103 protein-coding genes, 4 tRNA genes and 4 other annotated features (2 of these 111 running past the window's edge) are annotated in these 115343 nt (G+C 46.3%); of the genes, 87 read left to right on the top strand and 20 right to left on the bottom strand.

What is annotated here, in order from left to right; all coding sequences use genetic code 11:
- The 9 genes from murI to DESPCE1_RS0118480 form a co-directional block, all read left to right on the top strand.
- Window positions 1-809, top strand: partial view of a glutamate racemase gene (gene murI, locus DESPCE1_RS0118520; protein ID WP_371200597.1) — the 3' portion only. The gene continues 94 nt to the left of window position 1, outside the view; only the last 809 of its 903 coding nucleotides appear in the window; the start codon falls outside the window, past its left edge; its stop codon occupies window positions 807-809.
- Between the two features lie 30 nt (window positions 810-839).
- The gene (gene glmS, locus DESPCE1_RS0118515; RefSeq protein ID WP_014795523.1) at window positions 840-1250 is read left to right on the top strand and encodes a methylaspartate mutase subunit S; all 411 of its coding nucleotides are present in this window, start codon (window positions 840-842) and stop codon (window positions 1248-1250) included.
- 11 nt (window positions 1251-1261) lie between these two features.
- Window positions 1262-2641, top strand: coding sequence for a methylaspartate mutase accessory protein GlmL (glmL, locus tag DESPCE1_RS0118510; RefSeq protein ID WP_019851290.1), 1380 nt, complete (start codon window positions 1262-1264; stop codon window positions 2639-2641).
- Window positions 2642-2661: 20 nt separating this feature from the next.
- Complete coding sequence (locus tag DESPCE1_RS0118505) at window positions 2662-4116, top strand: methylaspartate mutase subunit E (RefSeq protein WP_019851289.1); 1455 nt, start codon at window positions 2662-2664, stop codon at window positions 4114-4116.
- Window positions 4113-5366 (top strand): methylaspartate ammonia-lyase, encoded by a 1254-nt coding sequence (locus DESPCE1_RS0118500; RefSeq protein WP_014795520.1) that lies wholly within the window; start codon window positions 4113-4115, stop codon window positions 5364-5366. The genes DESPCE1_RS0118505 and DESPCE1_RS0118500 overlap by 4 nt, the downstream gene beginning before the upstream one ends.
- Window positions 5367-5462: 96 nt before the next feature.
- A complete protein-coding gene (locus tag DESPCE1_RS0118495; protein ID WP_014795519.1) occupies window positions 5463-6470 on the top strand; it encodes a 2-hydroxyacyl-CoA dehydratase family protein in 1008 nt (335 codons plus the stop codon).
- A 46-nt stretch (window positions 6471-6516) separates the two neighbouring features.
- Window positions 6517-7317, top strand: coding sequence for an acyl-CoA dehydratase activase (locus DESPCE1_RS0118490; protein WP_019851288.1), 801 nt, complete (start codon window positions 6517-6519; stop codon window positions 7315-7317).
- Between the two features lie 101 nt (window positions 7318-7418).
- The gene (locus tag DESPCE1_RS0118485) at window positions 7419-8288 is read left to right on the top strand and encodes a fumarate hydratase (protein WP_019851287.1); all 870 of its coding nucleotides are present in this window, start codon (window positions 7419-7421) and stop codon (window positions 8286-8288) included.
- A gap of 2 nt (window positions 8289-8290) precedes the next feature.
- Entirely contained in the window at window positions 8291-8848 is a 558-nt protein-coding gene (locus DESPCE1_RS0118480) for a Fe-S-containing hydro-lyase (protein ID WP_028305627.1), read from the top strand.
- Between the two features lie 170 nt (window positions 8849-9018).
- Here DESPCE1_RS0118480 and DESPCE1_RS23070 read toward each other — a convergent pair whose 3' ends face one another.
- The 3 genes from DESPCE1_RS23070 to DESPCE1_RS0118460 are packed head-to-tail and all read right to left on the bottom strand — an operon-like array spanning window position 9019 to window position 11143.
- Window positions 9019-9303 (bottom strand): hypothetical protein, encoded by a 285-nt coding sequence (locus tag DESPCE1_RS23070; protein WP_019851284.1) that lies wholly within the window; start codon window positions 9301-9303, stop codon window positions 9019-9021.
- A 45-nt stretch (window positions 9304-9348) separates the two neighbouring features.
- Window positions 9349-10092, bottom strand: a complete 744-nt coding sequence (locus DESPCE1_RS0118465) for a formate dehydrogenase subunit gamma (protein ID WP_014795515.1) — start codon at window positions 10090-10092, stop codon at window positions 9349-9351.
- Entirely contained in the window at window positions 10073-11143 is a 1071-nt protein-coding gene (locus DESPCE1_RS0118460) for a 4Fe-4S dicluster domain-containing protein (protein ID WP_019851283.1), read from the bottom strand. The genes DESPCE1_RS0118465 and DESPCE1_RS0118460 overlap by 20 nt, the downstream gene beginning before the upstream one ends.
- A gap of 325 nt (window positions 11144-11468) precedes the next feature.
- On the opposite strand from DESPCE1_RS0118460, the gene DESPCE1_RS21585 reads away from it, so the two are divergent.
- The 17 genes from DESPCE1_RS21585 to DESPCE1_RS0118375 all read left to right on the top strand — a co-directional run bounded on the left by DESPCE1_RS21585 (window position 11469) and on the right by DESPCE1_RS0118375 (window position 27418).
- A complete protein-coding gene (locus tag DESPCE1_RS21585; RefSeq protein WP_019851282.1) occupies window positions 11469-12275 on the top strand; it encodes a nitrogen regulation protein NR(II) in 807 nt (268 codons plus the stop codon).
- A 559-nt stretch (window positions 12276-12834) separates the two neighbouring features.
- Window positions 12835-14082 carry a globin-coupled sensor protein gene (locus tag DESPCE1_RS0118450; RefSeq protein ID WP_014795511.1) on the top strand — a complete coding sequence of 416 codons (1248 nt, stop codon included), beginning with the start codon at window positions 12835-12837 and terminating at the stop codon, window positions 14080-14082.
- Between the two features lie 68 nt (window positions 14083-14150).
- Window positions 14151-15374, top strand: coding sequence for an HD-GYP domain-containing protein (locus tag DESPCE1_RS0118445; protein WP_014795510.1), 1224 nt, complete (start codon window positions 14151-14153; stop codon window positions 15372-15374).
- A gap of 162 nt (window positions 15375-15536) precedes the next feature.
- Window positions 15537-16187 (top strand): O-methyltransferase, encoded by a 651-nt coding sequence (locus tag DESPCE1_RS0118440; protein ID WP_019851281.1) that lies wholly within the window; start codon window positions 15537-15539, stop codon window positions 16185-16187.
- A gap of 111 nt (window positions 16188-16298) precedes the next feature.
- Window positions 16299-17183, top strand: a complete 885-nt coding sequence (locus DESPCE1_RS0118435; protein WP_172637672.1) for an alanine-tRNA synthetase second additional domain-containing protein — start codon at window positions 16299-16301, stop codon at window positions 17181-17183.
- A 104-nt stretch (window positions 17184-17287) separates the two neighbouring features.
- The gene (gene rph / locus DESPCE1_RS0118430) at window positions 17288-18010 is read left to right on the top strand and encodes a ribonuclease PH (RefSeq protein WP_019851279.1); all 723 of its coding nucleotides are present in this window, start codon (window positions 17288-17290) and stop codon (window positions 18008-18010) included.
- A gap of 77 nt (window positions 18011-18087) precedes the next feature.
- Window positions 18088-18696 carry an XTP/dITP diphosphatase gene (locus DESPCE1_RS0118425; protein ID WP_019851278.1) on the top strand — a complete coding sequence of 203 codons (609 nt, stop codon included), beginning with the start codon at window positions 18088-18090 and terminating at the stop codon, window positions 18694-18696.
- 201 nt (window positions 18697-18897) lie between these two features.
- Window positions 18898-18974 (top strand) — tRNA-Pro (locus DESPCE1_RS0118420).
- A 101-nt stretch (window positions 18975-19075) separates the two neighbouring features.
- A tRNA-Arg gene (locus DESPCE1_RS0118415) sits at window positions 19076-19152 on the top strand.
- A gap of 16 nt (window positions 19153-19168) precedes the next feature.
- Window positions 19169-19244 (top strand) — tRNA-His (locus DESPCE1_RS0118410).
- A 169-nt stretch (window positions 19245-19413) separates the two neighbouring features.
- Window positions 19414-20187: an IclR family transcriptional regulator gene (locus DESPCE1_RS0118405; RefSeq protein ID WP_014795505.1), complete on the top strand. Its 774-nt coding sequence runs from the start codon at window positions 19414-19416 to the stop codon at window positions 20185-20187.
- Window positions 20188-20500: 313 nt separating this feature from the next.
- Complete coding sequence (locus DESPCE1_RS0118400; RefSeq protein ID WP_019851277.1) at window positions 20501-21139, top strand: hypothetical protein; 639 nt, start codon at window positions 20501-20503, stop codon at window positions 21137-21139.
- Between the two features lie 235 nt (window positions 21140-21374).
- The gene (locus tag DESPCE1_RS0118395) at window positions 21375-22619 is read left to right on the top strand and encodes a (Fe-S)-binding protein (protein WP_019851276.1); all 1245 of its coding nucleotides are present in this window, start codon (window positions 21375-21377) and stop codon (window positions 22617-22619) included.
- A 53-nt stretch (window positions 22620-22672) separates the two neighbouring features.
- On the top strand, window positions 22673-23965 hold the full coding sequence (locus DESPCE1_RS0118390; RefSeq protein WP_014795502.1) for an FAD-binding oxidoreductase: 1293 nt from the start codon (window positions 22673-22675) through the stop codon (window positions 23963-23965).
- 19 nt (window positions 23966-23984) lie between these two features.
- Window positions 23985-25364, top strand: a complete 1380-nt coding sequence (locus tag DESPCE1_RS0118385) for an FAD-binding oxidoreductase (RefSeq protein WP_014795501.1) — start codon at window positions 23985-23987, stop codon at window positions 25362-25364.
- 200 nt (window positions 25365-25564) lie between these two features.
- Window positions 25565-25918 carry a cupin domain-containing protein gene (locus tag DESPCE1_RS0118380; protein ID WP_014795500.1) on the top strand — a complete coding sequence of 118 codons (354 nt, stop codon included), beginning with the start codon at window positions 25565-25567 and terminating at the stop codon, window positions 25916-25918.
- Window positions 25919-26155: 237 nt separating this feature from the next.
- Window positions 26156-27418 (top strand): DUF5667 domain-containing protein, encoded by a 1263-nt coding sequence (locus tag DESPCE1_RS0118375; RefSeq protein ID WP_019851275.1) that lies wholly within the window; start codon window positions 26156-26158, stop codon window positions 27416-27418.
- Window positions 27419-27732: 314 nt separating this feature from the next.
- Here the strand turns inward: DESPCE1_RS0118375 and DESPCE1_RS0118370 are convergent.
- Window positions 27733-27815, bottom strand: a tRNA-Leu gene (locus tag DESPCE1_RS0118370).
- Between the two features lie 164 nt (window positions 27816-27979).
- On the opposite strand from DESPCE1_RS0118370, the gene DESPCE1_RS0118365 reads away from it, so the two are divergent.
- The 3 genes from DESPCE1_RS0118365 (at window position 27980) to clpX (ending at window position 32074) form a co-directional block, all read left to right on the top strand.
- Window positions 27980-29098, top strand: coding sequence for a glycosyltransferase (locus DESPCE1_RS0118365; RefSeq protein WP_014795498.1), 1119 nt, complete (start codon window positions 27980-27982; stop codon window positions 29096-29098).
- Window positions 29099-29488: 390 nt separating this feature from the next.
- On the top strand, window positions 29489-30769 hold the full coding sequence (gene tig / locus DESPCE1_RS0118360; RefSeq protein WP_014795497.1) for a trigger factor: 1281 nt from the start codon (window positions 29489-29491) through the stop codon (window positions 30767-30769).
- Between the two features lie 39 nt (window positions 30770-30808).
- Complete coding sequence (gene clpX / locus DESPCE1_RS0118355) at window positions 30809-32074, top strand: ATP-dependent Clp protease ATP-binding subunit ClpX (protein ID WP_014795496.1); 1266 nt, start codon at window positions 30809-30811, stop codon at window positions 32072-32074.
- Between the two features lie 65 nt (window positions 32075-32139).
- Here the strand turns inward: clpX and DESPCE1_RS0118350 are convergent, their stop codons facing one another.
- Genes DESPCE1_RS0118350 through trpC form a run of 7 tightly spaced genes read right to left on the bottom strand, consistent with a single transcriptional unit; the run spans window position 32140 to window position 38755 of the window.
- Entirely contained in the window at window positions 32140-32730 is a 591-nt protein-coding gene (locus DESPCE1_RS0118350) for an aminodeoxychorismate/anthranilate synthase component II (protein ID WP_014795495.1), read from the bottom strand.
- A 32-nt stretch (window positions 32731-32762) separates the two neighbouring features.
- A complete protein-coding gene (locus tag DESPCE1_RS0118345) occupies window positions 32763-34178 on the bottom strand; it encodes an anthranilate synthase component I family protein (RefSeq protein WP_014795494.1) in 1416 nt (471 codons plus the stop codon).
- Entirely contained in the window at window positions 34169-35035 is an 867-nt protein-coding gene (trpA, locus tag DESPCE1_RS0118340) for a tryptophan synthase subunit alpha (RefSeq protein WP_019851274.1), read from the bottom strand. Before trpA ends, DESPCE1_RS0118345 begins: the two co-directional genes overlap by 10 nt.
- 16 nt (window positions 35036-35051) lie before the next feature.
- Entirely contained in the window at window positions 35052-36251 is a 1200-nt protein-coding gene (trpB, locus tag DESPCE1_RS0118335) for a tryptophan synthase subunit beta (protein ID WP_019851273.1), read from the bottom strand.
- Window positions 36252-36270: 19 nt separating this feature from the next.
- Window positions 36271-37281, bottom strand: a complete 1011-nt coding sequence (gene trpD / locus DESPCE1_RS0118330; protein ID WP_014795491.1) for an anthranilate phosphoribosyltransferase — start codon at window positions 37279-37281, stop codon at window positions 36271-36273.
- Window positions 37278-37961 (bottom strand): phosphoribosylanthranilate isomerase, encoded by a 684-nt coding sequence (locus DESPCE1_RS0118325; protein WP_014795490.1) that lies wholly within the window; start codon window positions 37959-37961, stop codon window positions 37278-37280. The genes trpD and DESPCE1_RS0118325 overlap by 4 nt, the downstream gene beginning before the upstream one ends.
- Window positions 37949-38755, bottom strand: a complete 807-nt coding sequence (gene trpC, locus DESPCE1_RS0118320; protein ID WP_014795489.1) for an indole-3-glycerol phosphate synthase TrpC — start codon at window positions 38753-38755, stop codon at window positions 37949-37951. The genes DESPCE1_RS0118325 and trpC overlap by 13 nt, the downstream gene beginning before the upstream one ends.
- 50 nt (window positions 38756-38805) lie before the next feature.
- Window positions 38806-39306: a binding site (T-box leader), on the bottom strand.
- A gap of 130 nt (window positions 39307-39436) precedes the next feature.
- Here trpC and lonB point away from each other — a divergent pair.
- The 4 genes from lonB to DESPCE1_RS0118300 all read left to right on the top strand — a co-directional run bounded on the left by lonB (window position 39437) and on the right by DESPCE1_RS0118300 (window position 45669).
- Window positions 39437-41176, top strand: a complete 1740-nt coding sequence (lonB, locus tag DESPCE1_RS0118315; protein ID WP_014795488.1) for an ATP-dependent protease LonB — start codon at window positions 39437-39439, stop codon at window positions 41174-41176.
- A gap of 132 nt (window positions 41177-41308) precedes the next feature.
- On the top strand, window positions 41309-43723 hold the full coding sequence (gene lon / locus DESPCE1_RS0118310; protein ID WP_019851272.1) for an endopeptidase La: 2415 nt from the start codon (window positions 41309-41311) through the stop codon (window positions 43721-43723).
- Between the two features lie 188 nt (window positions 43724-43911).
- On the top strand, window positions 43912-44553 hold the full coding sequence (gene yihA / locus DESPCE1_RS0118305; RefSeq protein WP_014795486.1) for a ribosome biogenesis GTP-binding protein YihA/YsxC: 642 nt from the start codon (window positions 43912-43914) through the stop codon (window positions 44551-44553).
- A 120-nt stretch (window positions 44554-44673) separates the two neighbouring features.
- Complete coding sequence (locus DESPCE1_RS0118300; RefSeq protein ID WP_014795485.1) at window positions 44674-45669, top strand: sodium:calcium antiporter; 996 nt, start codon at window positions 44674-44676, stop codon at window positions 45667-45669.
- On the opposite strand, the gene DESPCE1_RS0118295 is transcribed toward DESPCE1_RS0118300, so the two are convergent.
- Window positions 45638-46327: a LysM peptidoglycan-binding domain-containing protein gene (locus tag DESPCE1_RS0118295; RefSeq protein WP_014795484.1), complete on the bottom strand. Its 690-nt coding sequence runs from the start codon at window positions 46325-46327 to the stop codon at window positions 45638-45640. The two genes, DESPCE1_RS0118300 and DESPCE1_RS0118295, sit on opposite strands and share 32 nt — an antisense overlap.
- Before the next feature lie 167 nt (window positions 46328-46494).
- Between DESPCE1_RS0118295 and DESPCE1_RS0118290 the strand changes: the two genes are divergently transcribed.
- Window positions 46495-47280, top strand: a complete 786-nt coding sequence (locus tag DESPCE1_RS0118290) for a TIGR04086 family membrane protein (RefSeq protein ID WP_014795483.1) — start codon at window positions 46495-46497, stop codon at window positions 47278-47280.
- Between the two features lie 100 nt (window positions 47281-47380).
- A complete protein-coding gene (locus DESPCE1_RS0118285) occupies window positions 47381-48781 on the top strand; it encodes an FMN-binding glutamate synthase family protein (RefSeq protein WP_014795482.1) in 1401 nt (466 codons plus the stop codon).
- A gap of 52 nt (window positions 48782-48833) precedes the next feature.
- Here the strand turns inward: DESPCE1_RS0118285 and DESPCE1_RS0118280 are convergent, their stop codons facing one another.
- Entirely contained in the window at window positions 48834-50171 is a 1338-nt protein-coding gene (locus DESPCE1_RS0118280) for a methyl-accepting chemotaxis protein (protein ID WP_014795481.1), read from the bottom strand.
- Between the two features lie 419 nt (window positions 50172-50590).
- Window positions 50591-50810: a binding site (T-box leader), on the top strand.
- Window positions 50811-50945: 135 nt separating this feature from the next.
- Here DESPCE1_RS0118280 and DESPCE1_RS0118270 point away from each other — a divergent pair.
- From DESPCE1_RS0118270 to DESPCE1_RS0118040, 45 genes are all read left to right on the top strand, one after another.
- On the top strand, window positions 50946-53591 hold the full coding sequence (locus DESPCE1_RS0118270) for a valine--tRNA ligase (protein ID WP_019851270.1): 2646 nt from the start codon (window positions 50946-50948) through the stop codon (window positions 53589-53591).
- A gap of 880 nt (window positions 53592-54471) precedes the next feature.
- Window positions 54472-55851 carry a folylpolyglutamate synthase/dihydrofolate synthase family protein gene (locus DESPCE1_RS0118265; protein ID WP_014795479.1) on the top strand — a complete coding sequence of 460 codons (1380 nt, stop codon included), beginning with the start codon at window positions 54472-54474 and terminating at the stop codon, window positions 55849-55851.
- Window positions 55852-55984: 133 nt separating this feature from the next.
- Entirely contained in the window at window positions 55985-56611 is a 627-nt protein-coding gene (locus DESPCE1_RS0118260; protein WP_014795478.1) for a DUF47 domain-containing protein, read from the top strand.
- The gene (locus tag DESPCE1_RS0118255) at window positions 56604-57611 is read left to right on the top strand and encodes an inorganic phosphate transporter (protein WP_014795477.1); all 1008 of its coding nucleotides are present in this window, start codon (window positions 56604-56606) and stop codon (window positions 57609-57611) included. The genes DESPCE1_RS0118260 and DESPCE1_RS0118255 overlap by 8 nt, the downstream gene beginning before the upstream one ends.
- 282 nt (window positions 57612-57893) lie before the next feature.
- Window positions 57894-58574 carry an SPOR domain-containing protein gene (locus DESPCE1_RS0118250; RefSeq protein WP_019851269.1) on the top strand — a complete coding sequence of 227 codons (681 nt, stop codon included), beginning with the start codon at window positions 57894-57896 and terminating at the stop codon, window positions 58572-58574.
- A 126-nt stretch (window positions 58575-58700) separates the two neighbouring features.
- Window positions 58701-59333 carry a redox-sensing transcriptional repressor Rex gene (locus DESPCE1_RS0118245; protein WP_019851268.1) on the top strand — a complete coding sequence of 211 codons (633 nt, stop codon included), beginning with the start codon at window positions 58701-58703 and terminating at the stop codon, window positions 59331-59333.
- A gap of 158 nt (window positions 59334-59491) precedes the next feature.
- Window positions 59492-60919 carry an aspartate ammonia-lyase gene (gene aspA / locus DESPCE1_RS0118240; RefSeq protein WP_014795474.1) on the top strand — a complete coding sequence of 476 codons (1428 nt, stop codon included), beginning with the start codon at window positions 59492-59494 and terminating at the stop codon, window positions 60917-60919.
- A 147-nt stretch (window positions 60920-61066) separates the two neighbouring features.
- Complete coding sequence (locus DESPCE1_RS0118235; RefSeq protein ID WP_014795473.1) at window positions 61067-61330, top strand: DUF4321 domain-containing protein; 264 nt, start codon at window positions 61067-61069, stop codon at window positions 61328-61330.
- Between the two features lies 1 nt (window position 61331).
- On the top strand, window positions 61332-61988 hold the full coding sequence (locus DESPCE1_RS0118230) for a nucleoside triphosphate pyrophosphatase (RefSeq protein ID WP_019851267.1): 657 nt from the start codon (window positions 61332-61334) through the stop codon (window positions 61986-61988).
- Window positions 61939-62622 carry a DNA repair protein RadC gene (gene radC / locus DESPCE1_RS0118225; RefSeq protein ID WP_014795471.1) on the top strand — a complete coding sequence of 228 codons (684 nt, stop codon included), beginning with the start codon at window positions 61939-61941 and terminating at the stop codon, window positions 62620-62622. Before DESPCE1_RS0118230 ends, radC begins: the two co-directional genes overlap by 50 nt.
- A 191-nt stretch (window positions 62623-62813) precedes the next feature.
- Window positions 62814-63830, top strand: a complete 1017-nt coding sequence (locus tag DESPCE1_RS0118220) for a rod shape-determining protein (RefSeq protein WP_014795470.1) — start codon at window positions 62814-62816, stop codon at window positions 63828-63830.
- 25 nt (window positions 63831-63855) lie between these two features.
- Window positions 63856-64722, top strand: a complete 867-nt coding sequence (gene mreC, locus DESPCE1_RS0118215; protein ID WP_014795469.1) for a rod shape-determining protein MreC — start codon at window positions 63856-63858, stop codon at window positions 64720-64722.
- Window positions 64723-64724: 2 nt separating this feature from the next.
- A complete protein-coding gene (gene mreD / locus DESPCE1_RS0118210; protein ID WP_014795468.1) occupies window positions 64725-65234 on the top strand; it encodes a rod shape-determining protein MreD in 510 nt (169 codons plus the stop codon).
- A gap of 80 nt (window positions 65235-65314) precedes the next feature.
- Window positions 65315-67408, top strand: coding sequence for a penicillin-binding protein 2 (gene mrdA / locus DESPCE1_RS0118205; protein ID WP_014795467.1), 2094 nt, complete (start codon window positions 65315-65317; stop codon window positions 67406-67408).
- Window positions 67409-67626: 218 nt separating this feature from the next.
- On the top strand, window positions 67627-68313 hold the full coding sequence (gene minC, locus DESPCE1_RS0118200) for a septum site-determining protein MinC (protein WP_019851266.1): 687 nt from the start codon (window positions 67627-67629) through the stop codon (window positions 68311-68313).
- Between the two features lie 69 nt (window positions 68314-68382).
- A complete protein-coding gene (gene minD, locus DESPCE1_RS0118195; protein WP_014795465.1) occupies window positions 68383-69177 on the top strand; it encodes a septum site-determining protein MinD in 795 nt (264 codons plus the stop codon).
- Window positions 69178-69207: 30 nt separating this feature from the next.
- The gene (gene minE, locus DESPCE1_RS0118190) at window positions 69208-69483 is read left to right on the top strand and encodes a cell division topological specificity factor MinE (RefSeq protein WP_014795464.1); all 276 of its coding nucleotides are present in this window, start codon (window positions 69208-69210) and stop codon (window positions 69481-69483) included.
- A 171-nt stretch (window positions 69484-69654) separates the two neighbouring features.
- Entirely contained in the window at window positions 69655-70818 is a 1164-nt protein-coding gene (gene rodA, locus DESPCE1_RS0118185; protein ID WP_019851265.1) for a rod shape-determining protein RodA, read from the top strand.
- A 763-nt stretch (window positions 70819-71581) separates the two neighbouring features.
- On the top strand, window positions 71582-72328 hold the full coding sequence (locus tag DESPCE1_RS0118175; RefSeq protein WP_014795462.1) for a murein hydrolase activator EnvC: 747 nt from the start codon (window positions 71582-71584) through the stop codon (window positions 72326-72328).
- A 63-nt stretch (window positions 72329-72391) separates the two neighbouring features.
- Window positions 72392-73267 carry a M50 family metallopeptidase gene (locus DESPCE1_RS0118170; RefSeq protein WP_014795461.1) on the top strand — a complete coding sequence of 292 codons (876 nt, stop codon included), beginning with the start codon at window positions 72392-72394 and terminating at the stop codon, window positions 73265-73267.
- A gap of 189 nt (window positions 73268-73456) precedes the next feature.
- Window positions 73457-75313, top strand: a complete 1857-nt coding sequence (locus tag DESPCE1_RS0118165; RefSeq protein WP_019851263.1) for a TIGR03960 family B12-binding radical SAM protein — start codon at window positions 73457-73459, stop codon at window positions 75311-75313.
- Window positions 75310-76023, top strand: coding sequence for a TIGR03936 family radical SAM-associated protein (locus DESPCE1_RS0118160; protein ID WP_014795459.1), 714 nt, complete (start codon window positions 75310-75312; stop codon window positions 76021-76023). Before DESPCE1_RS0118165 ends, DESPCE1_RS0118160 begins: the two co-directional genes overlap by 4 nt.
- Before the next feature lie 10 nt (window positions 76024-76033).
- A complete protein-coding gene (locus DESPCE1_RS0118155; protein ID WP_014795458.1) occupies window positions 76034-77269 on the top strand; it encodes an Rne/Rng family ribonuclease in 1236 nt (411 codons plus the stop codon).
- Between the two features lie 107 nt (window positions 77270-77376).
- Window positions 77377-77488: a sequence feature (ribosomal protein L21 leader region), on the top strand.
- Window positions 77489-77498: 10 nt separating this feature from the next.
- A complete protein-coding gene (rplU, locus tag DESPCE1_RS0118150; RefSeq protein WP_014795457.1) occupies window positions 77499-77810 on the top strand; it encodes a 50S ribosomal protein L21 in 312 nt (103 codons plus the stop codon).
- A gap of 1 nt (window position 77811) precedes the next feature.
- Complete coding sequence (locus DESPCE1_RS0118145; protein ID WP_028305624.1) at window positions 77812-78171, top strand: ribosomal-processing cysteine protease Prp; 360 nt, start codon at window positions 77812-77814, stop codon at window positions 78169-78171.
- Window positions 78165-78461 carry a 50S ribosomal protein L27 gene (gene rpmA / locus DESPCE1_RS0118140; RefSeq protein WP_014795455.1) on the top strand — a complete coding sequence of 99 codons (297 nt, stop codon included), beginning with the start codon at window positions 78165-78167 and terminating at the stop codon, window positions 78459-78461. The genes DESPCE1_RS0118145 and rpmA overlap by 7 nt, the downstream gene beginning before the upstream one ends.
- Window positions 78462-78753: 292 nt before the next feature.
- Window positions 78754-79284 carry a Spo0B domain-containing protein gene (locus DESPCE1_RS0118135; RefSeq protein ID WP_019851260.1) on the top strand — a complete coding sequence of 177 codons (531 nt, stop codon included), beginning with the start codon at window positions 78754-78756 and terminating at the stop codon, window positions 79282-79284.
- A gap of 36 nt (window positions 79285-79320) precedes the next feature.
- Entirely contained in the window at window positions 79321-80595 is a 1275-nt protein-coding gene (gene obgE, locus DESPCE1_RS0118130) for a GTPase ObgE (RefSeq protein ID WP_019851259.1), read from the top strand.
- A gap of 26 nt (window positions 80596-80621) precedes the next feature.
- Window positions 80622-80915: a ribosome assembly RNA-binding protein YhbY gene (yhbY, locus tag DESPCE1_RS0118125; RefSeq protein ID WP_014795452.1), complete on the top strand. Its 294-nt coding sequence runs from the start codon at window positions 80622-80624 to the stop codon at window positions 80913-80915.
- A 115-nt stretch (window positions 80916-81030) separates the two neighbouring features.
- Window positions 81031-81654 (top strand): nicotinate-nucleotide adenylyltransferase, encoded by a 624-nt coding sequence (gene nadD / locus DESPCE1_RS0118120; protein ID WP_019851258.1) that lies wholly within the window; start codon window positions 81031-81033, stop codon window positions 81652-81654.
- Between the two features lie 88 nt (window positions 81655-81742).
- Window positions 81743-81994, top strand: coding sequence for an RNA-binding protein (locus tag DESPCE1_RS0118115; protein WP_028305622.1), 252 nt, complete (start codon window positions 81743-81745; stop codon window positions 81992-81994).
- Between the two features lie 88 nt (window positions 81995-82082).
- Window positions 82083-82661, top strand: coding sequence for a bis(5'-nucleosyl)-tetraphosphatase (symmetrical) YqeK (yqeK, locus tag DESPCE1_RS0118110; protein ID WP_028305621.1), 579 nt, complete (start codon window positions 82083-82085; stop codon window positions 82659-82661).
- Window positions 82648-82989 carry a ribosome silencing factor gene (gene rsfS, locus DESPCE1_RS0118105; protein ID WP_014795448.1) on the top strand — a complete coding sequence of 114 codons (342 nt, stop codon included), beginning with the start codon at window positions 82648-82650 and terminating at the stop codon, window positions 82987-82989. Before yqeK ends, rsfS begins: the two co-directional genes overlap by 14 nt.
- A 180-nt stretch (window positions 82990-83169) precedes the next feature.
- Window positions 83170-83368 (top strand) — a binding site (T-box leader).
- 74 nt (window positions 83369-83442) lie between these two features.
- The gene (leuS, locus tag DESPCE1_RS0118100) at window positions 83443-85944 is read left to right on the top strand and encodes a leucine--tRNA ligase (RefSeq protein ID WP_019851256.1); all 2502 of its coding nucleotides are present in this window, start codon (window positions 83443-83445) and stop codon (window positions 85942-85944) included.
- Window positions 85945-86138: 194 nt separating this feature from the next.
- Window positions 86139-88544 (top strand): molybdopterin-dependent oxidoreductase, encoded by a 2406-nt coding sequence (locus DESPCE1_RS0118095; RefSeq protein ID WP_019851255.1) that lies wholly within the window; start codon window positions 86139-86141, stop codon window positions 88542-88544.
- 13 nt (window positions 88545-88557) lie between these two features.
- Complete coding sequence (locus DESPCE1_RS0118090; protein ID WP_014795445.1) at window positions 88558-89121, top strand: 4Fe-4S dicluster domain-containing protein; 564 nt, start codon at window positions 88558-88560, stop codon at window positions 89119-89121.
- Window positions 89122-89132: 11 nt separating this feature from the next.
- Entirely contained in the window at window positions 89133-89945 is an 813-nt protein-coding gene (locus DESPCE1_RS0118085) for a DmsC/YnfH family molybdoenzyme membrane anchor subunit (RefSeq protein ID WP_019851254.1), read from the top strand.
- A 208-nt stretch (window positions 89946-90153) separates the two neighbouring features.
- Window positions 90154-90831 (top strand): Crp/Fnr family transcriptional regulator, encoded by a 678-nt coding sequence (locus tag DESPCE1_RS0118080; RefSeq protein WP_014795443.1) that lies wholly within the window; start codon window positions 90154-90156, stop codon window positions 90829-90831.
- Between the two features lie 47 nt (window positions 90832-90878).
- Window positions 90879-92090 carry an MFS transporter gene (locus DESPCE1_RS0118075; RefSeq protein ID WP_019851253.1) on the top strand — a complete coding sequence of 404 codons (1212 nt, stop codon included), beginning with the start codon at window positions 90879-90881 and terminating at the stop codon, window positions 92088-92090.
- A 410-nt stretch (window positions 92091-92500) separates the two neighbouring features.
- Complete coding sequence (mtgA, locus tag DESPCE1_RS0118065; protein WP_014795441.1) at window positions 92501-93421, top strand: methylcobalamin--tetrahydrofolate methyltransferase; 921 nt, start codon at window positions 92501-92503, stop codon at window positions 93419-93421.
- A gap of 46 nt (window positions 93422-93467) precedes the next feature.
- Window positions 93468-94907: a glycine betaine--corrinoid protein methyltransferase gene (gene mtgB / locus DESPCE1_RS0118060; protein WP_156831331.1), complete on the top strand. Its 1440-nt coding sequence runs from the start codon at window positions 93468-93470 to the stop codon at window positions 94905-94907.
- A 39-nt stretch (window positions 94908-94946) separates the two neighbouring features.
- Entirely contained in the window at window positions 94947-95591 is a 645-nt protein-coding gene (locus tag DESPCE1_RS0118055; protein WP_014795439.1) for a B12-binding domain-containing protein, read from the top strand.
- Between the two features lie 141 nt (window positions 95592-95732).
- Complete coding sequence (locus tag DESPCE1_RS0118050) at window positions 95733-97217, top strand: BCCT family transporter (protein WP_019851250.1); 1485 nt, start codon at window positions 95733-95735, stop codon at window positions 97215-97217.
- 83 nt (window positions 97218-97300) lie between these two features.
- Entirely contained in the window at window positions 97301-97969 is a 669-nt protein-coding gene (locus tag DESPCE1_RS0118045) for a DUF1638 domain-containing protein (protein ID WP_014795437.1), read from the top strand.
- Window positions 97970-97993: 24 nt separating this feature from the next.
- Complete coding sequence (locus DESPCE1_RS0118040; protein WP_019851249.1) at window positions 97994-99832, top strand: ASKHA domain-containing protein; 1839 nt, start codon at window positions 97994-97996, stop codon at window positions 99830-99832.
- On the opposite strand, the gene DESPCE1_RS0118035 is transcribed toward DESPCE1_RS0118040, so the two are convergent.
- Both DESPCE1_RS0118035 and DESPCE1_RS0118030 read right to left on the bottom strand, forming a co-directional pair.
- The gene (locus DESPCE1_RS0118035) at window positions 99829-100473 is read right to left on the bottom strand and encodes a corrinoid protein (protein ID WP_014795435.1); all 645 of its coding nucleotides are present in this window, start codon (window positions 100471-100473) and stop codon (window positions 99829-99831) included. The genes DESPCE1_RS0118040 and DESPCE1_RS0118035 overlap by 4 nt on opposite strands.
- A gap of 20 nt (window positions 100474-100493) precedes the next feature.
- Window positions 100494-101771 carry a PocR ligand-binding domain-containing protein gene (locus tag DESPCE1_RS0118030; protein WP_014795434.1) on the bottom strand — a complete coding sequence of 426 codons (1278 nt, stop codon included), beginning with the start codon at window positions 101769-101771 and terminating at the stop codon, window positions 100494-100496.
- A gap of 109 nt (window positions 101772-101880) precedes the next feature.
- Here DESPCE1_RS0118030 and DESPCE1_RS0118025 point away from each other — a divergent pair, with 109 nt between their 5' ends.
- From DESPCE1_RS0118025 to DESPCE1_RS0118015, 3 genes are read left to right on the top strand one after another with little or no spacing between them, the layout of a single operon-like run.
- Window positions 101881-103479 carry a BCCT family transporter gene (locus DESPCE1_RS0118025; RefSeq protein ID WP_019851248.1) on the top strand — a complete coding sequence of 533 codons (1599 nt, stop codon included), beginning with the start codon at window positions 101881-101883 and terminating at the stop codon, window positions 103477-103479.
- Window positions 103480-103516: 37 nt separating this feature from the next.
- On the top strand, window positions 103517-104215 hold the full coding sequence (locus tag DESPCE1_RS0118020) for a helix-hairpin-helix domain-containing protein (protein ID WP_019851247.1): 699 nt from the start codon (window positions 103517-103519) through the stop codon (window positions 104213-104215).
- Window positions 104212-106785: a DNA internalization-related competence protein ComEC/Rec2 gene (locus DESPCE1_RS0118015; RefSeq protein WP_019851246.1), complete on the top strand. Its 2574-nt coding sequence runs from the start codon at window positions 104212-104214 to the stop codon at window positions 106783-106785. Before DESPCE1_RS0118020 ends, DESPCE1_RS0118015 begins: the two co-directional genes overlap by 4 nt.
- On the opposite strand, the gene DESPCE1_RS0118010 is transcribed toward DESPCE1_RS0118015, so the two are convergent.
- The 4 genes from DESPCE1_RS0118010 to DESPCE1_RS0117995 form a co-directional block, all read right to left on the bottom strand.
- A complete protein-coding gene (locus DESPCE1_RS0118010) occupies window positions 106782-107639 on the bottom strand; it encodes a bifunctional 5,10-methylenetetrahydrofolate dehydrogenase/5,10-methenyltetrahydrofolate cyclohydrolase (RefSeq protein ID WP_019851245.1) in 858 nt (285 codons plus the stop codon). The genes DESPCE1_RS0118015 and DESPCE1_RS0118010 overlap by 4 nt on opposite strands.
- Complete coding sequence (locus DESPCE1_RS0118005) at window positions 107636-108274, bottom strand: cyclodeaminase/cyclohydrolase family protein (RefSeq protein WP_014795429.1); 639 nt, start codon at window positions 108272-108274, stop codon at window positions 107636-107638. The genes DESPCE1_RS0118010 and DESPCE1_RS0118005 overlap by 4 nt, the downstream gene beginning before the upstream one ends.
- Window positions 108275-108484: 210 nt before the next feature.
- Entirely contained in the window at window positions 108485-110161 is a 1677-nt protein-coding gene (locus DESPCE1_RS0118000) for a formate--tetrahydrofolate ligase (protein ID WP_019851244.1), read from the bottom strand.
- 33 nt (window positions 110162-110194) lie between these two features.
- Window positions 110195-111100, bottom strand: coding sequence for a formate/nitrite transporter family protein (locus tag DESPCE1_RS0117995; RefSeq protein ID WP_019851243.1), 906 nt, complete (start codon window positions 111098-111100; stop codon window positions 110195-110197).
- Window positions 111101-111348: 248 nt separating this feature from the next.
- Here DESPCE1_RS0117995 and DESPCE1_RS0117990 point away from each other — a divergent pair, with 248 nt between their 5' ends.
- A complete protein-coding gene (locus DESPCE1_RS0117990) occupies window positions 111349-112893 on the top strand; it encodes a CdaR family transcriptional regulator (RefSeq protein WP_019851242.1) in 1545 nt (514 codons plus the stop codon).
- Between the two features lie 171 nt (window positions 112894-113064).
- The gene (holA, locus tag DESPCE1_RS0117985) at window positions 113065-114063 is read left to right on the top strand and encodes a DNA polymerase III subunit delta (RefSeq protein WP_019851241.1); all 999 of its coding nucleotides are present in this window, start codon (window positions 113065-113067) and stop codon (window positions 114061-114063) included.
- A gap of 166 nt (window positions 114064-114229) precedes the next feature.
- Here holA and rpsT read toward each other — a convergent pair whose 3' ends face one another.
- Window positions 114230-114502 carry a 30S ribosomal protein S20 gene (gene rpsT / locus DESPCE1_RS0117980; protein ID WP_014795424.1) on the bottom strand — a complete coding sequence of 91 codons (273 nt, stop codon included), beginning with the start codon at window positions 114500-114502 and terminating at the stop codon, window positions 114230-114232.
- A 182-nt stretch (window positions 114503-114684) separates the two neighbouring features.
- Between rpsT and DESPCE1_RS0117975 the strand changes: the two genes are divergently transcribed.
- Both DESPCE1_RS0117975 and spoIIP read left to right on the top strand, forming a co-directional pair.
- Entirely contained in the window at window positions 114685-115017 is a 333-nt protein-coding gene (locus DESPCE1_RS0117975; RefSeq protein WP_014795423.1) for a phage holin family protein, read from the top strand.
- 76 nt (window positions 115018-115093) lie between these two features.
- A protein-coding gene (gene spoIIP, locus DESPCE1_RS0117970; RefSeq protein ID WP_019851239.1) for a stage II sporulation protein P crosses the window boundary here: on the top strand, window positions 115094-115343 show its start. Its footprint extends 854 nt past the window's final position; the window shows 250 of its 1104 coding nt (coding positions 1-250); the start codon lies at window positions 115094-115096; the stop codon falls past the right edge of the window.

Genomic DNA, 115343 nt, shown 5'->3' with positions numbered 1-115343 from the left:
CCCAACTTCCGGATGTTCAGATCATTTACTTTGGAGATACGGCTCGTGTACCTTATGGGAATCGGAGTAGGGAAGAGCTGATTCATTTCGGAGAAGAAATTATATCGTTTTTGATTCACCAGGGAGCTGAAGCTATTGTGGTGGCATGTAATACCAGTTCGGCCAATGCGGTGCCGGTGTTAAAGGAATATTATAATTTGCCCTTGATTGGGACGATCGAACCGGGGGCGAGAGCAGCGGTTCAAGCAACTGCAACGGGGAACATCGGACTCATTGCCACGGAAGCTACAGTTCGCAGTAAAGCTTATTCCTCAGCAGTGAGACGGGTATTGACTAAGGGTATTTTACCTAAAAAGACTGAATTACGAGAGGCTTGGCAAAAGGGCGGACATTCCATTGAACTAGTGAAGGCCCAGGCTTGCCCTCTTTTTGTCCCTTTAGTGGAGGCCGGACTTTCCCATTCACCGGAAGCAAGAGGGATTGCCCGTACTTATCTGGCTCCTATTCAGGAAGCTCAGGTGGATGCGTTGATTTTAGGCTGCACCCATTATCCTTTCCTTGCACCTGTTATCCGGGAAATTCTCGGGGAAGAAATAACTTTAGTAGATCCGGCTCAGGCCATGGTGGAGGAGTTAAAGGAAGTTCTCGAACAGTTGGGACATAACCAAGAAAAAGGACAAGAGATGAATAAAACTTCTAACCATCATCGCTTTTTTGTAAGCGGAGATCCGGTGTTGTTTGAGCAGGTGGGGAATACTCTGCTTCCTGGTCAGATTCACAGTGTAAAACAGGTGAGCTGGCATCAATAGACCATCGGCCGCTCATAGGAGGGATGGAAAGTGGAACGGAAAACATTAGTTCTTGGGGTTATTGGAGCAGATGTCCATGCGGTAGGGAATAGAATCTTGGATTATGCCTTCACCCAAGCAGGATTTAAGGTTATTAATATTGGGGTGCTGGCATCTCAAGAAGAGTTTATCCGGGCAGCCATTGAGACAGCTGCATCGGTGATTATGGTGTCTTCCCTTTATGGACACGGAGAGTTGGATTGTCGGGGACTCCGGGAAAAGTGCCAGGAGTCAGGCATCGGAGATATTCTCCTCTATGTGGGAGGGAATCTCGTAGTAGGGAAGCAAGAATTTAATAAGGTTGAAAAGCGCTTTTTAGAGATGGGATTTAATCGCGTGTATCCCCCTGGGACTATGCCTGAGGTAGCTATTGAGGATCTGCGCAAGGACTTGGGGCTATAGGGGGGATAAATATGCCGGAGATCCTTCTGATCGATTTTGGGAGCACGTATACTAAAGTCACCATCGTGAACCTGGAGAAAGAGGAAATCATCGGGACGGCGGCGGCTGGAACCACCATCGAAAGTAATATTATGGAAGGGCTCAACCATGCTTTAGCTCAGATCCCCGAACCTCCAGAGGGATGGAATTTTATTCGGAAGCTGGCCTGCAGCAGCGCTGCCGGTGGATTAAAGATGATAGCCAGTGGGTTGGTCAAGGAATTAACTGCCGAAGCCGCCCGGCGGGCTGCCCTGGGAGCAGGGGCCCGGGTGCTGGAGGTTTTTAGCTATGAATTAACTTCTGAGGATATCGGAAAAATTGCTCAGGCTCGACCAGATATCCTTCTCTTAGCAGGAGGGATAGATGGAGGCAATAAAGAAATTCTTTTAAAAAATGCGGAAAAGCTCCTGGAACTGCCTTTTTCACTACCTGTAGTGGTGGCTGGAAATAAGGCCGTCTCTTCCCAGGCGGCGGAGATACTGCGCTGTAAACACGATCCGGTGGTTGTGGCGGGAAATGTTATGCCGGAACTTAATGTGCTGGAGGTAGAATCCGCACGGGATGCTATTCGGAGGATTTTTCTGGATCGGATTATCCATGCTAAAGGACTGGACAAAGCGGAGGAACTTATTGAACGGGTGATGATGCCCACTCCTGCGGCTGTTCTTTCCGCTGCGGAACTGTTGTCTCAGGGCTATGGTGATGAAAAAGGTTTGGGTGAGCTTTTGATCATTGACGTGGGGGGAGCCACTACAGATATTCATTCCATTGCCGCCGGAGATCCCAGCAAGCCAGGAGTGATGCTTAAGGGGCTGCCGGAGCCATTTGCAAAGCGTACGGTGGAAGGGGATCTGGGGATGCGCTATAGTGCAGAAGCCTTAGTGGCAGCCTCAGGAAAACGGTTGAATCAGATTTTGGGTTGGAGGGATGAGGAGATACAAGAACAATTGGAGTTGTTCCAAGCTGATCCTTGGCGAGTTCCTCAGAATGAACGGGAAGCCTCTTTTGATACGGCTTTGGGAAGGATGGCGGTGGAGCTGTCCATGAAGCGTCATGCAGGGACCCTTGAGGTAGTTTATACTCCCTTTGGCGCCACTTATGTTCAGCAAGGGAAGGATTTGACTCCTTTGCCGGTGGTAGTAGGAACCGGCGGAGTTCTTCTGCATCATTCTGAACCGTTAGAAGTCTTGCGCGGAGCCCTTTTTAATTCTACGGAACCCACTTTTCTTAAACCTCATAACCCGGATTTCTATCTGGATCAAGACTATATATTAGCTTCCATGGGGCTGTTGCGGGAGGTTAACCCCCTCGTTGCCTTGCGTATGCTGAAGAAATATTGTGTGAGACTCTAAGGACAGAGGAGGTTATACCGGTGGATTTAGCTAATCGAACTATAGACCCGGAAGAGTTTTTCCGTCAGCGTCAGGAGGTGCTGAACCAATGGACCACTGGGAAAGATGTGGATTTCGAAGAAGCGGTAGCTTACCATAAAAGCTTGCCCCAAAGTAAGGTCTTTGGCCTCAAGCTGGCGGAGGGTAAAGCTAAGGGAATCACCTTTGCTCAGCCTCGGGCCGGAGTGGCCCTTCTCAATGAACATTTGGAGCTGCTGCGGTTTTTAGAAGAGGAAGGGGAGGCGGATTTTCTCCCTACCACGATCGATTCCTACACTCGGCAGAACCGATATGCTGAGGCTCAGACAGGAATTGATGAGAGTCGTATGGTGGGGCGTTCCATGCTCAATGGTTTCCCGGCAGTGAATCATGGGGTGGCCGCCTGCCGCCGGTTGATTGAACATCTCAAAGTGCCGGTACAGGTCCGTCATGGCACCCCGGATGCTCGCCTATTGGCGGAGATTACTTTAGCGGGAGGGTTCACCGCTTACGAAGGCGGAGGGATCTCCTATAATATTCCTTATGCTAAAGAGGTTTCTATCGAGAATACTATTAAATATTGGCAGTATGTAGATCGTTTGGTTGGGATGTATGAGGAAAAGGGTGTCAGTATTAACCGGGAGCCCTTTGGTCCCTTGACCGGTACCCTTGTGCCCCCTTCTGTATCCCATGGGGTGGCAGTGATTGAAGGAATCTTAGCGGTTGCCCAGGGAGTGCGGAGTCTGACCTTAGGATACGGTCAATGCGGTAATCTCCTCCAGGATGTAGCGGCGATTCGGACTTTACCCTTATTGGCAGCCGAATATCTCAATAAGCTGGGATATTCTGATTTTGATATTACTACTGTATTTCATCAATGGATGGGAGGCTTTCCTCAGGACGAGGCTAAGGCTTATGGGGTCATCTCTTGGGGGGCTGCAGCTGCAGCCTTAGGGAAAGCCACGAAGGTTATTGTCAAATCTCCTCATGAAGCCTTTGGTATCCCCACGAAGGAGGCTAATGCAGCAGGACTCCGAACGACGAAGCAAATTTTGAACATGCTGAAGGACCAGAGCTTGCCTATGACTGAGGATTTAGCCTTAGAGGAAAAGATGATTATGGAAGAGACCCGAGCTATTCTGGATCGAACTCTTGATTTGGGAGAAGGGGACATTGCTGTAGGTACGGTTCGTGCCTTCCAAGCGGGAGTTATCGATGTACCTTTCGCACCCAGCCGTTATAATGCTGGGAGGATCCTGCCGGCCCGGGATTCCCAAGGAGCTGTACGGATACTGGATTTTGGGAATCTGCCTTTCCATGAGGATATCAAGGAGTTCCACCGGGAGCGGATCGCCCTGCGTGGACGAGATGAGGGTAGGGATCCGTCCTTCCAGATGGTTATTGATGATATCTATGCCATTGGGAAGGGAATGCTGGTGGGGAGGCCAAAGATATGAAAATAGTTGAGGTTATCGCTTCGCCGGGTCTGACGGGGTTTTACTTTGATGATCAGAAGGCGATTAAAGCCGGGGCGGGTCATGATGGGTTTGCTTATAAGGGGGATCCGATGACCCCTGGGTTTAGCGCTGTTCGTCAACGTGGAGAATCGATTTCAGTGATGCTCATCCTGGAGGATGGGCAGGTGGCTTTTGGGGATTGTGCTGCGGTCCAGTACTCAGGAGCTGGGGGGCGTGATCCGCTCTTTTTGGCTAATGATTTTATCCCGATTATTATGGAAGAGCTTCGTCCCAAGCTTGTGGGGCAGGAATTGGATTCTTTCCGGAAGCTGGCGGACAGCATAGAATATTCTCAGCGGCCTAATGGGGAACGCTATCATAGTGCTATTCGTTATGGGGTAAGCCAGGCGATTCTGGATGGGGTGGCTAAGGCGAAAAAAGTGACGATGACGGAAGTGATTCTCGAGGAGTATCATCTGCCTTTGGTGGTGGAGCCGGTACCTATATTTACACAGACCGGGGATGAGCGGTATGAAAATGCGGACAAAGCCATACTCAAACGAGCAGGGGTGCTGCCTCATGCTCTCATCAATAATGTGGAAACTAAACTGGGTAAGAATGGCGAGTTATTGCTGGAGTATGTGAATTGGCTAAGGGATCGGGTGATTGGTTTAGGGGACGGATCTTATCGGCCCATTCTGCATATTGATGTTTATGGAACCATTGGGATGGCTTTTGAGGATGATGTGAAGCGAATGGTGGAGTATTTTGTGGATCTGGAAAAAGCTGCGGAGCCCCTTCATTTGCGCATTGAAGGTCCCATGGATGCAGGAAGCAAAGAAGGACAGCTTAAGCAGCTTAAGGAATTACGTGAAGCCCTTAAAGGGGCGGGAGTAAAGGTCGAGGTGGTTGCCGATGAATGGTGTAACACCTATGAGGATATTGTGGAATTTGTGGATACTCAGGCGGCGGATATGGTTCAGATTAAGACTCCGGATCTGGGAGGGATTCAGAATACCATCGAGGCTGTGCTTTATGCCAAAAAGCTTGGGATAGGTGCTTATGTGGGGGGGTCCTGCAATGAGACGGATGCGGGTGGTCGAACTGCCGTCCATGTAGCGTTGGCGACCCGCCCCGATCAGATGCTGGCTAAACCTGGAATGGGTGTGGATGAAGGGTATATGATTGTGCATAATGAGATGAAGCGGACGTTGGAGCTTTTGCGGTATAAAACCGGATTGAAATCTTAAGACTAAGCAAAATCCTTGGTATTTCTTCCTGATAGTTATAAGATAATAATATAGGGCTTTATAGACTGTAGTTCATGAGGAGAGGCTTGGAATTAAATGAATAAAATTGGGTTGACCACGACAGTGCCGGTCGAGGTGATTTATGCAGCCGGAGATACGCCGGTGGATTTGAATAATATTTTTATCTCGGATACTAGGGAAGCCATGGCTCGGATTGCGGAGGCCGAGCTGGCCGGGTATCCGCGGAATGTGTGCGGATGGATTAAGGGCTTGTATGCGACGGCTCTGAAGAGTCCGGAGATTAAGAAGATCGTGGCGGTAACCCAGGGGGATTGCAGCAACACCCATGCCTTGATGGAGACTTGGTCGGAAGAGGGAATAGAGATTATTCCTTTTGCTTTTCCTTATGATCGGGATGGGGACATGCTTAGGCTCCAATTAGAGAAGCTGATAAAGACTCTTGGGACCACTTGGGATAAGGTGAAAGTGCAAAAGGTTCGTTTAGATAAGGTTCGTCGGCTGGCTTGGGAGATTGATCGATTGACTTGGGAAGAGAATAAGGTCAGAGGCTTTGAAAATCATCTCTACCTGGTTTCTTGTTCAGATTTTAATGGGAATCCGGAAGGCTTTGCCCGGGATATGGAGGGATTCATTGCCGAGGCAAAGGAACGGGAGCCCCTTAACCTTAAATACAAAGGACGTAAGAAAAGAGAATTACGGATCGGGTTCATGGGGGTCCCGCCGATTATGCCGGACCTCTATAATTTCTTGGAGGATCATGGGGCGCGGGTCGTCTTTAATGAAGTGCAAAGGCAATTCAGTATGCCCTTTGTAACAGAGGATATAGTAGAGCAATATCAACTTTATACCTATCCTTATAATGTCTTTGGACGTATCGAGGATGTGGCGCAAGAGGCAGAACGGCGGCAATTAGACGGGCTTATCCACTATACTCAGAGCTTCTGCTATCGTCAGATTGAGGATTTGATTGTCCGCAGACGTTTGGATTATCCGATTCTCAATCTTGAAGGTGAGAATCCTACGGGTTTGGATGCCCGGAGCAAAATGAGGTTGGAATCCTTTTTGCAAATGCTCCGCGACTAGTTCTTCTCTGGTGGTAAAAATTGTTATATAATTTAGGAGTAAGATCATGGCAACAGTATGTGGAATTGATCTGGGAAGTCGAAGTGTTAAGATTGCGGTGATGGAAAATTCTTTAGAGGGGTTGCCACCGCGGATTAAGCGCTTGGAACGACTGGATACCATTGGGTTTTATAGGGAATATGGCCGGAAGGTTCAGGAGAAACTGGCCGTTGACTTTAAAGCCTTGGGCCTTCCCGAGGTAGATTTTTTGGTCTCTACAGGCTATGGACGCAATACCTTGGAGGTAGCCGGTGGAGAAACTATACCGGAATTAAAGGCTCATGTGAAAGGGGCAATCTTTCAGACAGGGCTAAAGGATTTCACTTTAGTGGATCTGGGAGGCCAGGACAGTAAGATTATTGCCGTAAAAAAAGGCCGGATGCTGGATTTTCAGACCAATGATAAATGTGCGGCTTCCTCAGGGAGATATCTTGAGAACATGGCCAATGTTCTGGGGATGACTCTTGAGGAGCTGGGTGAGTATGCAGCAGATCCGGTGGAATTAAGCTCTACCTGTGCAGTCTTTGGGGAAAGTGAATTAATCGGAAAGATTGTCGAGGGAGAGCCTATGTCCCGCCTGGCGGCGGGAGTCAATGAGACCATTGTCAAACGTATCCTTCCCCTTCTTCGTTCTTATACCAGCGATGTCATCGTGTTCACCGGAGGAGTGGCTTATAATAAAGCTGTCCGCGAGCTCTTGCAGGAGGGGTCCGGTAAGGAGATCGTAGTTCCTCAGGAGCCTCAGTTCAATGGAGCGATTGGGTGTGCGGTCTATGGGATTGAGGAGCTCGAGGAAGAAGAGGAATAAAAGGGAAGTTAGTTTTAAAGAAGCGATGAAAAGGGGCAAAGAAGAAAGAGGATATGCGGGGGGCATAGGGGGAAGGAGTAAAAAAGGAGGTTACTAGGAAGATGCCAAAGGTTATCCATGTGGAGCAAATCACTGAGGCGGTGGAAAAGCTTTGTATCGAAGCCAACTATGATCTTGGGGACGATATGATGCTGAGGTTCAAGGAAGCTTTGAAGACTGAAGAATCTCCCTTGGGCTGTGAAGTGTTCGAGAGGTTAATCGAAAATGCCACTATTGCTCATGAGGAGAGGGTTCCCATGTGCCAGGATACGGGCATGACGGTGATCTTTGTGGAGTTGGGACAGGAGGTTATGGTCACCGGTGGAGCTTTAAAGGATGCTTTGAATGAAGGTGTCCGGCGTGGGTATGAAAAGGGATACCTGCGTAAATCCATGGTGAAGGATCCTTTTGAACGGGTGAATACCGGAGATAATACACCGGCTATTATCCATTATGAAATCCTACCTGGAGACCAGTTGAAGATTACTGTCGCACCCAAAGGGGCAGGCAGTGAGAATATGGGTTCTCTAAAAATGTGTAAGCCCTCAGAAGGGTTGGAGGGGGTTATACAATTTGTGGTGGATACTGTGGAGAAGGCCGGTGGGAATCCCTGCCCTCCCATTATCGTAGGTGTAGGTGTGGGTGGAAGCATGGAGAAAGCGACCTATTTGGCTAAAAAATCCCTCCTGCGCAAAGTGGGAGAACCCAATGAAGAAAAGCGCCTAGCAGATATCGAGCAAGAGATACTCAAAAGGGTGAACAAATTGGGCATTGGCCCTCAGGGATTTGGGGGTACGAATACTGCTCTTGGGGTTCATTTGGAAGTCTATGCTACCCATATTGCTTCTCTGCCTGTTGCGGTGAATATCCAATGTCATGCGGCCCGTCATAAAGAAATTGTCCTAATGGGCAGACAGGAAGGGGAGGAATGAAAATGAGTGAAACACTTTATTTAGAACTTCCACTAACCCAGGAAAAAGTGGCTCAACTCAAAGTGGGTGATAGTTTGCTGCTTAGCGGTATAATCTATACCGGTCGTGACGCAGCCCACAAAAAGATGGTGGAGGCTTTATCCCGAGGAGAGGAACTCCCCTTTGACGTACGCAATCAGGTCCTCTATTTTGTGGGGCCCACTCCACCTAAACCGGGTCAAGTCATTGGTTCGGCAGGTCCCACCACCAGTGGCCGGATGGATGCTTACTCCCCTAAGCTGATTGAACGAGGACTGACCGGCATGATTGGCAAGGGATTGCGCTCTGAGGAAGTTATTGAGGCCATGAGGAAGCATGGAGCGGTTTATTTCGGAGCCATCGGCGGGTCAGGGGCTTTGTTAGCGAAACGAATTGTATCGGCAGAAGTTATCGCTTATCCGGAACTGGGAACGGAGGCCGTCCGCAGGCTGGTGGTCAAGGATTTCCCGGTGATGGTGGTCATTGATAAGGATGGCAATAATCTTTACGAGTCTGGAAAGGCACAGTATCGAAAAGAGTAAGTTGAGTTTGAATAAGTGGGAAATATGAATGCCCCGGGATTTGCTCCTGGGGCATTCCACTTAATTTTTTTCAGCATTATTGGAGTCGAAAAGAGAGCATTGCCGGCTATCTGGAGAGATTCTCCAGGATTTTGCTTTCGGCGTTCACTCCATAAGCTGCGCGGAGCAATCTAATCGCTCAAGACCTCCGCTGCGTCGAGTCCACCTGCGCCGCTAAGCAGCTTTCTATGGCATGGCGGCTTGGGCGAAACCCTCATCCGGCTTTCGTGCCCAAATCGCTCCTGCTCAATGGGCGGTTGGAAACGTCCTGTTTCCAACCCGACTCCGCTGCAGTCTTTTCGCAAAGATTGCTTACCTGCTCGCTTAGAATCCGTTCTCTGCCTTAAAGCAAAATCCTTGGGCTGCCTTTCGGGCTGAAGCGGCGCTGTGTGGGATAAGCTACACGACCCAGACAAGCTCCTTCATCCTTTGCCAGCGTCATCCGCGGCATGGGGATCAGGTCAACAGCCCGGATGGATGGTTCCATCCCTATGCTGTTCCTCGCTGTGATGTCCCTCTGATTCATGGGACCCTGCTTCAAGCTTTCTATACCACAGGACATGGCGGTGTTTCGCGTAGCCGCGGTCGATATAGCCTGTGAACATTCCAGGAAGGAGGGCGCGATTTTCCTTAAATATAAAGGCGGCTAGGTGACCGATTATACCAAGGATAAGCAATACGGTGCCAATATTGTGCAGCATGGTATTCCAAAAAAGAAAGGAATGAGGCAGATCTACACCCGGAACATTTTTATACATCTTAATCAAGCCGGTGATGATGAGCAAGAGTACATTAAAACCAATAAAAAAGTAGGCTAATCTCTGTTCGGCCAGGTATTTGTCGGAAGGAGGTTCCTGGCCTTTGGTAAACATGGCTTTAATGATCAGGTAGGATTCCTTGATATCACCACGGCGGGGGAAGATATCGAATTGCTTACGAATAAAGGCATTAACGATGTGGAAAAAGACGACAAAGATAAGGAGAACAGCTGCCAGGTAGTGAAGGCTGATGGTAATGAAGTAGTCACCCAGCCATTCTGCTCCGGGAAGCTTCGTGACATTATAGCGGTTATAGAGAGGCATTTGACCAAAGCCTGTCAGAATCAGCAAGAAGATTGCAAGAGCAGTTGTCCAGTGGACAAAGCGGTTAATCAAGCTTTGTCTCAAGATCGTTTCTCTTTTTGACTTACGGGTTGTTGTGGTCATGTTTTTCCTCCTCTCCTGGGTTGACAGGGTTTGGGGATGAGCTTTTGGCGCTATCACCGTTCAAAGTACGATAGGCAGTGATACCGGCTGCAGCTGCTCCGGCAAAAGGTGCCAGGAGTGCACTGTAGAATAATCCCTTTTCGCTTTCGAGATAATTATCGACCTTGACGGGCATGCCTGGCCGGCCAGGAGAATTGTCTTCCTTTTGTTTTTTATCGGCCTTTATGGCTTGGTCAATTTTTTCAAAGGGAACGCTAGAAATGTATAGGGTGGAGGTTCCTCCATTCTCCAGATCGCCATACATATAGCCGCCAATATCTTGAGCTTTCTTGCGGGCCAGGGCTTGTATCTCCTCACGAGGTCCGATGGTCAAGGCTTCCCGGGGACAGGCCTGGATGCAAGCGGGTTTCTTCCCTACGGCTAAAAGATCGCTGCAGAGATCGCATTTATACATGACCCCGCCCCCTGCCAAATCAGGAGCAACCTGGAGGTATAGTCCCACTCCCGCTTGGCGCTGGGGGATACCCCAGGGGCAGACATCACGGCATTTTGCCCCACCAAAGCAAACCCCATCATCGATGGAAACAGCCCCGGTGCTTTCCTTTGAAATAGCGCTAAAGGGGCAAAGTTTCATGCAGGTGGGGTTATCGCAATGCATGCAGCGCCTGGGCACATGGACCTCGTGTTGGATACCGTTATGCTCCACTTTGACTTTATCGACGAAGGTCCAATTATAGGGGGTGAGGCGGGTGGTGAGATCTCTTTTGTCAGACCAATCCTCCACCTTTTTTTGGGGCCAATAATACTTAAGCGGTTTTTGAGGTTCGGGGAATCGCTCTTGGTTGTGTTGACGACAAGCGGTCACACAAAGAGGGGTTGAACTGCCTGGACAGCCATCACACCGGGTTAGATCGATTAAGGTTCCAAGCTTTTCTCCATGAAGCTCTGCAGCTTTAGCTGGATTGCTCATCCCGGTTGCTGTCAATGCCCCCAGTAAGCCGGCCGCGGTAGCCCGCTTGAGAAAAGTTCGGCGGGAGAGATTGTTTTTCATACGGATACCCCCTATAGGTATATATTATCATTGTTTACTTTTTATCATACTTCAGGCAATATTACAAGGAAAAATTTAAAAACTGCCTGTCCTTTTTGACGGCTCTTATGACAAGAAGTTTGCCTTGCGGAAAGTCATAAATCAAATAAAGTGGATAAAATTTAATATTCAATAGATAAAAATAGCGCCTCGGATTTCTGCCGAAGTGCTATTTTTCTTCATAATAAAGTCATAAATCCAGATGATCTGCCATAGATATACACCAGTTGTGGAAATTTTAATTCCTCAACTGATGAAAAAGGCATTATTAAAAAGAGGTGTGTTTATGTTGTGCCAAAAAAATCTTGATCATGTGGATAGTGGGGTAATCCATGTCGAAGACAGTCGAGGGCTAAATTGGAGTAAAGATGCCGAGAGTATCATTATGGTGACCCAGGATAATACTGAACAAAAATTTATCAGTGAAACGATGAAAAGAATGGAAGAACTGCATATAGTGGGTCAGCTGGCGGCCAGCTTAGGTCATGAGATACGTAACCCCATAAGCGTAGTTAAAGGTTTTTTGCAGATTCTAAGGGGGAAAAATGAACTATTCCGCTATACGGAATATCTTGATATGATGATTTCTGAGGTGGACCGGGTGGATTCAATGATGAATGAGTTCCTGGCCTTTGGGCGGTTGGGCGGAGGCGATCCAGCCCATTGTAACCTGAATGATATCATTCGATCCATTCTGCCCTTGCTGCGGGCTTACGCCAGTGAACTGGGTAAACGAATTTTAATAGAGTTGGAAGAGATTCCTGATCTTGAACTCAATGAGAAGGAAATTCGACAAATGGTTATGAACTTGGTGCGTAATGGCTTGGAAGCTATGGCTGTGGGAGGAGAACTCACGATTCGCACCTTTTACGCGGATAAGCAGGTTGTTTTGGCTGTTCAGGATCAAGGGGAAGGAATACCGCCCTATATTCTAGAGAAATTGGGGACTCCTTTTTTAACGACGAAGGACAATGGGACAGGACTTGGCCTTTCTGTGTGTCTGCATATTGTGGCTAAGCATCGGGGAAGTATTGATGTTCAAACAGGCGAAAATGGAACCGCATTCTTCGTGAGGTTTCCCTGCAAATCTTAAAGAATTCGACCAAATACTCTCATTTGTTCACGAAAACTTCACACTTTCTTAAGAAGAAGTTAAGAAATGTTTGCTATACTTTTACTAATGATTGGATTCTGGGCAAATCAGGCTTAGAAGGGGCCGGAATGAGAGGAGATGGCTGGTTTGAATGTCTGCCCAATGTGTAATTCGAGAGAGATTGGTAAAATAAATCGGGGAAGATTTTTTTGTGGTGAATGTTGCCATGAGTGGACTATTGAGACTGAAGGACATATAACGGTATATAGAATCACCAGTGATGGAACCATCGTACGCTTGCGTAAGGGAAATAACCCTACCAATCTATCAACAGCTGCATGCTGATTAGCTTTTTGTTTTTTAAATGCTATTTGTTGTTATTGGTAAATTATAATAACAATCCTTTTAGAAAAAATCCTGTAGACTATATGTTCTGCAGGATTTTGGTTTTTTGAACAGAATGTTATATACCATAGTGCTGAACTGTTCGCACTCGAAAAATAAGATGCATGAAAGTTATAGGATAAGACTAAATTTTGAATGAAGAGGGGAAATATACATGATTAACCTCCATCAATTTGACCTGAATGAGTCCATAAAGCTCTTAAAATTAGAACAGGACCAATTGCAGTTGTTGAGAGAATTTAAGCCTATTATGGAGCAGGATGTGGACCAAATCGTAGAGCAATTCTATGCCCATATCACTAAGATTCCTCAACTCAATGGGATAATCAATGAGTTCTCTACTGTGGAACGGCTCAGAGGCTTACAGAGAAACTATCTCCTTTCAATTTTTCCCGATACCGTCGATGAGGAATATATCATGAGTCGGGTAAGAATTGGAAATGTACATAAACGTATTAATTTGCCACCCTTTGTCTATTTAAGCTCTTATCAGACATTTTTTGATTTGATTCTACCAAGGATTTTTGCTCATTATCGGAAAAAGCCGGATCAAGCTTTGCGGCTAAGCCTAGCCATTCTGCGTATCTTCAGCTTTGACCAGCAAGTGGTTATGGCCAGTTACATCCAGTCCTATATAGCGGATATTGATAAGAAAGAGGAATTGGAAAAAGCCTATGAGGAGATTGACCTTTTGCAGCGTCGGGTCAGTGAAGCAAGCCAGGCCCTAGCAGCCACTTCAGAACAGACGGCTGCTTCGGCAGCTCAGATGCATGAGGCTACTGAGCAGATTTCACAAAATGCCGGAGACGCAGCAGACTTTTCTCGTAAAGTGGATAGCTTGGCTGAGGAAGGGGCTCAAAAGATTCAACAGATTTCCGAGCGTATTTTGGGGTTAGCAGGGATGTCGGAAAAGATGCAAGAAAAGATGTCGGAGCTTGACCGCAGTTCAGCTCGGATCGCCAATATTACGGATGTCATTAAAGAAATTGCTTCTCAGACCAACCTCTTAGCCCTTAATGCAGCCATTGAAGCAGCCCGGGCAGGAGAGTCCGGCAGGGGTTTTGGAGTGGTAGCAGAGGAAGTGAAGAAGCTTGCCAATAATTCTGAGCAATCGGTTAAAGAAATCAGCAGCATGATTACTGTAACTCGGCAAAATACTACGGCGGTGAGCAAGGTAATTGAAGATACGACGAAGGCTATGCATGAAGCAGCTGCTGAAGCTCAGGAAGTAGTTGCTCGTTTTGGGGACATCATGACCGCCATTCAATCCAGTATTCAGCAAGTTCGTGAGATCGCCACCCAGATCGATGCATTGACCATGACTGCCGGTCAGATTGGGGCTGCTTCCGAAGATGTGGCGAATTCAGCAACTTCTCTGGCTCAGATGGGGTTAAGGGAATAAGGGGTAATAGAGGTTAAACTAAGCAATAAATGAGATATAAGGGCACTCAACTGGGAAAGAGGGATAGTGTGCGATCAGAGGCATTATATATTCGTAGAATGTGGAATTTTTCTAAAGCATTGGATCTTGCCTTGATTGACGAGGAGGTTGAGAAAGGGTTAAATATCCCCATTGGCTTAAGGCATGGGGAAAGAGTCGGATATATCTCTTTAAAGATTGGGATTGCTTTGGGGCTGTCCCACAAAGAGTTGATTCAACTTCTCATCGCGGGTTTGATGCATGATATTGGCGCTGTGGGAGGGTTTCATAAATTTCATGGTACTCCTTTTTGGGTGAGGGAACATACCCTTTTGGGGGCAGAGATTGTCCATCGTTTTCCGGATGGGGATGTTTTATCCGAAATTGTCCGCCATCATCATGAGGCTCCTCACTCAAACTATGGTGTGTTGAAGACTGAACCTTCTCAGGTCAGCATTAACTCTAAGATTATTTCTCTCGCTGATAAGGTGGACGTGAAGCTAAGTCGCAAGGTATTGAACCGTGAAGAACGTGAAAAGTTGATTCAGTGGGTCAAAGAGTATGAAGGAAAACTGTTTTATTCGGAAGTTATCCCTGCTTTTTTGGGAGTGGCAGCTACCGAGGCTTTTTGGCTTGATCTGGAGCACCAGGATCTGCTGCAGGTCTCCCTGGATCTTCTCTTTGATGAGTGGGATGTCTGGTCAACTCCTAAAGTGTGCAATCAGGATACCCGTGTCCTGGCCTCAACCTTTGCGGATTTGATTGACCAAAAAAGTTCGTTCACAGCCCGTCATTCCCGCTCAGTGGCCGACACGGCCAAAAAACTGGCAGAAGGTCTCGGATGGGAAAAAAAGGCCTTGAAAGAGATTTGGATTGCAGGTATGGTTCATGATTTGGGCAAGCTGGCTATACCGAAAAAAGTACTTGATAAACCGGGTCCGCTGGATTCCCATGAGATTGAGCTCGTCAGGACCCATACCTATCACACCTATCACCTTTTGGCTGGGGCAGGCTTCCCTCATCATGTGACTCAATGGGCCGCCTACCATCATGAACGTTTGGATGGGAAGGGGTATCCCTTTGGCATTGGTGCTGACAAATTGGACACAGGCGCCCGTTTGATGACCATAGCGGATATGTTTACAGCCTTAACTGAGGATCGGCCCTATCGGCAGGCACTCAGTCCAGACGAAGCCCTCGCCATTATCCAACGAGGGTCTGGGACTGCAGTGGATCCGGTTCTTGTAGAGCATGCCCGAAGGATGTTAACCTAAAATCAGTGGGACAAGGGAGGGACCCTTGTCCTATTTTTATTATGAAGATCGTCCCTTGTTGTGAATTGTTATTTTGCTAAATCCGGGTTATGATACCCATTGAGGAGTAATTTCTAGTGCATATCCGTATGGCGAACTCCCAGTGATGAAGAAGGTGTCAATGTGTTTTATGCTTTTGAATTAGAGCAATTTCTCGGTGATCTGTTGCCTATGCGGGATGAATTATTCCTGGAGATGGAAGATCAGGCGCTCAAGGAGACGATTCCGGTGGTAACTCCCCCTGTGGGGAATTTTTTGTCCTGGCTAGTTAAGGTCAGCGGAGCATCCCAAATCCTTGAAGTGGGAACAGCCATCGGCTATTCTACCCTGTGGCTGGCTAAGGGGTTGGAGGGGCGAGAAGGAAAGATTGTAACCCTTGATATGAACATGGATCGGGCCACTCGGGCTATGGAGTATTTTAGGCGTGGAGGGGTAGCGGAGAAGATTCAGGTGGTCATGGGAGATGCACGAAAGATTTTGCCGGATTTTCCGAAGGGCGAATTTGATTTTATTTTTGTGGATGCGGCCAAAGGAGAATACCTTGATTATTTAGAGCTGGTAACTCCCTTGTTAGGTAATGGGGGTATTATGGTAGTGGATAATGTCCTGTTTAGGGGTTGGGTGGTACCCGGTTCCGAATATGCTCCAAAATATGAGCGTATGGTCAGCCATTTGCGGGAATTTTTAAAGCTGCTAACCCAGAATCAGGAATTGCAAACCAGCATTCTGCCTTTAGGGGATGGACTCGCCGTAAGCGTTCGCAAATTTCCTTAATGAAAAAACTATGCTTTTCAAATAGATGCTTCCTGTCTACAATAGAAGAGTAAGTATTGGTCTTGAGGGGTGGTGGCGAAAATTTCCAAACTTTTTGTCCATGACCATTTAATGCAGGCAGTATATTTTGCTCCGCGGGGGAAAAAGCGTTTGCTTTTTTTGGGGATGAATCTCCAGCAAAGGTATCTAAGCCCTGAGGATCGATTGATTGGTTTTCTCGGTGATGCAGGGGCGGGAAAGTCTTTGCTCATTCGCGGTATGTTTCCTGGCTTGGAATTGACCAATGATGACAATGGAATCAACATACGTCCCCTCCCCTTGATGGATGATGCAGATCGCGGTCATTTTCGCGGTCACACTTACCATTTGGATGTACGGTTTGAATCGGCTTTTACCCAGCCGTGGAAAATTGCCGAGGCTGTCAAGGCAGCCCTCGATAAAGGACGAAGGGTGGTTGTGGAGCATTTCGATTTGATCTATCCTTTTTTAGATATTAATGCAGAGGTGCTTATTGGGGTGGGGGAAGAGGTTATTGTAACCCGTCCCACGGTTTTTGGTCCGGAGCCCGCCAGTATAGCAGAGATTGTTTTCGAATCGATCAAGTACCGGCGCATGGCCCATAGTGCTGAAGATATTACTTCGATGATACTTGAGGAAATGGGTCTGGAGCGCCCCGAGGTTCATAGCGATATTAAGCATGGATTTGTTTTGGAGTTTCCCGAAAAACCAGACATTGATTTGGATATTGTTGAGCGACGGGTGTTGGAACTGATTGACGCGGATTGGCCCATTAGTTATTTTGATGATGAGCACATCCGGGTAGGTGAGATGCTTTACCCCTGCACGGGGCCGCGGATTCATATTAAGAGAACATCAGAGATTAAGGGATTTCACTTGCTCAAGGAATTTCGCTTCGATCCGGTGGAACATCTCTATACCATAGCCGGAATTGTGGGGGAGGTTGAAGGCCCTAGCCGTTCTCTCCTAACCTTATGAATTGAACGTTTGAATTTCTGTTAAAATAATTAGGATTTACCATAGGTTTGTCATGATGGGTTAAAGCTATGGTGTCGGATAACGAATGAAAAGAGGACGAATGAATGAAGCGTTTTGATGGCCGAGAGGCCTTTGAACTAAGACCAGTTAAGCTGACCCGGGGGTTTACTCATATTCCCGAAGGCTCTGTGCTTATAGAGGTTGGTCAGACAAGAGTGATTTGTACCGCTACCATTGAAGAGAAGGTGCCACCATTTAAAAAAGGCACGGGTACGGGCTGGGTTACTGCAGAATATTCCATGCTTCCCCGAGCTACTCAGACACGGAATCCCCGTGAGTCCAGCAAGGGTAAGTTGACCGGCCGGACCATGGAGATTCAGCGTTTAATCGGGAGAGCCTTACGTTCGGTGGTGGATCTTAAAAAACTTGGGGAAAGAACCATTTGGCTGGATTGTGATGTGATTCAAGCTGATGGAGGGACCAGGACTGCTTCCATTACCGGAGCCTATGTGGCCTTAGTGGATGCGGTGAACCATCTGTTGGCAAAAGGGGTGCTTAAAGAAGACCCCATTCTTGATTCTCTGGCTGCTGTTTCTGTGGGAAAAGTTGATGGCATGGCCCTTCTGGATCTTGCCTATGAAGAAGACTCTAAGGCAGAGGTGGACATGAATGTGGTGATGACGGGGCAAGGGAAATTTGTGGAGATTCAAGGAACCGCTGAGGATATTCCCTTTGGCCGGGAGGAGTTAAATCAGTTTTTAGAGTTGGCGGAGAAGGGTATTCAAGAACTAATGGGAATACAAAAGGCTGCTTTGCAAGTGCTTTAATCGCTGCTCTATCACTCTTTGATATTCATTGAGGCAGGGACTGTCCCTTGGTCTCAAATTGAAAGCAGGTTTGTTTTATGAAAGTTTTGTTAGCGACACAAAATAGAGGGAAGGTCAAGGAACTTCAGGATTTACTTTCCGGAGAAGAAATTGAAGTGCTTTCCTTAGAGGATCTTGATCATTGGGAAGAGGTTGAGGAAACGGGGTCGACCTTTGCGGAGAATGCAGCCATGAAGGCAAGGATAGCTGCCCAACGTATGGGACTGGTATCTCTTGCCGATGATTCCGGTTTAGAAGTGGATGCTCTCCAAGGGGCGCCAGGGGTCTATTCGGCCCGTTATGCCGGAGAGCCCAAAGACGATGACAAAAATAATGATAGGCTCCTTCAAGAACTTGAGGGGGTGCCGGAAGAACAACGGACGGGGCGTTTCCGCTGCGCTTTGGTGATTGCCGCTCCGACAGGGGAAGAGTACTTGACGGAGGGAACGGTGGAAGGACGTATTTTAAACGAGCGTCGTGGCAAAGAGGGCTTTGGCTATGATCCACTCTTTTATTTGCCTGATTTTGGCCGGACCATGGCACAATTGAATCTAAGCCAAAAGAATAAAATCAGTCATCGGGCTGAGGCATTCCGTCAGGCTGTTCCCATACTTAAAGAGTTTGCACAGCGAAATGAAAAAGCTTAAGCTATCTTTTTTATCCTGAAGTTACATATTTTGCAGCACTGCATGATGTTGACTTTTTTAAGATTGTGATATAAGATTATTCCTCAGTCAATGATTTCTTAGTGATTTGAAATTTAGAGTAAGCGATTGAAGCACTTAAAAACTTTAAAAAAAGCTTGACTATGAAGAACGAATCGGATAGAATAATCATTGTCACGAAAACGGGGTATAGCGCAGTTTGGTAGCGCGCCTGCCTTGGGAGCAGGAGGCCGGGGGTTCAAATCCCTCTGCCCCGACCATTTTAATTTATGTTCGAGGTTCTAAGATCGAGGTTCGCAGGATGTTGGTTTGAGCCTTGACAGTTCGTATTCTTGGGCTTCGGAGAGTATCCCATTTTTGGGCGCCTGTAGCTCAGTTGGATAGAGCATCTGCCTTCTAAGCAGGTTGTCGGGAGTTCGAATCTCTCCAGGCGCGCCATTTTAATTTTGACATGGTGGTTGTGGCGAAGTGGTTAACGCACCGGATTGTGGCTCCGGCACTCGGGGGTTCAAGTCCCCTCATCCACCCCATATGATTATTCAGCACTGGAGGAATCCGGTGCTTTTTTGTATGAAATTATCTATTTAAATAATCATTACTTGACTTAAGTTTTTAAAAAAGTCATACTAAGCAATAGGTGGTAATTCGAAACGGAGTTTCGATTGATGAAACTTTAGCAGCTGATTGGAGGATTTTGCTGTGGCAGAAAAATATGTACAAACTTTAGAACGTTCGTTGGATATACTCGAGGTTCTTGCCCATACTGAGGAGCCTTTAGGGGTTACCGAGATTGGTAACCGTATTAGTCTCCATAAAAGTACGGTACATCGGATTTTGCAGACCTTGTGTTATCGGGGATATGTTGAGAAAGAAAAAAACAGTGAACGCTATAAGCTGGGGATTAAAATCGTGGAACTGGGGATTCGCTTCTTTAATGATCTGGAGATTCGTAAGGTGGCCGGACCTATCCTGGAAGATTTAGCGAAATCGCTGGATGAAGTGGTTCACTTAGTTCTTCACGATGACGGTGAAGTGGTCTATATCGACAAAAGAGAAAGTTCCCATGTGGTAAGTATGCGCTCTAAGGTCGGACGTAGAGCCCCTATGCATTGTACAGCTGTAGGGAAGGCACTTCTTTCGACAATGTCTGAGGAAGAAGTCATGAGAATTCTAGAGACTAAGGGAATGCCTGGCTTTACTCCCAATACCCTGATAGAGTCTGCAAAGCTCTTGGAAAATCTGGAAGAAATCCGCAACACTCAGATTTCGGTTGAGTTTGAAGAAAATGAGATCGGGATTATTTGCTTGGGTACTCCTGTCTACGATTTTTCGGGACGGGCCATTGGGGCTATTAGTGTCTCCGGTCCGGCAGCGAGAATGAGAGAAAAAGGCATTGAGCATATAGGACAAGAACTGAAACGTAGCGGGGAAATTGTGTCCGCAAAATTAGGATACAGCTACTATAAAAAGTAGTTATGACAGAATTCTCACGCGGGTCGGCGTCATTCGGCGAATACTGCCTCGTCAATATATCGCCGAATGCTTCGGCTCCCAATTTTCTTAAAATGTTTAGAAAATTTACTCTTGACGTTTAAGGGCATAGATGATAATATAACCACAAGAAATATTGAAACATTGTTTTACATAATGAAACAAATTCAATAATTCTTACCACTATTTTTCTACACCCATTTTCTTTTTTTTAAAGTACTTATGAAACGAGGTTTCATAATGCGGGACAAAATAAAATAGGATTGAAAAGATTGAAAAAGAGGAGAGTGACGGAATGAATGCTATGAGATTACCTTTACCAAGCTATAACCCAGTGAAGCAATGCCAAGGATGTTCCCAATACGACGAGAATAAGGTAGCGGCACAGATTCTGTCCTACCAGCTTGCTTATTACTTGCTGAAGCGCTACTCGGGAACTTGGCAGGTTAAGAAAGATGAGATTCTCCTGCAATTAGAGGGTGCGGATTCCCCCATGCATTTTGAACTGCATACAGGCGTCTTAAGATATAAAACTCTGCGGACCTCCATCGTTTCAAGGTACAGCGTAGATCATGGTCTGAATGAATTAGCTGAAGACATTATCAAAGATTTTGCTTTGCCAAACAGCCATGGTGACTTTCAGGATTCTTTATTCGGTCTTTTCGTCAAATTGATTGAGATCTTTCACGCCCGCTGCGGTCTGAGAATAGCCCAATGTGAAAAGGGGCAGAATCTGGCGGGTTGGGAGTTAACTCTAGGTGATGAAACTCTCCGTGGTTGGATTAGCGCCGATGGGGTAGCGGAGAATCGTTTCGGAGAACGGTATAACCTCAAAAAATGGTTCAATCTGCGTCCTGAAAAAATGGCAGCTTATGCCTTTGGCTTCTATCGTTTCTGCGAAAATTATCCCTCACCCATCAAACATATAAAGTAATGATGTCAAAACGAGACAGGTGTATCCTTGTCTCGTTTTTTTGTTACACCAACTATGGGTTTTTCTAATAATACGACTAAATACAACAAAGCTTCTAAAATAAATAAACTTTTTCACAATGGGTTGAAAGAAAATACGGATGAGTTATAATAGTCTCAGTAACTTGAATTGTTACGCAATTTTAACTATTTGATTCGGTGGTCTGACCATCTAACAGTGAAGGGGGAAATTAAAAGTGGGGGTTTTAGCAGAAGTCTATGAAATGCTAAACACGTGTAACAGATGTGGTTTCTGCCATACTGCTTGTAAAACATACAAAGTGGATGGTGCTGAAACTATGGTTTCACGGGGAAGAGTCCAACTGATCAAAGCAGTCGCTGATGGTGTAATTGAGCCTGACGCAGATTATGAAGATTCCATCAACAGTTGCTTGCTTTGCGGAGAATGTGCAGTTGCTTGCCCAAGTGGCGTCAGTGCCAAAGAATTGGTCATGGCGGCCCGGCGTGATTTGAAACTTAAACATGGCGTTAAACCTTTCGTTAAGTCCTATGCACTTAAGACCTTAGCAAACCCGAATAAGCTGGAACGAGCCTTTAAACTTTTTGGTGGTCTTGGTAAAAATGTCCTTAATAAAGTCGACGGAATGGATTATTTCCGTGGTGTGGATATTAAAGGCATGAATGTGGCTAAAGTCCCATTTTTAAATCAAGTCCCCGAAAGAATTCTCGTAGCTCAACCCAAACATAAAGTTGCCTTTTATGTGGGTTGCTTCTTAAACTTTTCACTTGATGATACCGCTCATTCGGTAGTTAAAGTTTTAACTAAAAATGACTGTGAAGTCATTATTCCTAAGGAACAGGTCTGCTGCGGATTGCCCCAGTATGCTTATGGGGATTTTGAGACTGCAAAGGTGAATGCCCGCAAGACCATTGACACATTTATGGCCAAAAATGTGGATGCTATCATTACAGCCTGCGGTTCCTGTGCAGCAATGCTCAAGGAAGACTATCTTAAACTCTTTGCCGATGATGTGGCTTATCTCCCCAAGGTAAAGAGTTTCTGCGCTAAAGTCAAAGAATTCTCCGAGTATATGGCGGAAATCGGTGTTGATGAAAGCAAATTCCATAACTCTACTCCGGTTAAGGTAACTTACCACGATCCCTGCCATATGGTTCGGGGAATTAAAGTTACAGCACAGCCTCGTCAGATGTTAAAGAGCCTGCCAAGAGTAGAATATATCGAGATGTTTGAAGCCAACCGCTGCTGTGGAGCTTCCGGATTAGTTCAGGCATTCTACCATGAAATGTCCACCAAGGTTACTCGAGAGAAGGCCAAGAACATTCAAGACAGCGGAGCGGAAGTGGTGGCTACCAGCTGTCCAGCATGTATCATGAGATTGCAAGGCGGAGTCAGCATGGCCGGTCAAAGACAAAAAGTAATGCATGTAGCTGATTTGATGGCTAAAGCTTACGAGGACTAGAATCTTGAAGATGAGTCTGCTTCTAATGTAAATGAGTGGAAGGGCGGGTAGTCATGAGCAATACAATTAGTGAGTTAAAAGGGATTGTGGGCGATAATTACGTCTTGGACAATCCTGCAGATATGGCACAATATCTTAAGGGGGACGGTAAGCCGGTGGCTGTTGTTTTCCCTGGAGATGCCAATGAAGTATCCAAAGTTGTAAAATATGCTAACACACAAAATCTTAAGATCTCAGTTGCCGGACTGGTAGCTGATACGAAGGATTTAGAGGGCGGAATTGCTCTTATCATGAATCGCATGAATAAGATTCTGGAGATCGATAAGAAGAACTTCGTCGTCACGGTAGAACCCGGTATGCTTCATCAGGATTTTATCCAAAAGCTTGAGGCTGACGGATATTTGTTCCCGGTTGAGCCCTATGCTTTGGATACCAGTTCCGTGGGCGGCTGCTTTGCCATCGGGGATTCAGATTCCAAATCTTTTAACTACGGACCGACAAGAACATTTATGATGGGCTTTGAGATGGTTATGCCTACCGGTGAAATAATGTTTATCGGCAATAAATGCATTAAAAATGTTTCCGGTTATGATTTTATTCACTTTGCTGTCGGCAGCCAAGGGACCTTTGGTATCTTTACTAAAATTTTAATTAAGCTTTTACCCCAACCTGCTGCCAAGAGAGCCATTGTGGCCCGGTTTGATTGTCTTCAAAAAGCCAATGCCACCTTCAATACCCTGATTAAACGCCACATCCATCCGGATCGGATGAATCTTTTGAGCAAGGATCTGGCCCAAGAGGTTCTTCCGGGAGAAGGGCACCTGGTCCTCATCGATTTGGAAGGATTCAATAAATCCGGCACCAATTTAGCGAATGAAATCGTGGCTATCCTCACCCTAGGCGGTGGTACCGATGTCTCGATCATCGAGGATAAAGAAGCTTATGAGAAGGTTATTTGTGGCTGGCTTAAGGTTCGTCAAGCGTTGAACAACGCTCCGGAGAATGTACTGGAATTTGCTGTTGGTCCTATGAAAATGCCTCAGGCTTTGGCACAATTAAAGGGAATTCAAGGGGACCTGAACAGCGGAGTCGTGGTGGAGGGGCTCTTGGGAGTTGCACGTTTGGTTCTGCCAAAAGATGCCGACAAAATGGCTTTGGCTGCAAGTGTCAACAAAATGGCCATGTCCTTAGGTGGCAATGTTACCGGCCTCCTTGGTCATAAACTGATGTGTGAAATGTTCAATGACGGAGAGATGTGGTCGGAAACAACTGGTCTCCTCAGTGAACTTCGCAGAAAATTCGACCCCAACGGGATTCTTAATCCAGGTGTCAATCTGTTGGCTTAATAGAGAAGGAGGGCTGAAAATGTTATCTCAAACGATTGTTGATCGACTGAAAGAGATTGTCGGAGAGAAAAACGTGGTGACCAAACCAACAGAACTCTTCGCTTATGGTTATGATGGTACATTGCTCAGCGGCGATGCAATGGGCGCAGTTTTTCCGGAAACTACGGATCAAGTGGTTGAGCTCGTTAACTATATGAATGAGCAGGATATCAAGCTAGTTCCGCGGGGTGCCGGTACCAACGTCAGCGGCGGTACTATTCCCTCGGAAAAATCCATAGTCATTAACTTTACCCGCATGACCAAAGTTCTGGAGATCGATACGGAGAACTTCGTCGCCGTGGTTGAACCCGGGGTCGTTAACTTTGACCTTCAGCAAGAACTGGAGAAGGTCGGATTTTACTATCCCCCCGATCCGTCTTCTTGGAAAGCTTCGACTCTCGGAGGAAATATCGGGGAGTGCTCCGGCGGACCTCGTTGCTTCAAATATGGGGTAACCCGTGATTCTATTTTGGGATTGGAAGTGGTCCTTCCTAACGGAAAGGTGATTCGGACCGGCGGACGGAACTTCAAAAGCGAGCCGGGTTATGATTTGACTCGCATCATTGTAGGTTCTGAGGGTACTTTAGGATTGGTCACTAAGGCTTATCTTCGTATCTTACCGAAACCCATCACCAAGAAAACCATGCTGGCCATTTATAATAAAGTCGAAGATGCTTCGCAAACGGTTGCCGATATCGTAGCAGCCGGAATTATCCCTACGACTTTGGAAATGATGGATAATCTTCTGATCAATACGACTGAAGATTACTGCCATGCAGGACTTCCCCGGGATGCGGGAGCTATTCTGATTATAGAGATTGACGGATATCCGGAAGATATGGATGAGCAAATCGAAACCATCCGTGAAGTTACGAAGAAGGCCAACGCCAGAGACTTTAAGATTGCTCAAACTGCAGCTGAAGTGGATCAAATCTGGCTTTCCCGCCGGGTTGCTTTCGGTTCGGTGGCTCGTGTTAAACCTTGCTATTCGATTCAAGATATCACGGTACCTAGAAGTGAGTTCCCACAAGCTATTGAAGGAATCCTTAAGATCGCCAAAGATTACGATATGATCATCGGTCTGGTAGCTCACGCCGGAGACGGTAACCTCCATCCTTTGGTGCTCTTCGATCAACGGAATGCCGACGAGGTTGAACGGGTTCATGGTGCAGAAGAAGCCCTGAGTAAGCTGGCTGTTTCTCTGGGTGGAACCATGAGTGGTGAACATGGCATCGGTGTGGTCAAGAAAAAATATCTTGATGTTGAATTCACTCCGGAAGCCATGGAGGCTTTCCGTAAACTTAAGAGAACCTTTGACCCAGCCAACCGCTTTAATCCCGATAAGATTATTTCCATATAAATTAAGATCTCAAGGGAGCTGTCCCTCGATCCGGAAAGGATAACAAGGGCAGCTCCTTTATTTCCCGAACATCTTAAAAATAAATTTTGTCTATCTTCTCTAAAGGATCTTTTACAAGAAGAGGAATGTGATAAAATACTCATAGAAGTATAGACACATCCTAAAGGCAGGAAAAATTCATCATGTAGGAGTTGATTATTATGGAAAAAAGACTGTATGATTTAACAAAATTAGCTAAGTTTGATCCTAACGTGCCTCAGAAAGTTGTTGTTTATCAATCGGAAAAAACTCTCGCGGCCATGTGGTGCCTGGAGCCTGAGCAAGAAGTGTTTCTACATATGCATCCCAATGCTGATGATGTGTGGATTTGCCTGGAAGGGGAGTCCGGCGTGTATTTTGCCGGGGATGGCAAAGAAGTTCCCATCTCGAAAGGTATGGCCGTTCTCGCTGAACCGGGACAAACTCACGGCATGAGGAACACCGGCAAGGATCGTTTTGTCTTTATCGGTGTGGCAGCTCCCGTTCCTGTTCAAACGGAAAGATTGGATAAGTAAAGAAAGAATATATTTGGTTTCGATGAAAGTGTCCATGATATTTATGCTCTCGGTGAGTGGATTAGGTAATCCATATACTCATCCGGGAGCATTTTTGCTTTTTGTGCCTGAGTGTGGTGGTAAGGATAAAGATTTGCATAGTTGTCCCCCTAAAAAAGCTATTAGGTTCCCGTAATATAAAATGAAAGCGCTGATACCGAATTCGGAAAAACAAATTAAATAGTAGGAGAGGGAAAAATGAAAAAACCAATAGCACTTGTCTTAGCAGCCGCCCTTTTGGCGCTGCCGGTGTCTCCGGCAGTGGCCTTTGCAGATACAGCTACAGAGAGCACTATAAATGAAGATACTACTATCGTCGATTCCGATGGTAAAGAGATAGGGCCTGGAATTCTTCCGGACTCGCCTTTCTATTGGTTGGATGAACTTGTGGAAAAAGTACAGGTTGCCTTGACCTTTAATCCGGAAAAGAAAGTCAAGCTTATTGATAAACACGCTTGTGAGCGATTAGCAGAGATTTCGGCCTTGGCTAAAAAGGCAAGTGTTGAAGAGGTAAAGGATACTGCTTCGCAAGTAGAAAGCGAGACGGCTACTTCCGATGAATCAACTACCAAAGAGGATGGCGGATCAGTATCAGAAGACTCCGGTGAGGGAACCGCTGATTCAGCGAAGGAGTCGAATAATACTACAGATAAGGGTCAAGAGACCAAGGAAGAACAGACTGCCACAAACCCGAAACTTGAGAAGAAAATCAAGGCCTGCGAAAAAGCGCTGGATCGCTATAATAAAAAAATCGCGGATGCCCAAGGATTCTTGGAGCAGCTTGAAAATCCGGAATCAGAAGAGTATCAAAAACTTCAGGAAGCCCTGGCTAAAGTTAATGCTAACAATGTACTGGTCTTAGGCAGTCTCCTGGATAAACTTCCTCCCCATGCGGCACAAAGATTGGCCGTAAATATTGTCCGCTCCATGGAAAAGGCAGTGGAGAAGATGGAAAAAATGGAGGAAAAAAATCAAGAACCTGTGATGGAAAAGGATAATCAGGATGGAGAACCGTCCAATAATGATTCCGCTACCCCCGCGTCTAAGGAAAAAGCCACTCCAGTGGTGCCTACAACCGTTTTTCAAAATAAAGAGGATATCAAGAAAGCTGATAAAATAACCAAAAAAGAATATAAAGCACTGGCTAAGGAAGCCAAACAAGCTTTGAAGCAGTTTCAGGAAGAATTGGGTCTGCAAGGTCCGGATAAAGCAAAGACCAAGGATCACGACTTGAAGCAAGAACAAAAAAATGCTGTCAAAGATAAGACCAAGGAGAACACTAAAGATAAAGATACCAGCATAAAGTCTAAAGATAACGCCCCAAAAGATACCATACAGCCAGTAAAGATCCAATATCACAAGAATAACAACCCCTACGATCAAAAAAATCATAAGGATTGGCAAGACCACGGCCGTGACGACGGCTGGGGTAATGGAAAAAGAAATCTGAATCGGAATTAGGTGGTTCTTGTATGACTTTTTCCATAAGGTATATGCCAAACAAAATATAAGCTGTACAAATTAGACAAAAAGCGCAAAGTGAGCTGTCACAGCAAGATAGCTTGGAAAGTAACAAAGACGGCTTCCGGCAGATCAGGATCTGCCGGAAGCCGTCTTTTGTCCCTTTACGCAGAGCATAATGCATAGGAATAGAGGAGTTATAGTTCCTCTATAAAATAGTGCAATAGACTAAACTGAAAAGTAGCTGAACAAATGCTGATTACTTAATAACTAAAAACAACCATAGTATATACTATGGTTGTCAGATTTCAATATGGTGCGAGAGAAGGGACTTGAACCCCCACGGTTTCCCGCTGGAACCTAAATCCAGTGCGTCTGCCAGTTCCGCCACTCTCGCATTGAGTATTACTGTCTGATTATAGCTTAGTTTTTTCTAAATGACAAGCTTTTTCAAATCAATAATTAAAATTGCTAGAATATGGATTAAGAAAAACTTAAGTTTGAGATTTGCTGTTTATGAGTTAAAATGGGAATGTAAGTTAACCCAAAGGAGGATTTTGCGTGGGGGAGTTAAGGGTCTTAGTGTTTTCGGCAACCTTTGGAGCTGGTCATCTTCGGGCCGCCGAAGCGCTGATCGAAGCTATACGTGAAAAATCACCGAAAGCGGAGATTACTCATTTGGATTTTGGGGCATTTATCAGCAAAACATTAAATGCGATTGTCAAGAATACTTACATTGAGCTTATTAAGCATACACCAAAACTCTATGGCATGTTTTATTACCGAACCTCCAAGATACGGCCCCATTCCCTTATCCAGCGTCTTATAAATATATTAGGTCGCAAAGAATTTCTGGACTATATCAAGGAACTTAATCCTGATGTGATCATCTGTACCTATCCGGTGATCGCTGGTGTCTTGGGTGAGCTTCGTTTTAAGGGCGTGATTCATGCTCCAGTGGTCTCTGTGGTCACGGATTATGGGGTCCATAGTCAATATATCCAGCGGGGAGTGGACCTTTATATTGCAGGGTGCAAGGATGTCTATGAGGATTTGATCGCCGGGGGAATTGCTCCGGAACGGATCCGGATTACAGGAATCCCTGTCAACCCAAAGTTCGAGAAAGAACTTGACCGTTCAGAGATAACGGAGAGACTTAACCTCAAATGCATACGTCCGACCATCCTTGTGATGGGAGGAGCCTATGGAGTGCTGGGAGGCTCTAAGCACATCTGCAAGTTCTTACTGGATTCGTCATCTCCACTGCAAATTCTTGTGGTTTGTGGCCGTGACGAAAAGCTTTACCGCTCCTTGGAAAGTTTACAAGGGCGCAATCCCATGGTTTGTTATGGATATATTAATAATGTAGAGGAGCTTATGAGCGTTTCCGATTTGATTATCACCAAAGCGGGAGGGCTCACTGTATCGGAATCCTTGACGAAGAAATTACCCATGGTTATCTATAAGCCGATCCCAGGTCAAGAAGAGGAAAATGCACACTTCTTAGAGAGGATTGGAGCGGCCAAACTGGCAAAGACTGAGGAAGAGCTGGAAGAAACGATTCAATATCTTCTTAGTCATCCTGAGGAGATTGAGAGAATGCGTCGATCAGCGGCCAAGGCTTTGCCCGGTCACGCTGCAGATAGGGCTGTGGACGCGATCTTAGCTCTCGTCCAATAATCTCTGGGAACTGCCTTATAAGCCTTGATTTATCTTTCGCTGTCTGGTAGAATGGTCAGGTAAATTTGCTAATTTAAACCTTTGGAAAAATTCTCTCATGAAATGGATAACCCAATCTTTAGGTGTCTTTAGGTGTCTTTAGGTGTCTTTAGGTGGAGTAAACTTCATCGGAAGAAGTTTCCTTTATGGAAATACTTTGAGGGGGAACGCAAAGTTCCCCTTTTAGGTCATGTTCTAAAGGAACAGGGTGGGCATAAATGACGAAAAATGTCAAGTTTGCCTCAAGGGAATTTCGGACAAACTAGCTTCATCATATGTTTTCGGGAACGCAATTAGATTTTCCTTATACCATATATCTTATTCCAAAGGAAGTATTAAGGGGGAGCACATATGACAGTCAAAATGGAGAAAATAGAGAAGAATACTGTTGAACTCGAAGTTACCGTCGATGCGAAGGTATTCAGCGCTGCGGTAACAAAAGCGGCCAAAGCTTTGGCTAACAAAGTAAATATCCCTGGTTTCCGCAAAGGAAAAGCTCCTCGGAGCATGGTTGAACGTTACGTGGGAGCTGCTGCACTCTACAATGATGCAGTGGATGATATCCTTGGTGTCGAGTACATGAAGGCTGTTAATGAAGCTGGGATTGAACCGGTGGATCGCCCGGACGTGGATCTCGTTCAAATGGAAGACGGCAAAGATCTTATTTTCAAGGCCAAGGTCACTGTGAAGCCTGAAGTCGAGCTGGGGACCTATAAAGGTTTGGAAGTTGAGAAGACTGCGGCTACCGTTACTGATGAAGAACTTGAACAAGAGCTTAACCGCAAGCAAGAACAACATGCTAAAGTGCTTAACCTTGAAGAAGGCGCGGCTCAGGCTCAAGATACCGTGAACATCGATTTCGCCGGTTCTGTGGATGGTGTAGCTTTCGAAGGTGGAACGGCTGAGGGGTATGATTTGGTCATCGGATCCGGCTCGTTTATCCCGGGATTCGAAGAACAATTAATTGGCGCACAAATCGGACAGGAAGTTGATGTCAACGTTCGCTTCCCAGATGAATATCATGTTGCAGACCTACAAGGTAAGGATGCTTTGTTCAAAGTTAAGCTTAATAAGCTTAAGAGAAAAGAATGTGCAGCTTTGGATGATGAATTCGCAAAAGATATTAGCGAATTTGAGACACTTGATGAATTGAAAGCTGACTTGAGAGACAAACTTATGACAGCGGCAGAACAACGTGCAGAAATGGAATACAAAAATGCAATCGTTGCGAAGGCTGTAGAAAATGCAAGTGTTGAGATTCCGGAAGCCATGGTCAACAACCGAATCGATATGATGCTTGATGACGTGGCGCAAAATCTTTCTTATCAAGGACTGGATTTAGAAACCTATTGCCACTATACAGGAACCAGTATTGATACCATGAAAGAAGAACTTCGTCCTCGTGCTTCTGAAAACCTTAAAACCGAACTTGTTTTGGAAGCTATCGCTAAAGCAGAAGGAATTACAGTATCTGAGGAAGAATTAAACAGTGAGTTGACAAAACTTGCAGAACGTTATCAAACCAGTCCGGAAAATTTTAAACAGGCCCTCATGGCACGTGGTGAAATGGGCATGTATCGTCAGAGCTTAGTTTCCGAAAAAACGGTAAACTTCCTCGTCGAGCAGGCATAGCCTATGTGCAGAGGTATTCTGTGCTAAAGAGGTGAGAGGATGGCAAAGTACAACGACGAAAAGAACCAGCTTAAATGTTCGTTCTGTGGAAAGACTCAGGATCAAGTAAAAAAGTTGGTTGCTGGCCCCGGAGTTTATATCTGCGATGAGTGTATTGAACTCTGCAATGAAATCATTGAGGAAGAGCTCAATGAAGACTTGGGGATGGAGATAGGGGATATTCCAAAGCCTAAAGAAATTCGGGCAATTCTCGACCAGTACGTGATCGGGCAGGACGAAGCGAAGAAAGCGTTGTCTGTAGCCGTGTATAACCACTATAAACGAATTAACCTGGGTATGAAAATTGATGATGTGGAACTGCAAAAGTCTAACATCGTAATGCTGGGACCCACTGGATCCGGTAAAACTTTGCTGGCTTCAACCCTAGCCAAAGTTTTGAATGTGCCCTTTGCTATTGCGGATGCAACCTCCTTAACTGAGGCCGGTTATGTGGGTGAAGACGTTGAAAATATCCTCCTCAAGCTCATTCAAGCCGCAGATTATGACGTGGAAAAAGCTGAAAAAGGAATTGTCTATATCGATGAGATTGACAAGATAGCCCGCAAATCGGAGAATCCTTCTATTACTCGTGACGTTTCAGGAGAAGGTGTCCAACAGGCCCTTCTCAAAATCCTCGAAGGAACTGTAGCCAGTGTTCCCCCTCAAGGTGGTCGTAAACATCCCCATCAAGAGTTCATCCAACTGGATACCACGAATATCTTGTTTATCGTGGGAGGAGCTTTTGACGGGATTGATAAGATCATCCAGAATCGCATCGGGAAAAAGGTTATGGGCTTTGGGGCTGAGATTAAGAAGAAGAGTGAGCAAAACATCGGAGAGACCCTTAAGGAGCTTCTCCCTGCGGACCTCCTCAAATTTGGTCTCATTCCGGAGTTCGTAGGACGTCTGCCGGTCATGGTCAAACTGGATGCTCTGGATGAAGAAGCTCTGGTGCGCATCCTGACAGAACCCAAGAATGCTTTGGTCAAGCAGTATGAAAAGCTTCTGGAGCTGGACGGAGTAGCCCTCGAATTTAAAGAGGAGGCTCTGAAAGCCATCGCGGAGGAAGCGATCCGACGCAATACGGGAGCCCGCGGTTTAAGAGCTATCGTGGAAGAGATCATGCAGAATGTGATGTATGATTTGCCTTCCCGCAACGATGTGACCAAATGCGTGGTTACCAAGGATGTCATTCTGAAGAAGGAAGAACCTCTTCTGGTGACTATCGATAAAAGCAAGAAAAACAAAAAAGAAGAATCAGCATAATGCAGTGAGGCAAGGAGTTATCCTTGCCTCATTTTCATTTGAAGAGCAAAGTGGATAGATACTTGCTAGCTGTAAATCTGGGCGAGGAAGGAACGCAGGATATGTGGTCCTTCCGGGGTTAGGATACTCTCCGGGTGAAATTGTATCCCATAAAAGGGGTAATAGCGATGGCGAATCCCCATAATAAGATTGTTTTCAGTGCGGGCAGTGACGATGAAGAGGGGGCTCAGACCAAGGGGATCAATCATGAGTGAATGATATCTTCCTGCCAAAAACCCTTGTGAGCATTCCGAGAAAAGGGCTGCTTGATCATGATAAATGGGGGATTGCTTGCCATGAATAACTTCGGGAGCGACGGTTATTTCAGATCCAAAGGCCTGGGCAAGAGCCTGGTGTCCGAGACAAACTCCCAGCAAAGGGATGGGCCAACCTTTTTGGGCATGTTCATTGAGGAGGCGGATGACCTCGAGAGAGATTCCGGCTTCATTGGGAGTGCAGGGTCCTGGTGAGATGACCACCCCGTCAGGACTTGCGGAGAGAAATTCCGCCCCGGATAATTCATCGTTTTTATAGACTATGATTTTTTCCCCCAATTCACCGAAGGCTTGAACCAGATTATAGGTGAAGGAGTCGTAGTTATCTATGATGGCCAGCATAAGGGGCCTCCTTTCCTAGATGACTGCGGATTTTACAAATCTTCCACGACCTTGAACAAGACTCTCGCCTTATGTAGGGTCTCCTCGTATTCCCGTTCGGGAATGGAGTCAAAAACAATTCCAGCCCCGCTTTGAACGCTGACTTGATCATCCTTGACAGTCAATGTTCGTATGGTGATACAGAAATCCAGATCCCCATTCCAGCGGTAGATGCCGAGGGCCCCGCCGTAGGGGCCCCGGCGGGTAGGCTCCAATTCCTGAAGGATTTCCATAGCCCGGACTTTAGGAGCACCGCTTAGGGTACCTGCAGGCAGAACCGCTTGCAAGGCGTCCAAAGAATCATAAGCGGCCCCCAGCCGGCCCTCAACAGTGGAAACGATGTGCATGACGTGAGAGAAGCGCTGGATGCTACAGAATTGACTGAGGCAAATGCTCCCATATTCAGAGACCCGGCCCAGGTCATTTCGCCCCAGGTCGACAAGCATGGCGTGTTCGGCCATTTCTTTAGCATCTTCCCGAAGTTCTTGTTCGAGCTGCTCATCTTCCAGAGGATCTTTTCCCCGGGGCCGTGTCCCGGCAATGGGACGGGTTTGAATTTGGGATCCCACCGAGGAGAGCATAAGCTCCGGGGAACTGCCTACCAAGGTTTCCTTTTCTCCGAACAGGCAAAAGAGCCAAGGGGAAGGATTGAGAATCCGCAGCTTTTGATAGGCAGACCAGGGATCGATACGCCTTTTCAGGGTAAAACACTGGGAGAGTACAGCTTGGAAAATGTCTCCGGAACGGATATACTCTTTGATCTTTTCCACATGGGATAGAAACTCCGAAGGTTTGAAATTGGCATGCCATTGGATCGGATCGGTCAGGGGATTGTGCGGTTGTTCCATGGAGATTTCCAGTGCCGTAACCTTCGACGGGGTGGTTTCCTGAAAGTGATTTTGGCTTAGATAGTGATTTTGAGAAATCCAGCGGTCAAGGTTTTTCGACCAATGATCATAGAGCTTGATCAGTTCCGAGTCATCTTTGGAGAATATCTCAAGGATGACTTTTTGTGAACCGGGAAGGAGGACCAGATTAATGGGACAAAGGCGAAAAAAGTAGTTGGGTTTCGCGGTAGTAGCTTTGGGCTTTTGCCAGAGAAGCCCCCACTCATAATCCAGGTAACCGATGATGCCGCTTTCACAGGTTTTTTCCGGGAAGCTTTTTCGGCAAAAATCCCTAAGGTGGTCTAGAGGATCGGGGGGGAGACCAGGTTCCCAGGTCTCGGGGGATAAAATCCAGCCCTCACCGAATCCATAATAGGTCCGTTGATGATCTTCCTCATTTCCTTCCAGGAGGGCATAGCATTTTTCGCCCAGGGTCTCTGAGAATTGGCGGAGATTCATTACCCAATCAGACCTTGTTGAAGGAAAGGGGTCGAGGATCCATTCTTTTTGGATCATTCGCATGCAATGTCCTCCTTAACCGGTGTCTTTCTCAGTGAACCAATCCAGGTGTAAATATCTTGTTCACGGCATCTTAACTCTTGCTCAGGGAGAGGGCGGGAATCAAGTTCAGCAAACTTTTTGACCAGAGCACTGCCTACAATGACTCCTTGGCAGGCTTGGCTCAATTTATGCACTTGGGCTGAAGATTGGATTCCGAATCCCACATAGCACGGGGTGGAAAGAACGGTCTGGAGAGAGTGAATGAATTGCAGGGTCTGCAATGGAATTTCCGCATCCCCTCCGGTTATCCCGTTACGGGATAGGACGTAGACAAAGCCCTTTTGTTCCTGGGCAAGGTCATGAATGTGGTTGGGCCGGCTGGTCTGGGCAATCATAGGGATAAAGGCCAATCGGTCTTGCAGAAGTTCATAGGCTCTTTGCCGGAAAGGTGTGCTTTCCCGCCAAGGCAGATCGGGCAGTATCAAACCATCGACCCCGGCTGTGAAAGCGTCATTGAGGAAACGGTCATAGCCGTAATGGAGCAGGGGATTGAGGTAGCTCATTAAAAGCAGGGGAGTGTCCTGATTTTCTTTGCGGAACCGGGCCACGAGGTTTAGGACCTTTTTAAGATTTATCCCCTGCTGAAGGGCTCGTAAGCCGGCAGATTGAATTACAGAGCCATCGGCGATGGGGTCACTGAAAGGAACGCCCAGTTCAAGGATATCGACCCCCACCTCCCCCAGGCCGGTTAACCGGCGCAGGGTTGTTTCGGAATCAGGGTCCCCGGCCATAAGATAAGTGATTAATCCCATGCCCATAGGGTTCATAGGTGTTTTAAGACGAGCTCTGGCAAGGGATGTTTCTAAGCGATCAGACACGGCATTCCCTCCTTAGTTAATCGTGAATGTATTGAGCAAAAGTTTCCATGTCTTTGTCCCCCCGACCGGATAAATTGACGATGATGTGTTTTTCGGGGGAAAGGGTGGGGGCGATTTTAATGGCGTAGGCAAGGGCGTGGGCGCTTTCGAGGGCGGGCAGGATTCCCTCTGTGCGGGCAAGGAGATGGCTGGCCTCCAGGGTTTCGGCATCTGTTACACTGACATAGTGGACGCGTCCAGTGTCTTTCAGGTAGCTGTGCTCAGGCCCGACGCCAGGGTAATCGAGACCGGCTGAAATGGAGTGGGTGTCGGGAATCTGACCATCCTCATCTTGCAAAAGATAGCTATAAGCCCCGTGAAGGATGCCGGGACGGCCTAAAGACAAGGTGGCTGCATGTTCTCCTATGCCCGGGCCTATTCCCCCGGCTTCAACCCCAACCAGTCCGACACTTTTGTCGACCAAAAAGGGATGGAAAAAACCGATGGCATTGCTCCCCCCGCCCACACAGGCGATGAGCAGATCAGGAAGGCGTCCCTGGAGATTTAGGAATTGAGAGCGGGTTTCTTCACCGATAATCCGCTGAAGATCCCGGACGATGGTGGGATAGGGATGGGGACCGGCGGCAGTCCCAAAACAGTAGAAAGTGCCCTGGGGTTGAGCAACCCAGTCTCTTAAGGCTTCATTGATGGCGTCCTTTAAGGTTTTTGATCCTGTAGTGACCGAGTGGACTTCGCTGCCCAACATTTTCATGCGCAAGACATTTAAATGCTGTCGTCCTACATCCTCCTCCCCCATGTAGATCGCACAATTCAAGCCCATAAGGGCACAGGCGGTAGCAGTGGCTACACCGTGCTGACCAGCCCCTGTCTCTGCGATGACTCGGGTTTTTCCCATTCGTTTGGCCAAGAGAATTTGCCCCATGGTGTTGTTGATTTTATGAGCACCGGTATGATTAAGATCTTCCCGTTTGAGATAAATCCTGGCCCCGCCCAGGGATTTACTGAGCCCTTGGGCATAGTAGAGGAGGGAAGGGCGCCCTACATAGTTGGCTAAGAGCTCTTCCAACTCTTTCTGAAAGCCGGGATCTTCCCGGGCTTCATAATAAGCCTGTTCCAGTTCATCCAAAACAGGGATGAGGGTCTCGGGGACATAAGCCCCCCCATAGCTGCCGAAACGGTTTGGTTGAGGTATAAAGTCTTGGTCCTTCAGAATCATGATTAAACCCTCCCTTTAGCTAAGCAGATGCTCTGAGTTTTTCCAGTATGCTTAGGGCTTTCCCGGAATCCAGACTCTCGGCAGCCAGGACAATCCCTTCTTGGATGCCGGTCACTTTGTTGGCGGCGTAGAGAGCGGTTCCGGCGTTAAGCAAAACAATATCCCGCTGGGGCCCTTTCTCCCCATGGAGAATGCGGAGGGTAATCTCCCTGTTTTCTGCGGGTGAACCCCCTTGAAGGTCACGAAGGGAACAGAGGTCGAGACCATATTCTTCAGGCCGGATAATAAAGGGCCGTATTTCCCCGCCATCAATGAGTATGGCTTGAGTAGCCCCTGTCAGAGTCACTTCATCCAGACCGTCCTCACCGACAGCCACGACAGCCCGTTTGATGCCGAGAATTTGGAGGGCTTTGGCCATTTTAGGGAGTAGAGAGGGAGAGGAAACCCCGAGCAATTGGTAAGAGGCACCGGCGGGATTGAGCAGGGGACCCAAGAGATTAAAAATAGTTCGGACACCGAGTTCGCGGCGTTCGGCGGCGACTTTTGCCATAGCGGGATGATAAATCTGAGCAAAAAGGAAGGTCATGCCGATGTGCTGGAGATGGCGTTCACTGGATTCCGGGGTGGTTTTGAGAGAAATGCCTAGCTGCTCTAACACATCGGCACTGCCGCAACGGCCGGAGGCAAAGCGGTTTCCGTGTTTGGCTACCGGAACTCCGGCCCCGGCGATGACAAAAGCTGTGGTTGTGGAGATATTAAAGGTACCGCTGCGGTCTCCTCCGGTTCCACAGGTATCCAGGGTCCCTTCAGGAGCTTTTATCTTAAGGCCGGCATCCCTTAGGGTTTGAGCAAAGGCCGCGATTTCTCCAGGGGTTTCTCCTTTAAGACTTAGCCCCAGGAGCAGTCCCCCAATCTGAGCCGGGGTTAGTTTCCCGGCCAAAAGGTCCTGGACTACGGTAAAAGCTAACTCTGCAGGGAGATCCTGCTTCAGGGATAGGAGGTTTAGGGATTGACGAATCGCCTGGGTCATAGTGGTGGCTCCTTTCTTATTCGTGAGATAAAGTGTTGGATTTTTTCACGATTTTTGCGACCATCTCGCTCTACTCCGGAGCTGACATCCACCCCGTAAGGCTGGGTTAAACGGATGGCCTCCAGGACGTTGTCAGGGCTGAGCCCCCCGGCTAGAATCAGAGGATAACCAAGGTTCTTGACTCTGCGTAGAAGATCCTGGAACTCTGGGGTATGCCAGGGGAGGGGGGCCCCTGTTCCACCTGCCATCCCCTGGAGGGCCGAGTCCAGGAGAATCCCATGGAGGGAGGCCGGGGGGAGCCCCCTGAACTGGGCAAGAAAAGATTGGGAGGTGGGATCCGCATCCGAGGCAGAATCAGGTACGGGGGGAAGAGAGAGTGCTTTGATCTTTATTACGGGCAGGTGGTGATAGAGTCTAGGATCCTCATTCCCATGCAATTGAAGGGTATCTAAGGGGCACCCGCGGATAATTTGGCTGACATTTTTGGGAGATTCCTGGGCAAAAACTCCAACTTTGCCTATCCAGGGGGGTAAGCGAAGGATAATCTCCCGAGCGGTCTCAGGTTTGATATAACGTTTGCTGTAGGGGACGAAGATGAATCCCAGGGCATCTGCACCGGCTTCAACTGCCCAACGGGCTTCTTCAAAAGTACGGATTCCACAGATTTTTATCCTGGGCATGTCCTCACCCCCAGACCTGCTTCACGCAGGGAGCGGATATGCAGGGCAGGATCAGGGGACAGGAGGCAGGATTCGCCTACGAGGACTGCCTGAGCGCCATACTTGGAGACGAATGCAGCATCTTCGGGAGTATGAATTCCACTTTCGCTAACCAGGATGCAATTAGGTGGAATCAGGGGGCTAAGGGTTTGGGTGCGTTCAAGATTTATCCGGAAAGTTCGCAGGTCCCGGTTGTTGATGCCGATGATCTTCGCTCCAGCTTTAAGTGCCTGGGAAATATCCTCTTCATCACGGCATTCTACCAGGGCTCTCAATCCCAGTTCGTGGGTCAGGTGAAGGAGATTGGATAGTGCGGCAGCGTCCAGAATCCCGGCAATGAGAAGAATTATATCCGCTCCCATGACACTGCTTTCGATAACCTGATATTCAGAGAAGATAAAATCTTTACGCAGGAGCGGAAGGGAGGTTAAGGAGCGGATTTTTTGAAAGTCCTCAGGTCCCCCAAAGAAGAAATTTTCCTCGGTGAGTATGGAGATAAGAGAGGCTCCACCGGATTCATAAGCCTGAAGAGTTTCTTCGAGGGAGAGACGCCAAGGTATAATCCCCTGGCTTGGGGAGGCGCGCTTGATTTCGGCAATGACATGGAAGGAATTGGGGGTAAGCCCTTGCTTTTCGGGACAGATGGCAGGGACTTTGTCCTTTAATTGCCGTTTAAGCTCTGAAAGGGGAGTTTGTTTTTCAAGATTCCGGAGCCTTTTTCTTTTCTCATTGAGAATTCTTTCGAGAATGTCCATGGGCAATCACCTCCGCAGGGGAATTTTTATACCAAAAAAAGCCTTCTATCCCAAAGGACAGAAAGCTTCTGTGGTGCCACCTTAATTTGTACTTGTGTGTCCACAAGTACCTCTATCAAGTACGGAGAAACATTGTCTTCATCTGGCCGCAAAGATAACGGACATGCAAGTTACCGTTATTCATCCAGAGGAGGGCAGCACTTTGTTTTAGGTAATAAAAAAACTTTCCGTCCTATGAAAAGGACAGAAAGTACTTCTGTGTTGCCACCTTAATTTATATGGGTCAGCGAAATCGACTGGAGTAAAAAAAGTTGTCCCATACCTCTAACCGGATGCGGAGAGAATTATCAATGCTCTCGATACCCGTGTTTCTGTAACGGGAAACCCCCGGCTTACCTACTGGACATCTCTATCCTGAGATTCAAGATAAAAAGTCGTTCAGCTTGCGCTTCAAAGACCCATTCCACCAAACAGTCTGTATCAGCTCCCACCAACGCTGACTCTCTTGGACATTCCGGCTAAGGTGTACTCTTTCTTGTCATTAGCATTTACTGGATAATTTACTGTTATTATAGAGTGCTCAAAAATAAATGTCAAATAGTATTTTAAAAAGTTTTCAAAAACTATTCTCTGGCAATACTACCAAAGGTAAAGTATTTGCTTCAGGAGGGAATAGAAAGTATGGTTGGATTGACTGGAATTGTTATGATGGTGCAGCTGATCTTTGCTGTTATTATTGGCTTATATTTTTGGGGATTGCTTAAATCCCAGCAGGGGAACAAGGTCTCCATTGAGCGGGAGTCCAAAAAGGAACTGGAAAAGTTAGAAAAGATGCGCAAAATTGCTCTTACCACCCCCTTGGCGGAAAAGACCCGGCCGGCTCATTTTGAAGAGATTGTGGGTCAGATAGAGGGGATTAAGGCTCTCAGGGCAGCTCTATGCGGGCCCAATCCTCAACATGTTCTGATCTATGGTCCTCCGGGTGTGGGAAAGACGGCGGCTGCCCGCCTGGTTCTTGAGGAAGCGAAGAAAAACCCCATGTCCCCTTTTAAAGAGGATGCAAAGTTTATAGAAATCGATGGAGCCACCGCTCGTTTTGATGAGCGGGGAATCGCCGATCCTTTGATCGGTTCGGTTCATGACCCTATTTATCAAGGAGCGGGTGCCATGGGCATGGCCGGGATTCCCCAGCCAAAGGCGGGAGCTGTGACCAAGGCTCATGGCGGTGTTCTTTTTATCGATGAGATCGGGGAACTACATCCGATTCAAATCAACAAACTGCTTAAAGTTCTTGAGGATCGAAAGGTCATCCTGGAGAGTGCCTATTATAGCTCAGAAGACACGAATATTCCGGTTCATATTCATGATATTTTCCAAAACGGGCTGCCGGCAGATTTTCGCATGGTGGGAGCGACCACACGGAGTCCGGAGGAGATTCCCCCGGCTATACGTTCCCGGTGTATGGAAGTTTTCTTTCGTTCTTTGCTTCCCGAAGAAATCGCTCAAATTGCCCGAGGTGCTGCGGCGAAAATGGAAACACCCATTACTCCCAGTGCTTTGAACGTAGCTAAGCAGTATGCTACCAATGGGCGGGAGGCAGTAAATATCGTTCAATTGGCAGCCGGTGTAGCCCAGACAGAAAAGAAATTGGAGATCAATGCGGCGACAGTGGAGTGGGTTGTTACTTCAGGTCAGTATGCACCCAGGCCGGAACGTAAAGCGCCCTTGGTGGCGGAAATCGGATTGGTCAATGGTTTGGCTGTTTATGGCCCTAATATGGGAATGCTTATCGAACTGGAAGTTACAGCTCATCCCGTAACTCCTGGCACCGGGGAGCTTTTGGTTACAGGAATCGTTGAAGAAGAGGAACAAGGAAGTAGCTTTAGGAAGACACGCCGTAAAAGTATGGCCAAAAGCTCTGTGGAAAATGTGCTTACAGTGATTCGGCGGCAATTAGGAATACATCCCCATAACTATGATATCCATGTCAATTTCCCAGGGGGAGTACCTATTGATGGGCCTTCCGCAGGGATTGCCATTGCCACAGCTGTGGTATCCGCTATTCGCAAAGAGAGGGTGGATAATTACTTAGCCATGACAGGGGAATTATCCATTCGAGGGGGAGTTAAGCCTGTAGGTGGAATCGCGGCTAAGATTGAAGCGGCCCATCAGGCGGGATGCCGCAGAGTATTTATTCCGAAGGAGAATTGGCAGGAGCGCTTCAAGAATTATGCCGAAGGGTTTGAAGTGATTCCTGTGGAGGCCCTTAATGAAGTGTTGGCAGGTGCTCTTTTAGTTGAGCAAGGCAACGAAAAACCAGAGAAGCATGCAGCGATCGATGAGATTTTATCTCGTCTGGATATTAATCCTAAAACCCCTTCCAACTCTGTTAATTTGCCTGACCAAGGGCACTCATGCTAGAATATATCTAAGGGAGAATGGCACACTAACGATAGTGTGCTTTTTTCGCACTACCAGAATGAATGAAGCTTTGCCTAAACGTATCATCGGGTAAAATAATAAAAGCAGGGTTTTCTTTAGGGAGGAAATTATATGAGCAAAGAGAGAGAATTACCATTGCTCCCCTTGAGGGGGATTTTAGTCTTTCCATATATGGTCATTCATTTAGATGTGGGGCGGGAGCGGTCTATGGCAGCCATTGAACAAGCCATGATGGATGAGCGGCTCATTTTGTTGTCTGCTCAGAAAGAGACTGAGATTGATTCTCCTAATCCTGACGACATCCATACCATCGGTACTTTAGCTGAGATTAAGCAGCTTTTGAAGCTACCTGGGGGAACCATGCGTATCCTCGTGGAAGGAAAGAACCGGGGAAAAATTCTTGAGTTCATAACGGATGAACCTTATTTTAAAGTTCGGGTCGAAGAAGCGGAAGAGGGGGTCCAAGAGATCACCCCGGAAATCGATGCTCTGACCCATGGGGTGATACACCAGTTTGAAGAGTATGCCAAGCTCAGTAAAAAAGTTCCCCAGGAAACTCTGGGAACGGTTCTGGGGGTCAATGATCCTGGGCGTTTGGCGGATATTGTGGCAAGCCATCTGAATCTTAAGCTGGGAGATAAGCAGGCTATCCTGGAATCTCTGGAGGTTGCTGAACGGCTGGAGCGATTGGCAGAAATCATCATGCGGGAAAATGAGATTCTGGAACTGGAGCGCCGCATTGGTCTGCGGGTGCGCAAGCAGATGGAAAAAACTCAGAAGGAATACTATCTCCGGGAGCAGATGAAGGCTATTCAGAAGGAATTGGGAGATAAGGATGAAAAGCAGGCCGAAGTCGAGGAATACCGGGAAAAGGTCGCTCAGGCCAAGCTTCCGGAAGAAGTGGAAGAGCGGGCTTTAAAGGAAATCGATCGACTGGAAAAAATGCCCCAGGCTTCCTCGGAAGGGACAGTAGTACGTACCTATTTGGATTGGATTCTGGCTCTTCCCTGGACGAACATGAGCAAGGATAAAACAGATATTAAGCGGGCGGAAAAAATACTGAATGAGGACCATTATGGTCTGGAAAAGATCAAGGAGCGGATTCTCGAGTTCTTAGCCATTCGCAAGCTGACGCCCAAGATGAAAAGCCCAATTATTTGTTTTGTGGGACCGCCGGGAGTAGGGAAAACTTCCCTGGCTAAATCCGTAGCCCGTGCTTTGGATCGGAAATTTGTGCGTATGTCTTTGGGCGGTGTCCGGGATGAAGCAGAGATTCGTGGACACAGACGGACTTATATTGGTGCTCTTCCCGGACGGATTATTCAGGGAATGAGAACGGCGGGGACTGCCAATCCAGTCTTTCTGCTGGACGAAATCGATAAGATGGCTTCGGATTTCCGGGGCGATCCGGCGGCGGCATTGCTGGAGGTTCTAGACCCTGAGCAGAATTTCAGTTTCTCCGATCATTATTTGGATTTACCTTATGATTTATCTCATACTTTGTTTATCATGACGGCCAATTCTTTATATACTATTCCCAGGCCCCTTTTGGACCGGATGGAGGTTATCTCCTTAAGTGGTTATACAGAGGATGAGAAGGTCAACATCGCCAAACGATATCTTGTACCTAAGCAGATGAAAGCCCACGGCTTAAAAGCTAGCCAACTTGAGCTTAGTGACAGGGTTATCTTAAAGATTGTTCAAGGCTATACGCGGGAATCGGGAGTGCGTAACCTTGAGCGTCAAATCGCCAACCTGTGCCGTAAAGTAGCGACCCGGGTCGTGAAAAAGGAATGGAAGGCGGTGGAACTGACGGAGGAGATACTGGAAGAGCTTCTGGGAGCATCCCGTTATCAGTTCGAAAAAGCCAGGCTTAAACCGGAAATTGGCGCAGCCACAGGGCTGGCCTATACGGAAGTGGGCGGAGATGTTTTAACCATCGAGGTGATTCCTCTGCCCGGAAAAGGTCAGCTGACCTTAACCGGTAAGCTAGGGGATGTGATGAAGGAATCGGCTTATGCAGGCCGGACCTTTGTCCGCTCCCATTCCCGCGAGCTGGGTATTCCGGATGATTTCTATGAAAAGACCGATCTTCATATTCACGTTCCTGAAGGAGCGATTCCTAAGGATGGTCCATCCGCAGGAATTACAATGGCTACGGCTATGGCTTCAGCTTTAGCCAAACGAGCAGTGCCTTCCGATTTAGCCATGACCGGTGAAATCACCCTGAGGGGCAATGTTCTCCCTATCGGTGGAGTGAAGGAAAAAGTTCTTGCCGCTCACCGGGCAGGAATCAAACAGGTTATCTTGCCTGAGCAAAATAGCAAGGACTTAGAAGAAGTCCCGGAAAATGTGCGCAAGGAGCTGGAATTCCATTTTGTCAGTCGGATGGAGGATGTTATCAAGATCGCCCTTCTCCCGGTAGCGGAATCTGAAGAATACTTAAGCTCCATGAATCGCTTCCCGATGTTTGGGCAGGGAGATATTCCTCCCGACCCTACTCCTGAGGACCGCCCTATCTCCTAGTGTGGAGCATGGGGAGAGATTGAGGCCTTGTTTTATCTAAGGTCACAAAGAAAAATTGATAAAAATTATAAGGCGTAAAGGGTGGGACAAGGGAGTGAGCCCTTGTCTCATTTCCCTGACTGCTGTTGTGTGTGAATATAAAGCGGGACCTTTTGACCTGACCCCTTGGTCCCGGAAGGAGTATGTGTGTGATTACTATTCGCAAGGCGGAATTTGTTACTTCTGCAGTGGATATTAAAGGGTACCCGGAGTTGACCGGACCTGAGATTGCTTTAGCAGGTCGCTCTAATGTGGGCAAGTCTTCATTGATCAATAAATTTATCAACCGGAGGAATCTCGCTCGTACGGGGAACACTCCGGGCAAGACCCAAATGCTTAATTTTTACCGCATCAATGATGAGTGGTCCTTTGTGGATTTACCGGGGTACGGATATGCCAAAGTCTCCAAAGAAATCAAAGCGAATTGGGGCAAGATGATGGAAGAGTACTTCTCCCGACGGGAGAATCTGAGAGCCGTAATTCAAGTGGTGGATATTCGTCACGTCCCCAGTGTTGAAGATCAGGAGATGCATGCATTTTTACGGAATCGGGGTATTCCGGTGCTCGTGGTGGCCACCAAAGCGGACAAAATCTCCAAAGGACAATGGGGAAAGCACCTAAGTCAAATTGCTAAAGCGTTGCATATTCCTGATTGGCATATGATCATTACCTACTCTGCTGAGACAGGCCTGGGAGTTCCTGAGCTTCATGAAGCAGTCGAAGAGATTCTCTCTATGGATGATGGAACAGAAGAGTATGACGAGGCAGAAGACCGGCAACAAGATATCTAAAAATGTTTTATAGTATATGAGTGTTATTGATAATGAGAAGGCTTCTCTCCGAATATACATTATTGGGATCGATTACCCTCCACGGTAATCCCAAAAGCGTATGTAAGGAGCGGAAGCCTTTTGAGTGATTTAGTGATGTTATTAATCGGTCTGGGGATTATCTTAATGTCGGCCGAAGTGTTTACCAATGGTGTGGAGTGGTTGGGAAAACGTCTCCATCTCGGGGCAGGGGCGGTAGGGAGTGTGCTGGCTGCTGTAGGGACTGCTTTGCCGGAGACTATGGTTCCCATCATCGCTTTTTTGGGAATGGGAGGAGGAGATGCTGCTGAAGTGGGTATCGGAGCCATTTTAGGTGCTCCTTTCATGTTGATCACCCTGGCTTTTTTCATTTCAGGTGCAGCGGTTCTTATTTTTCGACGTAATAACAAGCCCTTGTTCATTAATACAGCGGTTATTAAACGGGATCTTTCTTTTTTTCTTTTGGTCTATAGTTTGGCTATATTCGCCTCTTTCTTGCCCGCCAGAGAGCTGAAGCTTGCTGTAGCCGCCCTTTTACTTCTGCTTTATATCAGCTATGTCATAAAAACTGTGCGCAACAGTCTCGGAACTGAAGACCACGGCCATTTGGCACCTCTTTACTTTGCCCAACGCAAGACGAACCCTTCCCTGGTCATTATTTTAACCCAACTGATGTTTGCCCTTTCAGGGATGGTGGCAGGGGCTCATGCTTTTGTGGATGCGGTTCAATCGGTTGCTCAAGCTACGGGAATTCCTGCCCTTGTGCTATCCTTAATCATTACTCCTGTCGCTACTGAGCTGCCTGAGAAATTTAATAGTGTCATCTGGTTAAAGAGAGGAAAAGATACTTTGGCCTTAGGAAATATCACCGGAGCCATGGTTTTTCAAAGCTCCACTATTCCAGCCTTAGGTATTGCCTTAACAACCTGGCAGCTGGAGCCTTTAGCTTTATGGAGCGCCATCCTGGCCCTTGGTTCTGGATTGTTTATCTACACCACCTTGCGTCGGCGGGGTACGCTTTGTCCTCTCCATCTTATGATGGGAGGCGGGTTTTATTTACTCTTTATCATAACGCTTCTCCGCTTCCCCCTTCATTGAAGGGAAGGGTTTGTGAAGACTCACACCCGCAGAACTGCATTTTTGCTTGGGCTAAACACTGATAGTGGCGTTCTTCGTCCGCAGCTAATTGAAGGAGGATAGTTTGGATTTCAGGCAGGGGGATTTTTCGTGCCAAATCTGTGTAATGCTTTACGGCAGCAGCTTCGTCCTTCATGTTATAGTCTAGAATATCACAAAGCTCTGTGGAGTAATTAAGATAACGGGAACGCCAGTCAAACCAACGTCCTTTGCTGAAGGATCCATAACGGGGATCCACCCCTAAAAAGCGAATGCACCAAGCCAACTGCTCAAGGTGGCGGAGTTCGTCATAGGCAATGGGGCGTAGGAGCTCATCAAACTCGGGCCGATCTAGGATGGCAGCTTGATATAGGTAAGTCGTAACTGCCGAGAGTTCAGAATCTTTTCCGGCATAGATATCGAATAACCACATAGCATAAGTAAAGTTGGGCTCAGATATTTCTCCAGGCACTGTATCCTTAAACTCATAAGTGGGGAGTAGAAGGACTTGACCGGGATAGATGCGATCAGGATGTTTAAGATGGTTGAGATTGATGATATCGGACATTTCGATTTTATAGGCATTAGCGATTTTATAGATACTGTCCCCAGGTTGTACAACATAACGGGTATAGTCCATGGAGATTCCCCCTTTCTGTTAATCACTATATTCTTAAGGAGGATTGGATGGGAGAAAAAGTTGATGACAAAAAACACCAATAATTTCTCTTGATGGTGTATTCAGGTATAAAGAGGACAGGTCCATCATAGATATGATGTAAACGAAGAGAAGGGAGCGAAAGGCTCATGGGCAATTCGATTCTCAAAGGAATTAGTGCCGCTCTGGGTGTGACCGTTATAACTTTATTTGCGGGGTTGATTTGGACAGCCCTGGAGGTCGGTGGATTATCCACAGGGACTTTGGTGGACATTGGATTGGTAGCAAGCTGTATCGCTGCAGGATATGTGACGGGAAGAGAAAGTGGACAATGGGTCCTTGGCGGAGTTTCTGGTTTAGGGTATGTCTTGTTTTGCGTGATTTTGGTGGCCCTTTTTTTGGAGTTAAGGGCCTGGGGAGTTATTCAGGTATTGGCTGAAGGAGGGTTGATCGGTATTCTTTCGGGTGCTTTCGGAGCGGGCAGTGGAGGTAAGTCCTCTCGCCCGGCCGGTTGGAGGAACCCGAATGTATCTTCATGGGGTAATAGTTACAGCAGCAGAGGAGCTTATAGCAGCGGTGAGATTTACAGAGGCTCTTATGATTATTCCCGGACTTATAGAGATGAGGATGACCATGGAAATGATTGGGATGATTTGCTTGGGGAAGATTGGGAGGCGTCTTATGAGGAACCGATTGTCAAGGGGAATAGAGCCAGGAAAGAGAGTCGATGGGGAGAAAAGCAAAAACCGGATATGGATTTGTGGGAAGAGGAGCAAGAGCGGAGTAGGAAAGGCAAACTTCCCAAACAGCTAGGATTAAGCTTTGACAGGGAAGCCGGTTCAGATGAGGATGAGTGGGAAGATTGGCTGCGGGGAGAAAAAAATAAATCTTCTTCCAGTTGCCGTAAAGCATGGTGGGAAGAAGAGGTTCTTTAGTATAGAATCTGACAAGGGTAATAAACTATAGATTATTAGAAACTGTGCGGTAAGGATAGTCTTTGAGATGGAGTACCGGCATGAGTAGAGGAATGGTCTTGTGGAAAATACCCTTTTCTTTTTTACCCTTGGGCTAGCGGTCAGCTTTTTAGGTTGGCTGCTTTTAGGATTTATTTTTTTCTTCTTAGGAAAGCGTTTTTTTCGAACTGGGGTGCAGAGAATTTTTGACCTCATCGTTAGGCGTTTGATGGAGGACAAATATTCTGAGAATCTTATGGAACTCTGGAGCGCTGTGCGGAGGACATCAGTCCAAAATATCCTTGAAATCGCTCTTAGAGCGGAGGAAGGAAAATTGATCGGCCGTCCTCTGGGAAGTCCTAAACCCTATAATAATTTTGATAACCTAATGTTTATACCGGCTCAATTGGTCAGACTGCCTGTGGAAAGCGATGTTCCCATTGATTCGGCGGTTACCCTGGGACCCAGGGCGGAAAAACCTATGCATTTGTCCATTCCTTTGTTAATTGGGGGAATGGGCTATGGTGTCGCCTTAAGTGAAGAGGCAAAAGTTGCTTTGGCTAAAGCGGCTAATGAGTGTGGCACAGCCACCAATTCCGGAGAAGGTCCCTTTCTTGTTGAGGAAAGAAAGGCTGCGGGTAAATTCATTTGGCAGATAAGCCGCTATGACTACGGCAGAAATCCCCAGGGGATAGCTGAAGCAGATATGATTGAGGTGCAAATGGGTCAAGGTTCACGACTCGGAGCTCATACCCTGTCTCCCCAGGAAATCAAGGGAAAAGCTCAGAAGCTCATGAAAGTATCACCGGTTGCTTCCCTAAAGGGATATGCCAATCTGCCGGGGATTAGCTCTCCGTCGGATTGGCCGCGCTATGTTCAGGAACTGCGCAATGAGGTCGGTGGTAAACCCATCGGAATCAAAATTATGGGTGGAGGAAGATTGGAGGCGGATCTGGCTGTAGCTATTGAGGCCGGCTTTGATGTGATTTGTATCGGTGGGGCGCAAGGTGGGACTGCGGCGTCTTCTCCTACGATCACCGACGATTTTGGTATGCCCAGTATTTACAATCTTGTACGGGCTCAACGCTATCTTATGGAGCAGGGGGTAAGGGGGGAGGTCAGCCTGATTGCATCAGGAGGATATGATACTCCGGGTAAATGCTTGAAGGCGATTGCTTTAGGTGCAGATGCTGTCAACCTGGGCACAGTCCCATTGTTTGCGTTGGTGCATAGACAAATCGGCAAAGTTATGCCTTGGGAGCCTTTGACACAGCTTGTTTATTATAACTCCAAATATAAGGAACAATTGAATGTGGATTTAGCTGCTCAAAGTGTAGTGAATGTTATTCAGTCGTTTATGCTTGAGATGGAAGAGGGAGTCAGGGCTCTGGGTAAGAAGTCCATACATGATCTTGGGCCTAATGATCTGGTGGCGTTGGATGATTGGACAGCAGAGATAACCGGAGTTCCAAGAGCGTGGTGAGCAAAATAAAAAACTGAGACAAGGGATCCCTTGTCTCAGTTAGTCTTTGGTGTTAATTTAGGATGAATTTGCGAGCTGCATGTTGGAGCTCTTGAGCCGTCTTTGAAAGTTCTTGAGCAGAAGCGTTGATCTCTTGCATGGCTAGCATTTGCTCAGAGCTGCTGCTGGCTACTTCCTCTGTCTGAGCGGTGGTCTCTTGACAGATAGCGGCAACTTGGGTTACCTCATGGGCGATGATATCTGAACTTTGAGTTATGCCACTGGATAGGGCAGAAATCTCTTGGATCTGCTCACTCAGGATTTGAGTGCTTTCCTTAATCCGTGTGAAGGCCTGTTGTGCATTTTGAATGGCATTGGCTCCGCTTTGAACCACTTCTTTTTCCGAATTCATACTGGTGATAGCTTCGTCAAGGCTGGTCTTGATATCGAAAATGATGGTTTCGATTTGGGCACTGGATAGGGTGGATTGTTCAGCTAGCTTCCGAACCTCTTCAGCGACAACACTGAAGCCCCGACCGTGTTCTCCGGCCCGTGCAGCCTCGATGGCTGCATTCAGTGCTAAAAGGTTGGTTTGATCCGATATGGCTTTGATAGTTTCCACGATGGAGCCTATGACGGTGGATTTTTCACCAAGGGCGGTGATGATCTGTCCTGTGTTATCCACAGAGTCGTGAATATGTCCCATCTGAAGATTGACCATGGTCATGGCGGTATCTCCGTCCTGAGCAAGCTGTAAAGACTGTCTTGAAGATTGATCCGCAAGATTAATATGCTCTTCAATCTGACGAATGCCATGGGCCATGGATTGGATGGAGCTCATGATATTTTGGACGCTATTGGCTTGTGTCTGAGATCCGGATGCCACTTGATGGATGGAGGATGAAACTAGTTGAGCTGATTCACTGGTCCCTCCCGATTGAGTGGACAGAACCTGAGAAGATTCGGCAAAAACGTCGGCGCTATGGGTGATGTCTCCGACCAAGGAACGAAAATTCTCAGCCATTTGATTCAGAGATTTACAGAGGGCCCCCAGTTCATCTTCCTGTCCCATGCTGTATAGGGTTGCAGTAAGGTCTCCTTGAGCCATTTTTTCAGCGAATTGTACACCGTGGCGTAGTGGAGTTGCTATTAAGTAAGATATGTAAAGTCCGTAAACAAAGATTATAAGTCCTGCTATAACAAGTAGAACTAGATATATAGTGATGTTTTGCTCCAGGTTGGCCCCTGTCTTAACCATAAAGTACACAACCCCGCCGGCTAAAAGAGTAATCAAAGCATTAATGCCGAAGGCCAGGCTGAGCTTTGCCGATACGGATAAGTTAAACCACCAGCGTACTATGCTGGAATGCTTAAAGAAGAACTCGCTTATTCTGTCTAAAAAACTGTTCATTTAATGCCTCCTTTACATGAATTTTGCCACGAAAAATTCAGGAATTATTACAATAAAATACAAGTGCCGAAGGTACTGCCAAAAATGATATGAAAGGAATTGAGAAGATGTAGGATTCTTTCACTATTAGTATACAGGGAGGTTATAGAAAAGAGAAAGGAAAAAAGTGGATTGGAATTATTGGAAAATTTAATCGTCTCTATTGTATCATAGGTTTTTGTAATTGTGGAGTACTGGTTTTGTTAATAGTTAATGACTTTTAGCACATAGGTATCTGATTCGTGATGCAGAGTGCATCCGGAGAGTTTTAAGATGTATAATCTTAGCTGTGAGACAAGCGCGAACGCCGTACTTTTGGGGTTTCCTTTGACATGAGTGCTTCTGATGGATATAATAAATTATATTATAATTGAGTGTAATGAAACCCTAAGAGTGTGAGGAAAAGTTAACCAACGGTTCAGAGAGAAAGACACTTGCTGAGAGTCTTTTCCGCTTGGAGACTTGGGTCGTACAGGAGGGGCAAGGATGAACAGAGTAGTCCTTGACGGTTTGCCCGTTATAGCATTAAAGTGCAAGAACTTTGCTTGGAAGGCAGGGCTTCTTGAAAAAAGGTGGTACCGCGAGTCTTTCGTCCTTTATGGGATGAAGGGCTTTTTTGGTTGTATGGCTATGAATGCTGCTAAGGAATAAGTGGGATAGTCTGTCTTCAACCGTGGCAACCGGTGGGGCGGCAGTGTCTTCGGGAGTCTGTATATTTGAAAGGAGCGCTTACACATGTCGGAGGATTTCAAAATGGAAAAGGTATATGATCCAAGTCGGGTTGAGGGAAAATGGTATCCCTATTGGGAGGAGAAAGGGTATTTCCACGCGGACGTGGATAATACGAAGAAGCCTTTTAGTATCGTCATGCCCCCGCCGAATGTAACTGGGGCCCTTCATCTTGGACATGCCATCGATAGTACTATTCAGGATATCCTTACCCGTTTCAAACGAATGCAGGGCTACGATACCTTATGGCTTCCTGGTACGGACCATGCGGGTATTGCCACTCAGGCAAAGGTGGAAGAACAGCTGGCCAAGGAAGGGACCAACCGGCATGCCCTTGGCCGTGAAAAATTCCTGGATAGGGTGTGGGACTGGAAGAAAGAATATGGAGGACGAATTACTCAGCAGCTTCGCCGGCTGGGTGCCTCCTGTGATTGGTCGCGGGAGCGGTTTACTATGGATGAAGGATGCTCTAAGGCTGTACGTGAAGTCTTCGTGGATCTTTATCATAAGGGCTTGATATACCGGGGGAATTATATCGTCAACTGGTGTCCTCATTGCCATACCACTATTTCTGATATTGAAGTGGAGCATGTGAATCGAGAAGGACATCTTTGGCACCTTCGCTATCCTATTAAAGACAGTGACGAGTATTTAGTCGTAGCCACCACACGTCCGGAAACCATGCTGGGAGATACTGCGGTGGCAGTTCATCCGGAGGATGAGAGATATCGGCATCTCCTGGGCAAAACCATCATCCTGCCTTTGGCTAACCGGGAAATTCCCATTATTGCCGATGACTATGTGGATCGGGAATTTGGGACGGGTGCGGTAAAGATCACGCCGGCCCATGACCCTAACGACTTTGAAATGGGCTTGCGTCATCAGCTTCCTTCCATCGCCGTCATGGATCGGGAAGCCAAGATGAATGAACAGGCCGGCAAATATAAAGGAATGGAACGCTATGCTGCCCGGAAAGAGATTGTCAAGGATCTTGAGGCACAGGGTGTGCTGGTCAAGGTAGACAGCCATCAGCATGCCGTAGGGGAATGCTATCGCTGCTCCACGGTGGTGGAGCCCATGGTCAGCAAACAATGGTTTGTTAAGATGGAACCCTTGGCCAAACCGGCTATGGAAGTGGTACGGGAAGGGATCATGGAATTCGTGCCCGAGCGTTTTGCCAAAATCTATCTGGGTTGGCTGGAAAATATCCGGGATTGGTGTATATCTCGTCAGCTTTGGTGGGGGCATCGGATTCCTGTCTGGTACTGTGAAGATTGCGGGGCGGAGATTTGTGCTAAAGAAGATCCAGAGACCTGCCCGCAATGTGGATCCAAGCATATTGTTCAGGATCCCGATGTTTTGGATACTTGGTTCTCTTCAGGGTTATGGCCTTTCTCAACCATGGGGTGGCCAGAGAAAACTCCCGAGCTTAAGCAGTTCTATCCCACTTCCGTTCTCGTAACCGGACGGGACATCATCTTTTTCTGGGTTGCCCGCATGGTCTTCATGGGTCTGGAATTTATGAAGGATGTGCCTTTCCAAAAAGTCATGATTCATGGCCTGGTTCTAGATGCTCAAGGCAGGAAGATGAGCAAATCCTTAGGCAATGGGGTGGACCCTCTGGAGGTCATTGACCAATACGGTGCGGATACCCTGCGTTTCATGCTGATTACAGGCAACACTCCGGGCAATGATTTGCGTTTTCATCCGGAACGCTTGGAGGCGACCCGGAACTTTGCTAATAAGATTTGGAATGCTTCTCGTTTTGTTCTTCTAAATCTTCAGGATTATGAGGAAAGCCCCCGTGGCCAGCTGAAACTTGAGGACCGCTGGATTCTTTCCCGTTATGAAAAGACTGTAGGCGAAGTAACGGAGGCCTTAGAACAGTTTGATCTGGGTGAAGCAGCCCGTCTTCTCTATGAGTTTATTTGGAATGAGTTCTGTGATTGGTATATTGAACTGGCTAAAGGCCGCCTCTATGATAAGGAGCACCCAGAAGCCCGTCATACGGTTCAATCCATACTTCTGGAAGTTCTGGAAGGTACCATGAGACTGCTCCATCCCTATATGCCCTTCATCACGGAGGAAATCTGGCACAATCTTCCTACCTCAGGGGAGAGCATTATGATCCAGTCCTGGCCAAAGGTAGAAGGCTATCGGGAGGATGACATTGAGAAACAGATGAACCAAATTATGGATGTGATCAAAGCGGTTCGGAATATCCGGGCGGAGATGAGTGTTCAGCCGGGTAAAAAAGCCGAAATCATCTTGGTCGCACCTGAGAAGGCTGCTTTTGAGGTTCTGGAATTAGGCCGGGAAAGTATTCGGCTGTTAGCAGGTGGTTCTACTGTGGATGTAGTCCCAAGTCTGGAAGTCAAGCCTGCTCAGGCTGCCAGTGCTGTTCTTGAGGGAGTAGAAGTTTATCTTCCCTTGCGCGGACTATTGGATCTGGACAAAGAAATCGCCCGGGTTGAAAAGGAAATTGCCCAGGCCCAGCAAGAGCAAAGTCGTTTGGAAGGAAAGCTCAACAGCCAGGGCTTTGTAGCGAAAGCGCCGGAGCAAGTCGTTGCTAAGGAGCGGGAGAAGCTGGAAGGGATCAATGGGCGGATCGCTGCATTGAGGGTTCGCCTGGTGGAGTTGAAAGAGGCGTAAGGCTCGGTTGGTGTTCCTTTGAGGAGCTTTAAGCGGGGCGAATAGTGAGATGAAAGTGAAGGCATGCTGATTTCTGATTAGGTTAGCATGTCTTTGCTTTGCTTGGTGCATGGGGTTGCTAGTTGAGAAGTTGCCTCCAGGATTTTGCTTTGGGCGTTCACTCCATAAGCTGCGCGGAGGAATCTAATCGCTCAAGCCCTCCGCTCCGTCGGGTTCCCGGCTAAATCGCCTCCTGGCTCATAGCCGGTTGGAAACGTCCTGTTTCCAACCCGACTCCGCTGTGGGCTTTTCGCGAAGATTCCTTACCTGCTCGCTTAAATCCGTTCTCTGCTATAAAGCAAAATCCTTAGGTTTTCTTCGGGGTACTTGCGAGTTTGATTTGTGCACAAAAGTAGAATGCCTGGTAAAGATGCTTACTGAAGTTAAATATTGTAAGTTATCTAAACTACCTTTCTTGGAGGCTGTGCATACCATAGGACCAAAGAGCGGACCCAAGGATTTTGATTTTACAAAAGGGAACGCCTTCTAAGCGAGCAGCTAGCCGTTCTTCGCGAAAAGTTTTCGACGGAGAAAGGTTGGAAACAGGACGTTTCCAACCCGCTATGAGGCAGGAGCCGATTTAGCGGGGCACCTTTCGGAGTTGGAAACTTGAGCGTTAGAACGGCTGCGCGCAGCTTATTGAGTGAACGATGTAAAACAAAATCTTGGAGACAACCTTCTCGCCCAACCTTGAAAATCTTCTGCAAAAATTGCAGGAAAACCATCCTTTATAGGGAATTACCGCATAGCAGAGATGTGCATAATAACCATGTACCCCTGTGTTTAAGATGAATGGAGAAGGACATATCAGCAATAGAAAGATTCAAAGGAGGACATAGAAGTGGGGAATAAGGAGATGACCGAGATAACTGAATATGAATTAAAGGGAGACCAGAAAGAGGTGTCCCCCTTAGATCTTGAATACCAGGAAGCTAAGGATTATCTGGTTAACCTCACGAAATTTGGTATGAACTTTGGATTGGGCCGGATTGAGGAGCTGCTGAAACGTGTGGGTAATCCGGAAGAACGCCTCAAGGTCGTTCATATAGGAGGTACCAATGGAAAAGGATCTACCACCATGATGATAGCTGAGATCCTCGAAGATGCCGGATATCGGGTCGGGGTGTTTACATCTCCTCATCTTCATGATTATAGAGAACGGATAACTATTAATGGTGAGATGATTCCTAAAGGTGAAGTCACCCGCCTGGTTCAGACTCTTCGCCCTCATCTGGAAGAACTTGTGCAAAAGGGTGTGGAACATCCTACGGAGTTTGAAGTGAATACGGCTATGGCATTGATGTATTTTGCAGACCAAAAAGTGGACTTAGTTCTCTTAGAGGTCGGTTTAGGTGGCGCCATTGATTCTACGAATGTGGTCAAGCCCCTGATTTCTGTGATAACCAATGTGGGTATGGACCATATGGATTATCTGGGTGAAACCTATGAGGAAATTGCCCGTGTGAAGGCCGGAATTATCAAAGCGGGTGCTATTACCGTAACGGCGGCTAATCGTTCTGAGGCTTTGAAAGTCATTCGTGAGAAGGCACAAGAGGTAAACTCTCCCTTATGGGTGGTGGGCGATGATGTACGTTGGGAGATCCGCTGGAGCGGGGAATTGGAGCAAGAATTTGATTTGATTGGGCTCCGAGGAGCTTATAAGAAACTGCGTTTACGTCTTGTCGGAGAGCATCAAGTGGTCAATGCTGCTACTGCTGTTACAGTCTGTGAGCTTTTGAAGTTCGAATGTGGAATGAACCTTGAGCGAAGAAATATTTATGAGGGACTTCGTACAGCAGTTTGGCCTGGTCGCTTGGAGTTGCTTTCCCTGAAGCCGAAGGTACTTATTGATGGAGCACACAATGTGGATGGAGCTAATGCTTTGGCAAAGGCATTGGAAGTTTTTCAGCGCCGGCGCTTAGTTCTTTGCCTTGGGATGCTGGGAGATAAGGAGCGGGAAAAAGTTGTGGATATCCTCGTCCCTTTGGCAGATGAGGTAATCATTACCAAGCCCAATTCTCCGAGATCCGGAAATTGGGAGTATCTCCATGAGTTAGTCAAAGAAAGAGGGAAGCCTGTCCTGACCATTGAAGAGCCTCGTCTAGCAGTCGAAGAAGCTTTTCAGCGACTGGATAAAGAGGATATGTTATGTGTCACGGGATCCCTCTATATGATTGCGGAAGCAAGGCAGGCTTTACTGGATGTTTTGCACAAAGTATAGAAAGAACTTATACAAGTAATAGTCAAGTTTTATTACGATTATGTAAAAAATTTAACAGAAACTTAACAATGGCGGTTAAAAAATTTGCTACAATACTACAGGAATTCCATGCAAAACGACTGGAGGAAAGAACATGTTTGGCTTATCTTCAAAAGAAGACAAATTTTACGCCTTGTTCAGGGAAAGTGCAGAAGTAGCCTGCATCACGACAAAAAAGCTTGAAGGGCTGATTTGTCAGAATTCTGTCTCTGATGCAGAGGCTGAAATGATGCATGATCTTGAGCATCGAGCGGACAAGATTACCACAGAGATTGTGGACCGTTTGAATTCGACCCTTATCACCCCATTGGATCGTGAAGATATCTATACCTTAGCCCAAAACCTTGACGATATCGTGGATTTAAGTCAAGGCGCAGTAGAGCGCATGGTTCTTTACCATACGAAAAAGCCCTCCATCGGAGCCCAGGAAATTGTTCGTACTATTGTTAAAGCCACAGAACAGCTGAAGACCGCTTTTTGCTGTTTGAACAGTATTCACTTTAAAAAGAGCGAAATTCTGGCGGCTACAGAAGAAGTTTATCGTCTTGAATCAGTAGGGGACAGCTTATATCGCCAAGAAGTGGCCCGGCTGTTTGAGCAAGAGAAGGACGCTATTGAGATCATTAAGTGGAAAGAAATCCTTGAACACTTAGAGGATACACTGGATCAGTGTGAGGAAATCGCAGACCTCCTCAAAGGAGTTGTATTGAAGTATGATTAGTTCCAGTGCGTTACTCATTGTTGTCGTATTTTTCGCGCTGGCTTTTGATTACATTAACGGTTTCCACGATACGGCTAACGCTATTGCGACAAGTGTGTCTACTCGTGCTCTCACTCCAAAAAGGGCAATAATAATTGCGGCAATACTCAATTTTGTTGGAGCATTAGTTAGTACAGGAGTAGCTCAGACCATTGCCAAAGATATTGTAAATCCTGAATTTGTTACTCAGGAAATTGTAATCGCAGCTCTCATAGGAGCGATATTTTGGAACTTAGCCACCTGGTATTTTGGAATCCCCAGCAGTTCCTCGCATGCTATTATCGGAGGAATGATTGGAGCCGCTGTATCTAAAGTAGGCTTCGGAGTGCTGCAGGTTCAAGGGATAATGAAGATAGTTGCAGCCTTATTGATTTCCCCCATTTTTGGTATTATTTTAGGTTTTATTATTATGAAAACTTTATATCTTATTTTTGGTAAGGTCGCACCTTCTAAAGTCAACCAGGGGTTTCGCAAGATGCAGGTGCTTTCTGCCGGGTTGCTGGCGTTTAATCATGGTTCCAATGACGCTCAAAAGTCCATGGGTATTATTACCATGGCCCTTATAGCGTCAGGTCTACAAGATCCATCCAATCTTAATCCGGCTTTATGGGTAAAATTTGCTTGTGCTTTGGCGATGGCTTTAGGTACTGCTGCAGGGGGATGGAAGATTATTCGGACCATGGGCGGAAAGATCTTTAAGCTGGAGCCTATCAACGGATTTGCTGCAGACTTGACATCCTCTATTGTTATCTGGACTGCTACAGCCTTTCCGGGTTTGCATTTACCTGTGTCGACTACTCATGTTGTTTCCGGCTCAATCATGGGCGTAGGGAGTGCTAAGCGTATATCAGCCGTGCGTTGGGGAGTAGCCCAGCAAATGCTCATTGCCTGGGTGGTAACGATTCCTACAGCGGCTATAACCTCATTTTTGTGCTACAAACTTATAACATTAGTGCTATAGAAATATTATTATTCTATAGATTTTTAAAGGGACCGTAAGGTTCCTTTTATTATTAATTATTATTAATTGTTAATAAAATATTAATAAATTGCTAATCTATATAGCACGACGGTTTTTGATTTTTGAGTGCAGGTCTCTTTAATAGGCATGATAAGCGCTTTTTGTACATAAAGTGATACTAGCTTAGGTTGTCCGAAAGAATATGAAGTTTTTGTTAAATGTTATTGAATCGGGTGCTTTTGTGAAGCGGAGAAGTTGACAGCTATTATGGAGGATGATAGTATGTATAAATATAATCCCTGGATTAATAAGGGAATAGGACTAATTGGTTGTGCTGTCATTGTATGGATGACCTGGTTTTTTGGGTATACTTATGTTAAGTTAGTCACACAACCCAGGGGTCCAGACATACCTTCCCCGAGTCCTGTGGATCAGAACGAGTTTTTTCTAACTTTGGACACAATAGAGTTTTGGACATGTCAAACGGGGGTATTTAACTCCGAAAGCAATGCTCTCAGGGAAAAGGAGGAATTGCAGCAATTAGGCTGGGATGCCCAAATTATCTCGAGAGATCCATTTATTGTCGGAGTAGGTTTTGCCTACTCTAAGGAGGAAGTGCTTCCTATTCAAGAATTGTTGAAAGAGGGTGGAGTTGTTTCTATTCCTAAATCAGTTACCAGCCCTGAACGTGCTTTTCGTATTCGTGGTACAGGAGCAATTCAGACGGCCAAGGTTCTTGAGGGAGTCAATACCTTTTTGAAGACACCTTATACTGACCGGGAAAGCAGGCTTTCAGAGTTTGAGAACCTTATGGTTTTGACACCTCGTGCTTTAACTAATCTATACGAGGTTTCAAGATTATCGATTAAGGCCGAAAGAACTTTACCGGTGGACCTGCGAAAAATGATGTCATTGAACCTCTATGGTGAGTATCTTAATACCTTAGAGATGCTTCAAAAATAAATATATTTTTTGTTTTAAATAGTTTATTAAAATCCATTTGTTAACATTAAAGCCTAGTGATATAATGTACTTACGCTAATTATTATTATCATTTAAAATTTAAGGAAATTGAAACGGGGGATTAGCTTGAAAACACTTAAAATCCCAGAGGCAACGATTATACGTCTTTCAGTCTATTCGCGTCATTTAACAGATGTGGATCGTAAAGGAATCGTTACGATATCTTCTGGTGATATTGCAGAGGGAGTTGGAGTTAGTCCAGCTCAGGTTCGAAAGGATTTAGCATACTTTGGTGAATTCGGAACTCGTGGTGTGGGTTATAATGTTAAGGACTTGCACCGCCATATTTTGAAAATCCTTGGCTTAAGCCAGGATTGGAGTGTATGTCTGGTTGGTATGGGTAACTTAAGTTTAGCGCTGACTACATACAAAGGCTTCCGTGAGCGTGGATTTATTATCACTAGTATTTTTGATAATGATCCCCAAAAAATCGGGACCACGGTCAATGGCGTAGAAGTGTTGCCGGTGGATAGACTCGAGGAAGTAGCTAAAGCTAATAAGACTCAGATTGGCATCATTTCCGTACCGTCTCCCTATGCCCAGGAAATCGCTGATAAGCTTATTAGTGCCGGGGTTCAAGCCATTCTTAACTTTGCCCCTGTGGTACTCAATGTCCCACCGGAAGTTGAACTTAGAAATGTGGACTTAGCTGTGAATTTGGAAGTGCTGACATTTAATGTGGGAACCCGCCGCTCTTAAGAAGAATTGTCCCAATCTTATGGATATTTGTGCATAGGAAACTTTATAGATGAGAATATAAAATGTAGATTCGCGAAAAGTAAGGCAGCAGTGTCTTACTTTTTCCTTATCATGATGATTATGTTTCTCATAAATCAATCCGTAAAAGAGGAGATATTATGTTACGTAAGGAAAAAGACCTGCTTGGAATTATGGAAGTACCGGAAGATGTTTATTATGGAATTCAAACGTTAAGAGCTATTGAGAACTTCCCTATTACGGGATATCGGGCTCACCATGAATTAATACGCGCCTTAGGTCTGGTTAAGGCTGCAGCTGCCCAGGCCAATATGGACATCGGTTCTTTGAACCGTGTGGTCGGCGAGTCCGTAATCAAAGCTTCGATGGAAGTTGCAGAAGGTGTCTTTAATGATCATTTTGTGGTGGATGTCATTCAGGGGGGAGCAGGGACTTCCATCAATATGAATGCCAATGAAGTGATCGCTAATCGGGCTATAGAGATTTTGGGAGGACAAAAAGGGGATTATTCCCGGGTTCATCCCAATGTCCATGTCAATATGGCTCAAAGTACCAATGATGTTTTCCCTACGGCCATCCGTATTGCTTGCCTTAATGTGGCCGATGATCTTCTTTATGCTTTAAACGAGTTAAAGGGTGCTTTCCAAGAGAAGGCCAAGGAGTTTGACGGAGTCATCAAGATGGGGAGAACCCATCTTCAAGATGCGGTTCCCATTCGCTTAGGACAGGAATTTGCAGCCTATGCACAAATGCTGAAGAGAGATATTCGCCGGATCGATGAAGCGTCGAGGTCCTTGCACATTGTCAATATGGGCGCAACAGCCGTGGGTACTGGGCTGAATGCTGATCCGGTTTATATAGAGAGAGTCTCCGAGAATCTGAAGAAGATTACGGGATTGCCTCTTTTACGAGCGGATAATCTAGTGGATGCTACACAGAACACCGATGCATTTTTAGAGGTATCCGGTGCACTTAAAACCTTGGCGGTCAACCTCTCTAAGATTGCCAATGACTTACGGCTGATGGCTTCTGGTCCTAGAACAGGTTTTGGAGAGATTAATCTTCCTGCCATGCAGCCGGGTTCTTCCATTATGCCAGGAAAAGTCAATCCCGTTATGGCTGAGGTGGTCAATCAGGTATCTTTCCAAGTTCAAGGAAATGATTTTACAATAGCTTTAGCCTGTGGTGCCGGACAACTGGAGCTCAACGTGATGGAGCCCGTAGTGGTCTTCAATCTGCTCCAATCCCTGGATATACTCCGAAATGTTATCAAAGTCTTTAAAGAGCGCTGTGTGGATGGGATAACCGCCAATGTGGAGCGTTGCCGTGACCTGGTTGAAAACAGTGTGGGTGTAGTCACTGCAATCAATCCTCATGTAGGATACGAGGTTGCCTCCCGGATCGCCAAGGAAGCCATCGTGACCGGTCGCCCGGTGAGAGAGATTGTCCTTGAAAGAGGACTTTTGACCCCTGAGGAGCTGGATATTATTTTGAATCCTTACGAAATGACCGAACCAGGTATTAGTGGCTCAGAGTTACTTAGAGGAATGCTTCCTCGTGGTCATTAATGGTAAATTATTAATATTAAGTTAATATTTTTGCCCGCCCGTCCCCTTGCGTATTATTAGTCGAAATGCTAAACTAAAAAGTGTCGAAAAATCAGCCAGGAGCAACAGTGCCCTGGCTACATTTCTATGGGTGAAAGGGGGCAAACTATGCCGGCAGGTCGAACTAATTCGGGGGCAGGCCGTACCATACTTCTTATTTTGTCAGGGGCGGCCATTGGAACATTAATAGGCTATGGGTTCGAAAAAATAGCTTTCTTAGCACCTTTTCTGCGCCCAGCCGTCATCGATTTCCCTTCTCATACCTATTTAGACTTCTTTTTTATCACCTTTTCATTTGGATTCCGTCTGAATATCACCTTTGCTACGGTTATAGGGGCATTGGGTGGTTACTATCTAGCTAGGAAGTGGTAGAATGCTCGTACTGGCTTCAGCCTCTCCCCGCAGGGGAATGCTCCTGAAAGAAGGGGGGGTTTCCTTTGTGCGAGTGGAAGCAGATGTTTCAGAAGTACTTTCCCAAGGTGTTTCTCCTGAATCAGCGGTAAAGGAGCTGGCTTTGCGTAAAGCTCTGGCTGGGTTGAATCATTGGCTGGATCGTGGCGGAAGTATGGAGGATATAATTCTTGGAGCCGATACGATTGTTGTCCTAGACCATCAGATTCTTGGCAAACCCAAGGATGCAGAAGAGGCGGAAGATATGCTGACAGCATTAAGCGGACGGGCTCATGATGTATACACTGGAGTGGCATTGATCAATGGAGCAGGCCGTCAAGAATGTGGTGCGGTACGCACAGCAGTTGCTTTTCGTTCACTGACCCATGAGGAGATACTGGAGTATATTGCCACGGGGGAGCCTATGGATAAGGCGGGATCTTATGGGATTCAAGGCTTGGGAGCCCGTTTAGTGGATAATTATCAAGGATCTTTAAGCAATGTGATTGGATTACCCATGGAGTATGTTAAAGAGCGGCTGAGTGTGTGGGGGATGGGACTTGGAGATATCGCCCTGCATGAGGTGAAGGATGGATTATCGCCGGTTGAAGGATCTTCCCGAGGAATTACTACCTCGTGAACGGTTGTTTCAATATGGACCAGATGCCCTCTCTAATCGAGAGATTCTGGCAATTTTGCTGAGGACAGGGGTCAAGGGCGAGAATGTCCTGGATTTTGCTGAACGTCTTTTAACTGAGACTGGAGGATTATCAGGATTAGCTCGCTTAACAGTTCATGAGTTGACCCGGTATCGTGGTATGGGAACTGCCAAAGCCGCTGAACTTAAGGCGGCGTTGGAATTAGGACGGCGTTCGGTATCTTCTGATCCTATGGTGCGTCCTGTTATCAATTCTCCTCAAGACATAGCCTATCTGGTCATGGAAGAAATGCGCTATCTGGATCGGGAGCATTTCCGAGTAGTGAGCCTATCGACCAAGAACCATGTGCTGGGGATTAGCTCCATTTCTGTGGGCTCTTTGAACTCTTCTTTGGTACATCCTAGGGAGTGTTTTAAAGAGGCTATCCGGCGTAATTCCAATGCGATTATTCTTTTGCATAATCACCCCAGTGGGGATCCAACCCCCAGTCGTGAAGATATTGATGTAACCCGTAGATTATCCGATGGGGGGCAGATCCTGGGCATCGAAGTCCTTGATCATGTAATTATCGGGGACAATCGGTACATAAGCTTGAAAGAACGAGGAATATTATAAAGGAAACTTAGGATTGAGGTAAGAAAATTTTGGATGGGCCGAAGGCCCCCGAAAGAATAGAATGCACCTCGTATTATTTGAATAGCAGATAGTATTTGCCCAGCGGGCGCAAAGGCCACGGTACTTTGCTTTCGGGCAGGTACAAATGCAAAGGCAGTACATGATATTGTTATAACGGAAGGGGATTAACCATGTTTTTTGGTAAGGATTTAGGCATTGATTTGGGAACCGCAAATACGCTGGTTCATATGAAAGGGAAAGGCATAGTTTGTAATGAGCCTTCTGTAGTTGCGATTGATATTGAAAAGAAGACCCCGCTGGCTGTGGGGGATAAAGCAAAAGAAATGATTGGCAGGACACCGGGCAATATTGTAGCTATTCGGCCTTTAAAGGATGGCGTTATCTCGGATTTTAATGTTACTCAGAAAATGCTGAAGTATTTTATTACGAGGGCCTTAGGTACTGAGTCCCCTTTTGCTCGTCCCAGGGTTGTAATTTGTGTGCCTTCAGGGGTAACTCCTGTGGAAGAACGTGCTGTCAAAGAAGCTGCGTTGGCTGCGGGAGCGAAGGATCCGGTTATTATGGAGGAGCCTATGGCAGCGGCTATCGGAGCGGGTCTTCCCGTAAGTGAACCCACAGGCAATATGATTGTGGATATCGGCGGGGGAACAACAGAAGTTGCGGTGATTTCTTTGGGTGGCATCGTTACCAGTCGTTCTATCCGCGTTGCTGGGGACGAAATGGATGATTCTATTGTCGCACATATTAAGCGCCGCTATAATTTAATGGTAGGGTATCGGACTGCCGAAGATATCAAGATGGAAATTGGCTATGCTTATCAAGCAGAGAAGGGTAAGACTTATCAAGTCAGAGGACGAGATTTGCTGACAGGACTGCCCAAAACCGTGGAAGTTACCGCTGAAGAAATCCAGGAGGCCCTGCAGGAACCTGTGGTGGCCATTGTCGAAGGGGTAAAGTCCTGTTTGGAAAAAACTCCTCCCGAGTTAGCCGCTGACATTATGGATCGAGGTATTGTCATGGCCGGAGGGGGATCCCTTCTCCGCAATCTGGACAAGCTTATCGCTGATGAGACGGGAATGCCGGTGCATCTCGCTGAGGATCCCCTGTCTTGTGTCGCCCTTGGTACAGGAAAAGTATTGGAAAATGCGGAAATTTTCCGCAGGATTGCTGCTTTGCAAAAAAGCTAGAGTTTGAAGCGGGGAGGAAGTCTTGGTGCGGAAAAGAGTGACTGGAACGGGAATTATGGTTCTCGTTTTCTTCCTCGTGTTAGGCGTCTTAGTAAGTATTCGGCTAACTGGACTAGGAAGCCAATTTCCTAACCCCATAGGCGGGGTGTTGCAGCGAGTTCTAAGCCCTGTAGAGGGTGTTATCCTGAGAGTGGGCAATAGCTTAAAGGAGAACACACGAGTTTTTTGGAATTTTGATGAAGTTCAAAAAGAGAATGAGGAACTAAAGACCAGAGTTGAACAGCTTACAGGAGATAATCTGAAGCTTAAAGAGCAGGTTTTAGCAGGGCTTCGCTATAATGAACTGGATTCGAAAATGTTCAGGGGTCCTAATGTGGATAAGTATCAAAAGATTGGTGCCAGTATTATTAATCGCAATCCTAATGCCTGGTATCAAACCATTACAATTAATCGGGGAATTGAAGACGGTGTATCGGTGAATGACCCGGTAATCGTTGCTTTAGGTTTGGTCGGAAAGATTGTGTCCGTGACCCCTACTACTTCAGAAGTTCTTTTAATCACAGATAGCGAAGGCCAAGTCAGTGCCTTGGTTCGGGGAAGTACCGGTTCGCCGACTTTTGGGATTGTTGAAGGGACGTACAAACGAACTTCGCGTTTAGAAGCGGAAGGAAATCTCCAGATGCTTTTACGTCGTGATGATAATGTCAATGTTGGCGACTTGGTGCTCACTTCGGGCTTGGGTGGGGTTTATCCAAAAGACATTCCTATTGGTAAGGTAGAGCAGATTCAATTGGACGGTTCGGGTTTGTTGAAAACAGCATATATATCGCCTTTGGTGAATTTTGATTCCCTGGAGGAAGTTTATATTGTAGAAAAGTCAGGGGGGCAGTGACGATGCGGCGAAATATCCTCATTATCGTTATGCTCCTTTTCAGCTTAATTCTTCCAGGAACTGTTTTTTATTTTTGGTCCTGGGGCGGGATAAAGCCTGACTTGGTGTTGTTATTTACCATTTACATGGCCCTCCATCATCGTACTTTATCGGGAGCACTTTGGGGGGGGGGAGCAGGAATGATCGCGGATTTTTATCTGGGCAGACATTTTGGTATGTATGCTTTAACCCTAACTGTGGTGGCCTTATTAACGGATTGGCTTTCCCAGCGCTGGTATCGAGAAAATTACTTTTTGATCGCTTTGTTGGTTTTTTTGGTTACCTTTGTGGGAGAAGGGGTTATTGCCTTTTTGAATATCCTGGCAGGAGCCCGATGGTCTTTAGGTGATGCGTTCCGTTTAGTTATTGGCGTTTCTGTGTATAACGCTGTTCTGGTGCCTCTTACTTATCCGTGGATTCATCGGTCATTTACACGGGGGTGGCTGAAGTACAGGCCGAAGTATGATCGGTAAGGGTTTGTATAAAGCCCTAGAGACTGCTCTGGAAACCAATATTCAAGTAATTAAAGAGATTTCTTAAGGAGGCGAAAAAGATGGAAGAAGATAAAGAACGCAAACCCTATACGCGCCGTCTCTGGTGCCTTAGCGCCGTCGTGTTTCTCGTGTTTCTGATTCTCGGCTTTAATCTTTGGCGCTTACAAATCGCAAAAGCTTCCTATTACGAGACGAAAGCCCAGGGCAATATCATGAAGCTTGTATCCATTCCTTCCAATCGCGGAGACATTGTGGATCGTAATGGGGAGTTGCTGGTTACGAGTGTTCCTCAGTTTGCCCTGACCATTGATTGGATGGACCTGCAAACAGCTCCGATAGATAATTGGAAGGAAGTGGTTGCTCGTCTGGCAGGCTATATCAAGCCCTATTGGCCTATCAAAGAGCAAGGTGTGGAGAATATTACGGAAGATATTCTGGTCATGATGCAAAACCAGCAATGGGAGCGTTATCGATCGGTTACGGTTTTGAGCGATGTACCGGATCCACTGAAGGCTATTATCGCTGAGCATAAGGATGAGCTTCCTGGTGTTAATATTGAAGCACTGCCTGTACGCGATTATCGGAAAGCTACCCTGGCCGGTCATATCCTGGGTTATGTTCGTGAAGTAAGCAGTGAGGAAGAAATTGCTTCATTTAACAAAAATCCGCAAGCTCAAGAGGATGGATTTAAATACACTCAAGGTGACCAGGTCGGAAAAATGGGCGTGGAGAAAAGTTATGATTACTGGCTTCGCGGCAAAGAAGGGGTCCAGCAGGTCATCGTGGACAATAATGCCCGCCCTATTGCCAAAGAAGTCATTCACCCTTCAGAGCCCGGCAAGACTCTTCAACTGACCATCGATGCCGGGCTGCAAGCTGTGGTAGAGAAGACCTTAGATGATGTCTTCAGAGAGTATGTGCATCCAGAGCATCCTGATTCTAATCAAGGTGCCGCAGTGGTCATAGAAGTTAAGACGGGAAAGATCCTGGCGATGACTTCCCATCCTAATATGGATCCTAATGATCTGACCGGGATTATCTCTGAGGAAATTGCCGAAAAATATTTCCAAGCGAAAGATGCGGCCTCTTATGACCGGGCTTTAGCCGGAACCTATGCGCCGGGTTCAACCTTTAAAATGATTACAGCAATGGCCGGTTTGCAATCCGGCGTGGTTACTCCCTATGAACAGTTTAACAGCTCCAATGTGGCAGCCACTTTAGGGACACAGCATGGTATTCAGGAGTGGTCTCCAGGGGGATTCGGATTAGTGAATTTGAATCGAGCCATGGCAAAGTCCTCCAATACTTATTTCCAAGCGGTTGGGCAAAGAGTATTTAATAAAAATGGAGAGTTGCTGAAGCAGATTGCCAACGAATTTGGGCTCGGTGTCTATTTGGGTGTAGATATCCCTGGTGAATCCAAAGGGAATGCTCCCTCACCTGAATGGAAAAAGGCAACCTTCGGGCCCCAATATGAAAAAAAAAGGGATAATGACATTGCTAAAATCGAAGAGGAATATAAGGTAAAGCTTGCGGAGGCTAAGGATGAGGCTGAACGGAAGAAGTTAGAAAGCCAGAAGAAGAGCAAGATCAATCAAGTAGAAGCGGATTATGCCTATAATATCCGATGGTTTGTAGATTGGCAATATTTCGAGACCTTTAACACCGCTATCGGACAAGGGGATAATGCTTATACACCCCTGCAACTGGCTAATTTTGTGGCGACCATAGTCAATGGTGGAAAACGGATGCAGCCCTATGTTGTGGAAAAGATCCTGGATCCTGTGACAGGTGAAATAGTGTATCAGAACGAACCTATAGTTAGAAACACAGTCTCGGTTTCCCCGGAAGTATTGCAGTCGGTTAAAGAGGCAATGAGCAAAGTCACCAGTGGAGAAGGAACTGCAAACTGGCTTTTTGCTGATGTTCCGGAGTTCAGTGGTGGGGGTAAAACGGGTACGGCCCAGCTTGGCTCTAAAAACACAGTAGCCGGGGAGCTTTTTAATGGAGTCTTTGTGGCCTTTGCTCCTTATGATGATCCGCAAATAGCCTTCGCCGGGGTTGTTGAATACGGAGGTCATGGAGGGGAAACTGCCGGAGCTGTAGCTAAAGCTGCTTTTATGGAGTATTTTGGATGGAAATCTAACAAGTGAGATGAATTTGGAAGTAATATAACGAAACTATGGAAAAAAACGAGGAAATTCGCCTTCGTTTTTTTTCTTTAGGCGAGAGGGAAAACGGGAAGCACTGTAGAATTAGTATGAGCGTCAATAAATGGCGTGATTTTTCAATGCCCTTAAACTTTGGACAGGCTTTCAACAAGGCAGGGTGCCGGAGGCCTCAAAACATGGAACAATTGGGGGATTAACTGTTGACACGGACAGAGCATATTGCCTTAAAAGGCACTCGGGAAGGCCTCGTTTTATATCTGGATCCCGAGGCGGATTTTTCGGTTTTGATGGATGAACTTAAAAAGCTGCTGGAGAACTCCGACCAATTCCTTCAAGGAGCAACGGTTCGATGCTACGGAGGGGAGAAGGAGTATTCTCCAGAACAACAGGAAGAGTTAACCTTTTGCTTGGCCGAGCATAGTCTTACTCTTAAAGGGTGGCTTACGGCCGCAGAAGTTTATTCTAGTGTCCGAAGGGCGCCGGCCGTTCAGGAAGAGCCTCAACGGGTTCTGGAAGAGGGTATGGAAGAAGGTCCAAGCTTATTTGTGGAGCGTACGCTACGTTCAGGGGCTAGCATTCAGTATGAGGGTCATGTAATCGTTATAGGTGATGTTAATCCAGGTGCTGAAATTGTGGCAAGTGGGAATATTGTTGTGATCGGTTCCCTAAAGGGAGTCGCCCATGCAGGTGCTAAGGGTAATCGAAATTCCACGGTGACTGCCTATCATTTAGTGCCAACTCAGCTTAGAATTGCGGACCTGGTGACTCGTTCTCCAGAAGGCGAACAGGAATGGAGGGGCCCAGAATGTGCTCGGATTAAAGATGGTCGTCTTGTCGTCGAAGGGATTCAGCTCAATGGACTCAGGGGAAAAGGAATTATTCGTTAATCATATTGATATGAGACTCCATTGATTTTAAGAAAATATGAAGGAAATATTGGAAAGGTAGGTTGAAATATGGGTGAAGTCATTGTAGTAACCTCAGGAAAAGGTGGAGTCGGCAAAACTACCACTTCTGCAAATATCGGAACAGGGCTTGCCGCACAAGGACTTAAAGTGGTTTTAGTGGATACAGATATCGGTCTGCGTAATCTGGATGTGGTCATGGGCCTTGAGAACCGCATTGTTTATGATATTGTGGATGTAACCAGTGGGACATGTCGATTAAAGCAAGCCTTGATTAAAGACAAGCGTTTTGAGAATTTATATCTCCTTCCGGCTGCCCAGACCAAGGATAAGACTTCAGTAAGTCTTGAACAGATGAAGGAGCTTTGTGACGAATTAAAGAGAGAATTTGACTATGCCATTATTGACTGTCCTGCAGGTATTGAGCAAGGATTCCGTAATGCCATAGTTGGTGCTGACCGTGCCGTAGTAGTTACAACACCTGAGGTTAGTGCCGTCCGTGATGCGGATAGGATTATTGGCCTTCTGGAGGCAGCCGATTTACGCAGTCCGCGCTTAATTATTAACCGGATCCGCCCCCATATGGTGAAACGTGGCGATATGATGGATATTTCCGATATCATCGATATCTTAGCTATTGAGCTTCTGGGAGTTATTCCTGATGATGAAAGCATCGTCATTTCTACAAACCGTGGCGAGCCAGCGGTCACGGATCATTCCTCACGTGCTGGAGAAGCGTACCGACGGATTACACGAAGAATCCAAGGGGAAGAGGTCCCATTGATGAATCTCGATGCACCTGATGGATTCATGGATAAGGTAAAAAAGTTCTTCGGTATGAAATAAGTGCTTGGCACTCAAGAGGAGGAATAGGCCATGTTAGAGTTTATTAGTCGAATATTAGGAAAGGAACCCGCTTCGAAAAACGTTGCAAAAGAACGCTTAAGGCTTGTCCTCGTACATGACCGGGCTACTATCTCACCTCACATGCTTAATCAGTTGAAGGAAGACTTGATCAAAGTCATTTCAAATTATATGGAGATAGACGAAGGCGCTTTAGAAGTCAACCTTAACCAAGATGACCGTGAGGTGGCCTTAATCGCCAATATTCCTGTTATAAAAATGAAACGGGATTATTCTGTTAAGGGGTAAGAGATTCCTGGCTGATAATAGAGAAAGTGCCGTAAGACAGTGGTCTTACGGCACTTTTTAATGCGTGCTGATCCCTCTTATCGTAAAGTTTGTGGCCAAGACTTTGGCATAGCTGCCCCTTGTGTTATAATGTAAGTTGTAATTTTGTGGTGAAAAAGGGGTACTTTATTTATGCTCGACCGTCGAATGTTGAAGAATATCGATTTTCTTTTTATCCTGTTTGTTTTTTTGCTCTTAGGTTCGAGTCTCCTCATTCAAAGTACAGCTTCGTATAATATCTACGAATCGCGGCCTTTCTACCTCCTGAAGATCCAATCAGTGTGGATTGCCACTGGACTTGTTTTATGTACAGCCATTGCTTTATTTGATTATCAAAAGCTAAGGCGTTTTTCCTGGTGGATTTATGCCTTTAATATTGTATTGCTATTAGCAGTTTTTGCTTTCGGAGAGGAAGCGAAAGGGGCTCAGCGCTGGATCCCGATTACGTCTACTCAAAATATTCAGCCCTCAGAATTTGCCAAACTGTTTATTATTGTGACGTTTGCTGATTTTTTGTCTAAGCGTCAGGGAAAGCTCAATCGGTTCCGGGATTTCATTCCGCCCTTTTTGTATATACTTGTTCCGATGCTCCTTATCTTAAAGCAGCCCGATTTAGGAACAACCTTGGTATTTGTGGCGATTTTTATTGGAATGATGTTTGTAGCGGGAGCCAATCCGTGGAAGTTTGGGGGATTAATCGCAGGTGGAGCAATTGTTGCAGCGGTTGCACTATGGATTCATTTTTCCGACAATCTGCCCGGCTGGCTGCAGTTTGCCAAGGGATTCTCTTTACCCCTTCAAGATTATCAGTTGAAACGTCTTATGGTCTTTCTCGATCCGGCGGCCGATATCAGCGGGGATGGCTACCAAATTATTCAGTCCATATGGGCTATCGGGTCAGGAGGATTTTGGGGGAAGGGCTATCGACAAGGGACACAGGCTCAACTTGATTTCTTACCTGAGCATCACACAGACTTTATTTTCTCTGTAGTCGGTGAAGAATTCGGTTTCATCGGCACCATTACCCTGTTGTTTTGCTTCCTCATCTTTTTACTTAGGGCAATTAATATTGGGATGAAGGCAAAGGATGTCTATGGAACGCTGATTTCAGCCGGGGTAGTGTCCATGTTTACCTTTCATATTCTCGTCAATGTGGGTATGACCTCGGGAATTATGCCGGTGACAGGGATTCCTCTTCCTTTTATCAGCTACGGAGGTAGTGCCATGTGGACCAATCTTATGGCCATAGGCTTTTTGCTCAGCATCAATATCAGGCGACAGCGACTTATGTTTTAGAAAAAAGGTACTGACAGCTTATGGCTGTCGGTACCTTTTTTTGATGCTCTGGGGGGCTGCGCCAGCAGAGGATGGAGGCTTTTGCCGGGCTGTGCCGTTTAGTTGGTCTGGGTCGCTTAACTTTAGTCGGCCCGGGTCGCGTAGCTTTACGCACAACGCGTACTCCATAGCTCCGGGGCTGGTTCACTCGCTCTCTTAACAGCCGAGCCAAACCCCGCTGTTTTCTGCATGTGAACCGTGGCTCGTCTAAGTTAAGAAAGCCTCGTTCACCTGACCGCCCCTCCGCTAAATCCGTCCGCTTTTGTACGTAAAGCTACGTCTTGCGGGTCTTGCGTTAGCTTTTCGTTAGGGCCCAGGGTTGCCGACCATGCCGCTCAAGCGGCTCTGGTCGGGCAACTTGCCCCGCATTTCCACAAAGCCCCGCTCGCTCAAACCCAAGAAGCAGCCCAAGGATTTTGCTTTACAAAAGGGAGCGAATTTAAGCGAGCGGAAACAAAACTTCGCGAAAAGCACGCAGTGGAGAAAGGTTGGAAACAGGACGTTTCCAACCCGCCATTGAGCAGGAGCGATTTGGCGGGGCACCTTTCGGAGCAGAGGGCTTGAGCGTTAGTTTTGTCCGCGCAGCTTATGGAGTAAACGGTGTAAAGCAAAATCCTGGAGAATCAGCTTTCAGGTCTTTTTCAAAATAGTTCTATGACGGGCCTTTACTGCATAGATTTAAGCAAGTGTACGAGCATGATTTTGGATAAGGCGGGGGAAAAGCATGAATCCATATGAGCGCTGGGATGATTGGGAATGGGAAAAGGCGGCTCGGGAGGTGGGCCGGGAAAAGGGATTTAACTACGGGGAGTGGCCTCGGAAGCGATCCTATACAACCAAAAAGAAGCGTTTGGGTCCCTTGTATCAATGGACCGACTTACAGAAAAAAGCGACTCTTTCTGTGGTGCTCTTCTTAATGATCTTCTTCGCTTCCAAGGGAGAAGATATATTATCTCAAGTGGTTTATTCCGCTTACCAGGGAACGGTGCAAAGCAGCAATTATTACGCATCCCTTAATGGGATGGCCTTACAGGTTTTAGGGATGAGCATGGGCAATAAGAGCACTCCCGTGGATGCAGCTATGCAGGGGAAATTCATCCCTCCCGTGTCAGGCAAAGTCATGGCCGGGTTTGGAGGAGGAGGGGAAGGGCAAGCCGGTCTGCACAATGGGATTGATGTGGCCAGCGCTTTAGGTATCCCCGTGGTAGCTCCTTATCAAGGAGTGGTCACCCATGTAGGGGAAGATCCGCAGCTGGGAAGGGTGGTTAAGCTCGATTTTGGCAATGGTTGGACTGGAGTGCTTGGCAATTTCGGAGATATTGCAGTGAATGAGGGGCAGAAGGTGGATATAGGGCAGGTGTTGGGCACAGTGGGGCTATCAGCTCCCCTAAAGAAGACATGGTTGCATATAGAACTTCGTAAGGATGGAGTACCTGTAGATCCCTTGCCCTACTTAGTTCCCGCTAACTAGAAGTCGTGGAAGCTGAAAAAGAGATGCCGTGAGGGAAATGGAAAAGAGAAGGAAGAGAAAGTAATGGAGATTGCTCGTATTCAAGGGCTTAGCATAAAAGTACATCCGACATTTTGGTTGGTCCTGCTTGCTTACGGAGTCCTGGGATTGTTTACTCAGGCTCTTCTTATCTTCCTTCTGGTCATGGGGCATGAATTGGCTCATTTACTGACTGCCAAGGCCTATGGCTTTCAAGTTAATGGATTGGAACTCTATCCCTTTGGTGGAGCAGCCCATTGCGAGGACCTCTTTGAGGGAAGGAAATTCGAAGAAAGCATGATCGCTTTAGCCGGACCCGTCTTTAACCTCCTTCTCCTTTTTGGGGCGCAGGCCTTGCGCTGGGAAGGAATCTGGACAGGGCCTGTAGCAGAAAATTTTGTCCAGTTTAATTTTTGGCTGGCTGTCTTTAATCTTACGCCGATTCTCCCTCTGGATGGGGGAAGAGTGATTCGCGCCCTATTCAGCGATGCCTTTGGATTTGTTCAAACCACGAAATTCTTGGCACGGGCAGGTCAATTCTTTGGAATGATTCTTGCCATTTCAGGTTTGACCATGCTTGGGAAGGGGGCTTATGAGGGAATTGCCACTTGCTTCCTTTTGGCGGGCTTCTTTTGGGTATCCGGACAGAAGGAAATCTCCTCGGCCCGAATTACCTTCCTGCGTCAAATTACCCATAAAAAAGAGGAGCTTCTCCATAAAGGAATGATGAAAGGCAAAGCTGTCACCGTGACAGTAGAAACCCCCCTCATTCGTATTGTTGAAGAATTAACCCCTGACCGTTATGCCTTGATCCATCTGCCCGGAGGCGAAGCTTTTGGAATTGAGCGGACTTTAACGGAAACTCAAGTGGTGGAAGGAATGCTAAAGAAAGGCATACATTGTCCTGTGGGGAAGCTGTAGAAAGTAATTTTTATCCACGGTAAGGATAAGTCAATTAAACTTCCGGTTGAGTCAAAACTCCATCTGAACTTTCCTATATTGGTAGATAGTATAACTCTAAGATGTCCTGGTTTGTGCAAATCCTCCAACCTTGTGATATAATAAATAATTACTAACTAACTCGCAAAACAAGGAGGACTAGCTTTTATCATGACCGATTATAATGCGGCGGATATTCGTAAGCAGGTAGAACGCTTCCTGACGAAGGTATTAAAGCCGAGCAGATATCTTGGAACGGAGTGGAATGCGATTCATAAAGATTGGGATCAAGCCAAGGTTCGGATGGCTTTTGCTTTCCCAGACGTCTATGAAGTAGGAATGTCCCATCTTGGTCTGAGGATTCTCTATCATTTGGTAAACTCCGATGAGGATTTTCTTTGTGAACGAGTCTTTGCGCCTTGGGTAGATATGGAAGAGAAGATGAGGGAGGGTAATATTCCCCTCTACGCTTTGGAATCCTATCGTCCCTTGCAGGAATTTGATGTAGTAGGATTTACCTTACAATATGAGATGAGCTTTTCTAATATCCTCAATATGCTGGATTTGGCCGGGATCCCCATGCGGGCAAAGGACCGGGGACCGGAGCATCCATGGATTATTGCCGGTGGTCCTTGTGCCTATAATCCGGAGCCTATCGCACCATTTATCGATTTCTTCATGATCGGTGAGGCGGAGGAGACTCTGCCCCAACTCCTTCATCTAATTCAAAAGCAGAAGGAAAATCCAGTCTCCCGGGAAGAGTTTCTCTTAAAAGTAGCTCAAGTGGAAGGGGCTTATGTTCCGGAATTTTATGAGGTTCATTACAAAGAGGACGGACGAATCCGGTCCATAGAAGCGGATATCCGTGTACCAAAGATTGTACAGAAGGCTATCGTTCGGGATTTGGATCAAAGCTATTTCCCCACCAGCCCCATCGTCCCTTATATGGAAATCGTGCATGATCGCATGATGCTTGAGGTCATGCGTGGATGTTCAAGAGGCTGCCGTTTTTGTCAAGCGGGAATGCTCTACCGCCCGGTGCGTGAGCGTTCGCCGGAAACTCTACTGAGGCATGCGGAAGAGCTGGTTAAGTCCACAGGCTATGAGGAAATCTCTTTAACCTCCCTTTCCACCGGGGACTATAGCTGTATTCAACCGGTTATTCGGGGAATTCTAGATAAATATAGCGAGGATAAAGTTAGTGTATCCCTACCTTCTCTTCGTTTGGATTCCTTCGATGTGAAACTGGCAGAAGAAGTTCAAAAGGTGAGAAAATCCGGACTTACCTTTGCTCCGGAAGCGGGAACCCAACGCTTGAGAGATGTGATCAATAAAGGGGTCACGGAAGAGAATCTCTTTGATGCGGCGGAATCCGCCTTCAAAGCGGGATGGTCCAGTATCAAGCTCTACTTTATGATTGGTTTGCCTTCGGAGACTCAAGAGGATCTGGACGGGATTGTGGCCATGGCCAAAAAGGTAGTAGAGCTGGGAACACGTTTAGGCCGGCGGAATGTGAATGTCACGGTGTCCACAAGTTCTTTTGTCCCCAAAAGCCATACTCCTTTTCAATGGGAACCTCAAGAAGGAACGGCTTCATTGGAACAAAAGCAAAAATATTTGCGTGAAAAGTTGCGAGATCGCCGCATTAAGTATAATTACCATGATGTAGAAACAAGCTATTTGGAGGCAGTTTTTGCCAAAGGAGACCGACGTCTTGCCGATGTGCTGGAATTGGCCGTCCGGAAAGGCTGTAAGTTCGATGGTTGGAATGAGCATTTCAAATATGAAACTTGGCTGGAATGCATTGAAGATTTAGGGCTAAATCCTCATTTTTATGCTCATCGGGCTATGGATTATGATGATGTGCTTCCTTGGGATCATATTGAGAGCGGTGTGAACAAACGTTTCCTCATGAATGAACATCATAAAGCGCTGAAAGAGTCAAGGACACTGGATTGCCGGTATGTGGATTGCACAGGGTGCGGTATCTGTCCTGAACGAGGGTTACAGATTGATTTGAAAGGGTGAGGACCTTGAGGGTAAGAATCGCCTATACTAAAATTGAAGAAGCAAAATATATTGCACATTTGGACTTGGCCAGAGTTTTTGAGCGGGCTTTGCGCAGAGCAGGTGTCCGCTTGGCTTATTCGGAGGGGTTTAATCCTCACCCGAAGATCGCCTTCGGGTCCGCTCTTGCAGTGGGTGTTGAAGGTGAACAAGAGTATGTGGATATTGAATTAGCGCAGGAAATTGATTTAAAAGAACTCTTGGGTCGCTTGCAGGAACAGCTCCCCTCGGGTATCCGTCTCATTGAAGGCAGATATGTGACCCAGGCAGCCAAAGCTTTAATGGCGGTATTAAATTCGGCCAGTTATCAGGTCATTGTCTCCTTGGGACTGCCGGTGAGCGAAGAACGGCTGCAAGAGAGCATTGGGGCTTGGTTGGCAAGACAGCAAGTACCTTATATACGGTATAGCAAGAAGGGCAGAGTCGAAAAAGATATAAGACCTTGGGTTAAGGTGTTGACAGGCAAGATCCAAGGAGATGAAGCTATCTTTGATATAGAAGTTGAAGTGGGGAACCAAGGCAGTGTCCGACCGGAGGAGGTTCTGGGCAGTCTTTGTGATTTGGAAAACCTTCCCCTGGATTTGGAGCATCTGCGCATTAAGCGGACTGGAATTTATGTAAGCTATGAAGGACAAAAGTTCTCCCCTTTGGACGAGGCTTTCGGGAAGTGAGGAACCACCTGTGAAAGAGATTGTTCTGCAGGGCCAGGCCCAAAGGATGCGGGCGGCGGTGCTAGAGGATAGAGAACTGGTTGAGGTTCATGAAGAGGAAGGTTCGGTTTCCCGATTGGTCGGAAATATCTACCGGGGACGGGTCATTAATGTATTGCCAGGCATGCAGGCGGCATTTGTCGATATAGGTTTGGAGAAGAATGCCTTTCTCTATGTGGGAGATGCTGTCCCGTTTCAGTATGAGGAGGATGAGAAACTTCCCCTACCTCATGAGTTGCGGGTGGAACAGGTGCTTAAGCCCCGCCAAGAGATGTTGGTTCAAATTACTAAAGAACCGGTAGGCTCCAAAGGGGCAAGAATCACGACAAATCTCACCATCCCCGGCCGCTATGCCGTCCTGATGCCTAACACTGAATACGTGGGTGTCTCGCGGAAGATTACGGAAGAAGAAGAGAGAGAACGTCTACGGGAGATTGCCCGTGAAGCTTGTCCGGAGGGGAAAGGAATCATCGTTCGGACTTTGGCCAAAGGAATCGAAGGCAAGGAGCTGGCCGATGATTTCAGCGAGCTTGTGGCCTTATGGGAGCGCCTAGAGAAGAAAATTCCCCACGTCGCTATACCAGGTTTGGTTCATCAGGATGTGGATTTGGTTTCCCGGGCGATTCGCGATTGGGTGGATCAAGAGGTAAAAATCATTACGGTCAATCAACCCGACGTTGCAGTTGGGATGCACAACGCTTTACTAGAATTGGGCCATCCAGCTGCGAACCATGTGCAATTGGTTTATAAAGAGGATATCTTCTCTGATTACGGCATTGATGATAAAATCCGCCAGGCTCTTCGCCCTAAGGTATGGCTGAAAAGCGGCGGGTATTTAGTTATTCAGCAAACGGAAGCCTTGACGGTTATCGATGTGAATACCGGCAAATATGTCGGGGATAAATCACTTCAAGATACGATCTTGCACATCAATCAGGAGGCAGCCCTTGAGATTGCCAGACAACTGCGTTTGCGCAATTTGGGTGGGATTATTGTTATTGATTTTATCGATATGACTTCTGAGGAAGATAAAGAACAGCTTTTGAATGTGCTCGAAAAGGCAGTAGCACGGGATAAATTAAAATGCCAGGTTATGGGTCTGACTCAATTGGGATTGGTGGAAATGACACGCAAGAAAGTTGGACAAACCCTTGAGGTAAGGTATGGACATCCCTGCTCTCATTGTGATGGTTCTGGGAGGATATAGATGGTACCTCGGATTAAATAGTTAATTGCCCAAAAATAAGCATAGGAAAACTTAGAAGCGATTGACAGCAAAGACCATTTGGTGCTAAAATATCTAAATGTGGTGACTTCTCACCGCAACCGCACGAAACAGGCATTTTAACAGGTTTTTGTGTCAAGATTTCTTTTTTATAGAGAAATTGAAGCAGACCGGCCTGACAAGGCGAGTCTAGGCATGGGAGGTGTAAATAATGTACGCAGTGATTGAAACAGGGGGTAAGCAATTCCGTGTTGAAGAAGGCAAATTCCTCTTCGTGGAAAAGCTTAACGCAAATGTGGGAGATACCGTGACCATCGATAAAGTTCTCTTAGTAGAGAAAGACGGTGCTGTCAAAGTGGGTACTCCGGTTGTAGATGGTGCCAAAGCTCTTCTCAAAGTTGTTGAGCATGGTAAAGGCGAGAAGATAGTTGTTTTCAAGTATAAAGCTAAAAAGAACTATCGTCGCAAACAAGGACATCGCCAACCCTACACTAAGGTAGTGGTTGAAGCTATCCAAGCTTAAGATGAAACATCAGGGTATTACTTTGAATCTATGGTTGGACGACAATCAACAGATTCACAAGTTTGAATTGTGTGGGCACGCAGGATATGCCGAGTACGGATTGGATATTGTCTGTGCCGCCGTATCTGCGCTTGGTATCTCAGCGGTCAACGGCTTGGAGTTTTATCTTCCTTGTAAACCGGAGATTGAAGTGGACGACCCGCAAGGGTTTTTAAGCTGTACTCTCCCTGAATTAGAGCCTGGGACACTGGAACATGCCCAATGGATTTTAGGTACCATGGTTTTAGGTGTTGAAGGAATTCGACAAAGCTATGGTGAGCAATATGTAAAAATTAATCGGAGGAGGTGGACTCCATGTTAAAAATGAATCTGCAATTATTTGCCCATAAAAAAGGGGTAGGTAGTTCTCGAAATGGTCGTGATAGTGCTGCTCAACGTCTGGGCGTGAAGCGTGGAGACGGTCAATTCGTTACCGCAGGGAACATTATCGTTCGTCAACGGGGAACGAAATTTCACCCTGGAAAGAACTGTGGTTTGGGTAAGGATGACACCCTCTTTGCAACGATCGATGGTTATGTAAAATTCGAGCGTAAAGATCGTAGCCGCAAACAAGTTAGCATTTATCCTGAGCGCCAGGCTGCTCAAGCTTAACTTCGGAAATCACAATCGCACCCCTGGGAAAATCCCGGGGGTTTTTTGTTACATAGAAGCTGTTTTGAAAGTGGAGCTGGCAAGTAGAGTTACGTTACAGACGCTCGGAAATTACGTTCGCAGAGCAAACTAAGGTCGAGGCCAAGAGAACTAACCTGAGGATTTTGCTTTATAGCAGAGAACGGATTTAAGCTATTAGATTCCTCCACGCAGCTTATAGAGTGAACGCTGAAAGCAAGCCCTGGAGATACAAGCTCGACATACATAATAAGCTTAGAAAGGATTGAAGATAGTGCCTGGTAAATCCTCCTTAGAACGAACCCTTCTGGCTGAACAATTGGACCACTACCGGCTGCAGCGCCACGACTTTCTCAACCATTGGCAGGTCATTATGGGATATCTGCAGTTAGGCAAGGCGGACCGGGCTTTGCTCTATATGCAGGAGGGAGTCTACGGGCTGGAAGCTGAGCAAAACATCGGGCAGATCCCTCAGGAGATTGTCGGCGCTATCTTGCTGGGCTTTGTTATAGAACTGCGCAAGGAAGGCCTTTGGGTTGAAGTTCAGCTCGATAGTGCTTTGAAAAAGAATGACTTTTGGCAAGACTTTTGGCAAGAGGAATATGAAGAAGTCTTATACGGGTACACTAAGGAATGCTTAGCTGCAATTTTTCAGCGTTATAAAGGGTCAGAAGAGCCTGTCGTTGAAATCAAATTAGGGACCGGGGAAATATTTTGCAGGATTTCTTTGCTGGATGATGATAAAGTAGTATGGGAACAGAGCTGCTGCCATGAAAACTCTCAACTGGAATTTGTGGCACAATAGTATTACATAAGCTTAGGGATCAGAAGGGGATATAGCATGTTTTACGATCAGGCAAAAATCTATGTTAAAGGTGGAGACGGCGGAGCCGGAGCTGTGGCGTTTCGCCGCGAAAAATACGTTCCTGAAGGAGGTCCTAGTGGCGGCGATGGGGGTCGGGGCGGCAAGGTTATATTTGTTGCTGACGAGGGACTCAGGACTTTGGTGGATTTCCGCTATAAACGCCATTATAAGGCCGATCGGGGGGAGCATGGACAGGGGAAAAATATGCACGGGAAAAGCGGGGAGGATATGAGTGTTCGCATCCCTGTGGGTACCGTTATTAAGGATGCAGACACGGGGGAAATCCTCGCCGACTTGATTGAGCATGGGCAAAAAGTTGTCGTTGCCAATGGGGGAAGAGGCGGTCGAGGTAATGCTCGTTTTATGAGCAATACCAATAAAGCTCCCACCGTAGCTGAAAATGGGGAACCTGGAGAGGAACGGAATCTACTTCTGGAACTGAAGCTTTTGGCTGATGTAGGGCTTGTAGGATTTCCGAATGTAGGCAAGTCCACGATTATTTCCCGAATATCTGCGGCTAAGCCCAAGATTGCGGATTATCACTTCACTACCTTGGTACCTAACCTTGGAGTAGTTGAATTGGAGGATGGGGAAAGCTTCGTTGTGGCTGATATTCCCGGACTGATTGAAGGAGCTCACACAGGAGCCGGATTGGGCCATGAGTTTCTCAGGCATACTGAAAGAACTCGTCTGATTTTTCATGTCCTGGATATTGCAGGTTCTGAGGAGCGGGATCCACTGGAAGATTTTCGAATCATTACAGAAGAGCTTCGCCGATACAGCCAGGAGTTGGCCAGTCGCCCTATGTTGATCGTGGCTAATAAAATGGATATTCCCGGTGCTGAGGAAAATCTGCAGCGCTTGGAAGAGAAGCTGGGGGAAGACTACCGTATTTTCCCGGTATCTGCAGCTACAGGAGAAGGACTAAAGGAATTGATTTATGCAGCCGCTCAGATTCTGCCTGAAGTTCCTGCACCCCAGATTTTTGTGCGGGATGAGGAACAACATAAGGTGACCTATGCCGAGGCTCCTCATCGCTTCGAACTGACCCGCGAAGGGGATTTCTTTGTTGTTTCCGGTAAGGAGATTGAAAAGCATGTACAGATGACCATGTTCGATAGAGAGGATGGACTTTATCGCTTCCAAAATATTCTCAAGGCTATGGGAATTGAACGTGCTTTGTTGGATGAAGGAATAAAAGTTGGGGATAAGGTTCAGATTGCCGGAATAGAGTTCGAGTGGGAAGAATAAGACAAGATAAGTTAGGAGGTTTTGCAGTGTTAACCGGAAAGCAAAAAGGTTTTTTACGCTCCATGGGCAATGAGATGGATCCCATCTTACAGATTGGTAAGGGAGGAGTTACTGAGGCTGTCATTACACAAGCCGATGAGACCCTGGAGGCTAGAGAATTAATTAAAGGGAGAGTGCTCCCCAATAGTGTAGAAGATGTACAAAGGGCTGCTGAAGAATTGGCGGAACGCACCTCTGCGGAGTTGGTTCAAGTTATCGGGAGAAATTTTTTGCTCTATCGTGAGTCGAAAAAGAAACCCTTGATCGAGTTACCGCGGTAAAGGAAAGTCCAGGTGGGGTTTTAAATTCATCTGAAGTTTAGTTAACTTATCCTCCCAGAGGATAAAGTGCTATAATGGGGATAAAAGCAGTAGGCAGTCGAGGAAGCAGATGAACATGAATGTTAATGTTCAAACCAAAAGAATAGGAATTATGGGGGGGACCTTTGACCCTTTGCATTATGGTCATCTGGTGGCTGCTGAAATGGCTCGCCATGAATTTGCCCTGGGGAAAGTGATTTTTATCCCCACGGGTAATCCTCCCCATAAAATCGGTCGTAAGGTAACCTCTTCCGGGGATCGCTATGAAATGGTCAGACGTGCTATCATGGACAATGAATTTTTCGAAGTCTCTGATATAGAAATCCGGCGTGAAGGTTATTCCTATACGGTGGATACCCTCGAGGCTATGCATGGACTCTATCCGCAACATGAGCTTTACTTTATTACGGGAGCAGATGCATTTCGTGAAATTTTTACTTGGAGAGAAGTACAGTCCGTTTTATCTCTTTGTCATTTCATCGGGGCTTCCCGGCCTGGATTTGACCCCCATGACTTTCTTGAAGAATTGAAACGGGGTTATCCGGAATTTCTGTCCCGTATGCACCTTTTTGATGTACCTGCTTTAGCCATATCATCAACCGATATCCGTTCCCGGGTAAAAGAGGGGAAATCCATTCGTTATTTGCTTCCTGAATCCGTTCGTCTTTATATTGAAGAAGTAGGTTTGTATGGTGGTTAATTGCTGGATTACAAAATCAGGCAAGTATAGTTCTGAAGCTTTTGCTCATACTAAATTCGAATCCAATAAGCAAGAGGTGACAGCAAATATGGCAACCCTTTATGTCGGAAATTTACCCTGGAACACTACATCTGAAGATCTCAGCTCTTTCTTTGGCCAGTATGGTCAAGTGATAAGCAGTCGTATCATTACGGATCGCGAGACAGGGCGCTCACGAGGTTTTGGCTTTGTTGAGGTTGAAGATGAGGATGCAACACGCATGGCAGAAGACCTTAATGGGAAAGATTTCGGCGGCCGTCCTTTAACGGTCAATGAGGCACGTCCTAAGCAACAGATGTAAAAAATCATAGTTCTGGAAGACCCTCCTGCCCAAAAAGTCAGAAGGGTCTTCTCGCCGTATATTTATGTTGAAAGCGGGTTTTGGGAATTTGGATATTCAGGAAGCCTACAATCTAGCTTACAGTTCTATGTCGGAGAGACGGTTTAGCCATACCTTGGGTGTTGCCCAGTGGGCTCAAGAACTGGCCCTAAGGCATCAGGTGGATGGGCAGAGGGCTCAAATTGCTGCCTATTTGCATGATCTCAAAAAAGAAATGGATTTTGCCCAACAGATTGCTATGGCGAAAGAATGGAACTTGATTAACTATCCTGAGGATGAAGGCAATCCTCATATTCTTCATGGTCCCCTGGCAGCCTATTGGCTGGAGCATGAATATGGCTACAAGGATTTGGAAGTATTAGCGGCTATAGCTCATCACACTTTAGGAACCCCGGAAATGGGAAGCCTGGAGATGTTGATTTATAGCGCTGATTTAACGGAACCTCAGCGTTCCTTCCCCGGTGTAGACAAACTACGTCAATCCTTGTATGATAATCTTGAGAATGGAACACTGATGTGTGTTGAACATACCTTAAATTATTTAAGAAAGTGTAAGCGGAGCATCCATCCTCAGACACAGCTTACCTATGAAGATTTAAAAAGGAGGCAAAAATTTGCTGACAGATAAGCAATTGCATGGCGCTGTAAACATTGTTGAAGAAAAAAAAGGCCGGGAGGCCATCCTGCTTGACCTCAAAGGGATATCCATGGTCACAGATTATTTCCTTATCGTAACCGGGAATTCCACCACTCAGATCAAAGCGATCACAGATAACCTCTCGGAGAAGCTTCCCGAATTGGGAGTGACTATTTTAAGGGTAGAGGGGCTGCAAGAGGCTAAATGGGTTCTTGTGGATTGCGGAGATTTAGTGATTCATGTTATGACTCCGGACCAGCGGGAATTTTACAATCTAGAGCGGCTCTGGGGAGATGCGAAAGTTGTCACCTTTAACTAGGAACACAGGTAGGGACCGCGGGGACGAAAACTTGACATTATGCCGAATTTTGGATTATTATATAGGAAACTTCCTTCAGGTGGATTTTTTACACCGTCTGAGGGCTTTAGTTGAGTTCCAGAAGGTTTGTGAAAGAACATAACCTGTTATACTATATTTAGTTCTAATTTTAATAGGTTTTTAAAAGCGATGAAGGGGAGCAAGCCCAAACTACCTCATTTTAGAGAGGCAACGGTCGGTGAGAGTTGCCGTGAGACTTTGGTAAGCACTCGCCCTGGAGCTGTACTCAGGTAATAATGAGTGCCGGTGCGAACCGTTACGATCGATAAAGTGCAGTTGAAATTGGGTGGTACCGCGGGAAGTTACTCTCGTCCCTTTAGGGATGGGAGTTTTTTATATCTTTATTTTCATCTCTATCATGCAAGTTCGGAATTTTTAAGGGGGAAAATGACAATGCAAGAGAAGTATCTTTTTTCAGAGATTGAACCCAAATGGCAAAAAAAATGGGTGGACAGAAAAGACTATAAAGCTGAAGATCATTCGGATAAACCCAAATACTATGCGTTAGCTATGTTTCCTTACCCTTCAGGAAATCTTCATATGGGACATGTCAGGAACTATTCTATCGTGGATGTCATCGCTCGCTTTAAACGGATGAGCGGTTTTAATGTTCTGCATCCCATCGGCTGGGATTCTTTTGGTTTACCGGCAGAAAATGCGGCCATTAAGAATCAGACCCCGCCAGCTGAGTGGACTTGGAAAAATATCGCCAATATGAAGGGGCAGCTTCAGGAAATGGGAATCTCCTATGATTGGGATCGGGAGGTTACCACCTGTCATCCCGACTACTATAAATTCACTCAATGGGTCTTTTTAGAGTTTTACAAACATGGCTTAGTCTATAAGAAAAAAGCTGGAGTCAACTGGTGTCCTTCTTGTGCCACCGTTCTTGCCAACGAGCAAGTGGTGGATGGAGCCTGTGAACGTTGTGACACCGCCGTTACCAAAAAAGATCTGGAACAATGGTTCTTTAAGATTACGGACTATGCTCAAGTGCTCCTGGACGATCTGGAAAAGCTCCCCGGTTGGCCTGAGAAAGTGAAAACCATGCAAAAGAACTGGATTGGCCGTTCCGAAGGAACCGAAGTGGAATTTTCAGTGGAGAACCACCCGGATAAAATTCGGGTCTATACCACCCGGGTGGATACGATTTTCGGTGTAAGCTATGTGGTCTTGGCACCGGAACATCCTTTGGTTCAAAGGCTGGTTGCAGGTACGGAATACGAAAAAGACGTTCAAGCCTTCATCAATCGGATGAAAGGGCTTAATGAAATCGCCCGGACCTCCACGGAAACAGAAAAGGAAGGCCTGTTTACCGGAGCCTACTGCATTAACCCTTATAGCGGGGAGAAAGTACCCATCTGGATTGCTAATTATGTACTTTTTGAATATGGAACCGGAGCAGTCATGGGTGTACCTGCCCATGATGAAAGGGACTTCGAATTCGCTAAAAAATATAAGTTTCCCATTAAGACGGTGATCCTTCCCGAGGGAACTCCTGTGGAGGAAAAGGATACCCCTCTTCAAGCAGCTTTTGTGGAAGAGGGAGTTATGGTTAATTCCGGGGAGTATAATGGTCTTAAGAATATGGATGCCTGGGAGAAGATGTGTGACAAAGCTGAGCAGAATGGTTTTGGGGAGCGGAAAGTGAATTTCCGCCTGCGTGACTGGCTTATTTCTCGTCAGCGCTATTGGGGAGCGCCCATTCCCATGATCTATTGCGACCATTGCGGAATTGTTCCCGTACCTCAAGATCAACTCCCTGTCCTGCTCCCGGATGATGTGGTCTTTAAAGCTGGGGAAAATCCCCTGACCACCTCGGAGAGCTTTAAACAAACCACTTGTCCCACCTGTGGCGGTAAGGCCCATCGTGAGACGGATACCATGGACACCTTTATGTGCTCCTCTTGGTACTTCCTCCGCTATACTGATCCTCAAAATGATGAGCTGCCTTTCGCTAAGGAAGCTGCGGATCATTGGATGAATGTGGATCAATATGTAGGCGGAGTGGAGCATGCTATTCTCCACTTGCTGTACTCACGTTTCTTTACTAAGGCATTGCGGGATTTTGGCTATCTTAAAGTCGATGAGCCCTTTGAAAATCTCCTCACCCAGGGCATGGTTTGTCTGGGCGGAGCAAAAATGTCTAAATCCAAGGGCAATGTGGTAAGTCCTGAGGAAATTATCTCTAAGTATGGTGCCGATACGGCCCGTCTCTTCATCCTTTTCGCAGCTCCGCCTGAGCGGGATCTGGAATGGAGCGATCAAGGGGTAGAAGGATGCTACCGCTTCCTCAATCGGGTTTGGCGCTTAGCGACTCAATACGAAGAAGTCTTAAAAGAAAAGAACTCAGGGGCAGGGGATAACGGCTCCGTCTATGATTTTGGAGAGCTGGACAAGGCTGCCAAAGACATGCGCCGTCAAACTCACCAAACCATTCAAAGAGTTACTTCTGATGTCGGAGCGCGCTTCAACTTCAACACGGCCGTCAGCTCCATTATGGAACTGGTCAATGCTCTTTACCTCTACAAAGAGCAACCCAATATGAATTTCGCTGTGGCTCAGGAAGCATTGGAAAGCATTCTCATCTTGCTTGGTCCTTTTGCCCCCCATATTACGGAAGAAATCTGGAGCGAGTTGGGCCATGAGGAGAGCATTCACAGTCGGGAGTGGCCGAAAGTGGATGAAGGGGCTCTCGTCCAGGAAGAGGTCACCGTAGTCCTTCAGATCAACGGCAAGCTTAAGGACCGGATTCAGGTACCGGCCCAAATCTCCGCGGCGGAATTGGAAGCTCAGGTTCGGCAGCTGCCCAGGCTTGGAGAATGGACTCAAGGAAAGCAGATCGTTAAGATCGTAACTGTGCCGGGCAAGCTGGTTAATGTGGTTGTGAAGTAGGCTCAGAGGCCTGTTGGAAGCGTAACAGGGCATTATTTCAGGTGGATTACTGAAATAATGCCCTGTTTTTCTTTTTTTTAAAAATATAGCTTGTCTTCTTTCTTATGCCCAATTTTGTGCAGAAAGGAACAAGAAAGGGTGTTACTCTTAAGCTGTAATTGTGAATTGGGTTACAATTTGGAAGGAGGAAAACGATGAAAAAGTATGGAAAAGGATTTGCCTTGAAGACTGTAAAAATTACCCGGCGTACGTTCATTAAAGGGGTAGGGGCAGTCACGGTAACCAGCTCCTTGGGAATGTCCGGCGCCCTGAGAGGTGACACCCGGCGGGCAAAGGCCACGGAGGCAGATGAGTCGGTTAAGTATATCCATAGCTGCTGTACCGTGAACTGTACCTCTCGTTGCCATCTGAAAGGTCATGTGAAAAACGGCCGCATTGTTGCTGTAACTCCCGGGCTTTTACCGGGGCGGGATGATTATCCCAATGCCTGCCTTCGTTCCATGAGCTATGCCCAGCGTTTACAGGACCCTACGCAACGAGTACTCTACCCCATGAAGAGGGTTGGGGAGCGGGGAGAAGGAAAATTCAAACAAATTAGCTGGGATGAGGCATTTGAACTGATTGCATCTAAACTGCTGGAGACCAAAGAGAAGCACGGTGCCCATGCCGCATCCTTCTTTACGATGTCGGGAAATCTGGCGAAACTGGCCTGGGAATCCACAACCCGCTTAGGTGCTACCTTCGGAGGAACAACTTATATCACGGAAGGGTTAATGGGGGACCATGGTGCCAGTATGGGGATGAACTTGGTCTTCGGGCAAGCACGCGGAGGGCACGATACCCGGGATTATATGAATTCTAAGTTGATTATTTTGTGGGGACGAAATATAGCTGATACTCATACCAGTGAAATGCGTTATATTATCAAAGCCCGGGAAAATGGGGCAAAGGTCATTGTCATTGACCCCCGTCAATGCAGTAGTGCGGCTGTTGCCGATCAATGGATACCCATTCGTCCTCAGACAGACCCTGCTTTGGCTTTAGGGATGATGAATTATATGATTTCCCGAGACTTACATGACAAGGCCTGGTTGAAAGCCAATAGCTGCGGACCCTTGCTGGTACGGGAGGATGACGGTCAATATCTGCGGGTTAACGATGGCTATGCGGTATGGGATGAAAAGACTAAACGTGTTGTTCCGGCGGGAACAGCGGATGCTGAGCCAGCTTTGACAGGAGAATACGTCACAGCCGAGGGTGTGAAATGTCACCCTGCCTTTGTGGATCTGGCAAAAGAAGCGGCCAAGTATACGATCCCTGTTACTGCTGATATTTGCGGGTTGGAAGAAGCAATGGTCGAACAATTGGCCTATGAATACGCTACCATGAAACCGGCAGGAATCCGTATGGGGCAAGGAATGCAGAGGGTATATAACTCATTTGCTCCTTTTCGCACGGTAGCCACTTTAGCGGCCGTAGCAGGTTATATCGGTATTTCAGGCGGAGGAGCTTCTCATATGGGTGGCACGGCTTCGATCAATCCTATTCCCGGGGTAACTGTTCCCGACTTTAATTTCGCAGAATGGTCCAATACCGGGGGTGCTCCTTTTATCGAGAAGAACAGTTCCCAACTTTATCATATGATTGAAAATGAGGAGGTAAAATTCCTCTGGATTGGAGTATCTAACTTTATTAATCAATCACCGGATGCCAATCGGGTGATCGGAGAAATTCTCCCGAAGGTTCCCTTCATCGTCAATGTGGATCCTTTCTGGACCTGGACTACGAAATATGCGGATCTTGTGTTGCCCGGTAAAACTCACTGGGAGGTTTGGGATATCCTGGTTCGTTCCCCGTGGGTCATGGTGGATCAACCGGCTATCGAAACTATGGGCGAAAGCAAATCCGATTGTGAAATTTGTTCTGAGGTAGCCAAACGGGTTGGTCTCGGTCATCTCTGGAACAAAACCGATGAAGAATGGATCCGTTCCTTTATGACCTCTGAGCATCCTGCCTTTGCCGATTTTGACTGGGATACCTGGGTGAAAGAGGGTATTTTTGCAAGGCCGGATGGGATATATGATGCAGTGTTTGCCTTTGAAGATCAAAAATATAAAACGCCTACAGGCAAATTCGAGTTTTATACAGAACGGTTGAAGAAATACGGTCAGGAGGTTCCCGCTTATACCAGGATGTTGGAAGATCCCCAGGGAGAATTGGGAAAAAAATACCCCTTAGTGTGCATCAACTACCACGACCGGGTAAATGTTCATACTCAGCAAATGCTCTACCCCGCTCTGAAGATTGTCGCCTCTGAACCAGAAATTCAGATCAATACTGTGGACGCTGAGGCCAGGGGAATTAAACATGGAGACATCGTCAAGGTCTTCAATGACCGGGGCTACTGTATGATCAAGGCCTTTGTAATGGAAGGGATTGCTCCAGGAATTACAGCTATCCCTAATGGATGGACACCGGATCAATATATCGAGGGAAATATGCAGAATCTGACTCATTTCACTATTAACCCTGTGGAAGAATTTATCAGCCAGACCAATTCAGCTTTTTACGACGTGTTAGTTGAAGTAGAGAAAGTATAAGGAGGAGTGAGACATGTCAGAAAAACAATATGGAATGGTTATAAACACAACCCGGTGCATTGGGTGCCAAACCTGCGTCGTAAGTTGTAAAATCAATCATCAGATTCCCGGCGAAGTCTATTGGAACAGTGTTGAGACGATTGGGAGTAAGAATATGTATCAACCGACGGGGAAATATCCCAACCCCGTATTAGCTTTCCGACCTCGTATATGCAATCACTGTTCAGAGCCTGCCTGTGTCAAAAACTGTCCCACCGGGGCCATGCATAAAGACCAGGATGGTATTGTTTCTGTTAATCGGGATGTGTGTATCGGTTGCGGATATTGCAGTTGGGTATGCGGATATAATGCCCCGCAGTTGGATCCGGAGAAGAAAGTGATGAGCAAATGCACTTTCTGTTCTGAACGGCTGGAGAAAGGGGAGAAACCTTATTGTGTGGAAGCCTGTCCGGCAGAAGCACGTATTTTTGGGGTAATCAGTGATCCCCATAGCGAAATCTCCCGGCTTATTGCATCGAAGCATGCTCAACCCTTGTTACCCAATCTGGGGACAGTTCCTTCCATCTATTATATATAGGAGGTGTAAACATGGCAGAACTGAATTTTTCTTTGGTGATTTTCACCTTATTGATCGGCTTGTGCACAGGAACCTTCCTTATCTACGGTCTTGGGCGGCTTCGCAATAATAGCGCCCTGGCGGCTGTGGAAAAATCATCCCTACTGCTGATGGTTGTGCTTTTGATCTGTCTGGGGGTTGCTCTGTTAGCCTCTGCTACCCATCTGGGGAAACCCTTCCGCTTTATGAATGCGTTCCATAATCCAGGCTCGATGATTGCTCAAGAGGGGCTTTGGTCCATGGCTCTAGGGGTAACGCTACTCATTGCTGCCCTCATGGCCTTCAAGGGAAAAATCATACCTAAAGGGCTTTATCTTGTAGGAAGTTTGGTGTCTTGCGGCCTTCTGCTGGTTTGTTCTATGGTCTATGTCAAGGCCGTTGGGTTCCCTGCCTGGAGTAGTGGTGTGACCATCATCTATTATTTTGGCAGCGCAATCTTACTGGGAGCAGCCGTTGTGTTTTTGTTCAGTATGCTTCACGGCGAAGAAGGCACGGAAAAGAACTTAGCTTTCACGGCTCTCACCGCTGTATTTCTGCAGATGATTGTATCAGTGGCCTTTTTCGTCCATCTGAAGTTTGGAGTGATGGATGTCACTTTGCCCACAACTTTGGGTATGGATCTTCTGCGCTGGGGAATTGGCCTCATTGCCCCTGCAGTCATTGCTTACCTGACATGGAGCGGTAAGCTCAAAGGAAAAAGTGTAGCTTGGTCCTTTTTAGCTTGCGTTCTGGTTGGGGAGGCGATCTCCCGCGTCATCTTTTTTATGCAAGGAATACATCTGTGAAGAGATAGTCTACTTTTAATTAGAATGTGGAAGCAGGGACCTTTTTGGTCCTCTGTTTCCACATCCAGGATACTATTTTATCTTTAGTTGCATTAGGGCTTATCGCCTGGCTATGGCAAGAAATATGGTATAATCAAAGCAGCTAATGGTTTCTTTTTTGCATCAACTGCAATGTCTCAGCTGATGAGGCCGATAAGGAGGCAAGGATATGGCTAAGATTATGCGGCAGTTTCTTAAAGATGGAGATCTATGTCCAAGTATTCGTGGAATATTCTCGAATAAATTAATACCTTGTTCTGTCCGCCAATTAAGAGAAGGAGAAATTCTTTGGCATGATAATGAACCTCATCCCTATTGTTATCTTATTGAGAGGGGCATGATCAAGCTCCATGTGATTAACCGCGACGGAAAGGAAAAGGTCTTATTCTACTATACCAACGGCTCTCTTTTGGGATTCCAAAGTCTTTCCAAAGAAAAGATGACCATGACCACAGCAACGGCAATACTGCCTACGAGACTTTATGTCACTGAATTTGCTCTCTTTTATAATTTTATCTTGGAAAACCCTGAGTATTTGTCTGCTCTCACAAGTTATATTTTTCACCATATGGCTATAGAAGCGGAGGAAATTGTTAATATTTCAATCTATAGTGCAGCAGAACGGCTGGCAGCACTTTTTGTTCTTTTAGCGGAAGAGTACCCTGAAAATTCGAGAGGAGAAGTGGTCATCCCTTTTAAAAATGAGGATTTGGCAGCTATGATCGGTGCCTGCCGCAATAGTGTAAGCAATGCCTTATCAGCATTTAATAAAGATGAATTGATTGTCAGGCAAAGAGGGAGTGTTACCATCACAGATCTGAAGAGGTTGAAAGAGTACGCTCTATAGCCGTTCGGCATCAGAATGTACTGTAGGGCCATAAAAGGGGAGATGGCATGAGGACAGAAAGGGGAGGGGGAGGGTTCAAGGATTTCTTAATCCTTTTAGCTTCCGCTTTTCTTATATACACCTTCAATATTGTATTTATGGTTGTAACCCCGCTTCTTTTAACAGATTTGGGAGGGTCGGAGGCACTGGCAGGGCTTCAAGGGACCCTTTTTCTAGGTATGGCGATCTTGTTGCGCTTCTTTTGCGGTCCCTTGGCCGACACTTACGGCAGACGTATGGTTATGGTTTTGGGAAGTGGTGCCTTTTTCATTGGTGCAGTTTTGCTTATGCATGCTGTAGAGATATGGCAGGTGGTTGCCCTACGCCTGGTTCAAGCCTTTGGATTGGCAGCTTATTTTCCTGCCGCTTCAGCAACAGCTGCCGCTTGTGCCGGTGAAGAACGCAAAGGAACTTATATCGGTGTATTACGCATGGTATCCTCTTTGTCTATGATGGTGGGGCCGGCTTTTGGTATTATGCTTATCCAAAGATATAGCTATGACGGCTTTTTGAAAAGCATGGCTGTCTTTGCTCTATTGGGTATGGGAGCACTTTTTTTTATTTCAACAAATTTAATTGAACCACAGAAAAATATTTCTCAGAAGGACATCCAGTATAAAAAGAATCGAAGCTTCGGAACATGGTTCCAGGTTCTTTCGATACTTAGGAAATCTCCTTTGACCATAGCTTTGACTTTTGCCGCAGCTCTAAGCTATGGAATTTATATGACCTTCGCTGTTCCTTTTGTGATAATCCATACAACGATAGCTAATGGGGGCTTCTTTTTTACTCTTTTTTCTTTAGGGGGCCTTATGGCAAATGGAGTTTTTAGCTGGTTTTCAGACCGATTAGGACATTTTCGGTTGACTGTCAGTGCTTTTTTAGCTATGGGGAGTGGTATGATTTTATTTGCATTATTGCCATATGTCTCTTTATTTGTTTATCCGGCTGCCTTGTTAGGAGGGGTGGGTTATTATGGCTGCATCGCAGTTTTGATGGCTTGGTTTGCTGAAGAGGTAGATCAGGATAAACATACCACAGCTTTCTCGTTGCAACAGAACGCTTTGGACTTTGGGATCGCTGCGGGAAGCGGTGTATTTGGGATTTTATTGAGGGTTATAGGAAATACAAGCATCCTTTATGGTGCTTTAGGGGTCCTCTATTTGTTTTTGGGCTGGTTCCAGGCAGGAAAGAAAACAAGAAAAATCCATATCACTTAGGAGATGGTTAGTAATTCCGAGGATTGGGGTGTTTTTGTTGGAACGGAAAATCGCCGTTTACGTGTCTGGGGCGGTAGAGAGCCGGCCATCATGGAGCTGGCCAATGTAGTTGTGAAGTAATTTCAATTTCATCGGTGGTGCTGCTTAAGCTGCATCAGAGTCTGATAAGGGAAAAAGCTGTTGCAAAATGAACCGTAAGTTCGTTAAACAACAGCTTTTTTTTCTTCAATCTCTAGTTGGTGATTATGATAGGATAGCGTCAAAATAAGCAGAAATGCATTATTTATTAAATTCCTTATTTCTGTTATATTCAAGACATCAGAATTATTAGAATAGACGGAAAACAAGGAGGGCCAAGCAGCACACTATTTTGACAAAATCATAACACATTTTGCATAGGAGGAAGTCAGATGTTCAAATTTACTGCTCAACAACATGTTTATGACATCAACGGGGTTAAAGTTGGTGGTCAGCCGGGGGAATACCCAACAGTACTCATTGGTAGTATTTTTTATCGGGGTCATAAGATCGTCTCAGATGGTCAAAAGGGGGTTTTCGACAAAGAGGCAGCCAAAGCTTTGCTGGATCAGGAAGCCGAACTAAGTGCAGAAACAGGTAATCCATTTATCATTGATGTATTGGGAGAATCTGTTGAAGCACTTACGAAATACGTAGAATTTATTTTAAAAAATACTACTGCTCCCTTCCTCTTAGATAGTATTAGCCCAGAGGTTCGGGTAGGAACCTTGAAAAACCTGGGCAAGGATCCCGAGATTCAGAAAAGGTTGATCTATAACTCCATCGAAGAACATTATACCGAAGAAGAACTTGCCGCCATCAAAGATGCGGGAATCAAGACAGCCGTCATCCTGGCTTTTAGCAAGAAGGCTTTAAAACCCAACGCCAGAATCGATCTTCTCCAGGGCAAGGACGATAAAGAGGGACTGATTGCGGCGGCTAAACGGGCCGGCGTAGAGCAATTCCTGGTCGATCCGGGAGTGTTGGATGTGGCCAGTTCAAGCTGGACGACGGAAGCGATCAATGTGGTCAAAGAGCAGTTCGGCTATCCCGGTGGCTGCGCACCATCCAATGCAGTCTATCTCTGGAAGAAGATGCGTTCCAAAGGAACACCCTTCTTTGAAGTGGCTGGGGCTGCGGTCTTCACTTACCCGATCACACAGGGTGCGGATTTCATTCTCTATGGTCCTATGATGAACGCGCCTTGGGTTTATCGTGCTATAGCAACCACAGATGCCATGATTGCCTATAACAACAAGCTGACCGGGGTTAAGATGGGAACGACAGAGCATCCTTTGCTCAAAATTTTCTAAAACTTATTTTCTTGACTTAACTTGACTTAAAAATTTCAAAAAAGGGGTGGGTCAATTGTTACCTAAGTACAATATCCTGACCGAGGACCAAGTTCAAAAAATCCACGAAAATACCATGAAGATCCTTGAAGAAATCGGTATCGAGTTTGAATACGAACCGGCTTTGGAGGTTTTTCGCCGGGAGGGACAAAAGGTCGAAGGCAAGAGAGTCTATTTGACCAGTGAATTCGTGGAGTCCAAGCTCAAATCTGCACCTGCAGAGTTCATCCTTCACGCTCGCAACCCCGAAAACAATGTGGTAATCGGCGGAGATAATATTGTCTTCATGCCTGGTTATGGAGCACCCTTCATTTACGAATTGGATGGCAGCCGGCGTAAAACCACATTGCAGGATTATGAGAATTTCGCCAAACTAGCCGGGGCTAGCAAAAATATGCATCTCTCCGGCGGCACCATGGCAGAGCCCCAGGACATTCCAGATGGCATTCGCCATTTGAAGATGCTTTACAGTTCGATTAAAAACTCGGATAAATGCTTCATGGGAAGCGCTGAAGGAAGAAAAAGAGCAGAAGATTCCATTGAAATGGCAGCCATTCTTTTCGGCGGTAAAGATGTAATTAAAGAAAAACCGGTTTTAGTCTCCTTGATTAACTCCTTAACACCGTTGAAATATGATGAAAGGATGCTGGGGGCCTTGATGGCTTATGCAGAAGCAGGTCAAGCCGTGGTCATTGCTTCACTGGTTATGGCAGGATCTACCGGGCCTGCATCTTTAGCAGGCACCTTATCCTTGCAAAATGCCGAGGTCTTAGCTGGAATCTCTTTAGCCCAAAGCATTAACCCGGGAACCCCTGTTATTTATGGTTCTACTTCTGCTTTAAGCGATATGCGCAGCGGTAGTCTTTCCATCGGTAGCCCCGAATGCGCTCTCTTTATCTCGGCAAGTGCTCAATTGGCTCGTTATTATGGAGTACCCAGCCGTTCCGGAGGGGGGTTGAATGACTCCAAGGCCGTGGATGCCCAAGCCGGTTACGAGTCTATGATGACACTGATGGCAACGACTCTGACAGGTATCAATTTTGTTCTTCATACGGCAGGAATTCTCCAATATTTCATGGCTATGTCCTATGAGAAATTCATCATGGATGATGAATTAGCGGGTATGCTTCTCCATTATATGAAAGGCTATACCTTTGATGAAGATGGCATGGCCTATGACGTTATAGCCAAAGTAGGCCCTGGGGGACATTTCCTGACCCAGAAGCATACGCGCAAAAACCATAAGAGAGAGTTCTATACCCCAACTCTCAGCGATCGAAATGCCTATGATGGTTGGGCAAAAGATAAGTTAGAAGCGAAGCAGCGCGCTCATGCCCGCTGGCAGCAAATTCTGGCGAACTATGTGCCCCCTGCCTTGGACCAGGAGATAGATGCAAAACTTCAAGCCTTCATTGCCCAACGGAGTGAGGTCCTTGGAGGAGAATAAACAAGTCCGAAAAAATGAAAGATGACGGGAGGAATTATCATGAGTTTATTGGATGATCTGAAGCAAGCGATTATTGACGGAGATGAAGATATCGTAGCAGAACTTTCCCAAAAGGCTATTGATGAAGATCTTGACTTAGTGGATACAGTTCAGTCGGGCCTGGTTAAGGGAATTGAGGTTGTTGGCACAGCGTGGAAAGAAGGGGAGATGTTCTTACCGGATGTCATGATGTCGGCCGAAGCGATGAAAGTTGGTTTGGCTATCCTTGAACCGGAAATTGCTAAGAAAGGAGTGAGTGAAGGGGAATCTAAGGGTAAAATCGTCCTTGGCACTGTCGAGGGGGACATTCACGATATCGGTAAAAATATAACGGGAGCTATGTTCACAGCCGCAGGGTATAAGGTGATTGACCTTGGTACAGACATTAAAGCGGAAGGCTTTGTTGATAAGGCTCAGGAAGTAGGAGCTGATATCATCGGAGCCAGCGCCTTGCTGACCACCACCATGATCAAGCAAAAGGAGCTGATTGAATACCTGAAAGAGAAGAATTTAAGAGATAGCTATAAAGTGTTCGTAGGCGGCGGCCCCACCAGCCAGGTATGGGCAGATGAGATCGGTGCGGATGGATGGGCGGAGACAGCGGACGATGCAGTTGAGCTTGCCAATAGAATTTTAGGCAAATAGAGAGAGGGCATGGGTCAATATTCGTTGCTTCGATATCCGTTAGAACAAGGTAATCAGCGGCGTTGACTACACATCTGCCGCTGATTTTCTCTCAATAGCAAATTTTTGCACATGTTGAGGAATTTGGAGAGGTGAGTGAATATGGGAGTTGACAAGAAGCAAAATACCGTATTATATATTTCTTCAGCCATTGCTCTGTTGTTTGTACTGTGGGGTGTACTTTTACCTGATAACATGGCGAATGTGGTCAATAAAGTATTTGGCTTATTAACCACGAATTTCGGTTGGCTTTACCTTTTAGCTGTTGCAATTTTTATTATCTTTGTTTTTGGTATAGCCATCAGCCGTTACGGAAGAATTAAGCTGGGTGCTGATGACGATAAACCGGAATTCAGTAATTTCCAATGGTTTGCCATGCTTTTTGGCGGGGGTATGGGCATTGGTTTGGTCTTTTGGTCCGTTGCGGAACCCATTATGCATTTTAACAGTCCGCCTTTCGGAGAACCTGGAACTGTAGAGGCTATGCAAACTTCCATGCGGGTCGTTTTCTTTCACTGGGGTATTCATGCCTGGGTTAATTTTGCAATCGCCGGTTTGGCCCTGGCTTACTTCCAATTCCGCAAAGGACTGCCCTTCCTGATTAGCTCGGCTTTCTATCCGCTCATTGGCGATCGGATTTATGGACCTATTGGTAAGGCTATCGATATTCTGGCAGTATTCGCTACTATTTTTGGTATTGCTACCAGTTTGGGTTTGGGTTCCAGTCAGATAGCCACAGGAATAGAGTATATTTGGGGAATCCCGGCAAGCCCCCTGACCATTTCACTTGTCATTGCCGTGATCACAGGTATCTTTACCTTGGCAACGGTTTCCGGCCTGCATAAAGCCATGCAGTCCATCGCTAATATCAAAGTCTGGTTATCCGTCGTATTTATGATTTTTATCTTCTACTTTGGCGGCAAAGTCTTTATCCTCAATACCTTTACACAAAGTTTGGGGGATTATTTACAGAACTTCGTCGGTCAAACCTTCTGGATGACTAATACGGATTGGGTAGGCGGCTGGACGATCTTTTATTGGGCGTGGTGGATTGCCTGGGCACCTTTTGTCGGCCAGTTTGTGGCACGGGTTTCGAAAGGGCGGACCATTCGGGAGTTTGTCTTTGCCGTAACCTTACTGCCGGTTGGTTTCTCCTTTATCTGGCTGGGCATTTACGGCGGAGCGGCCTTTAACCTTGATCAGATTTCCGGAGGATTTATTCAGGCTGCTGTAAATGCCGATTATACCACTGCTTTGTTTGCCCTACTGCAACAGATGCCCCTTTATGCCATAACCGGTCCCTTGGCCATCCTGCTTATCGTGACTTGCTTTGTGGGTGCTGCCGACTCAGCTACCTACGTTCTGGCTATGCTGACATCCAACGGGGATATGGATCCCAGCAAGAAGCTGCGCAGTTTCTGGGGGATTATGCAAGGCGCTATGACGATTGTGCTCATTATTGTGGGCGGTACAGCTGCCTTGAAAGCTCTTCAGACCGCCTCAATTGCTTCGGCCTTTCCTTTTATGCTCATCATGCTGGTTATGTGTTATAGTATTCTTAAAGCTCTCAGGAGCGATCATCCTTAATGCTCCAAGGTAATAGAGCTTAAACCAAAGGTAAAACACTCAGATTTTGTATCTGGGTGTTTTACCTCATCAGGAGAATCACTATGAAAATTAAACTGATCGGCTGTCATTCCACAATGAACGAGGTCAAAGCCTTAAAGAACGATGGGTTGATGGATTGTGAATTTCTTGATTTTAATTATCATGCTCAACCGGCTGAACTTCATAGGAAAATTCAAGAGATTATTCACGCCAGCCAGGATTATGATCTTATTGTCCTGACCTACGGCCGCTGCTCCAATACCTTGGTAGGCTTAATTTCTCCGGCCGTTCCTATGCTGATACCAACTACTCATGATTGTATTGGCCTTTTGATGGGTTCCAATGCTCGTTATCTGGAGCTTTTCTGCAAAAATACCAGAACCTATTTCTTTAGCCAGGGGTGGCTGGACTATGGCCGTACTCCCTATGACGAGTACCTTGAATATGTGGAAAGGTATGGAGAGAAAAAGGCCGGGAAGATCATCCAGGCCCTTTATGGACACTACAATAAAGCTATGCTGATTAAATCGGTAGGTATGAAAATGCCGGATTCCTATTACGGAAAGCTTCAAAAAATAGCTGATTTCTTCGGCTGGGAGATTGAGGAGATGGAAGGTGATGCCGGTCTGCTGAACGCTTTGGTTCGGGGTGAGAAGCTTGAGGATGTCGTGTTCATTGAACCGGATCAGCCTGTGACTCTAAAACATTTTGCTGAGGGTGAGCCGAAGTAAGCAAAAAGCAGGGGAGGGAGACTGGTGATTATCAGGATAAAGAATTACGGAGAGGTAGAGATAGAGGACAGCAAGACTTTGTTGCTTAATTTGATAGAAAACCACATAAGAATCGATAATATTTGCAATGGTAAAGGAACATGCAGCAAGTGCAAGGTTCGCTTTATTCAAGGGGTGCCTGAAGCAACTCCCGCCGATTTAAGATATTTATCCACAGAGGAGCTTGAGGAGGGCATCCGCCTTGCTTGTCAGGTCAAGCCCCAAAAAGGGATGGAAATCGATGTGAATCTGCCTAACTCATTCGATCGGAAGAACACTGTGTTGCGTAGGGATGACCAAATTACTTTGGATCCCGGATTAAAAGGGATTTTCCTGACGATACCGCAGCCGAGTCTGGAAGATGAGCGAGGGGATTGGGATAGGATAGTTGATGAATATAGAAAGGTGATGCCGGAGCAGAGCTTAGCTCTTCCCTCTCTAGGAGTTCTGGAGAGACTTCCCAGGATTTTAAGGGAACAAAACTATAGGATAACCGTGGTCACTTGGCAAAATAGGGTGATCGATATTCAATCGGGAGATGGGGCGGCTCTGCATGGTCTGGCTATCGACATCGGTACCACCAGTGTCGCCGTGGCTTTGATTAACTTGAAGACAGCCGAAGTTTTGGGAAGTGTATCTACTGAAAATGGGCAAACGGCCTTTGGGGGCGATGTCATTTCCAGAATAGCCTATGCCGGAGAAGGGGTGAAGAACCGCCTTCAGCTCACCGAAGCAGTCCGCAGTACCATCAACACCCTGATCGATGGGCTGGTGCATCAACATAAGATTGCCCGTAAATCCATCTATAAAATGACGATTGTTTCCAACACAACCATGAGTCATCTCTTTTTGGGGCTCGATGTGTCCAATCTTGCTGTGTCACCTTATGTTTCTGTCTATAATCAGGCTCTCGAATTTTTTGCTCAGGATTTGGGCCTGGGAAGCAATCCGGAAGCTGTCGTTCAGATACTGCCCAACATTGGGAGCTTTGTGGGCGGGGATACGGTAGGAGCCCTCATTGGTGCGCCTGAAGTGCTGGCTCAGGGAAATCATCTCTTGCTCGACCTGGGCACCAATTGCGAATTGGTTCTAAAAACCGAAAAAATGATGCTGGCTTGCTCTACCGCAGCAGGTCCGGCCTTTGAAGGAGCAGGCATTTTCCATGGCATGAGGGCAAAGCCCGGTGCTATTGAAGGAATAAAGATCAGCGAAGAGGGTGTGGAGCTCAAAGTCATCGGGGATGAGGAGGCCCTCGGAATTTGTGGTTCAGGCTTGATCGATGGAATCGCCCAAATGCGCCAAGCCGGTATCATCAATAGAAAAGGAGCTTTCGTTGATCCTGCCCATAAGGATTGTAGCTTATCGGATGAGTTAAAGTCGCGAGTATGCAAGAAAGAGGATTACTGGGAATTTGTGTTTGCTTTTGGCCAACAAAATAAAAAAGATATCTCTTTAGGTCAAAGAGATATCGAAGCCTTACAACTGGCTAAAGGTGCAGTATGTGCCGGGATCAAAACGCTGGTCAGCCTGGCCGGCATTTCGCTCCAGGATTTGGATTCCATCGTTATGGCGGGAACCTTTGCTACTTATCTTAAGAAAGAATCCATTCTCAGCATTGGGCTGACTCCCCATACGGATCCTGAGAAGATTAAGATGGCAGGAAATGCAGCCCACCTGGGAGCTATTCGCGCTCTTCTCAATCAGGGAACCTTTGCCGAGGGGGCAGAGCTTGCCCGCCGGATTCGACATGTCGAACTTGGCGGGGACAAAACCTTTACGAGTTTTTTCATGAGAAGTATGTATTTGGAACCAACCCTTCCTTAGTCTTTTCTAAGGAAGAGTTTATCATAATTTTCCTTGAGATAATCCCTTATCTCGAAGGCATTTTCAAAATAATAGTCTGCAGCAATTTCTTTGGCAAATTCCTCAGTAACCGGAGCACCGCCTACAAAGACCCTTACGCTGGGACTTTGTTTCCGTACCTCCTCTATGACACTCTTCATAACGCCCATAGTTGTTGTCAGCAGGGCAGAAATCATAACGATTTCGGGTTTTTCTTTGCGAACAGCATCGGCAAACCTTTTGGGAGTAACATCAACCCCAAGATCTATGACCTTAATTCTGAGGGACATGACCATGGTCTTAACGAGTGTCTTGCCAATGTCGTGCAAATCTCCGGCCACAGTCCCGACGATGACCTTGCCAGGCTTATTGGGGCTGCTGGAAATGAGATACGGCTCCAATAGACTTAGCCCGGCATGCATGGAACGGGTCGCCATGAGGACCTCGGGGATGATCACGTTGCGCTCACGAAACTTATCTGCGATTTCGTTCATACCGGCAATCAATCCTTTTTCCAGGATGACTTGGGCTGGGTAGCCCATGGATAAGGCTTTATGAGTTAAATCGTAAGCCGTTTCAGCTTCTCCTTCCAGAATGGAATGCTTCAATTCATTAAGGATCATCGTTTACTTCCTTTCACCTCTTAGAATAGGCTGTTCCTATAGATTAAGGGCGTAACTCCTATATATTTGCGGAAAACTTTTGCAAAATGGCTCTGGTTTTGAAAACCGACGGCCAATGCTACATCTTTAACGCTGAATTCGGGTTTTTTCAAGAGTTCCACGGCTTTCTCCACACGGACGCGGGTTAAGTAATCATTAAATGTACAATCCAATTGCTGCCGAAAGAGCCTTGAAAGGTGAGAAGGACTGATAAAGAGGTGCTCGGCTGCATCCGTAATCGTTAAGGGCTTGGCATGATTGTGAAGAATGAAGGAACGAGCATCCTTGACCAGGCTTAAGTGTTTTTTATCGGCTAAGATAAAGATGTTTTCCAGAAATTCATTAACAATCTGCTTAATGAAGTAGATAATCTCCTCTACCCGCTCCACATTCTCAAGTTTTTTGTAGAATGAACTAAGAATGGTCACGGCTTGTTCAGCGTCGGTACCTCCCTCCACGGCGGCCCGGGATGTTAAAGCAGCTAACTCAATGATTCTGTCTTTGGTTAATTGGGGCTTACCTGTGGATTTCGTGTAGATTTTAATAATTAAGTTCTCCAAAGTAGAAAAGGCTCTTGATTTATCCCCGAGCCGAATGTATTGAAGAAATCTCCTTTCGTCTTTTAAGATGGATTCATAAGAAATATCCGTTCTCCCGGGGCCCTTTTTTCGCTTTAGTATTTGGTCATGGAGCTGTTGTTGTAAGACCTTGTAGGCCTTCTCTTCCTCTAAGGCACGAAGATTATTTTTGAGTATATGACTGACCACTACAAAGAGAAGGTTAGCAGCGGCTTGGGCCTGGTCAGCGGATATGATGGGGAGATTGGGAACAGCCTGATTTAATTCCTCTGGGTCGATTTTAATACCCTTGCTGATATCCTGTAATTCCTGAATAAAAAAGCGATCCGGCTTCCAGAGGAGAACTTGACCACAAATAATGCTTCCCAAAGTAATGTCTTTACTAAGGATGGGAACAGCCCAGATAACAAGGCCCGCATGGCAGCGGAAGAAATAGGGTTCATCCCATTTGACGGCTTCACTGGTTGCCCGTTTATAGGAATCGATACAGCGCTTATTGCCCCGGGGATTGTTACGGATGCATTGGCAGAAAGGGGACCTGTCTAAGCTCCCTGGAATGGAAAAGGTCTCGCCGCGATAGTTGACAGCCTCGATTCTAAGGCCTGTGGCCTGTGTAAAATTACCCAATATATTTTCCAGGTATGAAGGATCAAAGAAGCCTTCCAGACTTGACCGATTCATCTTGATCACCTATGTTTCTTGAAATTTCAAAATAGAATGACAACAGGTGTCTATAACATACTATAGGCTAGTTCAAGAGAAAAATCCAGAGATAGAGGGGAGAATTGATATGGAAACCGAAGCAAATCCTAAAAACAATAAGGTTCTCAATAGGCAGCCCAAAACCTCCAATTGGGCGCTATTGGGGAATATCGATCCCTATGTGTTTATCATTTCAGCTCTGTTAGCGGTGGGTTTTCTCCTTTGGGGTGTGGTTGATTCTGAAGGACTGAGCCATGTCTCGAATACCATTCTTGATTACATCATTCAGCAGTGGGGCTGGTTGTTCATTGTGGGCATTCTTTTTTTCTTGCTTTTTTGCCTTTACTTAGCCTTCAGCCGCTATGGCGATATCAAACTGGGAGGCCAGGATACATTACCGGAGTACAGTACCTTCTCCTGGTTTGCCATGCTTTTCGGTTGTGGCATGGGAGTAGGGTTGGTATTTTGGTCCATTGCTGAACCCATTAATCATTTTCTCAATCCTCCGGCTTATGTGAATGCCCTTAGCCCATCCCAATCAGCGGAATGGTCCTTAGCCATCTCTTTTTTTCACTGGGGACTCAGTGCCTGGGCTTCCTTTGTCCTAATCGGGCTTGCCATGGGGATTATCATTTTCCGGAATAAGATGCCGATGCTCTTGAGCAGCTGCTTTTATCCACTGTTAGGGGATAGAATCTATGGTCCTCTCGGCAAACTGATTGATATTATTACCCTTTGGGCGTCGCTTTTTGGTATGACAACCACCATAGGCCTGGGTACCAAACAGCTTGCGGCAGGAATTACCTATAATTATGGCATTCCTCAGGGTATTCCCTTGCTGTTAGGGATATTAGCTATCGTCATTATCTGTTATCTGATTTCGGCTTGTACTCCCAACCTGAAAGGAATAAAAATAGGTTCGGATCTTAGCTTAGTAGCTACCGGGGGTCTTCTTCTCTTTGTCTTTCTGTTCGGCCCCACGAAATTTATCATGGATATGTTTGTCAACAGTATGGGAGTTTATATCCAGAACTTTTTTTCGATGAGCCTCTGGACGGATCCCGTGGAGCAGAGCGGCTGGCTGGGGAGCTGGACAATATTCTATTGGGCTTGGTGGATTGCCTGGGCCCCCTTTGTAGGCATGTTCATCGCCAAGATCTCGAAGGGGCGCACTATCAAAGAATTTGTCTTAGGCGCTTTGATTGCCCCGACCCTTCTGGATATGATCTTTTTCGGTATTTTCGGAGGGACTTCCCTGCACTTTGAGCTTAATCAAGGGTCCCAGGGCATTTTAGCCAACGCCATTAGTGTGGATATTTCCAGTGCGGTATTCGTCTTATTCGAACAGTTTCCCTTCCGGGATATCACCTCAATCATTTTGATCTTTGTCATCTTTACCTTCTTTGTCGTATCTGCTGATTCATGTACCATTGTTCTGGGTATGCTCTCCAGCGGAGGGAACGAAAACCCAAGGATTCCCTTAAAGCTGTTTTGGGGAATAGCTATGGGAGCCGCTGCAGGGCTTCTGCTGATGCTCGGGGATGGAGGATTGGATGCCCTGCAAATGGCCTCGATCCTTGGCGGATTTCCCTTCTTGTTTATTATGTTTGCCATTTGCTACAGTATCATTAAAAGTTTAAAAAGGGAAAAATCGACAAACCTTGTCGGAATTCGAGAGAGGAATTGAAGTGAAATGTGGAGAAAAACCCCATATTACCTAGGAGATGGTGAGTAACTCCGAAGATTATGGGGTGATTTTGTTGGAGCGGAAGATCCGTTACATTTGGTGGGGAGTCTTAGGTCTTTTGATCGTGGCAGCGGCCTGGAAGTTTATCCTGCCTCACAACTCGACCGTAATTGTTGAGAAGGCTGGAGAAAATCGGGAAATCGTCGTTTACGTGTCCGGGGCGGTAGAGAAGCCGGGGTTGGTTCATTTGCCGGTTAATGCCCGATTAAATGACGCTTTGAAGCAGGTATGCCCTTTGCCTGAAGCGAACGTAGATCAGATCAATCCGGCTGAGAAGCTAAAGGACGGTCAGAAAATCATTGTGCCTTATAAACCGGTGCCGCAGCCTGTTGCTCCACCAGTGGCTGTGTCCCAGGGGCAGATGGCTGAGAGTAATCCCAATGCAAGTGACCTATCAAGCTCTACTGCGACAGCGAACTCCATGCAACCTGGGACCAATCAAAGCGGAAATACTCAATATGTCACACAAACGTCTTCCAACCTAATCAATATCAATACAGCGGATATTACAGAATTGGATAAATTACCAGGGATCGGACCTGTGTTGGCGGAACGAATTATTCAATATAGGACGGAGCACGGTCCCTTTCTTCAACCTGAGGATTTGAAAAAGGTTTCCGGTATTGGAAATAAGACCTATGCAAAGATGGCCGACCTGGTTACGGTGGGACCATGAGGGATCCGTGGATAAAAAAATTAACCGCCTCACTGATAGGCGGTTTAATAGGAGTTTACACCCCAGAACCCATGTGGTGGATGGTTCTGGGGATTTTTCTATGGGTGCTGCTTCGAATCGTCTTCTGGAGACCGCGGGATTTCTTTGGACCTGAGCTGTGGCCTGAAATACTAATCCTTTGTGCAAGTATCCTGGTGGGTTTTGGATTTGGGCAGACGGGAAAATTTGAATTGGCTCCCCCTCTTACCTTGAGTCCTGTTCAGGTTGTGGGGGAGTTGAAAGATTGGTCCCTTCATGAGGAAGGAGCGGCAGGGTTATTTGAAGTTCTGGAACCTGTCACTGTCCAGGAGTCCGCCCTTGCACAAAAAAGTTATAGTCTTCGCGTGTATTTTGATTCCGAGGGGAATCTTCCTGAAGGGTGGGATCTTGTCCGACCGGGGGATACGTTGGAATTTACGGCGAAAATTGAGCAGCCCAAACCTCCGGGAACGCAGGGACAATTTGATTATCCTCTGTATAATGCTGTTCGTGGTCTCTCGGGATGGATTACAGCCCAAGGCGAGGCAGATATATTAAGGCCTGGGAATCCTGGCTTAAGCTGGCGGGTTCGGAACCATGTACAGGAACTTTTAGCACTCTATCCTCAAGACCAAACCGGGCTGTTAGAAGGAATTGTGTTTGGGGATACAAGCAGGATACCTGAGGAAGCCTTGGAAAGCTATCGGATTACGGGTGTATACCATGTCTTTTCAGCATCCGGTTCTAATGTGGCCTTTTTGCTTCTCCTTTGCTGGAACTTTATGTTCTTTCTGCCCCGCTCCTTGCGAGTGGGAATAACTATTGCCGTATTGGCTTTTTATGCCCTGCTCTGTGGAGGTAACCCACCGATTCTGCGGGCAACGATCATGTCGGTTTTTGTTTTGTTAGGAAGATTAGGAAAGGGAAGAGAAACTGGAAGGGCAAATGGTTACCGGGGTCTCTTGATCGCGGCTTTTCTGCTCTTTATTTGGCAACCATTAATCCTTAAGGACATTGGGTTTCAACTTTCATTTATGGCCACCTGGGGAATTCTTGTCTTAAGTAATAAATTGGAAAAAGGGCAATGGGTTAAGGGCTGGCCCAAGTCTGTAAGGAGTGCTTTTTCCATGACCTGTGCCGCCCAAATTGCCACCTTGCCCTTGATGATTAGCGTTTTTCACCGATTATCCCTTATCGGCATCCTAGCCAATCTCCTGGTCTTATTTGTCCTGGGGAGTATCTTTGAACTGGGAATCCTCGCTGTTTTTCTATCCTTCATCCCTCAGATTGCACTGCCCCTATTTCAGGTCAGTCTTTGGCTGTTGAATGGAGTAAGTGAATTTCTTATTCAATTGGCCCGGCTTCCCTGGGCGGATGTATGGGTGGTGAATCCCGGTACTCTCTTTTGGGTATGCTGGTACGGCTGGCTTCTCGTGCTTCTTGTCGGGAAGGCAAAAATTGGCTTTATACTCAGGGTACAGCTAGGGAATTTGTATCGGGACAGCCTGCCTTGGGTTGCACGAGGGCTTATTTTTATAAGGCCTCTTGTGGTAGCCATGCAAAAGGTAATGCCCCCTGGCTTGGTTAGAGTATTTGTCGCATTTAGAGAAAGAGCACAATTTGCAAGACTGGGGATCAAAGGGGAAAGGATCCTGGCAGTGCTTCTCCTGCTCCTTTTCTTATGGAGTCCCTGGAATGCGCCGGATGTTCTTCAAGTAACTTTTATTGATGTGGGTCAGGGTGATTGCATTCTCATTGAGACACCGGGAGAAACTCGAATTATGGTGGATACAGGGCCCAAGACCGGCACCTTTGATGCAGGGGAGCAGGTTATTGTACCCTATCTCCTTCAGCGAGGAATTAAACGATTAGATGCCCTTATCCTGACTCATCCTCATGCCGATCATGTGGGTGGGGCTGGTGCTATTTTTGAGACCATTCCCGTAGGTTGGGTCGGAATTCCTGAGGACGGGTTAGAATGGCTCAGCTATGAATCCTTTGAGGAGGATGGGGCAGGGGATAACCTGCGGAATGGTTGGGGAGAAGGCGGATTGGACTGGGATCTAATCAGGATGCTGGAGAAGATGACCATTAAAAGGTTGTCCCGTGGAGATAAAATGGCCTTGGATTCTAATATCACCCTTACCGTGATCGCACCCGGCAAGGTATTGAGGGGGACCAAATCGGATGAGAACAATAATTCTCTCGTTTTGCACTTGGAAAATTCAGCCGGACAGAGTGTGCTCTTGACGGGGGATATGGAAGAAGAGCAGATGGAAGAAATTTGTAGATCGGGACAGAACTTTGAAGCGGATTTGCTTAAAATTCCCCACCATGGCAGCCGCTATTCCTTAATGACAGAGATGCTGGATCGGATTAATCCCCGGGCCGTGGTGATTCCCGTGGGGAAGAATTCTTTCGGACATCCCAGTCCCCAGGTTCTCGAATACTGGGGAGAGCGGCAGGTCCCCGTTTATAGGACGGATGAGGATGGGACCATTCAGATAAGATTCGATGAGATATCCATGGAGTTTATCACCGGAAGAGATTAACTTTGAACTCTTTGGTTTTTACAAGCTCTGACTAAGTTATTTAATAGAATGGCTGTCGTAACTGAACCGACCCCTCCCGGCACAGGAGTAATCCCTTTGACCCTGTCCACAACAGCATCATAGTCAACGTCACCGCAAATCTTGCCATCCCCGGCATCATTAATTCCTACATCGATCACAATGCTGTTTTCTGAAACATACTTCTCATCAATCATTCTGGCCCTGCCCATGGCAGCAATGACAATATCCGCATTTTTAGCCACTTCTGGCATGCTTTTGGTCTTGGAATGGCAGATGGTTACGGTTGCATTTTCCTGTAAAAGCATCATACTCAAGGGTTTTCCGACAACTAAGCTTCTCCCCATCACCACTGCATTGGCACCTTTCAGCTCAATTTCATAATGACGCAGGATTTCCATGACGGCTGCCGGTGTACAGGGTAAAAGACCGCTCATATCCCCCTCAAAGACCTTTTCCAGATTGAGGGGGCTCATGCAATCAATGTCTTTTTCCGCAGAAATGAGATGTTTAATGACTTCTTCATCTAATTGTTGGGGCAGTGGCCGGAAAAGCATAATCCCATGAAGGTCAGAATCATGATTAACCTGAGTCATAACAGCAGTAAAATCGTTCATGCTGATATTCAGATCGAGAGGGTAGGTCTTGGTTGCAATTCCTACAGCTTCACAATTTTTAATGATGTTATTTTCGTAGTACACATCATCAGGACGGCTGCCGACCCGGATAATTCCAAGAGTCGGCTCGCTTCCTTTAGCTTTTAATGCCGCAACTTCCTGCCGGAGATTCTCCTTCATAGCCTGAACAACCGGCTTGGCATTAAGAATCTGGGTCATGACGATTTACCTCCCGTAATCGAATTTTGAACTTCAGCAAATATCCGGTCTGCTTTGGCTATATAGATCGCACAAAGATCAATCAGTTCTGTTTCAACTTTGCGTTTAAATTCCTGATCTTTCATGATTTGGGTATTGATCAGAACATTGAGTTTAGCCCCTTCCAAAGCCGCTTTCAAAAAGGCTACCCCCACACCCACATCACTGATGGCAATTCTTGTGCCCTTTTGAGCAAATTCCTCCTGAAGATCGATTCCCTCTGCACAGCAACGGGCGATCTCTAAAGGAACCAGGGTGGCATTGACTAAGGCTTTCTGCAGGGTTTCCTCTTTCCGGCGAATTTCTTCCTCGGTATTTTTAGGCATCCCATAAGCCTGAGATAATGGGTAAAAGGCTGCGGCATCTTCTGTGACGAGGGATTGGAATCTGGCGATGACTTTTTCTCCTTTTTCCATTAAGACCTTAACATCCGCTTCAACGTCAGCGTATTTCTTCTTACCCACTGTCAAGTTCCCGACCATTACCCCCAAAGCCATTCCCATGGAACCCACATAGGCCGACGCTCCGCCCCCTCCCGGTATAGGTTCCTTTGATGAAAGGGCCGATACAAATTCTTTAGCGCTTGACTCAAGCATCCCGCTCATCTCCTCTCCACAATATCTGTCTCAAAACATCATTTGTTTTTATTATCTCTACCTTTTTCACCCGGGTATTTCCTTAAAATCCTCTACCCTTTTGCCCAGGTCTCGTAGAACCCTCTTCCCTATACCCTGAGAGACCGAGACGGCAGGTTGACCGCCATCTCAGCCTAATCTAACAATGAAATAATCCAGATGGATATCGTATTAGAACAATCCGGAAATCTTACCCGTGTTGTCCACATCAATGCTTTCAGCTGCCGGAACTTTGGGCAATCCAGGCATGGTCATGATATCACCTGTCAGCGCAACAGCAAAACCGGCACCTGCCGACACTTTTACACTGCGGATGGATATTCTGAAACCTATCGGACGTCCCAGCTTTTTCTGATCATCTGATAGAGAGTACTGAGTTTTGGCCATACAAACCGGGATGTTGCGATAACCAATGCTTTCAATATTCTCGATATCCTTGGCGCTGGAACCAATAAAGTCTACTCCGTCAGCACCGTAGATTTTGGTGGCAATGGCTGTAATCTTTTCTTTAAGGCCCAGATTGATGTCATATGCGAAAGTGAAGTTTTTGGATTCATCGACGAGCTTGAGAACTTCTTCAGCTAATTTTACGCCGCCGGCTCCGCCTTTTTCCCAGACCTCCGATAGGGCCACGTTGACACCCAGTTTCTTGCATTCTTCTTCGATCAGTTGAACCTCAGCTAAGGTATCGGTCGGGAAACGGTTAATGGCTACGACAGCAGGAAGTCCGAAATGAACGGTAATGTTCTCCACATGTTTCAGTAAGTTGGGGAGACCTTGCTTGAGGGCTTCCAGATTTTCTTGATTCAGATCTGCTTTGGCAACGCCTCCATGGGATTTAAGGGCACGGACAGTTGCGACGATGACCACAGCATCCGGTTCCAAGCCACTTAAGCGGCATTTAATGTCAAGGAATTTTTCGGCGCCAAGATCTGCACCGAAGCCTGCTTCCGTTACGACATAATCTCCGAGTTTTAAGGCCATCTTGGTAGCCATGACACTATTACAGCCATGGGCAATATTAGCAAAGGGGCCGCCATGAATAAAGGATGGGGTATGCTCGAGGGTTTGCACAAGGTTGGGTTTTAAAGCATCTTTTAAGAGGGCGGCAACTGCTCCTTGAGCCTTCAGCTGACCGGCAGTTACCGGTTCACCGTTTCGATTATAGCCAACGATGATTCTCTCTACTCGTTTCTTCAGATCGTCTAAGTCACTGGAGAGGCAGAGAATGGCCATAATCTCCGAAGCCACGGTAATATCGAAACCATCTTCCCGGGGCATGCCATTGGTTTTGCCGCCAAGACCATCATTAATGTATCGGAGCTGACGATCATTCATATCCATACATCTTTTCCAGGTGATTCGTCTCACATCAATGTCCAAGGCATTTCCTTGATAGATATGGTTGTCCAGCAAAGCTGCAATTAAGTTGTTGGCAGCGCCGATAGCATGAAGGTCACCCGTAAAATGAAGGTTGATATCTTCCATGGGGACGACTTGTGCATAACCACCGCCGGCGGCTCCGCCTTTAACCCCAAATACAGGTCCCAGTGAGGGTTCGCGTAAAGCAATGACGGTTTTTTTGCCCAGATAAGTGAGGGCATCCCCCAAACCAACGGTGGTTGTTGTTTTTCCTTCTCCGGCCGGTGTGGGATTAATGGCTGTCACCAAAATCAGTTTACCATCGGGTGTGCTTTCTTTTTCTTTCAAGAGATTGTAGTTGATTTTTGCTTTGTACTTCCCATAGGATTCTACATAGTCCCCAGAAATCTCAAGTTTTTCGGCGAGCTCCAAGACAGGCAGCATTGTGGATTCTTGGGCAATCTCGATATCACTTTTAAAAGCCATGTTGATTTTCCTCCCTTGATTATTTAGGTCTATTTATTTAGATTTTGCAAAGGCGTTATCCAATTTTCCGGGCAGGAGGTGATCTGCTTTTTCAGCAGATGCCGTTCTTCCTTTGTACATGGTGCCCAGCCAATAAAATACGCCGACAAAAAGACCGCCGCCGATAATGTTACCCAAGGTTACCGGAATAAGATTATTGACAATAAAGCTTTCCCAATTAAGGTGGGCCAGCTTTGCCGCTGTAACACCTAGGGCCTCTGCCTGTTCAACCCATACTGGATCCATTTTGGCGATAATTCCTGCAGGAATATAATACATATTGGCGATACTGTGTTCAAAACCGGAGGTAATAAAGAGCATAATCGGAAAAAATATGGCCAAAACTTTTCCCGCGATATCCTTAGCGGCAGCCGCCATCCAGACCGCCAGGCATACCAACCAATTACACATAATCCCCATTAAAAGTGCTTGGCTGAAGGTTAATCCGGTCTTATAAACAGCCGTTTTGATAGTAAATCCTCCGAGGAGCCCTCCGGAAAAGTTCAATTGGCCTGAATAGATAATAAATAAAACAATGGTTATCGCTCCAATAAAATTACCGATATAGACGATCGACCAGTTTCTTAACATATCTACCCAGCGGGCTTCCTTTTCAATACACGAAATGACGATGAGGGTATTGCCTGTGAACAGCTCAGCGCCGGTAATGACAACCATCATAAGGCCTGTCCCAAAGATGATTCCAGCCAGCATTTTGCCTAAACCAACGGAATCCAAGGTGTGAATGGCAACATTTGAACCTTCTGACGCAAAAGCGATAAGGGCTCCGGCCAGTATTCCCAGAATAAACAGCTTGTAAGCCGGTGAACTTGCCTTCTTTTTTCCGATCGCTACATACTCCTCTGTTATCTCCTTGGGACTCAAGTACATATTAGCCATCCTTTGCCACTCCTTCCCCCAAAAGATCCGATATCCTATCTTCCCGTTCAGGATAGCACTTTTTAATTAAAGCGTCATTGTTCATAACTGACAGTCTTTTTTATGATTTTTCGATATTTTTCCACAAGTTCGATAGTTTAAAATTCTTAAACTCCGCTGAAGAAGTAATCGAGATTTGCTATTTTATTTGGAATCTTCTTTAAAATAGAGATATAATAACTCTATCGAACTTATGGGGAGGCATGAAATTGAATATAAATATGCATGTTCTACTCGACGAGCTAAGGGATCTGAACCCTCAATCTTATCTCAATGATTCAATTGACCTCACCATTCGCTCCATAGCGGTTTTTGACAAGACATCCGACGACTTTTCAGCTGACACGCTGTATTTAGCCACTACATCTGCCCTGGCTGCCTGTGAGGGAAAATTGGAAAACGTAAATCTGATCGCCGTTGGCTTATTCGATCCTGATTTTGCCAAACGCAACCGGTGCAATATAATCTGTTTCAATGATTCCCTTACACCCGTTGAGATCGCCGGCCATATTTTCGGTATTCAAAAGAAGTATGATGATTGGAACAACAAATTGCTTTCGGCGATGATAGCTAAGAAACCCATGAAAAATCTCTTTGATATTGCCTTGGAGGAGATTCACAACCCCATGATGTTGATAGGCCCTCTTAATACCTTGATCCTGGCAGCCGGGGTAATCCCGGAAAGTTGTACAGATACCATTTGGCGGGAACTGTTAGCTGAAGGCTATCTTTCCTATGAACACCCTTTATACAGTGAATTTCTCAAAATGGTAGAAAAAAAATATTCTGAACAGCAGCCTTTTATCGTTAAATTTCCTATGCACAATTATACTTATCTGATAGGAAATATCTTTCAGTCCGGAAAAAGATGTGGGGCTCTACAGCTTATTGAAGTCAATCAACCTTTTTCTTTAGGCCAGATCACTCTTGTGGCTCATTTTAAAAGCATTCTCGAGCAAGCAATAAAGACTATTCCAGATCTCCAAATCCTCTCATCCAATTCTAATGCCTTTGTTTACCAGTTATTAAATCACATCTATGTAAGAGAGAGTATTATCATCAATTGTCTTCAATCCAAAGGATGGAAGGTCTTTGATGAATTTTTCTGCTTGAATTTCATGCAAAATAAAATGCAGAAGGATGACATCTTCTTAAAAATTATTATGCAGGAGCTGAGCAGGGTTTTTCCTGCAGCTATAATTTTGGATTATAAAGATGGCGTGGTCGTGATCTTGCGTCATACCGATTTTGCCTTTGACCGTGAACATCTAAAAGGCAAACTATCCTTATTTGTTAAAAAGTTTTTCTTAACGATCGGCGTAAGTTCGGTATTCTATGATTTTAAAAACTTGAAACGGCATTATGATGAGTGCAGTTTGGCTATAAAATATGGTCTGGACCAAGATCATACTGTATCTATTCATTTCTTTGACGATCATGTGTTCAGACATCTCAGCCGATTTATATTTGTTGAGAATGGGAAGAATCAATTTATTCATACCAAGGTTGAATTACTGCATCAGTACGATCTGAAGAATGACACTGAGCTTGCTAAAACATTACTCACCTATTTTCAGTTCGGACAAAATAAATCTCTGGCAGCTGAAAAAATGCATCTTCATCGGAATACCTTGACCTACCGGCTAAATATCATAAAAAATCTCGTTGGCATTGACTGCAGCAACCGGAATATGGATGAAAATGAGATTTTCCACATCATGTTGTCATGTAAATTCCTTGAATATATGTTATAAGATATAAAAAAATTATACATTCAAATGTATAAAAACATGGGGAGTGGAAAGAATAGGAAGGAACATCTCTTTTCTCCTCCTCTTTCTTTTGCCCCTTCAGTTTTTGGAGGGGTCTTTTCTTTTGCTTTCTTACTTCACCTTGGTTAAAATAGGAGGGTAGGAGGGGCAATTATGTGGGAAGTGGATAAAGTTCGGCAAGGGATTGCTAAAAATCAAATTCCTCCCGTCAGCCTTTGGTATGGTGAGGAACGTTTTTTTATTCAAGAAGCTCTTCATTTATTAAAGAACAGTTATCTCGCCCAAGATCCTTCGGGCAGTGGGATAGAAGTTCTATCCGGGAAAACCACCAACCCGGAACAGATTGTGGAAATCGCCAATATGGTCTCTTTTTTTGGCGGTAAGCTGATTATTGTAGAAGACATTCCGTATTTTCAGGATGGGCAGGGGGACGCTTTGGAGCCCTTCTATACCTATTTTAAAAATCCTAACCCAGGTACTTGTCTTGTTTTTCTTGCCCAAAATGTGAATCGTGGGCGTAAGTTCTTTAAAGCTATAGAGAAAAAGGGGGCGGTTCTGGAATTCGGCAGCCCTAAGCGGCAGCAGGAATGGATGACTTGGCTGGATCGGGAATTGGCCGCTCGGGAAAAAACCATGAAGCCTCAAGTCAAGGCTCTCCTTCTGGAATGGGGAGGACATCAAGTAGGGATCCTAAGTCAAGAGCTGGACAAACTTGCCTTATATGTGGAGGGCAAAGAAATTCGGGCTGAAGATATAAAGCTGCTGGTACCTCAGGCTGTGGAGGCTACTGTGTTTGAACTTCTGGATGCTGTAGCGGCCCGTTCCACAAAGGTGGCGGTCCAAAAACTTCATCAAGTGCTGCGGCAGGAACATTCTTTAAAAGTATTGACTCTGTTATCCCGCCAGGTTCGCTTACTCCTGGGAGCAAGTGCCATGCGCCGGCAAGGCCGGGGCGCTGAGGAAGCACCCCATCTTCTCGGTATAAAACCCTTCGAAGCTCAGAAAATATGGCAAAAATCAGCACTTCTGACTTGGGAGCAATTATCCGGGGCCTTACAAGCCTGTCTGGAGACTGATGTAGCCATCAAGACAGGAAAAGGGGAACCCGAGTTTTTGCTGGAGTTGATGATTACTGAGTTCTGTACAACATAAATGTATTTATCCACCCCTACTCTGATATAATCTGAAAAAATTAAAACTTGTCCTAGAATGGACAACGTTGTCTATTCTGGGACAAGTTTTGGGATGTAAAAAAAGAGCAGTCAATCTGCTCTCTTTCTATGTCGTTTTAGTTTATTCGTATTTGGAATAGAACGACTTAGCCCACTTGCGCAAAATGCTTCGCATAACGTTTGGTTAAGCGAGATTTTTTACGGGAAGCCGTATTTTTGTGCACTAAACCTTTGGAAGAAGCTTTATCCAAAGCGCGGGTAGCTTTATTTAACGCGATTTTAGCGGTTTCGGCGTCCGTGCTTAAAGACTCTTCAAAACGACGAATCGTTGTGCGTAAAGTTGATTTTGCAGCCGCATTTTTAATGGTGCGAGCTTTAGCAATTTCAACTCTTTTGATTGCGGACTTAATATTCGGCACTTATGGTCACCCCCTTTGGATCGAATCTTTCCATCAGAATACGCAAAGATTATTTTATCATTGAATCCTAAAATTTACAAGGATTAATGCGGGATAAATAATATTTATAAAAGTTGTTCAGACTATAAAGGATGCATTTAGGCTAAATGCCTAAAATTCAATTTGAAATGGAGGAACAACATATGTTAGGAATGATCGTCCGCTTTCTTGTTTCAGCCGTGGTCCTTCTCCTAGTCAGCTACATAGTACCCGGTCTTAAAGTCGCCGGCTTTACTGGGGCACTCATTGCAGCCGTTGTCATTGCTGTATTGGGATATGTAGTAGAGCTTGCTTTTGGACGGGATAAAGTTACCCGGGTGCATCGGGGAGTTGTTGGCTTCTTGGTATCTGCCGTAGTGATTTACGTCAGCCAGTTTATTGTACCCGGCTCGATCCAAGTCAGTATTATTGGGGCTCTCCTGGCATCCTTAGTCATCGGAATCGTTGATGCTTTTGTACCCACAGAATTACGCTAATTCAATACACAAAAGGTTCTAACAAAAACTTGTCCCTCATATTCCTTAAGTAAAGAAGGAAAGGGGGACAAGTTTTTTGTTGAAGGACGATATGTTTTCTCCGAAGAAGTGGCGATGGAGTTTTTGGCCCTCTACCCGATGGGCTCGCGGTTTCCTGCTTGTTTTACTGACCCTTCTTTTCCTGAGCTCATTTTTTTATGCTTTAGAAAAAGGAACCTCCCGCCAATTGGTTAGGGTCATGGCCCAGCAAAGTTTCCCTTTTGAAGCGATTATTTTGGAAGGAATCCCTGGCTATTCGCAGCCCGAGAGGGAGTATCTTAATCAGG

This window comes from Desulfitobacterium sp. PCE1 (genome assembly GCF_000384015.1).
GTDB classification, from domain to species: domain Bacteria; phylum Bacillota; class Desulfitobacteriia; order Desulfitobacteriales; family Desulfitobacteriaceae; genus Desulfitobacterium; species Desulfitobacterium dehalogenans.
The sequence above is the reverse complement of the archived record's forward strand: the minus strand, read 5'-3'. Positions and strand labels throughout refer to the sequence as shown.

What these genes read in the sequence shown, in the direction of transcription:
- glmL (WP_019851290.1), top strand. Translation starts at nt 1,262, where the DNA reads ATGCCGGAGATCCTTCTGATCGATTTTGGGAGCACGTATACTAAAGTC.
- DESPCE1_RS0118500 (WP_014795520.1), top strand. Translation starts at nt 4,113, where the DNA reads ATGAAAATAGTTGAGGTTATCGCTTCGCCGGGTCTGACGGGGTTTTAC.
- DESPCE1_RS0118495 (WP_014795519.1), top strand. Translation starts at nt 5,463, where the DNA reads ATGAATAAAATTGGGTTGACCACGACAGTGCCGGTCGAGGTGATTTAT.
- DESPCE1_RS0118490 (WP_019851288.1), top strand. Translation starts at nt 6,517, where the DNA reads ATGGCAACAGTATGTGGAATTGATCTGGGAAGTCGAAGTGTTAAGATT.
- DESPCE1_RS0118485 (WP_019851287.1), top strand. Translation starts at nt 7,419, where the DNA reads ATGCCAAAGGTTATCCATGTGGAGCAAATCACTGAGGCGGTGGAAAAG.
- DESPCE1_RS0118480 (WP_028305627.1), top strand. Translation starts at nt 8,291, where the DNA reads ATGAGTGAAACACTTTATTTAGAACTTCCACTAACCCAGGAAAAAGTG.
- DESPCE1_RS0118465 (WP_014795515.1), bottom strand. Translation starts at nt 10,092, where the DNA reads ATGACCACAACAACCCGTAAGTCAAAAAGAGAAACGATCTTGAGACAA.
- DESPCE1_RS0118460 (WP_019851283.1), bottom strand. Translation starts at nt 11,143, where the DNA reads ATGAAAAACAATCTCTCCCGCCGAACTTTTCTCAAGCGGGCTACCGCG.
- DESPCE1_RS21585 (WP_019851282.1), top strand. Translation starts at nt 11,469, where the DNA reads ATGTTGTGCCAAAAAAATCTTGATCATGTGGATAGTGGGGTAATCCAT.
- DESPCE1_RS0118450 (WP_014795511.1), top strand. Translation starts at nt 12,835, where the DNA reads ATGATTAACCTCCATCAATTTGACCTGAATGAGTCCATAAAGCTCTTA.
- DESPCE1_RS0118435 (WP_172637672.1), top strand. Translation starts at nt 16,299, where the DNA reads ATGCAGGCAGTATATTTTGCTCCGCGGGGGAAAAAGCGTTTGCTTTTT.
- rph (WP_019851279.1), top strand. Translation starts at nt 17,288, where the DNA reads ATGAAGCGTTTTGATGGCCGAGAGGCCTTTGAACTAAGACCAGTTAAG.
- DESPCE1_RS0118425 (WP_019851278.1), top strand. Translation starts at nt 18,088, where the DNA reads ATGAAAGTTTTGTTAGCGACACAAAATAGAGGGAAGGTCAAGGAACTT.
- DESPCE1_RS0118400 (WP_019851277.1), top strand. Translation starts at nt 20,501, where the DNA reads ATGAATGCTATGAGATTACCTTTACCAAGCTATAACCCAGTGAAGCAA.
- DESPCE1_RS0118390 (WP_014795502.1), top strand. Translation starts at nt 22,673, where the DNA reads ATGAGCAATACAATTAGTGAGTTAAAAGGGATTGTGGGCGATAATTAC.
- DESPCE1_RS0118385 (WP_014795501.1), top strand. Translation starts at nt 23,985, where the DNA reads ATGTTATCTCAAACGATTGTTGATCGACTGAAAGAGATTGTCGGAGAG.
- DESPCE1_RS0118380 (WP_014795500.1), top strand. Translation starts at nt 25,565, where the DNA reads ATGGAAAAAAGACTGTATGATTTAACAAAATTAGCTAAGTTTGATCCT.
- DESPCE1_RS0118375 (WP_019851275.1), top strand. Translation starts at nt 26,156, where the DNA reads ATGAAAAAACCAATAGCACTTGTCTTAGCAGCCGCCCTTTTGGCGCTG.
- tig (WP_014795497.1), top strand. Translation starts at nt 29,489, where the DNA reads ATGACAGTCAAAATGGAGAAAATAGAGAAGAATACTGTTGAACTCGAA.
- clpX (WP_014795496.1), top strand. Translation starts at nt 30,809, where the DNA reads ATGGCAAAGTACAACGACGAAAAGAACCAGCTTAAATGTTCGTTCTGT.
- DESPCE1_RS0118350 (WP_014795495.1), bottom strand. Translation starts at nt 32,730, where the DNA reads ATGCTGGCCATCATAGATAACTACGACTCCTTCACCTATAATCTGGTT.
- DESPCE1_RS0118345 (WP_014795494.1), bottom strand. Translation starts at nt 34,178, where the DNA reads ATGCGAATGATCCAAAAAGAATGGATCCTCGACCCCTTTCCTTCAACA.
- trpB (WP_019851273.1), bottom strand. Translation starts at nt 36,251, where the DNA reads ATGATTCTGAAGGACCAAGACTTTATACCTCAACCAAACCGTTTCGGC.
- trpD (WP_014795491.1), bottom strand. Translation starts at nt 37,281, where the DNA reads ATGACCCAGGCGATTCGTCAATCCCTAAACCTCCTATCCCTGAAGCAG.
- DESPCE1_RS0118325 (WP_014795490.1), bottom strand. Translation starts at nt 37,961, where the DNA reads ATGCCCAGGATAAAAATCTGTGGAATCCGTACTTTTGAAGAAGCCCGT.
- trpC (WP_014795489.1), bottom strand. Translation starts at nt 38,755, where the DNA reads ATGGACATTCTCGAAAGAATTCTCAATGAGAAAAGAAAAAGGCTCCGG.
- lonB (WP_014795488.1), top strand. Translation starts at nt 39,437, where the DNA reads ATGGTTGGATTGACTGGAATTGTTATGATGGTGCAGCTGATCTTTGCT.
- lon (WP_019851272.1), top strand. Translation starts at nt 41,309, where the DNA reads ATGAGCAAAGAGAGAGAATTACCATTGCTCCCCTTGAGGGGGATTTTA.
- DESPCE1_RS0118295 (WP_014795484.1), bottom strand. Translation starts at nt 46,327, where the DNA reads ATGGACTATACCCGTTATGTTGTACAACCTGGGGACAGTATCTATAAA.
- DESPCE1_RS0118290 (WP_014795483.1), top strand. Translation starts at nt 46,495, where the DNA reads ATGGGCAATTCGATTCTCAAAGGAATTAGTGCCGCTCTGGGTGTGACC.
- DESPCE1_RS0118280 (WP_014795481.1), bottom strand. Translation starts at nt 50,171, where the DNA reads ATGAACAGTTTTTTAGACAGAATAAGCGAGTTCTTCTTTAAGCATTCC.
- DESPCE1_RS0118270 (WP_019851270.1), top strand. Translation starts at nt 50,946, where the DNA reads ATGTCGGAGGATTTCAAAATGGAAAAGGTATATGATCCAAGTCGGGTT.
- DESPCE1_RS0118260 (WP_014795478.1), top strand. Translation starts at nt 55,985, where the DNA reads ATGTTTGGCTTATCTTCAAAAGAAGACAAATTTTACGCCTTGTTCAGG.
- DESPCE1_RS0118255 (WP_014795477.1), top strand. Translation starts at nt 56,604, where the DNA reads ATGATTAGTTCCAGTGCGTTACTCATTGTTGTCGTATTTTTCGCGCTG.
- DESPCE1_RS0118250 (WP_019851269.1), top strand. Translation starts at nt 57,894, where the DNA reads ATGTATAAATATAATCCCTGGATTAATAAGGGAATAGGACTAATTGGT.
- aspA (WP_014795474.1), top strand. Translation starts at nt 59,492, where the DNA reads ATGTTACGTAAGGAAAAAGACCTGCTTGGAATTATGGAAGTACCGGAA.
- DESPCE1_RS0118235 (WP_014795473.1), top strand. Translation starts at nt 61,067, where the DNA reads ATGCCGGCAGGTCGAACTAATTCGGGGGCAGGCCGTACCATACTTCTT.
- DESPCE1_RS0118230 (WP_019851267.1), top strand. Translation starts at nt 61,332, where the DNA reads ATGCTCGTACTGGCTTCAGCCTCTCCCCGCAGGGGAATGCTCCTGAAA.
- radC (WP_014795471.1), top strand. Translation starts at nt 61,939, where the DNA reads ATGGATTATCGCCGGTTGAAGGATCTTCCCGAGGAATTACTACCTCGT.
- DESPCE1_RS0118220 (WP_014795470.1), top strand. Translation starts at nt 62,814, where the DNA reads ATGTTTTTTGGTAAGGATTTAGGCATTGATTTGGGAACCGCAAATACG.
- mreD (WP_014795468.1), top strand. Translation starts at nt 64,725, where the DNA reads ATGCGGCGAAATATCCTCATTATCGTTATGCTCCTTTTCAGCTTAATT.
- mrdA (WP_014795467.1), top strand. Translation starts at nt 65,315, where the DNA reads ATGGAAGAAGATAAAGAACGCAAACCCTATACGCGCCGTCTCTGGTGC.
- minD (WP_014795465.1), top strand. Translation starts at nt 68,383, where the DNA reads ATGGGTGAAGTCATTGTAGTAACCTCAGGAAAAGGTGGAGTCGGCAAA.
- minE (WP_014795464.1), top strand. Translation starts at nt 69,208, where the DNA reads ATGTTAGAGTTTATTAGTCGAATATTAGGAAAGGAACCCGCTTCGAAA.
- rodA (WP_019851265.1), top strand. Translation starts at nt 69,655, where the DNA reads ATGCTCGACCGTCGAATGTTGAAGAATATCGATTTTCTTTTTATCCTG.
- DESPCE1_RS0118175 (WP_014795462.1), top strand. Translation starts at nt 71,582, where the DNA reads ATGAATCCATATGAGCGCTGGGATGATTGGGAATGGGAAAAGGCGGCT.
- DESPCE1_RS0118170 (WP_014795461.1), top strand. Translation starts at nt 72,392, where the DNA reads ATGGAGATTGCTCGTATTCAAGGGCTTAGCATAAAAGTACATCCGACA.
- DESPCE1_RS0118165 (WP_019851263.1), top strand. Translation starts at nt 73,457, where the DNA reads ATGACCGATTATAATGCGGCGGATATTCGTAAGCAGGTAGAACGCTTC.
- rplU (WP_014795457.1), top strand. Translation starts at nt 77,499, where the DNA reads ATGTACGCAGTGATTGAAACAGGGGGTAAGCAATTCCGTGTTGAAGAA.
- DESPCE1_RS0118145 (WP_028305624.1), top strand. Translation starts at nt 77,812, where the DNA reads ATGAAACATCAGGGTATTACTTTGAATCTATGGTTGGACGACAATCAA.
- rpmA (WP_014795455.1), top strand. Translation starts at nt 78,165, where the DNA reads ATGTTAAAAATGAATCTGCAATTATTTGCCCATAAAAAAGGGGTAGGT.
- obgE (WP_019851259.1), top strand. Translation starts at nt 79,321, where the DNA reads ATGTTTTACGATCAGGCAAAAATCTATGTTAAAGGTGGAGACGGCGGA.
- nadD (WP_019851258.1), top strand. Translation starts at nt 81,031, where the DNA reads ATGAATGTTAATGTTCAAACCAAAAGAATAGGAATTATGGGGGGGACC.
- DESPCE1_RS0118115 (WP_028305622.1), top strand. Translation starts at nt 81,743, where the DNA reads ATGGCAACCCTTTATGTCGGAAATTTACCCTGGAACACTACATCTGAA.
- leuS (WP_019851256.1), top strand. Translation starts at nt 83,443, where the DNA reads ATGCAAGAGAAGTATCTTTTTTCAGAGATTGAACCCAAATGGCAAAAA.
- DESPCE1_RS0118095 (WP_019851255.1), top strand. Translation starts at nt 86,139, where the DNA reads ATGAAAAAGTATGGAAAAGGATTTGCCTTGAAGACTGTAAAAATTACC.
- DESPCE1_RS0118090 (WP_014795445.1), top strand. Translation starts at nt 88,558, where the DNA reads ATGTCAGAAAAACAATATGGAATGGTTATAAACACAACCCGGTGCATT.
- DESPCE1_RS0118085 (WP_019851254.1), top strand. Translation starts at nt 89,133, where the DNA reads ATGGCAGAACTGAATTTTTCTTTGGTGATTTTCACCTTATTGATCGGC.
- DESPCE1_RS0118080 (WP_014795443.1), top strand. Translation starts at nt 90,154, where the DNA reads ATGGCTAAGATTATGCGGCAGTTTCTTAAAGATGGAGATCTATGTCCA.
- DESPCE1_RS0118075 (WP_019851253.1), top strand. Translation starts at nt 90,879, where the DNA reads ATGAGGACAGAAAGGGGAGGGGGAGGGTTCAAGGATTTCTTAATCCTT.
- mtgA (WP_014795441.1), top strand. Translation starts at nt 92,501, where the DNA reads ATGTTCAAATTTACTGCTCAACAACATGTTTATGACATCAACGGGGTT.
- DESPCE1_RS0118055 (WP_014795439.1), top strand. Translation starts at nt 94,947, where the DNA reads ATGAGTTTATTGGATGATCTGAAGCAAGCGATTATTGACGGAGATGAA.
- DESPCE1_RS0118050 (WP_019851250.1), top strand. Translation starts at nt 95,733, where the DNA reads ATGGGAGTTGACAAGAAGCAAAATACCGTATTATATATTTCTTCAGCC.
- DESPCE1_RS0118045 (WP_014795437.1), top strand. Translation starts at nt 97,301, where the DNA reads ATGAAAATTAAACTGATCGGCTGTCATTCCACAATGAACGAGGTCAAA.
- DESPCE1_RS0118035 (WP_014795435.1), bottom strand. Translation starts at nt 100,473, where the DNA reads ATGATCCTTAATGAATTGAAGCATTCCATTCTGGAAGGAGAAGCTGAA.
- DESPCE1_RS0118030 (WP_014795434.1), bottom strand. Translation starts at nt 101,771, where the DNA reads ATGAATCGGTCAAGTCTGGAAGGCTTCTTTGATCCTTCATACCTGGAA.
- DESPCE1_RS0118025 (WP_019851248.1), top strand. Translation starts at nt 101,881, where the DNA reads ATGGAAACCGAAGCAAATCCTAAAAACAATAAGGTTCTCAATAGGCAG.
- DESPCE1_RS0118020 (WP_019851247.1), top strand. Translation starts at nt 103,517, where the DNA reads ATGGTGAGTAACTCCGAAGATTATGGGGTGATTTTGTTGGAGCGGAAG.
- DESPCE1_RS0118015 (WP_019851246.1), top strand. Translation starts at nt 104,212, where the DNA reads ATGAGGGATCCGTGGATAAAAAAATTAACCGCCTCACTGATAGGCGGT.
- DESPCE1_RS0118010 (WP_019851245.1), bottom strand. Translation starts at nt 107,639, where the DNA reads ATGACCCAGATTCTTAATGCCAAGCCGGTTGTTCAGGCTATGAAGGAG.
- DESPCE1_RS0118005 (WP_014795429.1), bottom strand. Translation starts at nt 108,274, where the DNA reads ATGCTTGAGTCAAGCGCTAAAGAATTTGTATCGGCCCTTTCATCAAAG.
- DESPCE1_RS0118000 (WP_019851244.1), bottom strand. Translation starts at nt 110,161, where the DNA reads ATGGCTTTTAAAAGTGATATCGAGATTGCCCAAGAATCCACAATGCTG.
- DESPCE1_RS0117995 (WP_019851243.1), bottom strand. Translation starts at nt 111,100, where the DNA reads ATGGCTAATATGTACTTGAGTCCCAAGGAGATAACAGAGGAGTATGTA.
- holA (WP_019851241.1), top strand. Translation starts at nt 113,065, where the DNA reads ATGTGGGAAGTGGATAAAGTTCGGCAAGGGATTGCTAAAAATCAAATT.
- DESPCE1_RS0117975 (WP_014795423.1), top strand. Translation starts at nt 114,685, where the DNA reads ATGTTAGGAATGATCGTCCGCTTTCTTGTTTCAGCCGTGGTCCTTCTC.